At 69.5% G+C, this 114,916-nt stretch carries 110 protein-coding genes and 1 pseudogene (1 of these 111 cut by a window edge); 75 read left to right on the top strand and 36 right to left on the bottom strand.

The window, feature by feature from the left end; all coding sequences use genetic code 11:
* The 8 genes from alaS to aroQ all read left to right on the top strand — a co-directional run.
* Positions 1-940, top strand: partial view of an alanine--tRNA ligase gene (gene alaS, locus ABEU20_RS19650; protein WP_420166054.1) — the end only. It extends 1,733 nt beyond the left edge of the window; the window shows 940 of its 2,673 coding nt (coding positions 1,734-2,673); the start codon falls outside the window, past its left edge; its stop codon occupies positions 938-940.
* Positions 941-975: 35 nt separating this feature from the next.
* Positions 976-1,503 carry a Holliday junction resolvase RuvX gene (gene ruvX / locus ABEU20_RS19645; RefSeq protein WP_420166269.1) on the top strand — a complete coding sequence of 176 codons (528 nt, stop codon included), beginning with the start codon at positions 976-978 and terminating at the stop codon, positions 1,501-1,503.
* Positions 1,500-2,963, top strand: coding sequence for an endolytic transglycosylase MltG (mltG, locus tag ABEU20_RS19640; protein WP_420166053.1), 1,464 nt, complete (start codon positions 1,500-1,502; stop codon positions 2,961-2,963). Before ruvX ends, mltG begins: the two co-directional genes overlap by 4 nt.
* A 5-nt stretch (positions 2,964-2,968) precedes the next feature.
* On the top strand, positions 2,969-3,802 hold the full coding sequence (locus ABEU20_RS19635; protein ID WP_420166052.1) for a shikimate dehydrogenase: 834 nt from the start codon (positions 2,969-2,971) through the stop codon (positions 3,800-3,802).
* Between the two features lie 101 nt (positions 3,803-3,903).
* The gene (gene aroC / locus ABEU20_RS19630) at positions 3,904-5,100 is read left to right on the top strand and encodes a chorismate synthase (RefSeq protein WP_420166051.1); all 1,197 of its coding nucleotides are present in this window, start codon (positions 3,904-3,906) and stop codon (positions 5,098-5,100) included.
* Between the two features lie 4 nt (positions 5,101-5,104).
* Positions 5,105-5,656, top strand: coding sequence for a shikimate kinase (locus ABEU20_RS19625; RefSeq protein WP_420166050.1), 552 nt, complete (start codon positions 5,105-5,107; stop codon positions 5,654-5,656).
* 4 nt (positions 5,657-5,660) lie between these two features.
* A complete protein-coding gene (aroB, locus tag ABEU20_RS19620; RefSeq protein WP_420166049.1) occupies positions 5,661-6,770 on the top strand; it encodes a 3-dehydroquinate synthase in 1,110 nt (369 codons plus the stop codon).
* Entirely contained in the window at positions 6,767-7,195 is a 429-nt protein-coding gene (aroQ, locus tag ABEU20_RS19615; protein ID WP_420166048.1) for a type II 3-dehydroquinate dehydratase, read from the top strand. The genes aroB and aroQ overlap by 4 nt, the downstream gene beginning before the upstream one ends.
* A gap of 100 nt (positions 7,196-7,295) precedes the next feature.
* Here aroQ and ABEU20_RS19610 read toward each other — a convergent pair whose 3' ends face one another.
* The gene (locus ABEU20_RS19610; protein WP_420166047.1) at positions 7,296-7,928 is read right to left on the bottom strand and encodes a B-4DMT family transporter; all 633 of its coding nucleotides are present in this window, start codon (positions 7,926-7,928) and stop codon (positions 7,296-7,298) included.
* A gap of 102 nt (positions 7,929-8,030) precedes the next feature.
* Between ABEU20_RS19610 and ABEU20_RS19605 the strand changes: the two genes are divergently transcribed.
* The 16 genes from ABEU20_RS19605 (at position 8,031) to ABEU20_RS19530 (ending at position 25,791) form a co-directional block, all read left to right on the top strand.
* Positions 8,031-9,149: a M24 family metallopeptidase gene (locus ABEU20_RS19605; RefSeq protein ID WP_420166046.1), complete on the top strand. Its 1,119-nt coding sequence runs from the start codon at positions 8,031-8,033 to the stop codon at positions 9,147-9,149.
* Positions 9,150-9,165: 16 nt separating this feature from the next.
* Positions 9,166-9,729: an elongation factor P gene (gene efp / locus ABEU20_RS19600; protein WP_114722669.1), complete on the top strand. Its 564-nt coding sequence runs from the start codon at positions 9,166-9,168 to the stop codon at positions 9,727-9,729.
* The gene (gene nusB / locus ABEU20_RS19595) at positions 9,730-10,233 is read left to right on the top strand and encodes a transcription antitermination factor NusB (protein ID WP_420166045.1); all 504 of its coding nucleotides are present in this window, start codon (positions 9,730-9,732) and stop codon (positions 10,231-10,233) included.
* Between the two features lie 194 nt (positions 10,234-10,427).
* The gene (gene pyrR / locus ABEU20_RS19590) at positions 10,428-11,060 is read left to right on the top strand and encodes a bifunctional pyr operon transcriptional regulator/uracil phosphoribosyltransferase PyrR (RefSeq protein ID WP_420166044.1); all 633 of its coding nucleotides are present in this window, start codon (positions 10,428-10,430) and stop codon (positions 11,058-11,060) included.
* A complete protein-coding gene (locus tag ABEU20_RS19585; protein WP_420166043.1) occupies positions 11,057-11,998 on the top strand; it encodes an aspartate carbamoyltransferase catalytic subunit in 942 nt (313 codons plus the stop codon). Before pyrR ends, ABEU20_RS19585 begins: the two co-directional genes overlap by 4 nt.
* Before the next feature lie 41 nt (positions 11,999-12,039).
* Entirely contained in the window at positions 12,040-13,359 is a 1,320-nt protein-coding gene (locus ABEU20_RS19580) for a dihydroorotase (protein WP_420166268.1), read from the top strand.
* 2 nt (positions 13,360-13,361) lie between these two features.
* On the top strand, positions 13,362-13,904 hold the full coding sequence (locus ABEU20_RS19575) for a PH-like domain-containing protein (RefSeq protein ID WP_420166042.1): 543 nt from the start codon (positions 13,362-13,364) through the stop codon (positions 13,902-13,904).
* A complete protein-coding gene (gene carA / locus ABEU20_RS19570) occupies positions 13,901-15,061 on the top strand; it encodes a glutamine-hydrolyzing carbamoyl-phosphate synthase small subunit (protein ID WP_420166041.1) in 1,161 nt (386 codons plus the stop codon). The genes ABEU20_RS19575 and carA overlap by 4 nt, the downstream gene beginning before the upstream one ends.
* Positions 15,061-18,408 (top strand): carbamoyl-phosphate synthase large subunit, encoded by a 3,348-nt coding sequence (gene carB, locus ABEU20_RS19565; RefSeq protein ID WP_420166040.1) that lies wholly within the window; start codon positions 15,061-15,063, stop codon positions 18,406-18,408. The genes carA and carB overlap by 1 nt, the downstream gene beginning before the upstream one ends.
* Positions 18,405-19,241, top strand: coding sequence for an orotidine-5'-phosphate decarboxylase (pyrF, locus tag ABEU20_RS19560; protein ID WP_420166039.1), 837 nt, complete (start codon positions 18,405-18,407; stop codon positions 19,239-19,241). Before carB ends, pyrF begins: the two co-directional genes overlap by 4 nt.
* Positions 19,242-19,728: 487 nt before the next feature.
* Positions 19,729-20,049 carry an integration host factor, actinobacterial type gene (mihF, locus tag ABEU20_RS19555; RefSeq protein ID WP_005513442.1) on the top strand — a complete coding sequence of 107 codons (321 nt, stop codon included), beginning with the start codon at positions 19,729-19,731 and terminating at the stop codon, positions 20,047-20,049.
* 78 nt (positions 20,050-20,127) lie between these two features.
* The gene (gmk, locus tag ABEU20_RS19550; RefSeq protein WP_420166038.1) at positions 20,128-20,694 is read left to right on the top strand and encodes a guanylate kinase; all 567 of its coding nucleotides are present in this window, start codon (positions 20,128-20,130) and stop codon (positions 20,692-20,694) included.
* Positions 20,695-20,760: 66 nt separating this feature from the next.
* Positions 20,761-21,066, top strand: a complete 306-nt coding sequence (gene rpoZ / locus ABEU20_RS19545; protein WP_420166037.1) for a DNA-directed RNA polymerase subunit omega — start codon at positions 20,761-20,763, stop codon at positions 21,064-21,066.
* A gap of 14 nt (positions 21,067-21,080) precedes the next feature.
* On the top strand, positions 21,081-22,364 hold the full coding sequence (gene coaBC, locus ABEU20_RS19540; protein WP_420166036.1) for a bifunctional phosphopantothenoylcysteine decarboxylase/phosphopantothenate--cysteine ligase CoaBC: 1,284 nt from the start codon (positions 21,081-21,083) through the stop codon (positions 22,362-22,364).
* Between the two features lie 171 nt (positions 22,365-22,535).
* A complete protein-coding gene (gene metK / locus ABEU20_RS19535) occupies positions 22,536-23,747 on the top strand; it encodes a methionine adenosyltransferase (protein ID WP_420166035.1) in 1,212 nt (403 codons plus the stop codon).
* Positions 23,748-23,769: 22 nt separating this feature from the next.
* A complete protein-coding gene (locus tag ABEU20_RS19530; protein ID WP_420166267.1) occupies positions 23,770-25,791 on the top strand; it encodes a primosomal protein N' in 2,022 nt (673 codons plus the stop codon).
* Here the strand turns inward: ABEU20_RS19530 and ABEU20_RS19525 are convergent.
* A complete protein-coding gene (locus tag ABEU20_RS19525; RefSeq protein ID WP_420166034.1) occupies positions 25,788-26,135 on the bottom strand; it encodes an EthD domain-containing protein in 348 nt (115 codons plus the stop codon). The two genes, ABEU20_RS19530 and ABEU20_RS19525, sit on opposite strands and share 4 nt — an antisense overlap.
* A gap of 66 nt (positions 26,136-26,201) precedes the next feature.
* Positions 26,202-27,218 (bottom strand): magnesium/cobalt transporter CorA, encoded by a 1,017-nt coding sequence (gene corA / locus ABEU20_RS19520; RefSeq protein WP_420166033.1) that lies wholly within the window; start codon positions 27,216-27,218, stop codon positions 26,202-26,204.
* Positions 27,219-27,412: 194 nt separating this feature from the next.
* Here corA and ABEU20_RS19515 point away from each other — a divergent pair, with 194 nt between their 5' ends.
* Positions 27,413-28,402 carry an esterase/lipase family protein gene (locus ABEU20_RS19515; RefSeq protein WP_420166032.1) on the top strand — a complete coding sequence of 330 codons (990 nt, stop codon included), beginning with the start codon at positions 27,413-27,415 and terminating at the stop codon, positions 28,400-28,402.
* Positions 28,403-28,420: 18 nt separating this feature from the next.
* Here the strand turns inward: ABEU20_RS19515 and ABEU20_RS19510 are convergent, their stop codons facing one another.
* Complete coding sequence (locus ABEU20_RS19510; protein WP_420166031.1) at positions 28,421-28,627, bottom strand: hypothetical protein; 207 nt, start codon at positions 28,625-28,627, stop codon at positions 28,421-28,423.
* 117 nt (positions 28,628-28,744) lie between these two features.
* Here ABEU20_RS19510 and ABEU20_RS19505 point away from each other — a divergent pair, with 117 nt between their 5' ends.
* The 3 genes from ABEU20_RS19505 (at position 28,745) to ABEU20_RS19495 (ending at position 33,014) form a co-directional block, all read left to right on the top strand.
* A complete protein-coding gene (locus ABEU20_RS19505; protein WP_420166030.1) occupies positions 28,745-30,493 on the top strand; it encodes an alpha/beta hydrolase in 1,749 nt (582 codons plus the stop codon).
* 119 nt (positions 30,494-30,612) lie between these two features.
* Positions 30,613-31,536 carry a methionyl-tRNA formyltransferase gene (gene fmt, locus ABEU20_RS19500; RefSeq protein ID WP_420166029.1) on the top strand — a complete coding sequence of 308 codons (924 nt, stop codon included), beginning with the start codon at positions 30,613-30,615 and terminating at the stop codon, positions 31,534-31,536.
* Positions 31,533-33,014 (top strand): RsmB/NOP family class I SAM-dependent RNA methyltransferase, encoded by a 1,482-nt coding sequence (locus ABEU20_RS19495; protein ID WP_420166028.1) that lies wholly within the window; start codon positions 31,533-31,535, stop codon positions 33,012-33,014. The genes fmt and ABEU20_RS19495 overlap by 4 nt, the downstream gene beginning before the upstream one ends.
* A 28-nt stretch (positions 33,015-33,042) precedes the next feature.
* Here ABEU20_RS19495 and ABEU20_RS19490 read toward each other — a convergent pair whose 3' ends face one another.
* The 6 genes from ABEU20_RS19490 to ABEU20_RS19465 form a co-directional block, all read right to left on the bottom strand.
* Positions 33,043-33,303 (bottom strand): DUF4235 domain-containing protein, encoded by a 261-nt coding sequence (locus ABEU20_RS19490; RefSeq protein ID WP_420166027.1) that lies wholly within the window; start codon positions 33,301-33,303, stop codon positions 33,043-33,045.
* A gap of 70 nt (positions 33,304-33,373) precedes the next feature.
* A complete protein-coding gene (locus ABEU20_RS19485; RefSeq protein WP_420166026.1) occupies positions 33,374-33,982 on the bottom strand; it encodes a class I SAM-dependent DNA methyltransferase in 609 nt (202 codons plus the stop codon).
* Positions 33,979-34,746, bottom strand: coding sequence for a PIG-L deacetylase family protein (locus ABEU20_RS19480; RefSeq protein WP_420166025.1), 768 nt, complete (start codon positions 34,744-34,746; stop codon positions 33,979-33,981). The genes ABEU20_RS19485 and ABEU20_RS19480 overlap by 4 nt, the downstream gene beginning before the upstream one ends.
* On the bottom strand, positions 34,743-35,690 hold the full coding sequence (locus ABEU20_RS19475; RefSeq protein WP_420166024.1) for an acyl-CoA dehydrogenase family protein: 948 nt from the start codon (positions 35,688-35,690) through the stop codon (positions 34,743-34,745). The genes ABEU20_RS19480 and ABEU20_RS19475 overlap by 4 nt, the downstream gene beginning before the upstream one ends.
* Positions 35,687-36,469 (bottom strand): glycosyltransferase, encoded by a 783-nt coding sequence (locus ABEU20_RS19470; protein WP_420166023.1) that lies wholly within the window; start codon positions 36,467-36,469, stop codon positions 35,687-35,689. Before ABEU20_RS19470 ends, ABEU20_RS19475 begins: the two co-directional genes overlap by 4 nt.
* A 93-nt stretch (positions 36,470-36,562) precedes the next feature.
* A complete protein-coding gene (locus tag ABEU20_RS19465; RefSeq protein ID WP_420166022.1) occupies positions 36,563-38,944 on the bottom strand; it encodes a phosphoketolase family protein in 2,382 nt (793 codons plus the stop codon).
* A 266-nt stretch (positions 38,945-39,210) separates the two neighbouring features.
* Here ABEU20_RS19465 and ABEU20_RS19460 point away from each other — a divergent pair, with 266 nt between their 5' ends.
* From ABEU20_RS19460 to tpiA, 15 genes are all read left to right on the top strand, one after another.
* The gene (locus ABEU20_RS19460; protein WP_420166266.1) at positions 39,211-40,212 is read left to right on the top strand and encodes a zinc-binding alcohol dehydrogenase family protein; all 1,002 of its coding nucleotides are present in this window, start codon (positions 39,211-39,213) and stop codon (positions 40,210-40,212) included.
* A 76-nt stretch (positions 40,213-40,288) separates the two neighbouring features.
* Positions 40,289-42,664 carry a glycoside hydrolase family 65 protein gene (locus ABEU20_RS19455; RefSeq protein WP_420166021.1) on the top strand — a complete coding sequence of 792 codons (2,376 nt, stop codon included), beginning with the start codon at positions 40,289-40,291 and terminating at the stop codon, positions 42,662-42,664.
* A gap of 10 nt (positions 42,665-42,674) precedes the next feature.
* Entirely contained in the window at positions 42,675-43,358 is a 684-nt protein-coding gene (rpe, locus tag ABEU20_RS19450; protein ID WP_420166020.1) for a ribulose-phosphate 3-epimerase, read from the top strand.
* 31 nt (positions 43,359-43,389) lie between these two features.
* Positions 43,390-44,379, top strand: a complete 990-nt coding sequence (gene ribD, locus ABEU20_RS19445) for a bifunctional diaminohydroxyphosphoribosylaminopyrimidine deaminase/5-amino-6-(5-phosphoribosylamino)uracil reductase RibD (protein WP_420166265.1) — start codon at positions 43,390-43,392, stop codon at positions 44,377-44,379.
* Positions 44,380-44,406: 27 nt separating this feature from the next.
* Complete coding sequence (locus ABEU20_RS19440; RefSeq protein WP_420166019.1) at positions 44,407-45,027, top strand: riboflavin synthase; 621 nt, start codon at positions 44,407-44,409, stop codon at positions 45,025-45,027.
* A 98-nt stretch (positions 45,028-45,125) separates the two neighbouring features.
* Positions 45,126-46,373, top strand: a complete 1,248-nt coding sequence (locus tag ABEU20_RS19435) for a bifunctional 3,4-dihydroxy-2-butanone-4-phosphate synthase/GTP cyclohydrolase II (RefSeq protein ID WP_420166018.1) — start codon at positions 45,126-45,128, stop codon at positions 46,371-46,373.
* Positions 46,370-46,867, top strand: a complete 498-nt coding sequence (gene ribH, locus ABEU20_RS19430) for a 6,7-dimethyl-8-ribityllumazine synthase (RefSeq protein ID WP_420166017.1) — start codon at positions 46,370-46,372, stop codon at positions 46,865-46,867. Before ABEU20_RS19435 ends, ribH begins: the two co-directional genes overlap by 4 nt.
* Positions 46,864-47,322 carry a PH domain-containing protein gene (locus tag ABEU20_RS19425; protein WP_420166016.1) on the top strand — a complete coding sequence of 153 codons (459 nt, stop codon included), beginning with the start codon at positions 46,864-46,866 and terminating at the stop codon, positions 47,320-47,322. Before ribH ends, ABEU20_RS19425 begins: the two co-directional genes overlap by 4 nt.
* A gap of 32 nt (positions 47,323-47,354) precedes the next feature.
* On the top strand, positions 47,355-49,496 hold the full coding sequence (gene uvrC / locus ABEU20_RS19420) for an excinuclease ABC subunit UvrC (protein WP_420166015.1): 2,142 nt from the start codon (positions 47,355-47,357) through the stop codon (positions 49,494-49,496).
* Positions 49,493-50,392, top strand: a complete 900-nt coding sequence (gene rapZ, locus ABEU20_RS19415; protein WP_420166014.1) for an RNase adapter RapZ — start codon at positions 49,493-49,495, stop codon at positions 50,390-50,392. The genes uvrC and rapZ overlap by 4 nt, the downstream gene beginning before the upstream one ends.
* Entirely contained in the window at positions 50,389-51,438 is a 1,050-nt protein-coding gene (locus ABEU20_RS19410; RefSeq protein ID WP_420166013.1) for a gluconeogenesis factor YvcK family protein, read from the top strand. The genes rapZ and ABEU20_RS19410 overlap by 4 nt, the downstream gene beginning before the upstream one ends.
* Entirely contained in the window at positions 51,435-52,412 is a 978-nt protein-coding gene (whiA, locus tag ABEU20_RS19405) for a DNA-binding protein WhiA (RefSeq protein ID WP_420166264.1), read from the top strand. The genes ABEU20_RS19410 and whiA overlap by 4 nt, the downstream gene beginning before the upstream one ends.
* A gap of 232 nt (positions 52,413-52,644) precedes the next feature.
* Positions 52,645-53,664 carry a type I glyceraldehyde-3-phosphate dehydrogenase gene (gene gap, locus ABEU20_RS19400; protein ID WP_420166012.1) on the top strand — a complete coding sequence of 340 codons (1,020 nt, stop codon included), beginning with the start codon at positions 52,645-52,647 and terminating at the stop codon, positions 53,662-53,664.
* A gap of 4 nt (positions 53,665-53,668) precedes the next feature.
* A complete protein-coding gene (locus ABEU20_RS19395) occupies positions 53,669-54,880 on the top strand; it encodes a phosphoglycerate kinase (protein ID WP_420166011.1) in 1,212 nt (403 codons plus the stop codon).
* 3 nt (positions 54,881-54,883) lie between these two features.
* Positions 54,884-55,669 (top strand): triose-phosphate isomerase, encoded by a 786-nt coding sequence (gene tpiA / locus ABEU20_RS19390; RefSeq protein ID WP_420166010.1) that lies wholly within the window; start codon positions 54,884-54,886, stop codon positions 55,667-55,669.
* A 74-nt stretch (positions 55,670-55,743) separates the two neighbouring features.
* Here tpiA and ABEU20_RS19385 read toward each other — a convergent pair whose 3' ends face one another.
* The 3 genes from ABEU20_RS19385 to ABEU20_RS19375 form a co-directional block, all read right to left on the bottom strand.
* Positions 55,744-56,658, bottom strand: coding sequence for a tyrosine-protein phosphatase (locus tag ABEU20_RS19385; protein WP_420166009.1), 915 nt, complete (start codon positions 56,656-56,658; stop codon positions 55,744-55,746).
* A gap of 143 nt (positions 56,659-56,801) precedes the next feature.
* Positions 56,802-57,695: a tyrosine-protein phosphatase gene (locus tag ABEU20_RS19380; protein WP_420166263.1), complete on the bottom strand. Its 894-nt coding sequence runs from the start codon at positions 57,693-57,695 to the stop codon at positions 56,802-56,804.
* Between the two features lie 213 nt (positions 57,696-57,908).
* Complete coding sequence (locus ABEU20_RS19375) at positions 57,909-58,886, bottom strand: tyrosine-protein phosphatase (RefSeq protein WP_420166008.1); 978 nt, start codon at positions 58,884-58,886, stop codon at positions 57,909-57,911.
* A gap of 219 nt (positions 58,887-59,105) precedes the next feature.
* Here ABEU20_RS19375 and secG point away from each other — a divergent pair, with 219 nt between their 5' ends.
* From secG to ABEU20_RS19355, 4 genes are read left to right on the top strand one after another with little or no spacing between them, the layout of a single operon-like run.
* On the top strand, positions 59,106-59,339 hold the full coding sequence (gene secG / locus ABEU20_RS19370) for a preprotein translocase subunit SecG (RefSeq protein WP_069855265.1): 234 nt from the start codon (positions 59,106-59,108) through the stop codon (positions 59,337-59,339).
* Positions 59,340-59,341: 2 nt separating this feature from the next.
* Positions 59,342-59,599, top strand: coding sequence for a pyridoxamine 5'-phosphate oxidase family protein (locus ABEU20_RS19365; RefSeq protein WP_420166007.1), 258 nt, complete (start codon positions 59,342-59,344; stop codon positions 59,597-59,599).
* Between the two features lie 54 nt (positions 59,600-59,653).
* Positions 59,654-62,446 (top strand): phosphoenolpyruvate carboxylase, encoded by a 2,793-nt coding sequence (gene ppc / locus ABEU20_RS19360; RefSeq protein ID WP_420166006.1) that lies wholly within the window; start codon positions 59,654-59,656, stop codon positions 62,444-62,446.
* 51 nt (positions 62,447-62,497) lie between these two features.
* On the top strand, positions 62,498-64,198 hold the full coding sequence (locus ABEU20_RS19355; RefSeq protein WP_420166005.1) for a cation:proton antiporter: 1,701 nt from the start codon (positions 62,498-62,500) through the stop codon (positions 64,196-64,198).
* 44 nt (positions 64,199-64,242) lie between these two features.
* Here the strand turns inward: ABEU20_RS19355 and ABEU20_RS19350 are convergent, their stop codons facing one another.
* Positions 64,243-64,713 carry a MarR family winged helix-turn-helix transcriptional regulator gene (locus ABEU20_RS19350; protein ID WP_420166004.1) on the bottom strand — a complete coding sequence of 157 codons (471 nt, stop codon included), beginning with the start codon at positions 64,711-64,713 and terminating at the stop codon, positions 64,243-64,245.
* 86 nt (positions 64,714-64,799) lie between these two features.
* Between ABEU20_RS19350 and ABEU20_RS19345 the strand changes: the two genes are divergently transcribed.
* Positions 64,800-65,666 (top strand): alpha/beta fold hydrolase, encoded by an 867-nt coding sequence (locus ABEU20_RS19345; protein ID WP_420166003.1) that lies wholly within the window; start codon positions 64,800-64,802, stop codon positions 65,664-65,666.
* Between the two features lie 16 nt (positions 65,667-65,682).
* Here the strand turns inward: ABEU20_RS19345 and ABEU20_RS19340 are convergent, their stop codons facing one another.
* The 6 genes from ABEU20_RS19340 to tkt all read right to left on the bottom strand — a co-directional run bounded on the left by ABEU20_RS19340 (position 65,683) and on the right by tkt (position 72,874).
* The gene (locus tag ABEU20_RS19340) at positions 65,683-66,138 is read right to left on the bottom strand and encodes a DUF6389 family protein (RefSeq protein WP_420166002.1); all 456 of its coding nucleotides are present in this window, start codon (positions 66,136-66,138) and stop codon (positions 65,683-65,685) included.
* 302 nt (positions 66,139-66,440) lie between these two features.
* Positions 66,441-67,190: a 6-phosphogluconolactonase gene (gene pgl, locus ABEU20_RS19335; RefSeq protein ID WP_420166001.1), complete on the bottom strand. Its 750-nt coding sequence runs from the start codon at positions 67,188-67,190 to the stop codon at positions 66,441-66,443.
* Complete coding sequence (opcA, locus tag ABEU20_RS19330; RefSeq protein WP_420166000.1) at positions 67,183-68,094, bottom strand: glucose-6-phosphate dehydrogenase assembly protein OpcA; 912 nt, start codon at positions 68,092-68,094, stop codon at positions 67,183-67,185. The genes pgl and opcA overlap by 8 nt, the downstream gene beginning before the upstream one ends.
* Positions 68,091-69,632, bottom strand: a complete 1,542-nt coding sequence (gene zwf / locus ABEU20_RS19325; protein WP_420165999.1) for a glucose-6-phosphate dehydrogenase — start codon at positions 69,630-69,632, stop codon at positions 68,091-68,093. Before zwf ends, opcA begins: the two co-directional genes overlap by 4 nt.
* A gap of 3 nt (positions 69,633-69,635) precedes the next feature.
* On the bottom strand, positions 69,636-70,757 hold the full coding sequence (gene tal, locus ABEU20_RS19320) for a transaldolase (protein ID WP_420165998.1): 1,122 nt from the start codon (positions 70,755-70,757) through the stop codon (positions 69,636-69,638).
* 8 nt (positions 70,758-70,765) lie between these two features.
* Complete coding sequence (gene tkt, locus ABEU20_RS19315; protein WP_420165997.1) at positions 70,766-72,874, bottom strand: transketolase; 2,109 nt, start codon at positions 72,872-72,874, stop codon at positions 70,766-70,768.
* A 204-nt stretch (positions 72,875-73,078) separates the two neighbouring features.
* Between tkt and ABEU20_RS19310 the strand changes: the two genes are divergently transcribed.
* Positions 73,079-74,068: a heme o synthase gene (locus tag ABEU20_RS19310; RefSeq protein ID WP_420165996.1), complete on the top strand. Its 990-nt coding sequence runs from the start codon at positions 73,079-73,081 to the stop codon at positions 74,066-74,068.
* A gap of 66 nt (positions 74,069-74,134) precedes the next feature.
* Here ABEU20_RS19310 and ABEU20_RS19305 read toward each other — a convergent pair whose 3' ends face one another.
* On the bottom strand, positions 74,135-75,100 hold the full coding sequence (locus ABEU20_RS19305) for a quinone oxidoreductase family protein (RefSeq protein ID WP_420165995.1): 966 nt from the start codon (positions 75,098-75,100) through the stop codon (positions 74,135-74,137).
* Positions 75,101-75,182: 82 nt separating this feature from the next.
* Between ABEU20_RS19305 and ABEU20_RS19300 the strand changes: the two genes are divergently transcribed.
* Positions 75,183-75,536, top strand: a complete 354-nt coding sequence (locus ABEU20_RS19300) for a hypothetical protein (protein WP_420165994.1) — start codon at positions 75,183-75,185, stop codon at positions 75,534-75,536.
* Between the two features lie 66 nt (positions 75,537-75,602).
* Here the strand turns inward: ABEU20_RS19300 and ABEU20_RS19295 are convergent, their stop codons facing one another.
* From ABEU20_RS19295 to mptB, 5 genes are all read right to left on the bottom strand, one after another.
* Positions 75,603-76,577, bottom strand: coding sequence for a COX15/CtaA family protein (locus tag ABEU20_RS19295; protein ID WP_420165993.1), 975 nt, complete (start codon positions 76,575-76,577; stop codon positions 75,603-75,605).
* A gap of 74 nt (positions 76,578-76,651) precedes the next feature.
* Complete coding sequence (locus ABEU20_RS19290) at positions 76,652-78,238, bottom strand: hypothetical protein (protein ID WP_420165992.1); 1,587 nt, start codon at positions 78,236-78,238, stop codon at positions 76,652-76,654.
* A gap of 68 nt (positions 78,239-78,306) precedes the next feature.
* Positions 78,307-79,104: an ABC transporter permease gene (locus ABEU20_RS19285; protein WP_420165991.1), complete on the bottom strand. Its 798-nt coding sequence runs from the start codon at positions 79,102-79,104 to the stop codon at positions 78,307-78,309.
* The gene (locus ABEU20_RS19280; protein WP_420166262.1) at positions 79,101-80,054 is read right to left on the bottom strand and encodes an ABC transporter ATP-binding protein; all 954 of its coding nucleotides are present in this window, start codon (positions 80,052-80,054) and stop codon (positions 79,101-79,103) included. The genes ABEU20_RS19285 and ABEU20_RS19280 overlap by 4 nt, the downstream gene beginning before the upstream one ends.
* 30 nt (positions 80,055-80,084) lie before the next feature.
* A complete protein-coding gene (gene mptB, locus ABEU20_RS19275; RefSeq protein ID WP_420165990.1) occupies positions 80,085-81,770 on the bottom strand; it encodes a polyprenol phosphomannose-dependent alpha 1,6 mannosyltransferase MptB in 1,686 nt (561 codons plus the stop codon).
* Between the two features lie 159 nt (positions 81,771-81,929).
* Between mptB and ABEU20_RS19270 the strand changes: the two genes are divergently transcribed.
* The 8 genes from ABEU20_RS19270 to ABEU20_RS19235 are packed head-to-tail and all read left to right on the top strand — an operon-like array spanning position 81,930 to position 88,836.
* Positions 81,930-82,649, top strand: a complete 720-nt coding sequence (locus tag ABEU20_RS19270; protein ID WP_420166261.1) for a helix-turn-helix transcriptional regulator — start codon at positions 81,930-81,932, stop codon at positions 82,647-82,649.
* 59 nt (positions 82,650-82,708) lie between these two features.
* The gene (gene sufB / locus ABEU20_RS19265) at positions 82,709-84,154 is read left to right on the top strand and encodes a Fe-S cluster assembly protein SufB (RefSeq protein WP_420165989.1); all 1,446 of its coding nucleotides are present in this window, start codon (positions 82,709-82,711) and stop codon (positions 84,152-84,154) included.
* Entirely contained in the window at positions 84,154-85,338 is a 1,185-nt protein-coding gene (gene sufD / locus ABEU20_RS19260; RefSeq protein ID WP_420165988.1) for a Fe-S cluster assembly protein SufD, read from the top strand. The genes sufB and sufD overlap by 1 nt, the downstream gene beginning before the upstream one ends.
* Positions 85,339-85,389: 51 nt before the next feature.
* Positions 85,390-86,163: a Fe-S cluster assembly ATPase SufC gene (gene sufC, locus ABEU20_RS19255; RefSeq protein ID WP_420165987.1), complete on the top strand. Its 774-nt coding sequence runs from the start codon at positions 85,390-85,392 to the stop codon at positions 86,161-86,163.
* Between the two features lie 4 nt (positions 86,164-86,167).
* Positions 86,168-87,430, top strand: a complete 1,263-nt coding sequence (locus tag ABEU20_RS19250) for a cysteine desulfurase (protein ID WP_420165986.1) — start codon at positions 86,168-86,170, stop codon at positions 87,428-87,430.
* A 2-nt stretch (positions 87,431-87,432) separates the two neighbouring features.
* Positions 87,433-87,921: a Fe-S cluster assembly sulfur transfer protein SufU gene (gene sufU / locus ABEU20_RS19245; RefSeq protein ID WP_420165985.1), complete on the top strand. Its 489-nt coding sequence runs from the start codon at positions 87,433-87,435 to the stop codon at positions 87,919-87,921.
* A complete protein-coding gene (locus ABEU20_RS19240) occupies positions 87,918-88,322 on the top strand; it encodes a metal-sulfur cluster assembly factor (RefSeq protein WP_420165984.1) in 405 nt (134 codons plus the stop codon). Before sufU ends, ABEU20_RS19240 begins: the two co-directional genes overlap by 4 nt.
* 16 nt (positions 88,323-88,338) lie before the next feature.
* Positions 88,339-88,836, top strand: coding sequence for a DUF1990 domain-containing protein (locus ABEU20_RS19235; RefSeq protein ID WP_420165983.1), 498 nt, complete (start codon positions 88,339-88,341; stop codon positions 88,834-88,836).
* Between the two features lie 6 nt (positions 88,837-88,842).
* Here the strand turns inward: ABEU20_RS19235 and ku are convergent, their stop codons facing one another.
* Complete coding sequence (ku, locus tag ABEU20_RS19230; RefSeq protein WP_420165982.1) at positions 88,843-89,682, bottom strand: non-homologous end joining protein Ku; 840 nt, start codon at positions 89,680-89,682, stop codon at positions 88,843-88,845.
* Between the two features lie 214 nt (positions 89,683-89,896).
* Here ku and ABEU20_RS19225 point away from each other — a divergent pair, with 214 nt between their 5' ends.
* A complete protein-coding gene (locus tag ABEU20_RS19225; protein WP_420165981.1) occupies positions 89,897-90,892 on the top strand; it encodes an alkaline phosphatase family protein in 996 nt (331 codons plus the stop codon).
* A gap of 1 nt (position 90,893) precedes the next feature.
* On the opposite strand, the gene ABEU20_RS19220 is transcribed toward ABEU20_RS19225, so the two are convergent.
* Both ABEU20_RS19220 and ABEU20_RS19215 read right to left on the bottom strand, forming a co-directional pair.
* Positions 90,894-92,012, bottom strand: a complete 1,119-nt coding sequence (locus ABEU20_RS19220; protein WP_420166260.1) for a lycopene cyclase family protein — start codon at positions 92,010-92,012, stop codon at positions 90,894-90,896.
* Positions 92,009-92,779, bottom strand: a complete 771-nt coding sequence (locus ABEU20_RS19215; protein WP_420165980.1) for an SDR family oxidoreductase — start codon at positions 92,777-92,779, stop codon at positions 92,009-92,011. Before ABEU20_RS19215 ends, ABEU20_RS19220 begins: the two co-directional genes overlap by 4 nt.
* A gap of 155 nt (positions 92,780-92,934) precedes the next feature.
* Here ABEU20_RS19215 and ABEU20_RS19210 point away from each other — a divergent pair, with 155 nt between their 5' ends.
* Both ABEU20_RS19210 and ABEU20_RS19205 read left to right on the top strand, forming a co-directional pair.
* Positions 92,935-94,566, top strand: a complete 1,632-nt coding sequence (locus ABEU20_RS19210) for an ABC-F family ATP-binding cassette domain-containing protein (RefSeq protein ID WP_420165979.1) — start codon at positions 92,935-92,937, stop codon at positions 94,564-94,566.
* 105 nt (positions 94,567-94,671) lie between these two features.
* Positions 94,672-94,896 carry a helix-turn-helix domain-containing protein gene (locus tag ABEU20_RS19205; protein ID WP_420165978.1) on the top strand — a complete coding sequence of 75 codons (225 nt, stop codon included), beginning with the start codon at positions 94,672-94,674 and terminating at the stop codon, positions 94,894-94,896.
* A gap of 698 nt (positions 94,897-95,594) precedes the next feature.
* Here the strand turns inward: ABEU20_RS19205 and ABEU20_RS19200 are convergent.
* From ABEU20_RS19200 to acnA, 3 genes and pseudogenes are all read right to left on the bottom strand, one after another.
* Positions 95,595-96,252: pseudogene (locus tag ABEU20_RS19200) on the bottom strand (maleylpyruvate isomerase family mycothiol-dependent enzyme).
* A gap of 112 nt (positions 96,253-96,364) precedes the next feature.
* Complete coding sequence (locus ABEU20_RS19195) at positions 96,365-96,934, bottom strand: TetR/AcrR family transcriptional regulator (protein ID WP_127916944.1); 570 nt, start codon at positions 96,932-96,934, stop codon at positions 96,365-96,367.
* A gap of 111 nt (positions 96,935-97,045) precedes the next feature.
* Positions 97,046-99,847 carry an aconitate hydratase AcnA gene (gene acnA, locus ABEU20_RS19190; protein ID WP_420165977.1) on the bottom strand — a complete coding sequence of 934 codons (2,802 nt, stop codon included), beginning with the start codon at positions 99,845-99,847 and terminating at the stop codon, positions 97,046-97,048.
* Between the two features lie 324 nt (positions 99,848-100,171).
* Here acnA and ABEU20_RS19185 point away from each other — a divergent pair, with 324 nt between their 5' ends.
* From ABEU20_RS19185 to ABEU20_RS19140, 10 genes are all read left to right on the top strand, one after another.
* Positions 100,172-100,729, top strand: a complete 558-nt coding sequence (locus ABEU20_RS19185; protein WP_420165976.1) for an Rv1476 family membrane protein — start codon at positions 100,172-100,174, stop codon at positions 100,727-100,729.
* A gap of 288 nt (positions 100,730-101,017) precedes the next feature.
* Complete coding sequence (locus tag ABEU20_RS19180; RefSeq protein WP_420165975.1) at positions 101,018-102,466, top strand: NlpC/P60 family protein; 1,449 nt, start codon at positions 101,018-101,020, stop codon at positions 102,464-102,466.
* Between the two features lie 125 nt (positions 102,467-102,591).
* A complete protein-coding gene (locus ABEU20_RS19175) occupies positions 102,592-103,698 on the top strand; it encodes an AAA family ATPase (RefSeq protein ID WP_420166259.1) in 1,107 nt (368 codons plus the stop codon).
* The gene (locus ABEU20_RS19170) at positions 103,695-104,651 is read left to right on the top strand and encodes a DUF58 domain-containing protein (protein ID WP_420165974.1); all 957 of its coding nucleotides are present in this window, start codon (positions 103,695-103,697) and stop codon (positions 104,649-104,651) included. The genes ABEU20_RS19175 and ABEU20_RS19170 overlap by 4 nt, the downstream gene beginning before the upstream one ends.
* Positions 104,648-105,628: a VWA domain-containing protein gene (locus tag ABEU20_RS19165; RefSeq protein ID WP_420165973.1), complete on the top strand. Its 981-nt coding sequence runs from the start codon at positions 104,648-104,650 to the stop codon at positions 105,626-105,628. Before ABEU20_RS19170 ends, ABEU20_RS19165 begins: the two co-directional genes overlap by 4 nt.
* 72 nt (positions 105,629-105,700) lie before the next feature.
* Positions 105,701-106,423 carry a 3-oxoacyl-ACP reductase FabG1 gene (gene fabG1 / locus ABEU20_RS19160; protein ID WP_420165972.1) on the top strand — a complete coding sequence of 241 codons (723 nt, stop codon included), beginning with the start codon at positions 105,701-105,703 and terminating at the stop codon, positions 106,421-106,423.
* A 63-nt stretch (positions 106,424-106,486) separates the two neighbouring features.
* On the top strand, positions 106,487-107,284 hold the full coding sequence (gene inhA / locus ABEU20_RS19155) for an NADH-dependent enoyl-ACP reductase InhA (protein ID WP_420165971.1): 798 nt from the start codon (positions 106,487-106,489) through the stop codon (positions 107,282-107,284).
* Positions 107,285-107,327: 43 nt separating this feature from the next.
* Positions 107,328-108,398 carry a ferrochelatase gene (locus ABEU20_RS19150; protein ID WP_420165970.1) on the top strand — a complete coding sequence of 357 codons (1,071 nt, stop codon included), beginning with the start codon at positions 107,328-107,330 and terminating at the stop codon, positions 108,396-108,398.
* Between the two features lie 47 nt (positions 108,399-108,445).
* Complete coding sequence (locus ABEU20_RS19145) at positions 108,446-108,754, top strand: antibiotic biosynthesis monooxygenase family protein (RefSeq protein ID WP_420165969.1); 309 nt, start codon at positions 108,446-108,448, stop codon at positions 108,752-108,754.
* A gap of 67 nt (positions 108,755-108,821) precedes the next feature.
* Positions 108,822-109,304, top strand: coding sequence for a hypothetical protein (locus ABEU20_RS19140; RefSeq protein ID WP_420165968.1), 483 nt, complete (start codon positions 108,822-108,824; stop codon positions 109,302-109,304).
* Positions 109,305-109,325: 21 nt separating this feature from the next.
* Here the strand turns inward: ABEU20_RS19140 and ABEU20_RS19135 are convergent, their stop codons facing one another.
* A complete protein-coding gene (locus tag ABEU20_RS19135) occupies positions 109,326-110,135 on the bottom strand; it encodes a hypothetical protein (RefSeq protein WP_420165967.1) in 810 nt (269 codons plus the stop codon).
* 81 nt (positions 110,136-110,216) lie between these two features.
* On the opposite strand from ABEU20_RS19135, the gene ABEU20_RS19130 reads away from it, so the two are divergent.
* The 4 genes from ABEU20_RS19130 (at position 110,217) to ABEU20_RS19115 (ending at position 113,108) form a co-directional block, all read left to right on the top strand.
* Positions 110,217-111,026, top strand: coding sequence for a DUF3097 domain-containing protein (locus ABEU20_RS19130; RefSeq protein ID WP_420166258.1), 810 nt, complete (start codon positions 110,217-110,219; stop codon positions 111,024-111,026).
* An 86-nt stretch (positions 111,027-111,112) separates the two neighbouring features.
* Positions 111,113-111,544 (top strand): NfeD family protein, encoded by a 432-nt coding sequence (locus ABEU20_RS19125; RefSeq protein WP_420165966.1) that lies wholly within the window; start codon positions 111,113-111,115, stop codon positions 111,542-111,544.
* Positions 111,545-111,549: 5 nt separating this feature from the next.
* Positions 111,550-112,719: an SPFH domain-containing protein gene (locus ABEU20_RS19120; protein ID WP_420165965.1), complete on the top strand. Its 1,170-nt coding sequence runs from the start codon at positions 111,550-111,552 to the stop codon at positions 112,717-112,719.
* A complete protein-coding gene (locus ABEU20_RS19115) occupies positions 112,719-113,108 on the top strand; it encodes a hypothetical protein (RefSeq protein WP_420165964.1) in 390 nt (129 codons plus the stop codon). The genes ABEU20_RS19120 and ABEU20_RS19115 overlap by 1 nt, the downstream gene beginning before the upstream one ends.
* A 13-nt stretch (positions 113,109-113,121) precedes the next feature.
* Here ABEU20_RS19115 and ABEU20_RS19110 read toward each other — a convergent pair whose 3' ends face one another.
* The 3 genes from ABEU20_RS19110 to ABEU20_RS19100 all read right to left on the bottom strand — a co-directional run.
* Complete coding sequence (locus tag ABEU20_RS19110) at positions 113,122-113,637, bottom strand: hypothetical protein (RefSeq protein WP_420165963.1); 516 nt, start codon at positions 113,635-113,637, stop codon at positions 113,122-113,124.
* 37 nt (positions 113,638-113,674) lie between these two features.
* The gene (locus tag ABEU20_RS19105; RefSeq protein ID WP_420165962.1) at positions 113,675-114,514 is read right to left on the bottom strand and encodes a hypothetical protein; all 840 of its coding nucleotides are present in this window, start codon (positions 114,512-114,514) and stop codon (positions 113,675-113,677) included.
* Between the two features lie 34 nt (positions 114,515-114,548).
* Positions 114,549-114,916 (bottom strand): hypothetical protein (locus tag ABEU20_RS19100; protein WP_420165961.1); only part of this gene is annotated, 368 nt, incomplete at its 5' end.

Below are 114,916 nucleotides of genomic sequence, written 5' to 3'. Positions count from 1 at the left end.
CGCCGCGCTGCGCCAGGTGCTCGGCCCCAACGCCGTGCAGGCCGGCTCGCTCAACAAGCCGGGCTATCTGCGCTTCGACTTCAACTGGCAGGGCCAGCTGTCGGAGTCGCAGAAGCAGGAGATCGAGGTCGTCACCAACGAGGCCGTCGCCGCGAACCACTCGGTGAACACGTTCGTGACCGATCTGGACCGGGCGAAGCAGATGGGTGCGATGGCGCTCTTCGGCGAGAACTACGGCGACGAGGTGCGGGTCGTCGAGATCGGTGGACCGTTCTCGATGGAGCTGTGCGGTGGTACGCATGTGCAGACGTCGGCGCAGATCGGGCCGGTCACGCTGCTCGGCGAGTCCTCGGTCGGCTCCGGTGTGCGCCGCGTCGAGGCGTTCGTCGGCCTCGACTCGTACCGCTACCTGGCCAAGGAGCGCGCGCTCCTCGCCGGTGTCGCGTCGTCGCTGAAGGTGCCGTCGGAAGAGGTCCCGGGACGCGTCGAGGCGCTCGTCGAGCGACTGAAGGTCGCCGAGAAGGAACTCGAGGCCACCAAGGCGGCCGCAGTGCTCGCGTCGGCGGGCACGTTCGTCGACAAGGCCCACCGCATCGGTGAGGTGCTGCTGGTCGCCGAGCAGGCGCCCGACGGCGTCGCCGGCAACGACCTGCGCGGTCTCGTCACCGACATCCGCGGCCGGTTCGGCACGCAGCCCGCCGTGGTGGTGCTGCTGGGCAACGCCGACGGCAAGGTCCCGTTCGTCGTCGCCGCCACCAAGTCGGCACAGGATCTCGGCATCAAGGCCGGTGAGCTGGTGTCGAGCTTCGGCCCGCAGATCGGTGGCCGCGGCGGCGGCAAGGCGGACATGGCGCAGGGCTCCGGCTCCGACGTCTCCGGCATCCCGGCGGCGCTCGAGGGCGTGCGGGGCCGGGTTGCCGAGCTGGCAGGAAACTCCTAGCGGTGCCCGCGGCCTCGTCGGATCCCGACAAATCCGTGCTGTCGGGTCCCGATCGGCCCGGGGCGGACGATCCCGGGCGTGGACGCCGGATCGCCGTCGACGTCGGGAGCGTGCGGATCGGGGTCGCATCGTGCGATCCCGACGGCATCCTCGCGACACCGGTGGAGACGGTTCCGCGGTCGAAGGAGAAGGGGCCCGACGCGCCGGATATCCGGCGGATTGTCGCGCTTGTCGAGGAGTACGAGGCCGTCGAGGTTATCGTCGGTCTGCCGCAGACCCTGCGCGGCGAACGTGGCAAGGCCGCGGACCTGGCGTCCGCCTTCGCCCGGCGGTTGCAGCGCGGTATCGAGCCGATCCCGGTGCGGATGGCCGACGAGCGACTGACGACGGTCACGGCGTCGCGTGCACTGCGCGAGAGCGGCGTGAAGGCCAAGGGGCAGCGGCCGATGATCGATCAGGCCGCGGCGGTGGCGATCTTGCAGGGATGGTTGGACGAGCGGAGCAGAGCGGTGAACGTGTCGGATCCGGAAGGTGGCGATCGACCCACGGGAGACGCCCTGTGAACGATCATCGGCCGCCGTCGGGGCGTCCCGAGTACGAGTCCGGCCCCGGCTACGCGGGTGGTCCCGACGGAGGCTACGGCTACGACCACGGCCACCGGCACGGCCAGTCCTACGAGCCCGGATACGGGCCCGAGTACGGGCAGTCGTACGGCCAGGACCACGACCCAGGCTACGACCAGGCGTACGACCAGGACTACGGCTACGAACCCGAATACGACCGCTACGAGTACGACGACGGGCGTCGAGCGCTGCCGACGGCCGTCGGCACCCATCCGATCAGCCGCGGCGAGGCCCGCCGGCTGCAGGCGGCGGCGCGCCGCAAGCGTCGCGGGCGGATCATCGGCGTATTGGCCGGCGCGGTGCTCCTCGGCGGCATGGGCGCCGCCGCGGTCGCGGTGTACGACAAGGTCTCCGGGCGTGACGTCGCCGACTATGCCGGCCCCGCCGGCCCCGAGGTGGTCGTGCAGGTCCATCCTGGCGACACGGCGAACCAGATCGCGGACGAGATGGCCGCCAAGGACGTCGTCAAGAGCGAGGCCGCTTTCTACCGCGCGGCGCTGCGCGACGACGCCATGAGTTCGGTTCAGCCCGGCTACTACTCGATTGCCAGCCGGATCTCGGGGGCGGACGCGGTGTCGGCGCTCGTGTCGCCGGACGCTCGGGTCGGCGCGCTGGTGATCTCGGAGGGACGCCAGCTCCACGACACTCGCGACGTCCAGACCGGCGCGGTCAAGAAGGGCATCTACACCCTCATCGCCGAGGCCAGCTGTGTCGGCTCGTCGCAGGCGCAGAAGTGCCTCACCTACGATCAGCTCAACCAGGCGGGCGCGGGCCCGGACCTCGCGGCGCTCGGCGTGCCGGACTGGGCGCGGACCGCTGTCGCGAACGTCCCGGACCGGGACCGTCAGCTCGAGGGGCTGATCGCCGCCGGCAGTTGGGACTTCGATCCCACACAGACGCCTGCCGAGATCCTTCGCCAGCTCGTGAGCTCCAGCGCCGAGAGCTACGAGGCGACGGGACTCGAGACAGCCGGTGGCAACGTGGGCCTGGCGCCCTACCAGATGCTCATCGTCGCGTCGCTCGTCGAACGTGAGGCGCTGCCCTCGGACTTCGACAAGGTCGCGCGTGTCGTGGTGAACCGTCTGGCGGTGAACCAGCCGCTGCAGTTCGACTCGACCGTGAACTACGCCCTCGATACGACCGAGGTTGCCACCACCGATGCCGACCGCGCCCGGGTGACGCCGTGGAACACCTACGCGATGCCGGGCCTGCCCGCGACACCCATCGCCTCGCCGAGCATCAATGCGCTTCGCGCCGTGGAGAATCCGGCCCCCGGTGACTTCCTGTACTTCGTGACGATCGACAAGAAGGGCACCACGCTCTTCACCCGCAGCTACGAAGAGCACCTCGCGAACATCGAGTTGGCTCAGAAGAGCGGCATTCTCGACAGTGGAAGGTGATCGACGTGTCTGCCCGTGAAGCCAGGAAGGCTCGGAAGGCTGGGGTACTCGGGAGCCCGATCTCGCACTCGAAGTCCCCGAACCTGCACCTCGCCGCCTACCGCGCTCTGGGGCTGGCCGACTGGAGCTACGAGCGGATCGAGTGCACAGGTGAGCAGTTGCCGGGGCTCGTGTCGAGTCTCGGACCCGAGTGGGTCGGGTTGTCGGTGACGATGCCCGGCAAGGTCGCGGCGCTCGAGTTCGCGACCGAGCGCACCGCCCGCGCCGTCGCGATCGGATCGGCGAACACGCTCGTCCGTGTCGACGGTGGCTGGCGGGCCGACTGCACCGACGTCGACGGGGTCCGCGGTGCGCTCGTCGAGGGCGGGGTCGGCGACCTCACGGGCGCCTCGGCCGTCGTGGTCGGTGCCGGTGGTACCGCCCGTCCCGCGCTGGTCGCCCTCGCGGATCTCGGTATCGGCGCGGTGACCGTGGTGGCCCGCGACTCCGGCCGCGCCCGCGAGACGCTCGACTGTGGCGCGGCCGTCGGGTTGGACGTGCGGCACGTGACGTTCGACGATGCCCGGCTCGGCGATGTGTGTGCGGAGTCCGCGGCACTCGTCAGCACTGTGCCCGCGGCGGGTGCCGCACCGTACGCGGAGTCGATCGGCCGGGCCCCGCTCGTGCTCGACGCGATCTACGATCCGTGGCCGACGCCGCTCGCCGACGCCGTCGAGCGGGCCGGAGGCACCGTGATCGGCGGACTCGCGATGCTGCTCAACCAGGCGTACGGCCAGGTGGAGCAGTTCACCGGCATGCCGGCGCCCCGTGCGGCGATGGCCGCCGCGCTCGATTCCTGACTTCGCCGACGGCCCCGTCACCGCGGCGCGTCCGTCCGTGGCGGGTGAGACGCGGGCGACCGACGGCCCGCTGTCGAAGGTGACCCTACGGACGTGGAAGGATGCTGGATGTGTTGCGCTGGATAACTGCTGGAGAGTCCCATGGTCCCGCCCTCGTAGCCATGCTCGAGGGGATGGTCGCCGGCGTCGAGGTGACGTCCGACGACATCTCGGCGCAGCTGGCGCGCCGTCGTCTCGGCTACGGCCGCGGTGCCCGCATGAAGTTCGAGGCCGACAAGGTCACGATCATCGGCGGCGTCCGCCACGGCCGCACCCTCGGTGGTCCCATCGCCGTCGAGGTCGGCAACACCGAGTGGCCCAAGTGGGAGACCATCATGTCTCCCGACCCGGTGGACGAGGCCGAACTCGCCGGCCAGGCGCGTAACGCGCCGCTGACGCGTCCGCGTCCCGGACACGCCGACTACTCGGGAATGCTCAAGTACGGCTTCGACGACGCACGCCCGGTGCTCGAACGGGCCAGTGCCCGCGAGACCGCGGCCCGCGTGGCCGCCGGCACCGTCGCACGCCAGTTCCTCCGCCAGCTGTTCGGTGTCGAGGTGGTCTCGCACGTGATCTCGATCGGCGCGTCCGACCCGTACGTCGGCGTCGGCCCCGAGGCCGGGGATCTCGAGGCGATCGACGCCAGCCCGGTGCGGGCATTCGGAGAGTCCGCTGAGATCTCTATGATCGCCGAGATCGAGGCGGCCAAGAAGGACGGTGACACCCTGGGCGGTGTCGTCGAGGTGATCGTCCACGGTCTGCCGGTGGGCCTCGGCTCGTTCATCAGCGGTGCCGACCGACTCGACTCCAAGCTGGCCGCCGCCCTCATGGGTATCCAGGCGATCAAGGGCGTCGAGGTCGGCGACGGGTTCGAGACGGCGCGTCGGCGCGGCAGTGCCGCACACGACGAGATGCGTCCGGGCCCGGACGGCATCCTGCGGTCGACCAACCGTGCCGGTGGTCTCGAAGGCGGCATGACCAACGGCGAGGCCCTGCGGGTGCGTGCCGCGATGAAGCCGATCTCGACCGTCCCGCGGGCACTCTCCACCATCGACATGTCGACCGGTGAGGAAGCGGTCGCGATCCACCAGCGCTCCGACGTGTGTGCCGTTCCGGCCGCGGGCGTCGTCGCGGAGGCGATGGTCGCGCTGGTCGTGGCCCAGGCCGCGCTCGACAAGTTCGGCGGCGATTCGATCGCCGAGACCCGCTCGAACTTCCAGCGTTACGTCGACGGCATCGCGGCACGTCCGCCCCGGTGATCGGATGACACCACGCGCGGTGCTGATCGGGCCACCCGGCGCGGGCAAGTCGACCATCGGTCGACGGCTGGCGCAGGCGCTCGACCTCGAACTGCTCGACACCGACGTCGAGATCGAACGCCGGACCGGCCGCACCATCCCCGAGATCTTCGCGACGGACGGGGAGCCGTACTTCCGGGAGATCGAGGAGCAGGTCGTCGGCGAGGCGCTCGAATCCCACGACGGGATCCTGTCCCTCGGCGGCGGCGCGATCCTGTCCGAACGCACCCGTGTCCGGCTCGCCGGGCATACCGTGGTGTATCTGGAGATCAGTGTCGCGGAGGGCCTCAAGCGGACCGGTGCGACCACCGGCCGGCCGCTGCTCAACGGGGGCGATCCGAAGGCGAAGTACCACGCGCTGATGCGCCGCCGCCGGCCGCTGTACCGGCAGGTGGCGACCATCCGGATGCGAACCGACAGCCGCAGCCCGAGCCGGGTGGTCCAGCAGTTGGTGACGAAGTTGACCGACGGGCCCGCACCGGGCGCCCCGGCACACGAGACAGAAGCGGAGCAGTAGAGAAGTGACCGAACCGGTACGCGTCGAGGTGGCAACGGCCGATCCCTACCCGGTGATCATCGGGCGGGGTCTGCTCGGCGACCTCGTCGAGGAACTCGCAGGCACCCGCACGGTGGCGATCTTCCACCAGCCACCGCTCGCGGAGACCGCGGAAGCGGTGCGAGCGGCGCTGGCGGAGAAGGGAATCGATGCGCACCGTATCGAGATCCCGGACGCCGAGGAAGGCAAGGACCTCGCGGTCGCGGGCTTCTGCTGGGAGGTGCTCGGCCGGATCGGTCTGACCCGCAGCGACGCGATCGTCAGCCTCGGCGGCGGCGCCGCCACCGACCTCGCCGGTTTCGTCGCCGCCACCTGGATGCGCGGTGTGCGGATCGTGCACGTGCCCACGACGCTGCTCGCGATGGTCGACGCCGCCGTCGGCGGCAAGACCGGCATCAACACCGAGGCCGGCAAGAACCTCGTCGGCGCGTTCCACGAGCCGTCGGCGGTGCTCATCGATCTGGCGACGCTGGAGACGGTGCCGCGCAACGAGATCGTCGCGGGCATGGCCGAGGTCATCAAGACCGGTTTCATCGCCGACCCGGTGATCCTCGACCTCATCGAGGCCGATCCGGAGGCAGCGCTGGACCCGACCGGAACCGTGTTGCCCGAACTGATCCGCCGCTCGGTCGAGGTCAAGGCCAAGGTCGTCGCCGCCGATCTCCGAGAGTCGAGCCTGCGCGAGATCCTCAACTACGGCCACACCCTCGGCCATGCCATCGAGCGACGGGAGCGCTACCGCTGGCGTCACGGCGCCGCGGTGGCCGTCGGCCTGGTGTACGCCGCGGAACTCGGTCGCCTGGCGGGTCGTCTCGACGACGCCACCGCAGACCGGCACCGGTCGATCCTCGAACTCGTCGGCCTGCCCACCACGTACGACGGAGACGCGTTCGCGGACCTGCTGAAGGGCATGCAGACCGACAAGAAGAACCGCGCGGGCCTGCTGCGTTTCGTGGTGCTCGACGGACTCGCCAAGCCGGGTCGGCTCGAGGGCCCGGACCCGTCGCTGCTCGTCGGCGCCTACGGTGCCATCGCGCGGGACGCGAGCCCCAGCGGCGGGACCGTGCTGCTGTGAGGGTCCAGGTCGTCAACGGCCCGAACCTCGGTCGTCTCGGGAAGCGTCAGCCGGAGGTGTACGGCTCGACCACGCACGACGACGTCGTCGCGCTGTGCGAGCGGACCGCGGAGGAACTCGGCATCGAGGTCGTCGTCCGGCAGTCCGACAGCGAGGCCGACCTGCTGGGCTGGATCCACGCCGCCGCCGATGCGGGCGAGCCGGTGATCCTCAACGCCGGGGGACTGACCCACACGTCGGTCGTCCTGCGCGACGCCTGCGCCGAGCTCACCGCCGGCTTGGTGGAGCTGCACATCTCGAACGTCCACGCGCGTGAGGAGTTCCGGCACCACTCCTACCTGAGCGCGGTCGCGACCGGTTCGATCGTGGGCCTGGGCGTCGCGGGTTATGCACTGGCACTGCGGTTCCTCGCCGAGCGGGGCTGACCGACAGCACGTGTGCCGAGTCCGACGAGAACGGGCCGGGGCGGAATTCCGCCCCGGCCCGTTCGCCGTCCTGTACGCCCCGTCGCCTGCCGGCCGACGTCTACTTGTCGGCGCGGTGCGCTCCGCCCCCGCTCTGGCTGCCGTCGGGATCGACCGGGCTGAACACCTCGGTGACGGAATCGTCGGCGGCAGGGTTGGATTCGTGTCCGTGCTCGTACGACCACTCGCTGTCGGCGTAGTTCTCTGCCGCGTTCTCCTCGACCTCGAGATCCGCGTCGTGCTCGTACGCGACCGTGTCCTTCGCCGACTTCGACTCGCGGCCGACGAGGAAGCGCCCCAGCGCCACCGCGATCGACGCCGGGACGAACACCAGGAGCACCGTGAACGCGGCGCCGGAGGTGACCTCGAAGAACAGCGATCCGTTGGTCACCGCGATGTCGAAGACCAGACCGACGAACCACGAAACCGCGCCGGCGAGGATGCCGGCGACGAAGGCCGCCTTGAGCCACATCATCGTCAGGTCGGCGGAGTCGTCGGGATCGGGATGGGCGCGACGGTCGCGGATCCCGTCGAATGCCCCCCACAGGAAGGCCGCGAGGATCACGAGGATCAACGAGAACCACCGCATGATGCTGCCCTGCTGAGGCCACTGCGTCACCGCGGCGCCCAGGAAGGTGCGCACCACCGCGTGTACCAATGCCAGACCGAGACCTCGTACGACCCACCCATTCATGTGACACAGCGTAACCAGCAGGATTCGGAGCTTGTGTCGTAACCCACACAAACGCACCGAAGAGGCTTCGGACACGTTCGCTGCGAAGGGTAGTTTCGGTGCATGCCGATCCATGAGGTGACCACGTCGACCGCCGCGCGTCGAACCCGGCTCCGGGAGATCCTGCGTGAGCGGGAACTGGATGCGCTGCTCGTGACCGACCTGCTCAACATCAGGTACCTGACGGGGTTCACGGGATCGAACGCCGCGCTGATCGTTTCGGCGTCCGACGAGACCGGCTCCGAGGATCGCACGGTGATCGCCACCGACGGCCGGTACCTCGTGCAGGTGGGGGAGCAGGTCCCCGATCTACGTGCCGAGATCGCCCGGTCGTGCGTGCCGGGGCTTCTCGAGCTCGCGACGTCGTGGGGTGCCGGCCGGCTCGGGTTCGAGAGCCACGTCGTGACGTTCGATCAGCACGCGGCGTGGGCCGAGGCGGCGCCGCGGATCGAGTTGCTGCGGGCGCCCGGGATCGTCGAGCAACTGCGTGAGGTCAAGGACGAGGGCGAGATCGCGCTGCTCCGCCGTGCGTGCGCCGCGGCGGACGACGCCCTTGCCGCACTCGTCGAGCGTGGGGGACTCCGCCCGGGTCGCACGGAACGTGAGGTGGCCCGCGAGCTGGAATGGCTCATGTTCGAGAAGGGTGCCGACGGCATCTCGTTCGAGACGATCGTGGCGGCCGGCGCCAACTCCGCCGTCCCGCACCATCGGCCCACCGGAGCGGTACTGGCCTCGGGCGACTTCGTGAAGCTCGACTTCGGTGCGCAGATCGGCGGCTACCACTCCGACATGACCCGCACCTACATCCTGGAGACGGCGGCCGACTGGCAACGCGACCTCTACGACCTGGTCGCCCGGGCGCAGGCCGCCGGCCGCGCCGCCCTGAATCCGGGCGTGCCGGTCGGTTCGGTCGACGCGGCGGCCCGATCCGTGATCGAGGACGCCGGCTACGGAGACCTGTTCCTGCACGGATTGGGGCACGGCGTCGGACTCGAGATCCACGAAGCGCCCGGGATCGGCAAGCTCGGCACCGGTACACTGCTTGGCGGTGCGGTGGTGACCGTCGAGCCGGGTGTGTACTTCTCCGGGCGCGGTGGCGTCAGGATCGAGGACACGCTCGTCGTTCGCGAGCAGGGGCCGGAACTCCTCACTCTCACCAGCAAGGATCTCGCAATCGTCTGAAGGAGACGCGAACTAAGTGGCAGACACCAGTGATTTCAAGAACGGGCTCGTGCTGAAGATCGAGGGCCAGCTCTGGCAGATCATCGAGTTCCAGCACGTCAAGCCGGGCAAGGGCCCTGCGTTCGTGCGCACCAAGATGAAGAACGTCCTGTCCGGCAAGACCGTCGACAAGACCTTCAACGCGGGTGTCAAGGTCGAGACCGCGACGGTCGACCGCCGCGACATGACCTACCTGTACCACGACGGTAGCGACTACATCTTCATGGACGGCGACACCTACGACCAGATCCCGATCGGGGAGGCCACCGTCGGCGACGGCGCCCGTTTCCTGCTCGAGAACATGCAGGTCCAGGTCGCGACCCACGAGGACGCCCCGCTGTTCGTCGAGCTCCCGGTCACGGTCGAGCTCGAGGTCAAGCACACCGATCCGGGTCTGCAGGGCGACCGCTCGACGGGCGGCACCAAGCCGGCCACGCTCGAGACCGGTGCCGAGATCCAGGTTCCGCTGTTCATCAACACCGGCGACAAGCTCAAGGTCGACTCGCGTGACGGCAACTACCTCGGGCGCGTGAATTCCTGAGTGTCGGGCACGCATAAGAAACTCGGAGCACGTCACAAGGCCCGCAAGCGGGCCGTCGACTTCCTGTTCGAGGCAGAGGCTCGCGACGTCGACCCGGTCGACCTCGCGGACGAGCGATCCGACCTCGCCGGCCGCGACGATTCGGTGGCCCCCGTCGCCCCGTACACGGTGACGGTCGTCCAGGGTGTCGCCGAGAACCTGGACCGGTTGGACCAGGTGATCGAGTCGCACCTGCAGGACTGGACCCTCGACCGTCTGCCTGCGGTGGACCGGGCGATCCTCCGGATCGCCGTGTGGGAGCTGTTCCATGCGACCGACGTCCCGCCGGTCGTGGCCGTCGACGAGGCCGTCGAACTGGCCAAGGAGCTCTCCACCGACGATTCGCCGGGCTTCGTGAACGGTGTGCTGGGCCAGGTCGTCCTGGTCGCACCCCAGGTTCGGGCCGCTGCTGCTGCGACCTCGCAGCGCTCGAACGACGAGAACACCGAAGACACCGAGTCCTGACGTGTCGACGCTGCCGCCCATTCCCGGACCGGGGTGGGCGGCAGTGGCGTCCGTGTGACCCCGGACGCAGCGGCGTCCGGGGGCCGTGGATTCGGACTACCCGGAGTCTGGCGCGGCCGCGGCCGCTGATAGGCTGAGCCGCGTCAGACATCCTTTAACGATCCGTCCAGAGAGGCGGAGAAGGAGGTCGCTGTATGCGTACGCCCGAAGGGCCCTCATCCGGCATCCCCGCGAACGCTCGCGAGCTGTTGTCCCCGGCAGATGTCGGTCGGACCATCGCCCGTATCGCGCACCAGATCATCGAGAAGACGGCTCTCGACGCCGCTGCGCCCACGGACGGCACCGCCGTCGTCGGTTCGGCCCCGCGCGTCGTCCTCATCGGAATTCCCACTCGCGGCACGACGCTCGCCGCCCGCCTCGCCGACAAGATCGAGGAGTTCGCGGGTGTCCGCCCGCCGGTCGGTTCGCTGGACATCACGCTCTACCGTGACGACTTGCGGACCAAGCCGCACCGTCCGCTCGAGCGGACGTCGGTTCCGGACGGCGGCGTCGACAATGCGCTCGTCGTCCTGGTCGACGACGTCCTGTTCTCCGGCCGCACGGTCCGCTCCGCGCTCGACGCGTTGCGTGACCTCGGCCGACCGCGCGCGGTCCAACTGGCGGTCCTCGTCGACCGCGGTCACCGTGAGCTGCCGCTGCGCGCCGACTACGTAGGCAAGAACGTGCCCACCGCACGCACCGAGGACGTCGCCGTGCTCCTGGCCGAGCACGACGGCCGGGACGGTGTGGTGTTGTCGAGCGGGCACGCAGAGGAGAACGAGAAGTGAAGCACCTGCTCTCCATCGCGGACCTGACCCGGGATTCCGCGACCGAGCTACTCGACGAGGCCGAGCGTTTCGAACAGGCCCTGCTCGGGCGTGAGGTCAAGAAGCTGCCGACGCTGCGCGGCCGGACCGTGATGACGGTCTTCTTCGAGAACTCCACCCGCACCCGGGTGTCGTTCGAGGTGGCCGGCAAGTGGATGAGTGCCGACGTGATCAACGTCAGCGCCTCCAGTTCGTCGGTGTCGAAGGGCGAGTCGCTGCGCGACACCGCGATGACACTGCGCGCGGCCGGCGCGGACGCGCTGATCGTCCGGCATCCGGCTTCCGGTGCGGCGCATCAGATCGCGGCATGGACCGGCGCGGCCGAGGACGGCGGCCCCGCCGTCATCAACGCCGGTGACGGTACCCATGAGCACCCGACCCAGGCGTTGCTCGACGCGCTGACCCTGCGCCAGCGACTGGGTGGCATCGAGGGCCGTCGTATCGCGATCGTCGGCGACATCCTGCACAGTCGGGTGGCCCGCTCGAATGCGCTGCTGCTGTCGATGCTCGGTGCCGAGGTGGTCCTGGTGGCGCCGCAGACGCTGCTGCCGGTGGGGGTCGAGACGTGGCCGGTGCGGGTGTCGCACTCGATCGACGCCGAGCTCCCCGGACTGGACGCGGTGCTGATGCTGCGGGTGCAGGCCGAGCGGATGAACGGTGGCTTCTTCCCGTCGCCGCGTGAGTACTCGATCACCTACGGGCTCAACGAGAAGCGACTCGGTCTGCTGGCCGACCACGCTGTCGTGCTGCACCCCGGTCCGATGCTGCGCGGCATGGAGATCGCGTCGTCGGTGGCGGATTCGCCGAAAACCGCTGTGCTGCAGCAGGTCACGAATGGTGTCCACGTCCGGATGGCAGTGCTGTTCCGGTTGTTGGTGGGAACGGAAGAGGTCGCGTGAGCGACCTGAACACAACGAGAAACGAGAAGGTGGCGTCGCAGATGTCCGCGAGCGGGAACGTGTTGATCCGAAACGTTCTGGTGTACGGGGAGGGCGAGCCGACCGATCTGCTGCTGGGCGACGGGCAGATCCTCGAGATCGGCGCCGGGCTGAGCGCGGGCGACGACGTCGAGGTGATCGACGGTCGGGGCCAGATCCTGCTGCCGGGCTTCGTCGACATGCACACGCACCTGCGTGAGCCGGGTCGCGAGGACACCGAGACCATCGACTCCGGTTCCGCGGCGGCGGCGCTGGGCGGCTACACCGCGGTGTTCGCGATGGCGAACACCAGCCCGGTCGCCGACTCGGCGGTCGTCACCGACCACGTGTGGCGCCGCGGCCAGGAGGTCGGCCTCGTCGACGTGCACCCCGTCGGTGCCGTCACCGTCGGGCTGGCGGGCAAGCAGCTCGCCGAGATGGCCACGATGGCCGCCGGTGTCGGACGCGTGAAGATGTTCTCCGACGACGGCCACTGTGTCGCCGATCCGCTGATCATGCGTCGCGCGCTCGAGTACTCGGCGTCGCTCGGTGTTCTCATCGCGCAGCACGCGGAGGAGCCGCGTCTGACCGTCGGGTCGGTGGCGCACGAGGGCCCGACCGCGGCCCGGCTCGGCCTCGCCGGCTGGCCGCGCGCGGCGGAGGAGTCGATCGTCGCCCGTGACGCGCTGCTGGCCCGCGACGCCGGTGCGCGCGTGCACATCTGCCACGCCTCGACGGCGGGTTCCGTCGAGCTCGTGAAGTGGGCGCGCGGTCAGGGCATCGCCATCACGGCCGAGGTCACCCCGCACCACCTGCTGCTCGACGACTCGCGTCTCGAGACGTACGACGCGGTCAACAAGGTCAACCCGCCGCTGCGCGAGGCCTCCGACGTCGCGGCCCTGCGCACGGGCCTGGCCGAGGGGATCATCGACTGCGTGGCCACCGATCACGCGCCGCACGCCGAACAGGACAAGTGCTGCGAGTTCTCGCAGGCACGCCCCGGCATGCTCGGTCTCGAGACGGCGCTGTCGATCGTCGTGCAGACGATGGTCCGACCGGGTCTGCTCGACTGGCGCGGCGTCGCCCGCGTCATGAGCGAGCGTCCCGCCGAGATAGTCGGACTCGACGACCAGGGCCGCCCGATCGCGGTGGGCGAGCCGGCCAACCTGGTGCTCGTCGACCCCGATTCCGAGTGGACGGTCCACGGGCCGGAACTGGCGAGCGTCGCGAACAACACCCCGTACGAGGCGATGACGCTTCCGGGGAAGGTCACCGCCACCGTGCTGCGCGGGCGCGTCACCGCTCGTGACGGCAAGGTGCGGCCGCTCGGAGAGGCGCGGTAGTCATGGAACGAATCCTGTGGGTGGTCGGCTGCGTCGCGGTATGGGCGCTGCTGGTGGTCCTGATGTACCGCGGGTGGAAGGGCCGGGCCAGGCGCCAGGCCGACCGGATCGGTGAGCTGCCGCAGGTTCCCGCGGATCTCGGTGATCGGTTGATCGCGCCGAGCACGGGTCTGTACGTGGGCAGCACGCTCGCCCCGAGCTGGCAGGACCGCGTGGCGGTCGGTGACCTCGGGTACCGGGCGACCGGCGAGATCAGCCGCTGGACCGGGGGAATCCTGCTCGAGCGCAACGGCGCCTCGACGATCTGGATCCCGGAGGCGTCGATCCGCGCGATCCGGACCGAACGCGGCCTGGCCGGAAAAGTGATGACGAAGGACGGGGTCCTGGTGATCCGGTGGGAACTTCCCACCGGCACCGAGATCGATACGGGATTCCGTGGAGACGACAAGACGGTGTACCCGGACTGGGTACGCGAGACAGACAGTGATGACACAGCGAATGCGGCGGGCTCTGGTGAGGTCGAGCAGAACGGAGAAGACGCATGAGCGGCTTTGACAGCAATACGGCGGTCCTGGTTCTCGAGGACGGCCGCGTCTTCCGCGGAACCACCTTCGGCGCCGTGGGACAGACCCTGGGTGAGGCGGTCTTCAGCACCGGCATGACCGGCTACCAGGAGACCCTGACCGATCCCAGCTACCACCGCCAGATCGTGGTGTCGACGGCACCGCAGATCGGTAACACCGGCTGGAACGACGAGGACAACGAGTCGGTCGGCCCCACCGGGCAGTCCGGGGAGTCGAAGATCTGGGTGGCCGGTTACGTCGTGCGCGACCCTTCCCGCCGCACGTCGTCGTGGCGCGCGACCGGCTCGTTGCAGGACGAGCTCGAGCGGCAGGGCGTGGTCGGCATCGCGGGCATCGACACCCGGGCGCTGGTCCGTCACCTGCGTACCCGCGGCTCGATGCGCGCCGGTGTGTTTTCGGGCGACGCGCTCGCTGACGTGGATGTCCTGCTCGACCGGGTCAAGACCCAGCCGTCGATGCTCGGCGCCGATCTGGCCGGCGAGGTGTCCACGACGAACGGCTACATCGTCGAGCCCGCCGGCGGCGAGGCGCGCTTCACCGTCGCGGCCATCGACCTCGGCATCAAGACCAACACCCCGCGAATGTTCGCCGAGCGCGGCATGCGGGTGCACGTGCTGCCGTCCACCGCGACGCTGCACGACATCCTCGACATCAAGGCCGACGGCGTCTTCCTGTCCAACGGTCCGGGCGACCCGGCCACCGCGGACGGTGCGGTGCACCTCACCAAGGAGGTGCTGGGTCAGGGTCTGCCGCTGTTCGGGATCTGCTTCGGCAACCAGATCCTCGGCCGCGCCCTGGGCATGAGCACCTACAAGATGAAGTTCGGCCACCGCGGCATCAACATTCCGGTCGTCGAGCACGAGACCGGCCGCATCGCGATCACCGCGCAGAACCACGGCTTCGCCCTCGAAGGTGAGGCCGGCCAGGAGTTCGACACCCCGTTCGGCCGCGCCGTGGTCAGCCACACGTGCGCCAACGACGGCGCCGTCGAGGGTGTGCGCCTGCTCGACGGCTCGGCGTTCTCGGTGCAGTACCACCCCGAGGCCGCGGCCGGCCCGCACGACGCCGCGTACCTGTTCGATCGTTTCGCCACCATGCTCGAGGGAGTCAAGAAGTAATGCCACGTCGTACAGATCTCGAGCACATCCTGGTCATCGGCTCCGGCCCGATCGTCATCGGACAGGCCTGCGAGTTCGACTACTCGGGCACGCAGGCGTGCCGCGTCCTCCGCGAGGAGGGCCTGCGCGTTTCCCTGGTCAACTCGAACCCGGCCACGATCATGACCGACCCCGAGTTCGCCGACTCCACGTACGTCGAGCCGATCACGGCCGAGTTCGTCGAGAAGGTCATCGCCCGTGAGGCCGCCAACGGCAACAAGATCGACGCGGTTCTGGCGACCCTCGGTGGTCAGACGGCCCTCAACACGGCTGTCGCGCTGCACGAGCAGGGCATCTTGGAGAAGTACGACGTCGAGCTGATCGGCGCCGACTTCGACGCGATCCAGCGCGGCGAGGACCGCCAGAAGTTCAAGGACATCGTCGAGAAGGTCGGCGGCGAGTCGGCGCGCTCGCGCGTCTGCTACACGATGGAGGAGGTCAAGGCCACGGTTGCCGAGCTCGGCTACCCGGTGGTCGTGCGCCCGTCCTTCACGATGGGTGGCCTGGGCTCCGGCATGGCCTACGACGAGGTCGACCTCGAGCGCATCGCCGGCGGCGGCCTGGCCGCCTCGCCCACCGCGAACGTCCTGATCGAGGAGTCCATCCTCGGGTGGAAGGAATACGAGCTCGAGCTGATGCGCGACGGCCGCGACAACGTCGTGATCGTCTGCTCGATCGAGAACGTCGACCCGGTCGGTGTGCACACCGGCGACTCGGTGACGGTGGCCCCGGCCATGACCCTCACCGACCGTGAGTACCAGGCGATGCGCGACCTCTCGATCGCGATCCTGCGCGAGGTCGGCGTCGACACCGGCGGCTGCAACATCCAGTTCGCGATGGACCCGAAGGACGGCCGCCTGGTCGTCATCGAGATGAACCCGCGCGTGTCGCGCTCGTCGGCGCTGGCGTCGAAGGCGACCGGCTACCCGATCGCGAAGATGGCCGCCAAGCTGGCCATCGGCTACACGCTCGACGAGATCGTCAACGACATCACCAAGGAGACGCCGGCCTGCTTCGAGCCGACGCTCGACTACGTCGTCGTCAAGGCCCCGCGCTTCGCGTTCGAGAAGTTCCCCGGCGCCGACGGCACGCTGACCACGACGATGAAGTCGGTCGGTGAGGCCATGTCGATCGGCCGTAACTTCACCGAGGCGTTCGGCAAGGTCATGCGGTCGCTCGAGACCAAGCGGGCCGGCTACTGGACCGGCCCCGAGGTCGAGGGCACGCTCGACGAGCTGCTCGAGGCGATCAAGGTCCCGACCGACGGGCGCATGTACCAGATCGCGCAGGCCTTCGAGCTGGGCGCGACGCTCGAGCAGCTGTTCGACGCCACGAAGATCGATCCGTGGTTCCTCGACCAGATGCAGCAGATCGTCGAGTTGGGTGACCAGGTCCGCACCGCCGAGAACTTCGGCGAGACCGACCTGCGGTTCGCCAAGCACCACGGTTTCTCCGATCGCCAGATCGCCGCGCTGCGCCCGCAGCAGTTCGGCGAGGGTCAGGCGGGGGAGGACGCCGTCCGCGCGCTGCGTGACGAACTGAACGTGCACCCGGTCTACAAGACCGTCGACACGTGTGCCGCCGAGTTCGAGGCCAAGACCCCGTACCACTACTCGACCTACGAGCTCGATCCCGAGGCCGAGACCGAGGTCGCGCCGCAGACCGAGCGGCCCAAGGTTCTCATCCTGGGCTCGGGTCCCAACCGCATCGGTCAGGGCATCGAGTTCGACTACTCGTGCGTCCACGCCGCGCAGACCCTGTCGGAGGCGGGCTACGAGACCGTCATGGTCAACTGCAACCCCGAGACCGTGTCGACCGACTACGACACCGCGGACCGCCTGTACTTCGAGCCGCTGACGTTCGAGGACGTGCTCGAGGTGTACCGCGCCGAGAACCTGTCCGGCACCGTGGCGGGCGTCATCGTCCAGCTCGGTGGGCAGACGCCGCTGGGTCTGGCCAAGCGACTGAAGGCCGCCGGTGTCCCGATCGTCGGTACCAGCCCCGAGGCCATCGACCTCGCCGAGGACCGCGGCGAGTTCGGCCGTGTCCTCACCGAGGCCGGCCTGCCCGCGCCGAAGTTCGGCACCGCCACCACGTTCGAGGGTGCACGCGACATCGCGTCGGGCATCGGTTACCCGGTGCTCGTGCGCCCGTCGTACGTGCTCGGTGGCCGCGGTATGGAGATCGTGTACGACGAGAAGGCGCTCGAGAACTACATCTCCCGGGCCACCGAGATCTCCGACGACCGCCCGGTGCTGGTCGACCGCTTCCTGGAGGACGCGGTGGAGATCGACGTCGACGCGCTGTGCGACGGCACCGAGGTGTACCTCGGCGGCGTGATGGAGCACATCGAGGAGGCCGGTATCCACTCCGGCGACTCGGCGTGTGCGCTGCCGCCGATCACCCTGGGCCGCGCCGATCTCGAGAACGTGCGCCGCTCCACGGAGGCACTCGCGAAGGGCATCGGCGTCAAGGGCCTGCTCAACGTGCAGTACGCGCTCAAGGACGACATCCTCTACGTCCTCGAGGCCAATCCGCGTGCGTCGCGGACCGTGCCGTTCGTCTCGAAGGCCACCGCAGTCCAGCTGGCCAAGGCGTGCGCCCGCGTCATGCTGGGTGAGTCGATCGCCGAGCTGCGGGCCAACGGCATCCTGCCGGCCGAGGGCGACGGCGGCCACGCGCCGATCGACGCGCCGGTGGCGGTCAAGGAGGCGGTCCTGCCGTTCAACCGGTTCCGTCGTGCCGACGGCACCGGTATCGACACGCTGCTGAGCCCGGAGATGAAGTCGACGGGCGAGGTCATGGGCATCGACGCGGACTTCGGTACCGCGTTCGCCAAGAGCCAGACCGCGGCGTACGGCTCGCTGCCGACCAGCGGTTCGGTGTTCGTCTCGGTGGCCAACAAGGACAAGCGCTCGCTGATCTTCCCGGTGAAGCGGCTCGCGGACCTCGGCTTCCGGATCCTCGCCACCGAGGGCACCGCGGACGTCCTGCGCCGCAACGGCATCACCTGCGAAGAGGTACACAAGCAGTCCGGTGAGGATCTGCCCGAGGGTGCCCGCACCATCGTCGACCAGATCAAGGACGGCGAGGTCGACATGGTGATCAACACCCCGTACGGCAACTCCGGCCCGCGCGTCGACGGCTACGAGATCCGCAGCGCGGCAGTGTCGAAGAGCGTTCCGTGCATCACCACCGTGCAGGGTGCCTCCGCAGCGGTGCAGGGTATCGAGGCCGCCATTCGCGGCGACATCGGTGTCCAGTCGCTGCAGGAGCTGCACTCCCGCCTGCGGGACCAGCAGCAGTGACGTCCACGGAGACCTTCGGGGCGCGGCTCCACGCGGCGACGGGCCGGCACGGCTCGCTGTGCGTCGGCGTGGATCCGCACCCCGAGCTGCTCGAGGCGTGGGGGCTGCCAGACAGCGTCGAGGGCCTCGAACAGTTCAGCGAGATCTGCGTCGAGGCGTTCGTCGGGCAGGTCGCCCTCGTGAAGCCGCAGGTCGCGTTCTTCGAGGCGTACGGCTCCGGAGGTCTCGCGGTCCTCGAACGGACCGTCTCGGTGCTGCGGGAGGCCGGCACGCTGGTGCTGGCCGACGCCAAGCGGGGCGACATCGGGTCCACCATGAACGCGTACGCGCGGGCGTGGCTGGGCGCGGGGTCGCCGCTCGAGTCGGACGCGGTGACGGTGTCGCCGTACCTGGGGTTCGGGTCGCTCGACCCTGCCCTGGAGTTGGCGGAGCGCAACGGCGGCGGACTGTTCGTCCTGGCGGCGACGTCCAATCCGGAGGGCGCGCAGGTTCAGCTGTCGACCGCGGCGGACGGCCGCAGGATCAGCCAGGTCATGGTCGACGAGGCCGCCGCCCGCAATGCCGGCGCGGACGTCCTCGGGTCGATCGGTGTCGTCGTCGGCGCGACGCTCACGGAGGCACCCGACCTCGATGCACTGCACGGACCGATCCTCATGCCCGGGATCGGGCATCAGGGTGGCACGGCCGACGACGTGCGGCGACTGGCGGGCGCCGGGCTGCGCTCGGTGGTGCCGAGCGTCTCGCGTGAGGTGTTGCGAGCAGGTCCGTCCGTGACGGCGCTGCAGGAGGCCGTGGGCCGGTCGGTGGAGGCCTTCGCGTTCCTCCAGGATTGACCAGGACTGACCACGCCGATTCTGCGTGACATCCGGCAGGGCCGGACCCGGTGTACCCACCGGGTCCGGCCCTTTGTCGTTGCGGCGGCGCCGTTTCCGGCGAACCACGTCCGCGCGACACGCACAGTCGCCGACGGATTCTCGGGATTTCTTCCGAATTTCTCCGACACGTCGTGCCGTTGTGGCCGAAGTGTGTGCCATGCCACGTCGGAAAGTCGGGTCGGGCGTGGTCGTCGAGTCGGAAAAGGCGCCCTCACCAGGGGAGAAGCCGGTGAGCGGCGGGCTCGAGCTGGTGGCGGCGCACGAATCGGCCGGTCTGTCGGCTCCCGTTCGAACACCCCATCGAACGAACACATATCCCACCCGAATCGGGCGGCGACGGCGGGGGGTGGGTTAGCAATCGTCGCGTCACGTGGGTACGGTCGCTATCGCCCCTGGTTATCCGGGGGTTGTAGACCATATGTGCACACGATGAGACGGAGGAACCGTGGCCCTTCCCCAGTTGACCGATGAGCAGCGCGCTGCTGCTTTGGAGAAGGCGGCTGCCGCCCGCAAGGCCCGGGCTGAGCTCAAGGAGCGCCTCAAGCGCGGCGGCACCGACCTGAAGCAGGTCCTGAAGGATGCCGAAGAGGACGAGATCCTCGGCAAGATGAAGGTCTCGGCACTGCTCGAGGCTCTGCCCAAGGTGGGCAAGGTCAAGGCTCAGGAGATCATGACCGAGCTGGAGATCGCCCCGACCCGCCGTCTGCGTGGCCTCGGCGACCGTCAGCGCAAGGCTCTGCTGCAGCGCTTCGATTTCGAGGCCTGAGCGCGACACGTGATCTCTGACGCAGAAAACGTGTCAGGCGGCAGTGTCGTCTCGGCAACGACCGAGACAGGCAGCGCAGTGCGGAGGGGTCGGCTGGTAGTACTGGCCGGCCCCTCGGCCGTGGGTAAGTCCAGCGTCGTGCGGCTGCTGCGGGAACGTTTCCCCGAGGTCGTCTTCAGTGTCTCGGCGACCACCCGCGACCCGCGTCCGGGCGAGGTCGACGGTCAGGACTACCACTTCGTCACCCGCGAGGAGTTCGACCGCATGATCGCGGCGGGTGACCTGCTCGAATGGGCAGAGATCCACGGCGGTCTGCAGCGTTCGGGCACGCCGGCCGGGCCGGTTCGCGAGGCGCTGAGCGAGGGCAAGCCGGTTCTGCTCGAGGTCGATCTGGTGGGCGCACGTTCGGTGCGGGCAGCGATGCCGGAGGCCGTGCTGGCGTTCATGGCGCCGCCGAGCTGGGACGTTCTGGTCGCTCGACTGACGGGCCGCGGGACCGAACCCGCCGACGTCGTCGAGCGTCGACTCCAGACCGCGAAGGTGGAACTCGCCGCTCAGGACGAGTTCGACACCGTCATCGTGAACGAGGACGTCAGCCATGCCTGCGACGAGTTGGTATCCTTGTTGGCTGGACGACAGGTCTAGGCTCCGTCGTCCCTAGTTCCGACATTTCGATTTGCCAGTTTCCGAGTCCACTTCAGGAGAATCCGAGTGAGCAGCACCGAAGCAGTTGTGTCCGACACCGCAGGTCCGGGCGCCCTGCCTGCCTACGACACCCCGCTCGGCATCACCAACCCGCCGATCGACGAGTTGCTCGAGCGCACGTCGTCGAAGTACGCCCTGGTCATCTACTCGGCCAAGCGCGCACGGCAGATCAACGACTACTACAACCAGCTCGGCGACGGCATCCTCGAGTACGTCGGCCCGCTCGTCGAGCCGGGTCTGCAGGAGAAGCCGCTGTCGATCGCGCTGCGTGAGATCCACGCCGACCTGCTCGAGCACACCGAAGGCGAGTGAGCGGAGAAACGCCTGTGTCGGATCGGGAGGCCGAATCGGCATCCGGCGGGTCGGGGGACTCTCCGACGCGCAAGCGGATCGTCGTCGGCGTCGGCGGCGGTATCGCCGCGTACAAGGTGTGTGCGCTCATCCGTAGCTTCACCGAGAGTGGCCACAGCGTCCGGGTGATCCCCACCGAGTCCGCGCTGCAGTTCGTGGGCCGCGCGACGTTCGAGGCGCTGTCGGGCAACCCGGTGCAGACCGGGGTGTTCGCGGACGTCCCGGAAGTGGCCCACGTGCGTCTCGGCCAGGAAGCGGACCTCGTCGTCATCGCCCCGGCCACCGCGGACCTCATGGCCCGCGCCGTGGCGGGGCGTGCCGACGACCTGCTGACCGCGACGCTCCTCACGGCGCGCTGCCCGGTGGTGTTCGCGCCTGCGATGCACACCGAGATGTGGGAGCACGCGGCCACGGTGTGGAATGTCGCGACGCTCCGCGAGCGCGGCAACATCGTCATCGAACCGGCGTCGGGCCGGCTCACCGGCAAGGACACCGGCGCGGGCCGGATGCCCGAGCCCGAGGAGATATTCACGCTGGCCTCGTTGCTCCTCGAACGGACCGCGGCGCTGCCGCGCGATCTCGAGGGACACCGCCTGGTCGTATCCGCCGGCGGCACCCGTGAACCGCTCGATCCGGTCCGCTTCCTCGGTAACCGTAGTTCCGGCAAGCAGGGCTACGCGCTCGCGCGCCTGGCCGCCCAGCGGGGCGCCCAGGTGACGCTCGTCGCGGGCGCTGTCGCCGATCTCGGTGATCCGGCCGCCGTGGACGTCGTCCGCGTCCGCACCGCCGAGGAGATGCGTGAGGCGGTCATGAAGCACGCCGTCGACGCCGACGCGGTGATCATGTCCGCGGCCGTCGCGGACTTCCGCCCGGCCACCGTGGCCACCAGCAAGATCAAGAAGGGCGCCGACGAGCCGGATTCGATTCCGCTGATTCGAAACGAAGACATCCTCGCGGGTCTCGTGCAGGCCCGGCGCGACGGCACGCTCGCGTCGTCCACGGTGATCGTCGGCTTCGCCGCCGAGACCGGGGACGCGTCGGGCGGCGTGCTCGATCACGCGCGCACCAAGCTCGCCCGCAAGGGCTGCGACCTGCTGGTCGTCAACGCGGTGGGCGACGGCAAGGCATTCGAGGTGGACCACAACGACGGCTGGCTGCTCGGTGCGGACGGCACCGAAACGGCCATCGAACCGGGGTCGAAGTCGCTGATGGCCAGTCGCGTCCTCGATGCGCTGGCCGGTCTGCTGGTTCCCGAGTAACACACTGCGTGAGCAGTTGCCGCCGGGGACGGCTTCCTGGCACTAGGGTCGTCCGCGGTATTGAATAGAAGTCGAAATCAAAATCAGCTCAGGTGTCGTATCGAGTCCCCGGAATCCGTTGACACGGATTCGGCGAGGTGAGATTCGGGCAGAACGTCGAGAGGGAGATCTGTGAGCACGTCCGGCAAGCGGCTATTCACCAGTGAGTCCGTGACCGAAGGTCACCCGGACAAGATCTGTGATGCGATCAGTGACTCCATCCTCGACGCGATGCTCGAGAAGGATCCGCGCAGCCGTGTCGCGGTCGAGACCCTGGTGACCACCGGGCAGGTCCACGTGGCCGGTGAGGTCACCACGTCCGCGTACGTCGACATCCCGAAGATCGTGCGCGACAAGGTTCTCGAGATCGGCTACGACTCGTCGGCCAAGGGCTTCGACGGCAACTCCTGCGGTGTCAACATCGCGATCGGCGCGCAGTCTCCCGAGATCGCGCAGGGTGTCGACCACTCGCACGAGGCGCGGGTCGACGGCGCCTCCGACGACGAGATCGATCGTCAGGGCGCCGGTGACCAGGGCCTGATGTTCGGATACGCCTGCACCGACACCCCGGAGCTGATGCCGTTGCCGATCGCGCTGGCGCACCGCCTGTCGCGTCGCCTCACCGAGGTCCGCAAGACCGGGGTGCTGCCGTACCTGCGCCCGGACGGCAAGACGCAGGTCACCATCGAGTACGACGGCGACCGCCCGGTTCGTCTCGACACGGTCGTGATCTCGACGCAGCACGCCGCCGACATCGATCTCGACAACCTGCTGACCCCGGATCTGCGCGAGAAGGTTCTCGGCCACGTCCTCTCGGAGCTCACCATCCCGCTGGACACCGCCGATGTCCGGCTGCTGGTCAACCCCACCGGCAAGTTCGTGCTCGGCGGTCCGATGGGCGACGCCGGCCTGACCGGCCGCAAGATCATCGTCGACACCTACGGCGGCATGGCCCGCCACGGCGGCGGCGCGTTCTCCGGCAAGGACCCGTCGAAGGTGGACCGCTCGGCCGCGTACGCGATGCGCTGGGTCGCCAAGAATGCGGTCGCAGCGGGCCTCGCGGACCGCATCGAGGTCCAGGTGGCCTACGCGATCGGCAAGGCGGCCCCGGTCGGCCTGTTCGTCGAGGCCTTCGGCACGGAGAAGGTCGACATCGCCACGATCCAGCAGGCGATCAGCGAGGTCTTCGACCTGCGTCCCGGTGCGATCATCCGCGACCTGGATCTGCTGCGCCCGATCTACGGGGACACCGCGGCGTACGGCCACTTCGGCCGCACCGACGTGGACCTGCCCTGGGAGCGCACCGACCGCGCGGAGAAGCTGCGCGCGGCCGCCGGCCTCTGATCGCGACCGAGAGATCGGTTCGCTGACCGGCACCGACAAGACAGCGGCAGCACACGCGCCCGTGGCGCGGGTGCTGCCGCTGCTTCCTGTTGCGCACCTGGACCGGGAGTTCGACTATCTGATTCCCGCCGAGCTCGACGATCAGGCGCAGCCCGGCGTCCGGGTGCGGGTCAGGTTCTCCGGTCGCCTGGTCGACGGCTATCTCCTCGAACGGATCGAATCCAGCGAGCACCCCGGCAAGCTCGGCTGGCTGGACCGGGTCGTGTCCGCCGAACCCGTCCTGACCCCCGAGGTGCGGGATCTGGTCGACGCCGTCGCTCAGCGTTATGCCGGGACGCGGACCGACGTCCTGCGGCTGGCCGTTCCGCCTCGGCACGCGAAGGTCGAGGCCGAGGAGTGGGCGGCGCGTCCGGCGCCGGAGCCCCCGAAGACGGACCGGGAGGCCTGGTCCGCGTACACCCACGGCGTCAACTTCCTCGAAGCCCTCGAATCGGGGCGTGGACCCCGCGCGGCGTGGCAGGCCCTTCCCGGTGAGGACTGGACGACCCGGTTGGCCGAACTGGCCGGTGTCGTCGCCGCGATGGGCCGCGGCGTGATCCTCGTGGTGCCCGATCAGCGCGACCTCGACCGACTTCTCGTGGCGTGCGAGAGCGTGACCGGCGCGGACCATGTGGTGGGCCTCGCCGCCGGCCTCGGCCCGGCCGCCCGGTACCGCCGCTGGCTCGCCGCGCTGCGGGGCACGGCGCGCATCGTCGTGGGAACCCGGGCGTCGGTGTTCGCGCCCACCCCGGATCTCGGTCTCGTGGTGGTGTGGGACGACGGCGACAGCAGCCTGTCGGAGCCGCGATCGCCGTACCCGCACGCGCGTGAGGTCGCGTTGCTGCGCGCCCACGCGACCGGTTGCGCCGTGGTGCTCGCGGGCCACGCCCGGACCGCGGAGACGCAGGCTCTCGTCGACTCCGGGTGGGCGCACGATCTGGTGGCGGCGCGGGACGTCGTCCGGTCCCGAGCCCCGATGATCACCGCGCTCGCGGACAGCGACCATGCGCTCGCCCGCGACCCCGGGGCACGCGCGGCGCGCCTGCCGGGAATCGCGTTCGCGGCGGCCCGGCAGGCGCTGGCGGCGGGACACGGTGTGCTGGTGCAGGTTCCGCGTCGCGGTTACGTCCCGTCGCTCGCGTGCGCGAAGTGCCGGGCGCCGGCGAGGTGTCGGCGCTGCAACGGCCCGCTGTCGTTGCCGGCGGCTGCGGGCCCGGACGGCGCCGGCTCGCCCACCTGCAAGTGGTGCGGTGTCGCCGACACCAACCACCGGTGCCACGCGTGCGGTGCCCGGGCGCTGCGGGCGGTCGTGGTCGGTGCCGGACGCACCGCCGAGGAACTGGGCCGGGCGTTCGCCGGGTTCGCGGTCCACACCTCGGGAGGATCGGACGTCAAGGCCGAGATCGAGCCGGGTCCCAAGCTGGTGGTGTCGACGGTCGGCGCGGAACCGGTGATGCCCGGCGGTTACGGGGCGGCGCTACTGCTGGACGGGTGGGCGCTACTGGGCCGCGCGGACCTGCGGGCCGCGGAGGAGACGCTGCGCCGGTGGATGACCGCATCGGCGCTCGTGCGGCCGCACGGTGACGGGGGACAGGTCGTGGTGGTCGCCGATTCCGGGATCCCCACGGTGCAGGCGCTGGTGCGCTGGGATCCGGTGTGGCATGCCCGCAGCCAGCTCGACGAGCGGGCGGAGGTCGGATTTCCTCCGGCCGTGCACCTGGCGGCGATCGACGGAACCGCTGCGTCGATCGCGGAGATGCTCGATCTCGCGGCGCTGCCCGAGTCCGCCGAGGTGCTGGGTCCGGTACCGCTGCCGCCGGGCGAGCGACTACCGTTCTCGAGCGACGAACCGGAACCGGAGGACGTCGAGCGGATGCTCGTCCGGGTGCCCCGCGCCGACGGACGGGCGCTCGCGAAGGTACTGGCCGAGGCCCGAGCGGTGCGTAGCGCCCGCCGATCGACCGGCCCGGTGCGGGTGCAGGTGGACCCGCTGCGGATCGGCTAGCTCTCGTGGGTCTCGACGATGTACATGCGGTTGCGTGAGCGATCGAGGAACTTCTCCTCGTCGGCCTCGATCGCCGCGGCGACCTCGGGACGCGCGTGGGTGGCGAGCATGTCGTCGTACGCGGCCCGGTCGGCGAACACGAATTCGCTGACGACGTCGAAGTCCGGGTCCGGGGCGCCGTCCGCGCCGAGCCTGCTGTCGCGGACCAGGTAATTACGGCGGTACTCGCCGATCTGCGGGAGCAGGCTCCGGATCAGCTTCGCGTGGTTGTTCTCGTAGTACTCGACGAACTCGGCGTGGGTGAGTTCGGGCTTACGGGCCAGGAACGCAACGGCTTTGATCATGTCGGCACGGTAGGTCCTTCCGCGCCGCACCGGCAGGTGTGATCCCGCTCACCGGCAATCGTCGTGTCACAACCAGCGCTGCCGCTTGAACACGAAGTACAGCGTCACCGAGGTCGCGACCATGAGCAGCACGGCCATCGGATAGCCGAACGGCCACGCCAGTTCCGGCATGTTCTGGAAGTTCATGCCGTACACCGTGCCGACCAGAGTGGGCGCGAAAAGGATTGCGGCCCAGGCGGATATCTTCTTCACCTCTTCGTTCTGAGTGAGGCTGGTGAGGGTGAGTCGCCGCATCTCCTCGTTCTGTTGCTGCGCGACGAGGGTCGCGTGCACGGTCAGGGCGGTCTGCAGATGAGCGCGCGAGGAATCGACCCGCTCGACCACCCGCAGGGTGTGGTCGAGCACGTCGCGCAGGTGCCGTCGGAGTTCGAGATCGACGTGGTACTTGTCGGACCCGCGTTCGAGAGCCTCGAGGATCGACACGAGCGGATGCGTGGCGCGCTGGAAGTCGATCACCTCGCCGGAGAGGTCGTAGATGCGCCGGGCCACCGCGGGATCGCCGGTGAAGACCTGATTCTCGATCTCGTCGATGTCGTTCTCGAGGCCCGCGGCAACGGGCAGGTACTCGTCGACGATCTGGTCGAGGATCGCGTACAGGACGGCCTCGGGCCCCAGTTTCAGCAAGTCGGGGGACGCTTCGAGGCGATGGCGGACCTGCGCCAGGTCGGGCGACTCGGCGTGCCGGATGGTGACGACGAAGTCCGGACCGACGAAGACGTGGACCTCGCCGAACTCGACCTTCTCGACGTCGTCGAGATAGCGGGCGGGGCGCAGCACGACGAACAGCGTCTGGTCGTAGCGCTCGAACTTGGGACGCTGGTGGGCGGCGATCGTGTCCTCGACCGCGAGATGATGCAGGCCGAACTCGGTGGCGAGCGACTCGACCTCGGCCGCATCCGGGCGGTACAGCCCGATCCATGCCATGCCGTCGTGCTCCCGCATGCTCCGGTACGTGCAGTCGAGCGACTTCGGTGTGTCCACGCGCGCGCCGTCGACGTAGACAGCGTTGTCCACGATGGTCATCGAAGCCCCTGAATCTCTCGTGCAGTGGCCATATTGCACCACGGGGGCGGTCCTTGCGGGCCGATCTCCGGCGGGTGGGGTCGGCGTGCCGCCGGGTCGTTCCGCGATCGTGATCTCATCCACCGGTCCGATATGCGACAGCGCGGGAACGATCTTGGTAGACACGCTCGAGGAGTTCCGGTCGGGAGGTGCGCATGGGTCGAGCGATGCGAATGGTCGCGGCAACGGTGGGGTTCGTCCTCGCCGTCGGCGCCGGCAGCACGACCGCCGCCGCGGACCCGTTGGGCTCCGCCGCTGCGGGTTCGTCGTACGTCGTTCCCGTCGAACCGGGGCCGGTGCAGACCCGGCACGCGGCGGCCCTGCAGTACGCCGAGGAGCATCCGGACTCGGCGCCGCCCGGTGCGAACGATTTCGCCTGCCGCCCGACACCTGCGCACCCGGATCCGGTGGTCCTCGTGCACGGAAGCGATTCGGATGCGTACACGGACTGGTCGGCGCTGTCGCCGATGCTCGCCGAGCGGGGCGTGTGTGTATTCGCGCTCAACTACGGTTCCGACGGCACGCCCGGCAAGTACGCCCGTGGCGACATGGCGCGCAGCGCCGGTGAGGTCGGCGATTTCGTCGACCGGGTCCGGGCATCGACGCGGGCCGCGAAGGTCGATCTCGTCGGGTACTCGCAGGGGGCCACCGTCGCGCGCTACTACGTCAACCGTCTGGGCGGGAACGCCGCCGTCGATCGGTGGGTGGGCGTCGCATCCCCCACCTACGGCGGGAACATGTACGGCATCGTGACGTTGCTGAAGCTGCTGCCGCGTCCCGACCGGATCGTCGAATGGCTCACCTCGGAGGCGATCAGCCAGCAGATGCAGGGCTCGCCGTTCCTCGCTGCACTCAATGCCGGTGGGGACACCGTGCCCGGCGTCGGGTACACGACCATCGGGTCGCGCTACGACGAGATGATCCAACCGCACACGAACATTGCGTTGCGAGATCCGGGCGCCACGAACCTGCTGATCCAGGACCTGTGTGCCGAGAACCGGGGCGGGCACTTCAACATGGTGTACGACCCGTTCGCGCTCGGTCTGGTGGTGCGCGCACTCGACCCGACAGCGCCCGCGCCGCAGTGTCGTCCGGTGCCGCTGGGCACCGGGATCCTCGACATGATCGTCGTCAGCAACTCCTGACAGGCCCGAGCGCCGGGATCAGTCGGCCAGTGTCGCGACCGCCTGCGCCCACAGGAAGAACTTGTTGGTGCCCAGATCCCGCACGGTCCGGATGCCGAACGCGGCCAGGAGGTGTTCGGCGTCGGAGTCGCTGATCCCGTGCAGGGCCGAGACCGGGGCGTCGGCGAGGTCGTTCACCGAGCGCGATTCGAACGCCTTGTCGAACTTGCTGGCGATTCCCGTCATCTCGACCTCCATGGCTGCATCCCGATCGGAGCCGGCTTTACGCAGTAGAGCGCAGGACACGACGGTGGTGCGGCCATTGCGGCGTCGAAACGGTGTCGAGGCCTTATCGTTCCGGCCATGACTGCCGAGATTCGGGCATCCGACCCGGACGGTGACCGCGCCGCCGACGCATCCCGCGCCGACGATCCCACCACCCCGTCGGTGGGGCGTCGCGCTCTGAGGCGGCTGCGCGACTACGGAGGAGGACTGCACCCGGTGGCGCTCGCGGTCGCGCTGGTGCTGTTCACATGGTCGATCAGCCCGTCGCTCCTGCCCCGGGCCTGGTACCTACAGGGTGTCGCGACCGGGCTCTCGGTCGCCGCGGGCTACGGATTCGGCTGTCTCGCGGCATGGGTGGTCCGTTCGTGCGGTGTGCAACCGGCGTGGTCGGCGCGTACCAAGCGGATCGGCTGGTGGATCCTCGGCGTCGCTGCCGTGATCCTCGTCCCCGTATTCCTGGTCCTCGGCGGGGTGTGGCAGAACTACGTCCGTGACCTCGTCGGCATCGAGCGCACCAACCAGGCGAACGTCCTGCTGGTGCTCCTGATCGCCCTCGTCGTCTGGTTCGTGCTGCTCGAAGCCGGACGAGGTATCCGGATCGGGACCCGGAAGCTCGCCGCACTGGCCCGGCGCGTGATCCCGCGGCCCGCCGCCAATGTCGCGGGTCTGGCGGTCGCGGTCGTGCTCGCGGTCCTGCTCGTCAACGGCGCTCTCTACAACGGGCTGATCGCGTTCGCGAACTGGAGTTTCTCGGGCGCCGACACCGCCACCGCCGCGGGCGTCGAACAGCCGACCGTCCCCGAGCGCAGCGGGTCGCCGGCGTCCGCGCAGGCCTGGGACACGCTCGGGCAGGAGGGGCGCACGTTCGTCGGGCGCGGCCCGGGCGCCGCCGAGATCACCGCGGTCACCGGACGTCCCGCGAAGGAGCCGATCCGGGTGTACGCCGGACGGGAGTCCGCCGATTCGGTGCCCTCCGTCGCGAACCTGGTGGTCGCCGAACTGGACCGGACGAAGGCTTGGGAACGAAAGGTGCTGGCGGTCAACACGACCACCGGACGCGGCTGGGTGAATCAGAACGTGGCGTCGTCACTCGAATACATCGAGGCGGGCGACACCGCGATCGCGTCCATGCAGTACTCGTTCCTGCCGAGTCCGCTGGCATTCATCGCCGACCGGGAGAGCCCGCAGATCGCCGGGCGCGCCCTGTTCAACGCGGTGTTCTCCCGGTGGATCGACCTGCCCGTGGAGACGCGGCCCAAGCTCGTCGTGTTCGGCGAGAGCCTCGGGTCCTACGGTGGCCAGAACGCCTTCGCGGGCTTCCAGGACATGGCCGCGCGGGTCGACGGCGGCCTGTGGGTGGGCACGCCGAACTTCACGCCGCAATGGCAGGAGGTGACCGCGGCCCGCGACGCCGGCTCGCCCGAGATCCTGCCCGTCGTCGGGGACGGCGCCTCGGTGCGGTTCGCGTCCGATCCCGAGGACCTCGATCTCGGTACGCCGTGGAAGCCGCGGCGGATCGTCTACTGGCAGCACGCCAGCGACCCCATCGTGTGGTGGTCGCCGAGCCTGCTGTTCAACGAACCCGACTGGTTGCAGGAGCCGCGGGGCCGCGACGTGGATCCCAACATGACGTGGATGCCGTTCGTGACCTTCTGGCAGGTGACGCTCGACATGGTGTTCTCCGCGGACGTCCCGGAGGGGCACGGTCATTCGTACGGGCCCGAGGCGGCTGGAATGTGGGCGCGAATTCTGCAGCCGGAGGGGTGGTCGGACGCCGACACCTCCCGGGTGCAGGCGGCGCTGACCGGTGGCGAGGGCGCTCCGTAGAATCTCGGGGTGAACCCTCTTCCGGCACCGCCGGGATTCGACGCTCCGGGAGCCGCCCTCGTGAACTCTGTGTCCACTCGCAGGACCACCCGTACTCCGGGTACGGAGGTCCGACGCTGATGCGGATCGTCTTCGCCGGGACACCCGAACCGGCCGTGCCGTCGCTGCGACGGCTGATCGAGTCCGAGCGGCACGACGTGGTCGCCGTCGTCACCCGGCCGGACGCCGTCGCCGGTCGCGGCCGCAAGCTGGTGCGCTCGCCCATCGGGCAGCTCGCCGACGAACACGGCATCGAGGTGCTCACCCCGAAGTCGGCGTCCGACCCGGAGTTCCTGGCTCGGCTGCAGGAACTCGCGCCCGACGCGTGTCCCGTCGTCGCGTACGGCAACCTGCTGCCGCGTCCGGTGCTCGACGTCCCGCGCTTCGGGTGGATGAACCTGCACTTCTCGCTGCTGCCGGCGTGGCGCGGCGCGGCGCCGGTACAGGCCGCCATCAATGCGGGCGACGAGATGACGGGCGCCACGGTGTTCGCGCTCGACGAGGGCATGGACACCGGTCCGGTGTACGGCGTCGTCACGGAGGCCATCCGCACCACCGACACCGCGGGCGCGCTGCTCGGCCGGCTCGCCGAGAGTGGGGCGTTCCTGCTCGAGAGTGTCCTCGACGGTGTCGAGGACGGCGCCGTGCAGGCCGTTCCGCAGCCGCGGGAGGGCGTCTCGCACGCCCCCAAGGTGTCGGTCGAATCGGCACGGATCCGCTGGGATCAGCCCGCGCTCGCGGTGCACCGCCACGTGCGGTCGGTGACCCCGGCCCCGGGCGCCTGGACGATGATCGGTGATCTACGGGTGAAGATCGGCCCCGTGACGCTGGCACAGGACACCCTGCCGCCGGGGCGGATCGAGATCCGCAAGGACGGCTTCTACGTGGGGACGTCGACGACGGCGGTTCGGCTGGATCAGGTACAGCCGCAGGGCAAGAAGCAGATGGCGGCAGTCGACTGGGCGCGCGGTGCGCGCCTCGACGGAGAGGTTCGGGCACAGTGAGCGACGAGAAGCGGCCGGCACGGCGATCCGGGGGATCGGGTGGTCAGGGCGCTCGGGGCGGGCGGCCCGGAGGTCAGGGACGGCGCAACGATCGCCCGCGCCAGGCCCGTCGTCCCGACCCCGCGCAGGCCTCGATCGATCAGCCGCGGCGCGCCGCTCGTGACGTGCTGCGCGCCGTCCGTGAGCGCGACGCGTACGCGAATCTGGTTCTGCCGGGCCTTCTTCGGGAACGACGACTCGACGGCCGCGACGCCGCGCTGGCCACCGAACTGGCGTACGGTGCGGCCCGGGCTCGCGGTCTCCTCGACGCGGTGATCGCCAGGTGCGCGGGCCGCCCGGTGGAGGAGATCGACGGGCCGCTGCTCGACGTCCTCCAACTCGGCGCGTACCAGCTGCTGCGCACCCGGATCGCGCCGCACGCGGCCGTCGCCACGTCGGTGGACCTGGTTCGCGCGGAGGCCGGCCCGGGCAAGTCGGGCTTCGTCAACGCCGTGCTGCGCCGGGTGTCCGAGAAGACCGAGGACCAGTGGGTCGAGGAACTCGCGCCGGACGCCGTTGCCGATCCGGTGGGCCATCTGGCGTTCCGCTACGCGCACCCGAAGTGGATCGCGCAGGCGTTCGCCGATTCGCTCGGCGCGGACGCCGCTGAGTTGCAGGACGTACTGATCGCCGACGATGCCCGCCCCGCGGTGCACCTCGTCGCTCGTCCCGGTGAGATCTCGGCCGAGGAGCTGGCGCTCGTGACCGGCGGCGAGGTCGGCCCGCACTCGCCGTACGCGGTGCACCTCGACGGCGGTGATCCCGGTCTGCTCGACGCCGTGCGCGAGGGACTCGCCGGCGTGCAGGACGAGGGCAGCCAGCTGGTGGCCCGCGCGCTGACGCTGGCACCGCTGGAGGGGCCCGACAACGGCCGGTGGCTCGACCTCTGCGCCGGCCCCGGTGGCAAGGCCGCTCTGCTCGGTGCACTGGTCGGCATCGAGGGCGGCCGGCTCGACGCGGTGGAGCCGTCGGAGCACCGAGCGGACCTCGTTCGCAAGACGACCCGCGATCTGCCGGTGGACGTGCACGTCGCCGACGGTCGCGATCCGGGGCTCGAGGGTGGCTACGACCGGATCCTCGTCGATGCGCCCTGCACCGGTCTGGGCGCGCTGCGCCGCCGACCCGAAGCGCGGTGGCGCCGGCAGCCGTCGGACGTCTCCGGTCTGGTGAAGCTGCAGCGTGAGCTGCTGGCGTCGGCGTTGCAGCTCGTCCGGCCCGGCGGCGTGGTGCTCTACTCGACGTGCTCCCCGCACGTGTCCGAGACGGTCGCGGTGGTCGCCGACGCGGTTCGCCGCCACGGCGCCGTCGCGCTCGACACGCGTGAGCTGGTGCCCGGCGTGCCCGACGTCGGCGACGGCCCGGGTGTGCAGCTGTGGCCGCACCGGCACGGCACAGACGCGATGTTCATGGCTGCGCTGCGCCGGCCGCTGGACAGCTGACCCGGGCCGTGCGGGGGGCGTCGGGCGATCAGTTCGTCAGTGCGCGATAGCCCTTCGCTCCCGCGCGGTCGACAACGGCCTTGACGACGGCGAACACGGCGCCCTGCAGGGCCGCCGCGACGAGTACCTCGCGGTTGGAGCGGGCGAGGTCCTTGGGATCGGGTGCCTGGTCGTCGTCCCCGACGCGCTTCCAGATCTGACGGAAGGCGGCGCCCGCCAGAATGCCGCCGAGCACGCCGGTGGCGAGGGACAGCGGCTTGTACAGCGCCTTCGCGGTCATCTTGTTCATTCTCGATTCTCCTTCTCGTTCCGGTGTAACGGTCCAGGTGTGCGGGCAGGGAAAACAGGCCGGCGGCGGCTCAGCCGAGCAGGCCTTCCCGGGCGGCGACGGATGCGGTCTCCGGACCCGGTTCGAATGTCTCGATCAGGACGTCCGGATCGGCGTACCGGGCCGTGCGAACCAGACCCGTCCGGGCCGCGAGAGCGGCGTGGACGGCGTCGCCGGTCTGCGGGTAGTCGGCGACCGCATGTCGCCAGTGCACCGCGAGGATCACGCCGTCGGTGGCCAGGTGCTCGCCCAGGTCGTCCAGCGTCCGATCCAGGGCCTGCGGCGAGAGGTAGTACGCGACCTCGCTCAGCACCACCAGATCGAAGGATCCGGTCGGCCACGGATCGCCCAGGGCCCAGCGCCGGAACGTGACGTCGGCGCCGTCGAGGCGCGCCCGTGCACGCTCGAGGACGTCGTCGACGATGTCGGTCGCGAGCACGTGATCGCAGCGGGTCGCGAGCACTTCGGTGAGGTTGCCGATGGAACACCCCGGTTCGAACGCCGACCGGAACCGCCTGCGGGGCAGAACGGCCGCGGTGAGGGCGCGCTTGCGCTCCTCGTACCAGCGCTCGTCGAAGCCCCACGGGTCCGGGGCCTGTGAGTACATGTCGGCGAAGTAGTCGTCGGGCATCCGGTTCACGGGACGAACACCGTCTCGTGTGCCCGCAGCAGCCTGTCGAGCACGTGCTGCGGGAGGATGGCCCGATCGGCCGGATCGCGCGACAGATCGGTGATCTGGCTGGTGAACTCCGCCACCGCGTCCCGCTTTCGGCGGTGCCGGTACCCCGACGGATGGAAGGTCCGGGCGCGTTCCCACGGCACCGACGGGTCGCCGGGATGCGACCAGTGCCACAGCCACACCGGGTACTCGATCAGCACGGCGCCGGACCGTCGAGCGGCCTCCGCGGCGGCACGCCCGGTGGCCTCGTGGTCGGGATGGCCGTCGTGCCGATACGGGGCAGCGCACCATGCGCCGGGGTGCAGATGTTCGGCGATCGTCGTCGCGAGCTTCGTCTCGTGGTCGCCCACCCGCCCGTCGGGCAGACCCAGTGGAACCGCCTCGGGAAGGCCGAGTCGCTGCGCGGCGCGCCTCGACTCGACGCGCCGAAGGCCGGCCAACTCGGTGGGCGTCACGGTCGGAGAATCCGGATGCGACGCTTCACCGTCGGTGACGGACAGCACCGAGACCGGGACGCCGCGGGCCGCGAGCTCCGACGCGAGCGCACCGACGCCGAGGATCTCGTCGTCCGGATGCGGCGCGACCACGAGCAGCGCCGGGCACGCGTGGACGTCGAGATGGGCGAACGAGGTGTGGTCGGCCCACTCCGATTCGGGTGTTCCGCCGGCGTCCACCGGGGCGGCCGCGAAACGATCGGCGGCGGCCCCGGGCGGCGAGGTGGTCATGAGTTCCTCCTGTCGGGGCGGCTCAGGGCGGTGCCCAGATCGGCGAGGTCGTCCTCGGCGTGACTCTGTCGCAGGTAGACGGTGAGGTCCGCCACCAGTTGGGCGTGGGTGCGGTCGGCGCACAGCGGTCCCGCGCCCAGGGCGCGTCCCACCCGGTCGACGGTCTCGGTCGCGGCCGCCTCGACCACCGCCCGCACGCGGCGCGCCCGGATCCGGGCGGCGTGGCCGTCGGCCGGATCGCGGTCCACCTCGTCCGCGGCGATCTCGAGAACGCAGTCGGCCGCATACAGCGCGGCGTCGACCGCGCCCAGGTGCGCCAGCCGGAAGGGGTCGTCGCCGACCCGGCGCCGCAGTTCGTCCGCGACGGCGACCGCGCCGCCGTACCAGCACGCGGCGACACCGATCGCACCGTGCCAGAAGCCGGAACGAGTGAGGTACGCGCCGGGCTCGCCCACCCGGACGGCGGGGGCCCCGACGAAATCGACGGCACCGGAGTCGCTGGCGCCCATGCCGACCGCGTGCCACGTGTCGGGCACCGGGGCGGTGCCGGGTCCGCGGAGGTCGACGGCGAACAGTGCGCGGTCGTCGCCGACGCGGGCCGTCACGAGTGCGTGCGTGCACGAGTGCGCGCCCGAGCACCACAGTTTGCGGCCGTCGAGCACGTAGCCGTCGCCGGTTTCGCGCGCCGTGAGCGCGGGTGCGGGCGGCTCGGCGGCCCACACACCCCACAGCTCGCCCGGGCGGGGCTGCGGGCCGTGTAGTTCGGCGGTGATCGCGACAGCGTCCGCGTGCGCCTCGAGAAGCCGCCCGCCGACCAGGTCGCGTCGGGCCGCGTTCGTCAGTTGCGTCCACCGCTTCCTGGTCTCCCCGGATCCGGGGAGCGGCCACCGCGCGGCGTCGTCGGGGGTGACGGTCGGGTGCACCGACGCCGTGGCCGCGGTCATCGGTCCTCCGTACCGGCCGCGGTGCCGACCAGGCCGGGACCACCTCCGGGCCCGGTAGCAACGGAGAGCAGGTGCTCGCCGAACCCGCGCGGTGCCCGCGGATCCCGCCGATCCGACGTCGACACGACGGTGTGCTCGTCCCACGCGATGCGGTGCCCGGCGCGGTCCAGTCGGGTGACCAGGTCGACGTCCTCGCCGGTCGTCAGAGCACGGAAGCCGCCGACTGCGTGGTAGGTGTCGGCGCGGACGCCGAGGTTCGCGCCGTGGACGTGCCCGTGCACCGAGCCCCGGCGTCTGCGGTACCCCTGGTCGTATCGTCGCTGCGTCGCGGCGTCGTGCTCGGTCCAGTCGACGCGCACGGTGCCGACCATCGCGTCGTGGTCGGCCCAGTAGGTCAGTTGGTCGACGAACCACGCTTCGGGGACGACGGAATCGGCGTCGGTCGTGGCGAACCACACGTCGCGTCGCCCCGCGAGGCCGCTCGCGGCGAAGCCGGCGGCCCGGGCGGCTCCCACGTTGCGGCGCTCCAGGTCGACGCGCTCGATCCCGGACGGGACCACCAGTTCGGTGCCGTCCGTGCAGTCGTCGAGCACGACCGTGATGCGCACCGGCACCGGCGAACGCCGCGCCGCGGTCTGCAGCGCTCGCAGGCACCGGGGGAGCAGTTCTCGTTCGTCGTGGGCCGGGACGACCGTGACGATGCGCGACGGGGCGGGGGCGGCGCCCGTCCGAGTCGCCGGAGCCGTCGGTGTGGGGTGGGGGTAAGAGTTATCGGACACAGGGGCTCCTGTCGAGGCGATGTGCTGCGTCTTCGGGAGATAATCTGTGTCAAATCTGACATATTTCCGGAGTTGCCGCACGGCAACGGGCTCTCACACCGGTTCCGGCCACACCCAGTTCCGCACCTCGGGCATGTCCTCGAGGTGTTCGCGCACGTAGCCGTGGTGCCGTTCGAGCATGCGGCGGCAGTAGCCGGCCAGGTCGTCGGCGCCGTCGGGAGTGTGCCGGCACCGGCGCAATGCTTCGATCGCCAGGTGGTAGCGGCTCATCTGGTTGAGGACCACCATGTCGAACGGCGTCGTCGTCGATCCCTGCTCGGTGTATCCGCGGACGTGGAAGCGGTCCGGCTTCACCCGTCCGTGCAGCAACTGATGGAACGAGCGGGCGTAGCCGTGCCACGCGACGACGACGTCGACGTCCTCGGTGAACAGGCGGGCGAAGTCCTCGTGCGCGCGTCCGTGCGGGTGCACGTCGGGCGGGGCCATCGACATCAGGTCGACGACGTTGACGACCCGCACCCGGAGGTCGGGGACGTGGCCGCGGAGCAGCGCCGCGGCCGCGAGGGTCTCCTCGGTCGGCACGTCGCCGACGCAGGCCAGCACGATGTCGGGTTCGTCGCCGTCGGTGGTGTTCTCGGTGCCCGCCCAGTCCCAGATCGAGGCACCCGCCCCGACGTGCGCGCGGGCCTGCTCGAGCGTCAGGTACTGCGGATGCGACTGCTTGTCGACGACCAACAGATTCACGCAGTCCCGCGTCGCGAACACGTGTTCCGCCACCACCAGCAACGAATTGGAATCCGGCGGCAGGTAGACCCGGGTGACCCCACCGGACAGTGAGAGCACGGTGTCGATCAGACCCGGCCCCTGATGCGAGAAGCCGTTGTGGTCGTTGCGCCAGCAAGTGGAGGTCAGCAGGATGTTCAGGCTCGCGACCGGCGCGCGCCAGTCGAGCGAGCGCGCGCGTTCGAGCCACTTGGTGTGCTGGATCGTCATGGACGCGCTCACCATCGCGAACGCCTCGTACGTCGCGAACAGTCCGTGTCGGCCGGTGAGAAGGTAGCCCTCGAGCCAGCCCTGGCACAGGTGCTCCGACAGCACCTCCATCACACGGCCGTGGGGACCGACGTGATCGTCGCCGGGAACGATGGCGCCGGCGGAGCACCGGTCGGTGACCTCGAACACCGCGCCGAGGCGGTTGCTGTTCGTCTCGTCGGGGCAGAACAGCCGGAAGTCGTCGGGGTTCGCGACGTAGATGTCGCGCAACATCTCGCCCAGCGGGCGCGTGGTCTCGTGATGAACCGCGCCGGGCGCCGGTACCTCGACCGCATATCGGGCCGCGGGCGGGACGGCCAGATCGCGCAGCAGCCGGCCGCCGTTCGCGTGCGGGCTCGCGCCCATCCGTTTGTCGCCGACAGGGGCGAGTGCCGCCAGTTCGGGCACCAAACGTCCCTGCGGATCGAACTGCTCGTCGGGCTTGTACGAGCGCATCCACTGCTCGAGCCTCCGGAGGTGCTCGGGATCGTCGCGGACGTCGGCTATCGGGACCTGATGGGCGCGGAACGTGCCCTCGATCTCGAGGCCGTCGACGATATCGGGTCCGGTCCAGCCCTTCGGTGTGCGCAGTACGATCGCCGGCCAACGCGGCCGGTCCGTCAGGCCGGAGTCGCGGGCGTCGCGCCGGATCCGCGCGATGTCGGTGTGCGCGCGGTCGAGTGTCTCGGCCAGATCGCGGTGCACCTCCATCGGGTCGTCGCCCGCGACGAGCACCGCGTCCCAACCGAAGGCGCGCAGGAGCGCGAGCACCTCGTCGTCGCTGCGGCGACCCAACACGGTCGGACCGGAGATCTTGTAGCCGTTGAGGTGCAGGATCGGCAGCACGGCGCCGTCCCGGGTGGCATCGAGGAAGAACGGCACCTTCCACGACGCGGCCAGCGGTCCGGTCTCGGCCTCGCCGTCGCCGACGACGCACGCCACGATCAGATCCGGGTTGTCCATCGCGGCGCCGGCCGCGTGCGCGAGGGAGTACCCGAGTTCGCCGCCCTCGTTGATCGAACCCGGCGTCTCCACCCCGGAGTGACTCGGGATCCCTCCCGGCGTCGAGAACTGCCGGGCCAGCCGGCGCAGTCCGGCCTCGTCGGGAGTGACGTCCGGATACAACTCCGAATACGTGCCCTCCAGGTACGTGTTGGCGACGACGGCGGGGCCCCCGTGGCCCGGGCCGGCGATGAACAGCACGTCGGCACCGGTCCGCCGGATCAGTCGATCGAGGTGCGCGTACACGAGGGACAATCCGGGGCTGGTGCCCCAATGCCCCAACAGTCGAGGCTTGATGTCCGGTGGGACGAGCGGCCGCCGGAGCAGGACGTTGTCCCGCAGGTAGATCTGGGCGACCGTCAGGTAATTGGCCGCCATCCAGTACCGGTGGAGCAGTCGGAGCTCGTCGTCGGTCGGGGAGTCGTCCGTGCCCGATGTCATCGAATGCGTCCTCCGTTCGCGGGCGAAGGTGCTTCCATCCTGACGGCTGGCTCCGGCCGCCGCAGGGGAACGGGCGGCGGGCCGACCAGTTCCTCCGTTTCCCCCTTGTTGCGGGCGCGCCGAACCAGGCATCCTGGAGACGGCGACCGCGGCACCGTCCGACGATGCCGTGTTCCGGTTCCGCCGGCGCCTTCGCGACGAAGTACGGATCTTTCATGCGGACGGACAACTCGCGCACCTCGGCAACCGCGCTGCCGGCCACGACCATGCGGGCCTGGCGGACGACGAGACCGGGCCCGCTCACCGATCGCCCGCTCGCGCTGGGGCGGGAGTTGCTGCCGCGTCCGACGAGCAAGGATCTGCTGGTCAGGGTGCTGGCCTGCGGTGTGTGCCGAACCGACCTGCACGTCGTCGAGGGCGAGTTGCCGCCGCACCGACTCAATGTGGTGCCCGGCCACGAGGTGATCGGTGAGGTCGTCGGCGTCGGTGACGAGGCCGGGGGCCGGTTCTCCGTGGGGCAGCGGGTCGGTGTCGCGTGGCTGCGGGGGACGTGCGGGCACTGTCGCTACTGCGTGCGCGGCGACGAGAACCTGTGCCCCTATTCGACGTACACCGGTTGGGACGCCGACGGCGGCTACGCCGAGTACACGACGGTGCCGGCCGACTACGCGCTCGAGCTCCCGACGGGTTATCCGATCGTCGAACTGGCCCCGCTGCTCTGCGCGGGCATCATCGGCTACCGCTCGCTGCTGCGGGCCGACCTGCCAGAGGGCGGGCGCTTGGGCATCTACGGCTTCGGGGGCAGCGCCCACCTGACCGCGCAGGTCGCACTCGCCCGCGGTGCGCGAGTCCACGTGATGACGCGGGGTGCGGAGGCTCGCGAACTGGCGTTCGGTCTCGGCGCCGCGTCGGTGCAGGGCGCGTCTGATCCACCCCCGGAGCCGCTGGACTCCGCGATCCTGTTCGCGCCCGCCGGTGATCTGGTGCCGCCGGCACTCGAGGCTCTCGACGCCGGCGGGACGCTCGCGCTCGCGGGCATCCACCTCAGCGACATTCCGCCGCTGAACTACCAGCGTGACCTGTTCCGGGAGCGGCAACTGCGCAGCGTCACCGCGAACACCCGCGACGACGCGCGGGAGTTCCTGGCCTTCGCGCAGCAGCACCGGCTGCGGGTCAGCGCGCACCGGTACCCGCTCGACGCGGCGGACAAGGCGCTCGCCGACCTCGCGGGCGGAGTGTTCGGCGGCGCTGCCGTTCTCGTGCCGTGAGTGCGCCGCTGTCCTAGCGTGGACTGAGCGGTCCGATCTCGATGGGCCGTGTGCCCGCGAGTGGGAGGACGGCCGCATGATCACCCATCCCGCGTTCACCGTCGAGCCGTGGAGCCTGCGCGCCACGAGTCTCGACCTGGACGTCCTGGCGCAGAGCGAATCGCTGTTCGCGCTGTCGAACGGGCATCTCGGCTGGCGCGGCAACCTCGACGAGGGCGACCCGCACGGGCTGCCGGGCAGCTACCTGTCCGGCGTGTACGAGGTGCGGCCGATGCCGTACGCGGAACCCGGTTACGGCTACCCGGATTCGGGCGAGACGATCATCAACGTCACCGACGGCAAGATCGTGCGACTGCTGGTCGACGACGAACCGTTCGACATCCGCCGCGGCCGGATCCTGCTGCACGAACAGGAGCTGGATCTGCGTGCCGGCGTGTTGCGCCGGAAGGTCGAGTGGCGCTCGCCCGCGGGCCGGACGGTGCGCGTCAGCACGACGCGGCTGGTGTCGTTCACCCAGCGCACGATCGGGGCGATCGACTACACGGTGGAAGCGCTGGACGGGCCCGCCCACGTGGTGCTCCAGTCGGAGCTGGTGGCGAACGAACCGATGCCGCAGCAGGAGGCGGATCCGCGCGCGGCGGCGGTGCTGGCCGAACCCTTGTGCGCCGAGGAGCATTTCGACCACGAGTCGCTCGTCCAACTGACGCACACGACCGCGGGCAGCGGTCTGCGGATCGCGGTCGCGATGGACCACGAGGTGACCGGACCGGGTGTGCACGTCGAGGTGGAGAGTTACCCGGACCAGGGTCGGGTGACGATCACCTCGGAGCTGGCGAGGGGCGAGCATCTGCGCATGGTCAAGTACGTCTCGCACGCGTGGTCGGCACGGCGCACCCCGCCCGCGATGCGGGACCAGGTCGCGGGGGAGTTGACGCTGGCTCGGGAGAGCGGCTGGGACGGACTGGTTTCGGAACAGCGCGACTACCTCGACGCGTTCTGGGCGCACGCGGACGTCGTCGTCGACGGCGATCCCGAGGTGCAGCAGGCGGTGCGCTTCGCGCTGTTCCACATCCTGCAGGCGTCGTCCCGCGCCGAGGGGACCGCGATCGCCTCCAAGGGGCTCACCGGCCGCGGGTACGACGGTCACGCGTTCTGGGACACCGAGATGTTCGTGCTTCCGGTGCTGACCTCGGTGCTGCCGCAGGCCGTGGCCGACGCGCTCGGCTGGCGGCACTCGACGCTCGACCAGGCCCGGCGCCGGGCGCGGCAACTCGGATTCGCGGGCGCGGCGTTCCCCTGGCGGACGATCACCGGAAAGGAGTGCAGCGGCTACTGGCCGGCCGGGGCCGCGGCCTTCCACGTCAACGCGGCGATCGCGCGGGCCGCGATCGGGTACATCCGCACCAACGGCAACGGCGAGTTCGAGCGGACCGTCGGTCTGGACCTGCTCGTCGAGACCGCGCGGCTGTGGCTCGCACTCGGCTATTTCGACGACGAGGGCAAGTTCCGTATCGACGGCGTCACCGGCCCCGACGAGTACAGCGCGCTCGTGCGAAACGATCTCTACACGAACCTGATGGCGCGCGAGAACCTGGAGTCGGCGGTCGCGGTGGTCGAGCGACATCGGGAGCGGATGCCCGATCTGGGTGTCACCGACGAGGAACTCGGGCGGTGGAGAACCGCGGCCGACCGCATGTTCGTGCCGTACGACGAGCGGCGCGGGGTGCATCCGCAGTCCTCCGGGTTCACCGATCGTCAGGTGTGGGATTTCGCGGGGACCCCGCCCGAGCACTACCCGCTGCTACTGCACTTCCCGTACTTCGACCTCTACCGCAAGCAGGTCGTCAAACAGGCGGATGTCGTACTGGCGATGCAGTGGGTTCCGGACGCGTTCACCGAGGAGCAGAAGGCGCGGAACTTCGCGTACTACGAGCGGCTCACGGTGCGGGACTCGTCGCTGTCGGCGTGCAGTCAGGCGGTGGTGGCCGCCGACGTCGGTGCCCTCGATCTCGCGTACGACTACCTCGGCGAGACGGCGATGATCGACCTGCACGACCTCGAGCACAACACGAGCGACGGACTGCACCTGGCGTCGCTCGCCGGGATCTGGATCGCGCTGGTCCAGGGGTTCGGGGGCGCGCGGCGCCGTCGGGCCGGGCTCACGTTCCGGCCGACGCTCCCGCGGGGCATCGACCGCCTCGCGTTCGGGGTGGCAGCCGCCGGGTGCCGACTGCGCGTCGCGATCGACCACACCGAGACCCGGTACCACCTCGTGGCGGGGGACGAGTTGACGCTCCAGCACGACGGGAAGCCGGTCACGTTGCACCGCAACGAGGTTCGGGTGATGCCGACGCTGCATCCGCCCGCCGGCCCGGTGGTGACGCAACCTCCGGGGCGGGCCCCTGCCCGGCGGCGCCCCGGCACCGGCGATCCGCAGTCGTCCGCCGACTAAACTCGCCGACGTGGCAACCCCGATGATCGCACCGTCCATTCTCTCCGCCGATTTCGCGCGCCTCGCCGAGGAGGCCGACGCCGTGGCCGGCGCCGACTGGCTGCACGTGGACGTCATGGACGCCCACTTCGTACCCAATCTGACACTGGGTCTGCCGGTGGTGCAGAGCCTGCTGAAGGCCACCGACATCCCGCTGGACTGCCACCTGATGATCGACGATCCGGGCCGCTGGGCGCCGCCGTACGCCGAGGCTGGCGCGCACAACGTCACGTTCCACGCCGAGGCCACCGACGACCCGATCGCGGTCGCCCGGGACATCCGCGCCGCGGGCGCGAAGGCAGGCCTCAGTATCAAGCCGAACACGCCGATCGAGCCGTACCTCGAAATCCTGAAGAACTTCGACACGCTGCTGGTGATGAGCGTCGAACCCGGCTTCGGTGGGCAGTCGTTCATCCCGGAGGTGCTGGACAAGGCTCGCGCCGTCCGCAAGCTCGTCGACGCCGGCGAACTGCGTCTGCTCGTGGAGATCGACGGCGGGATCAACGTCGACACCGTCGAGCAGGCCGCCGAGGCCGGCATCGACTGCTTCGTCGCCGGTTCCGCGGTCTACGGTGCCGCCGACCCGGCAGCCGCCGTCCGCGGCCTGCGCGAGCAGGCGGCCAAGGCATCGCCGCACCTGACGCTGTCGATCTGACGGCACGGAGGTGACCACTCCCGACGCCGCGATGCGGCTCGCGATCGACGCTTCCGAGGCCGTGCGCGGGAGCACCAGCCCTAACCCCCCGGTCGGTGCGGTGATCCTCGACGCGTCCGGCGACGTCGTCGGTGTCGGCGCGACGCGACCACCGGGCGGCCCGCACGCCGAGGTGGTCGCCCTGGCGGCGGCCGGAAAGCGTGCCCGCGGCGGGACCGCGGTCGTCACGCTGGAGCCGTGCAACCACCAGGGTCGCACCGGCCCGTGCTCGCAGGCGCTGATCGACGGGGGGCTCGCAGTCGTGCACTACGCGGTCGCGGATCCCAACCCCACCGCAGCGGGCGGCGCGGAGACACTGCGCCGCGCCGGTGTCGAGGTGTCCGGTGGGCTGCTCGCGGACGATGTGGAGGGCGGTCCGCTGCGCGCGTGGCTGCACCGGCAGCGGACCGGACGCCCCCATGTGACGTGGAAGTTCGCCACCACGCTCGACGGCCGCAGCGCCGCCGCCGACGGCACCAGCCAGTGGATCACCGGACCCGAGGCGCGGGCACGCGTGCACGCCGACCGGCTGCGGCTCGATGCGATCGTCGTCGGAACCGGAACGGTGCTGGCGGACGATCCCCGGCTCACCGCGCGACTGCCGGACGGTTCTCTCGCCGAGCACCAGCCGTTGCGCGTCGTGGTCGGTACGCGCGACATCCCGGCCACCGCGAGGGTGCTGGACGACGCGGCACCCACGCTGGTACTGCGCACGAACGACGTCGACGAGGTCCTGGCGGCGCTCGCTGATCAGGACGACGTGCTGGTCGAGGGGGGTCCTCGTCTCGCGGGCGCCTTCCTCGCGGCCGGCGCGGTCGATCGCATCCAGGCGTACATCGCGCCGGTGGTACTGGGTGCGGGGTCCCACGCAGTGGAAGACGCTGGAGTGTCCACCATCACCGAGGCGCTACGGTTTCGTCGGGAGAACGTCGAGGTCCTCGGCGACGACCTGTTGTTGAACCTGATCCCTCGGGCTCAGTAGTTGATCGATCCAAGGAGTGGCGAAGACATGTTCACGGGAATCGTCGAGGAGCTCGGCGAGATCGTCGCCAAGGAAGACCTGGCCGACGCGGCCCGCTTCACCGTCAAGGGGCCGCTGGTCACTTCCGACGCCGGCCACGGTGACTCGATCGCCGTCAACGGTGTGTGCCTGACGGTCGTCGACGTGCTCGACGGTGAGGCCTTCACCGCGGACGTCATGCAGGAGACGCTGGTCCGGTCCAGTCTCGGCGCACTCGGGGTCGGCAGCCGGGTCAACCTCGAGCGGGCCGCGGCGGTGAGCAGCCGTTTGGGTGGGCACATCGTCCAGGGGCACGTCGACGGAACCGGTGAGGTCGTCAGCCGCACCCCGTCCGAGCACTGGACCGTCGTGCGCATCTCGCTGCCGTCGAGCATTTCCCGCTACGTCGTGGAGAAGGGCTCGATCACGGTCGACGGCGTCTCGTTGACGGTGTCCGCCCTCGGTGGTGAATCCGGTGCCGAGTACTTCGAGATCTCGCTCATCCCGACGACGCTCGCGCTCACCACGCTCGGCGCGGCACAGCCGGGTACGCCGGTCAATCTGGAGGTCGACGTCATCGCCAAGTACGTCGAGCGACTGCACACGGTCGCCGGTCGACAGCCGGAATAACGACCTCGTCACGCGAGGTCGTACTGTTGAGGTGCATCTGAAGCGATGCGCCGGGACATACTCGAGCACACCAGTTCAAGATTTTGGAGCCCAAGCACGTGACCAGGTTCGACAGCATCGAGCGCGCAGTCGCCGACATCGCCGCCGGTAAGGCGGTTGTGGTCGTCGACGACGAGGACCGCGAGAACGAGGGCGACCTCATCTTCGCAGCCGAGAAGGCCACCCCCGAACTCGTGGCGTTCATGGTGCGCTACACGTCGGGCTACCTGTGCGTTCCGCTCGACGGCGAGGACTGCGACCGGCTGGGCCTGCCGCCCATGTATGCGACCAACCAGGACAAGCACGGCACCGCGTACACGGTGACCGTCGACGCCCGCGAGGGTATCGGCACCGGCATCTCGGCGTCCGATCGTGCGGCGACGATGCGCCTGCTGGCCGATCCGGAGACCGGCGCCAACGACTTCACCCGCCCGGGGCACGTCGTTCCGTTGCGCGCGAAGGAGGGTGGCGTGCTGCGCCGCCCCGGTCACACGGAGGCCGCGGTCGACCTCGCCCGCATGGCGGACCTGCGTCCGGCCGGCGTGATCTGCGAGATCGTCAGCCAGAAGGACGAAGGCCACATGGCCAAGACCGACGAGCTGCGCGTGTTCGCCGACGACCACGACCTGGCGCTGATCTCGATCGCGGACCTCATCGCCTGGCGCCGCAAGCACGAGAAGCACGTCGTGCGGGTCGCCGAGGCGCGCATCCCGACCCGGCACGGTGATTTCACCGCCGTCGGCTACCGGAGCATCTACGACGAGGTCGAGCACGTGGCGCTCGTCCGCGGTGACCTCTCGGTCGAGGACGGCAGCGACGTGCTGGTGCGGGTGCACTCGGAGTGCCTGACCGGCGACGTCTTCGGGTCGCTGCGCTGCGACTGCGGTCCGCAGCTCGACGCCGCGCTCGACATGATCGCGCAGGAGGGCCGCGGCGTCGTCCTGTACATGCGTGGCCACGAGGGCCGTGGCATCGGCCTGATGCACAAGCTGCAGGCCTACCAGCTGCAGGACGCCGGTTCCGACACCGTCGACGCCAACCTGCAGCTCGGACTTCCCGCCGACGCGCGGGACTACGGCATCGGCGCGCAGATCCTCGTCGATCTCGGCATCAAGTCGATGCGCCTGCTCACCAACAACCCCGCCAAGCGGGTCGGGCTGGACGGCTACGGACTGCAGATCACCGATCGGGTCCCGATGCCGCTGCGCGCGAACGCCGAGAACCTGACCTACCTGCGCACCAAGCGTGACCGCATGGGTCACGATCTGATCGGTCTGGACGAGTTCGAGGCCGGTGACGCACTGTGAGCGGTGAGGGACGTCCCGATCTCCAGTTGGGGATGGCGAAGAACCTGAAGCTCGCGATCGTCGCCGGACAGTGGCATCCCGAGATCAGTGAGGCGCTCGTCGCGGGTGCCAAGCGGGTCGCCAGGCAGGCGCAGATCGAGGAGCCGACGCTCGTTCGCGTCGCGGGCGCGATCGAGTTGCCGGTCGTGGCCCAGGAACTCGCGAAGTCGCACGACGCCGTCGTCGCGCTCGGCGTCGTCATCCGCGGCGGCACACCGCATTTCGAGTACGTGTGCGACGCGGTGACCGCCGGGCTGACGCGGGTCGCACTCGACGAGGGCGTCCCGGTCGGCAACGGTGTGCTCACCACCGACACCGAGAAGCAGGCGCTGGACCGTTCCGGTCTCCCGGGCTCGGTGGAGGACAAGGGCGGCGAGGCGTGTGCGGCGGCGATCGACACCGCCGTGACGCTCGCCCAGCTGCGACGGAAGCGGACGGGGTCGACGTCTCGATGAGCACGAACGGCGACTGGGAGTTCGAGGTCCGGTCGAAGAAATCGGCACGGTACGCGTGGATCGCGGCCGGCGTGCTCGTGCTGGTGCACGTCACGTTGGCCATCCTGCTGCGCACGTCGGCGACGGGCGTGTACTTCCGTCTCGTCGACCAGTTCGCGATGGCGGGCATCGGCCTGCTCCTGGCGTGCGGTGTGCTGTTGCTCACCCGCCCGCGGCTGCGGGCCGGCCCGCGGGGCATCGCGGTGCGCAACATCCTCGGTGAGCGCGTCGTCGACTGGGATCTCGATCAGGGGCTGTCGTTCCCGGACGGTGCTGCGTGGGCTCGGATCGAACTGCCCGACGACGAGTACGTCCCGGTGATGGCGATCCAGGCCAACGATCGCGACCATGCCGTGCGGGCGGTCCGTCGGTTCCGCGAGCTCGAGGCGAAGTACACGAGCTCGCGAGCCGAGTGAGTACCGTCGGTACCGCCGACTAGCCTGGAATCGTGCCCGATCCCTCCACTTATCGACCCGCGCCCGGCTCCATCCCGGTGGAGCCGGGTGTCTACAAGTTCCGCGACCCGCACGGCCGGGTGATCTACGTCGGCAAGGCGAAGAGCCTGCGGTCGCGGCTCAACTCGTACTTCGCCGACGTCTCGTCGCTGCATCCGCGCACCCGGCAGATGGTGACGACGGCGGGCAGCGTCGAGTGGACCGTCGTGAGTACCGAGGTCGAGGCGCTCCAGCTCGAGTACAACTGGATCAAGGAGTTCGACCCTCGGTTCAACGTCCGCTACCGGGACGACAAGACGTATCCGGTGCTCGCCGTGACGTTGAACGAGGAGTTCCCCCGGTTGTTCGTGTACCGGGGACCGCGGCGCAAGGGCGTGCGGTACTTCGGCCCGTACTCGCACGCGTGGGCCATCCGCGAAACGCTGGACCTGCTGCTGCGGGTCTTCCCGGCGCGCACCTGCTCGGCGGGGGTGTTCAAGCGTCACAACCAGATCGGCAGGCCCTGCCTGCTCGGGTACATCGACAAGTGCTCGGCGCCGTGCGTCGGCCGCGTGAGCGCCGCCGAGCACCGTGAGATCGTCGAGGACTTCTGCGACTTCCTGTCGGGCCGCACCGACCGGCTGGTCCGACAGCTCGAGGCGCGCATGCAGGATGCGGCGGAGGACTTGGACTTCGAGACCGCCGCCCGGCTGCGCGACGACGTGGGCGCCCTCAAGAAGGCACTCGAGAAGCAGGCCGTCGTGCTCGGGGACGGCACCGACGCCGACCTGGTGGCGTTCGCGTCCGACGACCTGGAGGTGGCCGTGCAGGTCTTCCATGTGCGCGGTGGGCGCGTGCGCGGGCAGCGCGGCTGGGTGGTCGAGAAGGCCGGTGACGTCATCGAACGTGATGCGGTCGCGGCGGACGCCGGGGCGGAGTCGGAGCTGGCGATCCTCGTCGAGCAGTTCCTCACCCAGTTCTACGGCGAGCAGGCCGCGCTGTCCGACGGCGGCGCACCGGCCGATCAGCCCACGAACGCGGTGCCGCGCGAAGTGCTCGTGCCCGCGCTCCCGCGTGACGTCGAGGGCCTGCAGCAGTGGCTCGCCGGGCTGCGGGGCAGCTCGGTCACGCTCCGTGTCCCGCAGCGCGGCGACAAGAAGGCGCTGGCCGAGACCGTCGAACGCAACGCGAAGGAGGCGCTGGCCCAGCACAAGCTCCGGCGCGCGGGCGACTTCACGTCGAGATCTGCTGCGCTGCAAGGAATCCAGGAGGCGCTCGATCTGGATTCGGCGCCGCTGCGGATCGAGTGCGTCGACATCAGCCACGTGCAGGGGACCGACGTGGTGGCCTCGCTCGTGGTGTTCGAGGACGGCCTGCCGCGCAAGTCGGACTACCGGCACTACGCGATCCGGGAGGCGGCCGGCGACGGGCGGTCGGACGACGTGGCGAGCATCGCGGAGGTCACCCGGCGGCGGTTCCTGCGACACAACAAGGATGTCGCGTCCGGCGGCGGGGCCGACGGCGGCGACCAGGCCCCCGAGGCGGCCCTCGATCCGCAGACGGGCAGGCCCCGCAGGTTCGCGTACCCGCCGAACCTGTTCGTCGTCGACGGCGGCGCTCCGCAGGTCAATGCGGCCGCGGAGGTGCTCGACGAACTCGGTGTCACCGACGTCGCGGTGATCGGTCTGGCGAAGCGTCTCGAGGAGGTATGGGTCCCGGGTGAGGAGGACCCGGTGATCCTGCCCCGCACGAGTGAGTCGCTGTACCTGCTGCAGCGGATCCGCGACGAGGCCCACCGCTTCGCGATCACGTTCCACCGCAGCAAGCGGTCGCGGCGGATGACGGCGTCGGCGCTGGATTCGGTGCGCGGCCTGGGCGAGACACGGCGGACTGCGCTCGTCACGCACTTCGGCTCGGTGGCGCGCCTGCGCGAGGCCACGGTCGAGGAGATCACGGCGGTGCCCGGTATCGGTGTCGCCACCGCGGAGGCGGTGCTCGCGGCGCTCGCCGAACCGCGGACCCCCCAGCGCGGAACGGCCGATGCCGCCGAGCCCGCCGCCGAGCCCGCCGCAGATGTCGCTGCGGGAGGCGTCGTGGTGGGGGATGATGTGACGGACATCGGCGCATCGGAACGAACAGGACACAGTCGCGAGTGAACGACCAGCAGGAACGCGGTGGGGGAGACGTGGAGGTCGCGCTCGTCACCGGGCTGTCCGGGGCAGGACTGAGCACCGCGGCGAAGGTGCTCGAGGATCTCGGTTGGTACGTCGTCGACAATCTGCCGCCCGAGCTGATCACCAGGATGGTCGAACTCGGCGTCGAGTCCGACCCGCCGATCCGCCGCCTCGCGGTGGTGATCGACATCCGCAGCCGCCCGTTCACGGGTGACCTCGGGCGGGTCGTCGCGGCGCTCGAGACGATGCCGGTGCAGATCCGGGTCCTCTATCTCGAGGCCAACGACCCGGTGCTGATCCGCCGGTTCGAGCACGTGCGCCGCAGCCATCCGTTGCAGAGCGACAGCAAGGAAGGCACGCTGTCCGAGGGAATCGCCGCCGAGCGGGCCAAGCTGGCGCAGGTTCGCGCGTCCGCCGACCTGGTCGTCGACACGTCCGCGCTCGCCGTGCGGGAGCTGCGGGAGAAGATCGAGACCGCGTTCGGCGGTGAGGCCAGCAGCGTGATCCAGGTGACGGTGCAGTCCTTCGGGTTCAAGCACGGGCTGCCGATGGATGCGGACCTGGTGTGCGACGTGCGGTTCCTCCCGAATCCGCACTGGATACCGGAGCTGCGTCCGCACACAGGACTGGAGGAGGCGGTGCGGGACTACGTCCTGTCCCGCGACGGCGCCGAGGAGTACCTCGACACCTTCGGGCGACTCCTCGAACTGACGACGGCGGGCTACCGCCGGGAGGGAAAGCGCTACATGACGATTGCGGTCGGCTGCACCGGCGGCAAGCATCGGAGCGTCGCGATGTCCGAGGCACTCGCTGCGCGCCTCGGCCACGAGGACGGTCTGGCCGTCCGCGTCGTTCACCGCGATGTGGGGCGCGAATGACGGACGGATCGACTTCTCCCGACGCGCGTGCGCCGCGGATCGTCGCGTTCGGCGGCGGGCACGGTCTGTACGCGACGCTGAGCGCGGCCCGACGTCTGAGCTCCGACGTGACCGCGGTGGTGACCGTCGCCGACGACGGTGGCTCCTCGGGACGCCTCCGCAGCGAACTCGGCATGATTCCGCCCGGCGACCTCCGGATGGCGCTCGCGGCGCTCGCCGCGCAGACCCCGGAGGTCCGGTCGTGGACCGAGACGGTGCAGCACCGCTTCGGGGGTTCTGGTGCGCTCGCGGGTCACTCCGTCGGCAACCTCATCCTGGCGGGCCTCACCGAGGTCCTCGGCGACCCGATCGCCGCGCTCGACACGGTCGCCCGCCTGCTCCAGGTCGAGGGGCGGGTGCTGCCGATGTCGACGCAGGCCCTGCAGATCGAGGCGGACGTCGTGGGCTTGGAGACCGATCCTCGGGTCAGTCGCTGCATTCGCGGGCAGGTGGCGGTGGCGACCACACCGGGCAAGGTGCGCCGGGTGCGACTGCTGCCGACCGACCCGCCGGCCTGCCCCGACGCCCTCGCGGCGCTCGAGACTGCAGACCTCGCGGTTCTCGGGCCCGGTTCCTGGTTCTCGAGCGTCATCCCGCACGTGCTGGTTCCCGAACTTCTCGACGGCCTGCTGCGCACCCGGGCCCGCAAGGTGCTCATTCTCAACCTCGCGCCGGAACCGGGAGAGACGGCGGGATTCTCCGCCGAGCGCCATCTCCACGTACTGTGCCAACACGCGCCCGAATTCCGCGTCGACCACGTCGTCGTCGACTCGGCATCGGTTCCGCAGGGCCGCGAGCGTGATCATCTGTGCCGCGCCGCGATGAACCTGGGCGCCGAGGTGGTCTACGCGGACGTCGCCGAGGACGGCACCCACAAGCATCACGCGGGCAAGCTCGCGGATGTCCTCGCCCGCCTCGCGGGTCGGCAGGCGCCGGCCGGGTACGACGACATCGAACGAGCCACCGAACAGACAGTCGGGGGAAGGGAGAGCGCCTCGTGGCGATGACAGCCGAGGTCAAGGACGAGCTCAGCAGGCTCGCGGTCACGCAGGTCAGCTGCCGCAAGGCGGAGGTGTCGGCGCTGCTCCGCTTCGCGGGCGGGCTGCACATCGTCGGCGGCCGGGTCGTGGTGGAGGCCGAGGTGGATCTCGGGTCGACCGCACGGCGGCTGCGTGGGGAGATCCTCGACCTGTACGGATACCACTCGGACGTGCACGTGCTGAGCGCCGGCGGTCTGCGCAAGAGTTCGCGTTACGTGGTTCGGGTCGCCAAGGACGGTGAGGCGCTCGCCCGCCGGACCGGGCTGCTCGACATGCGGGGCCGACCGGTGCGGGGCCTGCCGGCCCAGGTCGTCGGTGGCAGCGTCGGTGACGCCGAAGCGGCGTGGCGGGGGGCCTTCCTGGCGCACGGTTCGCTCACCGAACCGGGTCGTTCGTCGGCGCTGGAGATCAGCTGCCCGGGCCCGGAGGCTGCGTTGGCGCTGGTAGGTGCCGCCCGTCGGCTGGGCATCGCGGCCAAGGCGCGCGAGGTCCGGGGTACCGACCGGGTGGTGGTCCGCGACGGCGAGGCGATCGGCGCCCTGCTCACCCGGATGGGCGCCCAGGACACGCGTCTGACATGGGAGGAGCGTCGCATGCGCCGGGAGGTGCGCGCGACGGCCAACCGCCTGGCGAACTTCGACGACGCGAACCTGCGCCGGTCGGCCCGCGCGGCCGTCGCGGCCGCGGCGCGCGTGGAGCGGGCACTCGAGATCCTCGGGGCCGACGTCCCGGACCACCTGGCCGCGGCGGGCACGCTGCGGGCCAAGCACCGGCAGGCGTCGCTCGAGGAGCTCGGCCAGCTCGCCGATCCGCCGATGACCAAGGACGCGGTGGCCGGGCGAATCCGTCGGCTGCTGTCGATGGCGGATCGCAAGGCCAAGGAGCTCGGGCTCCCCGACACCGAGTCGGCCGTGACCCCCGAGTTACTCGAGGAGGCCTGACGGCGACCGTACGGTCTCGTCGACGTCTCGTCCCACCCCCCACGGTGACCTGGACCGCTTCCGGTGACCGGGGCAGATGCGCGCCCGACGGGGTGCGCCAACTAGGGTGGGACACACATCGACCGATGAGTCCCGCGCGTTTCGGTTTCGATCGGCGTGGGTACCAACGTGCCCGCGAGGGTCTCGCGGGCAACAACTGGCACACCAGAGTAGATGGGCAAAGGAGCTAACTGTGACGGTCCGGGTAGGCATCAACGGCTTCGGTCGTATCGGACGTAACTTCTTCAGGGCGGTCGATGCGCAGAAGGCGCTCGGCACCACCGACATCGAGATCGTGGCGGTCAACGACCTCACGGACAACGCGACGCTGGCTCACCTGCTCAAGTACGACTCGATCCTGGGTCGTCTGCCGCACGAGGTCTCGCTCGAGGGCGACGACACCATCGTCGTCGGCGACACCAAGATCAAGGCGCTGGCGCACCGCGGCCCGCTGAACGAGCTCCCCTGGGGCGAGCTGGGCGTCGACGTCGTCGTCGAGTCCACCGGCATCTTCACGGACGCCGAGAAGGCCAAGGGCCACCTCGAGGCCGGCGCCAAGAAGGTCATCATCTCCGCGCCCGCCAAGGGCGAGGACATCACCATCGTCATGGGCGTCAACGACGACAAGTACGACGGCAGCCAGGACATCATCTCCAACGCGTCCTGCACCACCAACTGCCTCGGCCCGATCGCCAAGGTCCTCGACGACGAGTTCGGCATCGTCAAGGGTCTGATGACGACCGTCCACGCGTACACGCAGGACCAGAACCTGCAGGACGGCCCGCACAGCGACCTGCGTCGCGCCCGCGCCGCCGCGCTGAACGTCGTCCCGACCGGCACGGGTGCCGCCAAGGCCATCGGCCTGGTCCTCCCGCAGCTGCTGGGCAAGCTGGACGGCTACGCGCTGCGCGTGCCGATCCCGACGGGTTCGGTCACCGACCTCACCGTCAACCTCGCGAAGCCGGCCACGATCGCCGAGATCAACGCCGCGATGAAGGCTGCTGCCGAGGGCCCGCTGAAGGGCATCCTCAAGTACACCGAGGCGCCGATCGTGTCGTCGGACATCGTCACGGACCCGCACTCCTCGATCTTCGACGCCGGCCTGACCAAGGTCATCGACGATCAGGTCAAGGTCGTGTCGTGGTACGACAACGAGTGGGGCTACTCGAACCGCCTCGCGGACCTCATCGGTCTCGTCGCGAAGTCCCTCTGACGCCGTGGCAGTCAAGACTCTGAAGGACCTGCTGGACGAGGGGGTCGAGGGTCGTACCGTGCTGGTGCGCTCCGACCTCAACGTCCCGCTGGACAACGGAACCATCACCGACCCGGGCCGCATCGTCGCGTCCGCGCCGACCATCTCGGCGCTGGCCGAGGCGGGAGCCAAGGTCATCGTGATGGCACACCTCGGTCGGCCCAAGGGTGAGTTCGACGCGGCGTTGTCGCTGGCGCCGGTCGCCGCGAAGCTCGGCGAGGTGCTGGGCCGCAACGTCCAGCTCGCCGGTGATGTCGTCGGCCAGGACGCGCTCGCGCGTTCCGAGGGCCTGACGGACGGCGATGTCCTCCTGCTGGAGAACATCCGCTTCGATCCGCGTGAGACCAGCAAGGACGATGCCGAGCGCGAGGCGCTCGCCAAGGCACTCGTCGAGCTGGTCGACGGCGAGGGTGCGTTCGTCTCCGACGGCTTTGGTGTCGTGCACCGCAAGCAGGCGTCGGTCTACGACATCGCCAAGCTGCTCCCGCACTACGCGGGCAACCTGGTCGCGGCCGAGGTCGAGGTTCTGCAGAAGCTGACGCAGGATTCCGAGCGTCCGTACGCGGTCGTGCTCGGCGGTTCCAAGGTGTCGGACAAGCTCGCGGTGATCGAGGCGTTGGCCCCCAAGGTCGACACCCTCGTCATCGGTGGTGGCATGTACTACACCTTCCTTGCCGCGCAGGGCATCTCGGTCGGCAACTCGCTGTGCCAGGAAGAGATGATCGGCACCTGCAAGGAGCTGCTCGAGCGGTACGCGGACGTCATCCACATCCCGCAGGACGTGGTGATCGCCGACTCGTTCTCGGCGGACGCCGAGTCCGAGACGGTCTCCGTCATGGAGATTCCGGACGGCTGGATGGGCCTGGACATCGGACCGCGGTCGGTGGAGCGCTTCGCGGCGATCCTCTCGTCTGCCAAGACGGTGTTCTGGAACGGCCCGATGGGCGTGTTCGAGTTCGAGAAGTTCGCGGCGGGCACCAAGGGTGTCGCCGAGGCGATCATCGAGGCCACCGGCAAGGGAGCGTTCAGCGTCGTCGGCGGCGGCGATTCCGCGGCGGCCGTGCGTCAGCTCGGTCTGCCCGAGGACGGCTTCTCGCACATCTCGACCGGCGGCGGCGCCTCCCTCGAGTACCTCGAGGGCAAGACGCTTCCCGGTATCGCGGCGCTGGAGGACTGACACATGGCACGTAAGCCTTTGATCGCCGGCAACTGGAAGATGAACCTCAATCACCTCGAGGCCATCGCTCTGGTGCAGAAGATCGCGTTCTCGTTGCCTGCGAAGTACTTCGAGAAGGTCGACGTGACGGTGATCCCGCCGTTCACCGACATCCGCAGCGTGCAGACGCTGGTCGAGGGCGACAAGCTCCTGCTCACCTACGGTGCGCAGGACGTCTCCGCCCACGAATCGGGTGCGTACACCGGCGAGATCAGCGGCTCGATGCTGGCCAAGCTGGGCTGCACGTTCGTCGTCGTCGGTCACTCCGAGCGGCGCACGCTGCACGGCGAGTCCGACGAGACGGTGCTGGCCAAGACCAAGGCGGCGCTGGGATGCGGAATCACCCCGATCGTCTGCATCGGTGAGGGCCTGAACATCCGCGAGGCCGGCGAGCACGTGGCGTACAACGTTGCGCAGCTGAAGGCTTCGCTCGCGGGTCTGTCGGCCGACGAGATCTCCCAGATCGTCGTCGCGTACGAGCCCGTGTGGGCCATCGGCACCGGCAAGGTGGCCTCGGCCGCCGACGCCCAGGAGGTGTGCAAGGCGGTGCGTGACACGCTCGCCGAGCTGGCCTCGCCCGAGGTCGCGCAGGCCGTGCGGGTGCTCTACGGCGGCTCGGTCAACGCCAAGAACGCCGGCGAGCTCATTGCGCAGCCCGACGTCGACGGCGGACTGGTCGGCGGAGCGTCGCTCAAGGCGGACGAGTTCGCCACCCTGTCGGCCATCGCGGCCGGCGGACCGCTCCCGTGATCGGGTAGCAACCGAACGAGCGCGGGGCGCGTGACCGGAATGGTCACGCGCCCCGCGTTTTTCGTCGTGCAGGATCAGGCGAGGAGCTTGACGCGGAGCTTCGCGACAGTGCTCATGGAGAGCCCGAGGCCGTCGACCAGATACCGATCGAACGAACCGTAGTTGGCGTCGACCTCGGCGAAGGATGCCTCGAGGTAGCTGGCGTCGACGCCGATCAGTTGCCGGTAGATCTCCGCCGCCTCCGGGCCCTTCGCGGCGGTGATCTGGTCGAGCGTCGCTCGGATCGTGTCGGCCGAGTAGTCGTTCGACAGCAGGTAGTCAGCCGTGATGGTCTCCCGTGGCACTCCCGCGATGCCGAGCAGCAGGGCGGTCGCCCAGCCCGTCCGGTCTTTGCCTGCGGTGCAATGGAACACCTGCGGTCCCGCCGTGTCGGCCAGTTCGGTGAGCAACTGACGGTATCCGCTGCGTGACGTCGCATCGTTGACAGTGGAGCGGTAGCCGTCCTGCACGTACGTGCGGGCCTCCTCGGGGCTGCGCAGGCCTGCGATGTCGCCGCTGGGGTCGGCCGCGAGGACCTGGATCCGGGTGTAGCGGACGCCGTTCGGGAGCACGTCCGGCTTGGCGGCGATCTCCTGGTCGGTCCGCAGGTCGTAGACGGCGGTGAGCCCCAGTGAATCGAGTGTCCCGAGATCGGCGGGATCCGGAGTGAGCGCGTTGGCGCGGTAGAACACACCCGAGTTGACGTGCAGTCCGCCGAAGCCGACATACCCGGCTCCGGTCCCCGCGATGTCCCGGAAGTTGTTCACCGAAGCCAGTCGGGGTGCCTCGATTCGCTCGGGTTCGGTCGTCACGGATCCGGACGAGCCGAGTCCCGCGAGCGGGGACGCGTCGGCGAGTGCCGGTCCCGCCAGCATCAGGGCACCGGTCAGCGCGAGGGTGGTCGTCGCGCGGATGCGCGGGAAACGCTTGTGGTGCACAGGGTTTGTCACAGTGATTCCTTCCGCGATGGAGTTTCCGTCGGGAAGGTAGCGCGCCGGTCGTCCGCCGGTGTGATGCGTCTCACTCAGTGGGGGTGGTGGCGCCGGGCGCGCGCCGAATCCGCGCGCGCCCAGCGTCGTTCATCGGTGGGGGCTCAGCCGAACAGCTTGATACGCAGCTTGGCGAGCGTCACCGGCGACAGGCCGAGGCCGTCGAGCAGATAGTTCTGCACGGTGCCGTACTTCGCGGCCAGCTCGTCGAGCCCGGCCTGGAGGTAGCTGGCGTCCACGCCGAGGAGCGGGCGGTAGACGTCGGCGATGCCCTGGCCCTGGCCGGCCTTGATGCCCTCGTACGTGCGCTCCATCGACGCGGCGGTGTACTCGTTGGTGAGCAGGTAGTCGCTCATGACGTCGTCACCGGAGACCCCCGCGAGGGTCTGCAGCAGCGCGGAGGTCCAGCCGGTCCGGTCCTTGCCCGCGGTGCAGTGGTAGACCTGCGGTCCGGGAGTGTTCGCCAGATCGGTCAACAGTTGCGCGAATCCGGCGCGCGCGGCGGGATCGGTGACGAACGAACGGTTCATGTCCTGCATGAAGCGGCGGGCGTCGTCGGGCGTCCGCAGCTGGGCGACACCCGCGGCCAGATCGCCGGACAGGATCGGGATGTGGACGTACTCGGGCCCGGCGGGGAGGCGGTCGGCCTTCTGCGCGACTTCCTCGGGTGTCCGCAGGTCGTAGACCGCCGACAGCTTCAGGCCCTCGAGCGTGGCCAGGTCCGCGTCACCGGGTGTGATGGCGTTCGCGCGGTAGAACACACCGGTACGCATGTGACCGAACGGGGTCCGGTAGCCGGGGCCGGCGACGTCGCGGAAATTGTCGACGGTCGCGAGCCGCGGGGTCTCGACGGTGGTCGGCGCCGACGACCCGAACGCCCCGAGCGATCCGAAGGACGGCAGGTCGGTCGAGCCGGCGGCGTTTGCCGCGGTGGCGCCGGCGAGCAGGAACGAGCCGGACACGGCGACTGCCATGGTGGCTCGGGTGGTGCGGCGCAGAGCTGTGGAGCGGTGCGTCATGGTGGGGCCTTCCTCGCTGGGGTGCTGACAGCTCGGAAAGTAGTGCGGCACGTTGTGCCACAGAAGTGGGGCATCTCACTGTGCGGGAGGAGTGTGCCGCCAGCCACCGGGTGGCGCGGCCGCGGTCGGTGGCTGCCCCCGTCCGCCCGAACGAACGAGCGCGCGGGGCGTTCACGGGCCGGACGTCCGGCGCTATTCGGTGGCGTTCAGGCGGATCAGGTCCTCGTTCGTCTCGGTCACCTGCAGGCCGTCACGAATGTAGTTGGCGATGGTGCCGTAGTGCTGCTCGACCGCATCGAACGCCGCGGCGATGTAGCTGGGGTCCGCGCGCAGGAGCTGTTCGGCGACCGCGGCGGCCTGAGCGCCCTGCGTGGCGGTGATCTCCGCGAGCTGATCCTCGATGTCGGCCTCGAGGTAGTCGTCGGACAGCAGATAGTCCTGCTCGATGGTCGCCCGGGAGACTCCGGCGATGCTCTGGACCAGCGCGGCCGCCCACCCGGTGCGGTCCTTGCCGTTGGTGCAGTGGACGATCGAGCGCCTGGACGAGGTGTCGTTGAGCAACTGGCCGAATCCGGCGGTGGCCCCGGGGTCGGTGACGAACTTGCGGTACATGTCCTGCATGTAGGCGCGAGCCTGTTCGGGCGTGGTCAGGGTCTCCGCGACACCGGTGAGATCGCCGACGCCGATCGGGATCGACACCCGGTCGGTCGCGTTGGGGACCACGTCGGGTGCGGCACTCACCTCGGTGGGCGTTCGAAGGTCGTAGATCGTGTACACGCCCAGATCGTTCATCTTGGCCTTGTCGGCGGGGGAGAGTGCGCCGAAATCCCCGGACCGGTAGAAGAAGCCTCGGATGAACCGGCCGATGCCGTGGGAGCTGGCGTAGCCGGGGCCGGCCATGTCGCGAGAGTTCGCCACGCTCGGTAGGACGGGCGCTTCGGGAGTGCCGACCGGCTCGGTCGGCTCGTTCGGCGTGCCGGGGATGAGCGAGCCCAGTGAACCGACGGCTGTGAGAACGCCCGGAGGTAGCGCTGTGAGCGAGCCGGTGAGGTCGTCGGCGGGGTCGGCCGCCGCGGAGGTAGTCGCGGAGAGCGTGACGCCGCCCGCGACGACGAGGGTTGTGGCGAGAGCGGTGACCAGACGTGCCGAGGAGCGAGTGACGGGTGACATCCGAGAACCTTTCCGGCGCTTCGAGGAACGCGCACGACGGGTGTGATCGCGATAACAGTGACCTAAAGTAACAACCATCGGTCATCGGACGCGTCCCTTTCGTCAGGTTCGGTTCGGGCGAAACGGGAGCGGAGTTCGCGCTCGGGCGCGGACGCACCAGGTAAGCTGGGCGCGCTACTGGCCGAAATCCGTCGTGCGTGAAGGGCAGCGAATACCGAAATGGCACTGTTTTTGGACATCCTGCTGGTCATCACCAGCTTGCTGCTCATCCTGCTGATCCTGCTGCACCGTGCCAAGGGCGGCGGCCTGTCCAGCCTCTTCGGTGGCGGGGTCCAGTCGAGCCTGGCGGGCTCGAGCGTCGTCGAGAAGAACCTCGACCGCATGACGGTCTTCACCGCAGCGATCTGGTTGATCGCGATCCTCGGCATCGGACTCGAGATCAAGTTCAGCTGACGATGGCCGGGTACCGCAGTTCCGCCACCATTCCCGATGCTGCTGCGGCGCTGATCGACGCCCCGGAGTTCGCGACGCTCGCGACCGTCGAGCCGGGCGGACAGCCACAGCTGTCCGTCGTGTGGCTCGAGCGGGACGGCGACGACATCGACAAGCTGGCGCAGAAGTACACGGGGGCCGAACGGTGGGAACACGACACCCCCGACACCCCGCGGGTCATCGTCCGGCTGACCCCGGCGAAGGTGATCTGGAAGGGCTGAGACCCGTCTCCGCGTTGCCGTGCGGGGGGCCGGTCCGCAGCCGATAATCGGGTGATGACCGGGACCTCGGATTCGTCGGTAGCCACCTCCGTCCCCACGGCGTCGCGCGCGGCCACCGAGCCGCTGCGCGACGACATTCGACTGCTCGGCGGGATCCTCGGCGACATCGTCCGTGAGCAGGCCGGCGACGACGTCTTCGACCTGGTGGAACGGGCCCGTGTCGAGTCGTTCCGAGTGCGCCGCTCGGAGATCGACCGCGCCGACCTGGCCGAGATGTTCACGACCGTCGACACCGCGGACGCTATTCCCGTCATCCGCGCCTTCAGCCACTTCGCGTTGCTGGCGAACGTCGCAGAGGACATCCACCGCGAACGGCGGCGCGCGATCCACGTCCGCGCCGGGGAACCGCCCCAGAACAGCAGTCTCGCGGCGACCTACGCGAAACTCGATGCGGCACCGGTGGATCCGGAGATCGCGGCGGCCGCGCTCACGGGTGCGCTCGTCGCGCCGGTGATCACCGCACACCCCACCGAGACGCGTCGTCGCACCGTCTTCGAGACCCAGAACCGGATCATGGAACTGATGCGGATGCGCGAGTGGGTGAGCGGTGACCGCTCCGAGACGGACGACGTCGACGCGCAGCTGCGGCGGCAGATCCTCACCCTGTGGCAGACCGCGCTGATCCGCTTGTCGCGCTTGCGGATCCAGGACGAGATCGAGGTGGGTCTGCGGTACTACGACGCGTCCCTGTTCGAGGTGGTGCCGCGGATCAATGCCGAACTGCGCGACGCGCTGCGGACCCGCTGGCCCGACTCGGGGGTGCTTGCCGACCCCATGCTCCGGCCGGGCTCGTGGATCGGCGGTGACCGCGACGGCAATCCGTTCGTGACCGCCGACGTGGTCGCCCGGGCCACGCACCGGGCGTCGGAGACGGCACTCGAACGCCACCTTGCCGAGTTGGAGGTGCTCGAGCGCGAACTGTCGATGTCGGCACGGTTGGTCACCGTCACGCCCGAGTTGGACCGGCTGGCCGACGCCTCCGGCGACGAGTCGGCGTTCCGCGCTGACGAGCCGTATCGCCGGGCGGTCCGGGGTGTGCGGACACGGCTGACCGCCACGGCCGCGCGGATCCTCGGGCACCCGGCGGTCCACGCGGTCGCCGGTGACCTCCCGGACTATCGCGACCCCGCCGAACTGCTGGCCGATCTCGAGATCATCGACGCGTCGCTGCGTTCGCACGGCGACGGCACCGTGGCCGACGACAGGCTCGCGCAGCTGCGGAACTCGGTGGAAGTCTTCGGATTCCACCTGTGTGGACTCGACATGCGGCAGAACTCCGAGGTGCACGAGACCGTCGTGGCGGAACTGCTGGCGTGGTCGGGAGTGCACCCCGACTACGCATCGCTGCCGGAGGACGCGCGGGTCGCGCTGCTGACCCGCGAGCTGGCGACGCGCCGTCCCCTCGCCGGACCGCACGCCGAGTTCAGTGAACTCACCACGAAGGAACTGGGCATCCTGCGCGCGGCAGCCGACGCCGTCGACCGGATCGGGCCGGCGGCGATCCCGAACTACGTCATCAGCATGTGCGAGTCGGTCAGCGACATGCTCGAGGCGGCGATCCTGCTCGCCGAGGTCGGACTGTTCGACCCCGACGGCGAGGCCGGGCCGCGCTGCCCGGTGGGGATCGTGCCGCTCTTCGAGACGATCGAGGATCTTCGGCACGGCGCCGAAACGCTCACCGCCACCTTGGAGGTTCCGCTCTATCGGGCGCTGGTTGCCAACCGCGGTGACAGCCAGGAAGTGATGCTCGGATACTCCGACTCGAACAAGGACGGCGGCTACCTCGCCGCGAACTGGGCGCTGTACCGGGCCGAACTGGATCTGGTGCGCGTCGCGCGGGAGACCGGAATCAGGCTGCGGCTCTTCCACGGTCGCGGCGGCACCGTCGGTCGCGGCGGTGGCCCCAGCTACGACGCGATCCTCGCGCAGCCGCCGGGTGCCGTCGAGGGCTCGCTGCGGATCACCGAGCAGGGCGAGATCATCGCCGCCAAGTACGCCGAACCGCGGCGGGCCCGCCGGAACCTCGAGGCGCTGGTCTCCGCCACCCTCGAATCGACCCTGCTCGACGTCGAGGGCCTCGGCGACGACGCTGCGCCGGCGTACGCGGTCCTCGACGAACTGGCCGAGCTGGCGCGGGTGGCATACGCGGACCTCGTGCACGACACTCCCGGGTTCGTCGACTACTTCGAGGCGTCGACGCCGGTCGCCGAGATCGGCGCACTCAACATCGGCAGCCGGCCGGCGTCCCGCAAGCCGACGCAGGCGATCTCGGATCTGCGGGCGATCCCGTGGGTGCTGTCGTGGAGCCAGTCACGCGTCATGCTGCCCGGTTGGTACGGCACCGGAACCGCCTTCGAGAAGTGGGTGGGCGACGACGCGGACCGCCTCGCAACGCTGACCGATCTGTACGAGCGGTGGCCGTTCTTCCGGACGGTGCTCTCGAACATGGCACAGGTGATGTCGAAGTCCGACATGGGACTGGCCGCACGGTATTCCGAACTGGTGCCGGACGTCGCACTGCGGGAGGAGGTGTTCGGCAAGATCTCCGCCGAGCACGAACGCACCCTCGCGATGTATCGCGCGATCACCGGCCACGACGACCTGCTGTGGGACAACCCGTCACTCGACCGCTCCGTGCACAACCGGTTCCCGTACCTCGAGCCGCTCAACCACCTCCAGGTGGAACTGTTGCGGCGCTACCGCAGCGGCGACGACTCCGACAACGTCCGGCGCGGCATTCAGCTCACCATGAACGGTCTTGCGACGGCGCTGCGTAACAGCGGCTGACGGGCGGAGGGGGTTGCCGGCCGGTGTCGGGGCGCGAGGACAATCGGATTCGTGGACCTGACATTGATCGCCGTCGTCGGCGTCTCGAGTATCGTCGCAGTCGCCGCCCTGTCGAAGCGGCTGGGGCTCGCCGCGCCCCTCGTGCTGGTGGTCGTGGGCATCGCCCTGAGCTTCCTCCCGTGGGTTCCGGACGTGGACGTCGAGCCCGAGCTGATCCTCGCGGTAGTGCTGCCTCCGCTGCTCTATTCGGCTGCGGTGTCCATGCCCGCGCAGGACTTTCGGCGGAACTTCAAGGCGATCAGCGGGCTCGCGGTCCTGCTGGTGGTGGTCACCACCGCCGGCACCGGTCTCCTGTTCCACCTGCTGATCCCGGACATCGGCTGGGCGACCGCGTTCGCGTTGGGCGCGGTGGTGAGTCCGACCGATGCGGTGGCGGCCACGTCGGTCGGACGCAAGCTCGGTCTCCCGTCGCGCCTGTTGACGGTGCTCGAGGGCGAGGGACTCGTCAACGACGCCTCGGCGCTGGTGCTGCTGCGGTCGGCGGTGGCCGCAATGGCCGGTGCGGTGTCGTTGTGGCACGTCGCGGGGGACTTCGTCTACTCGGTGATCGTCGCCACGGTGATCGGCGCGCTGGTGGGCGTCATCGGCGTGCGGGTGCGCGGCTGGGTGAACGACACCGTCCTCAACACGGCGCTGTCGTTCGTCGTGCCCTTCGTCGCGTTCGTTCCCGTCGAGGAACTCGAAGCGTCGGGGGTGCTGGCGGTCGTCGTGTGCGGCCTGGTGACCGGGCATCTCGCGCCCCGCTACCTGAAGGCGCAGCACCGGATCGGCGAGGAGATGAACTGGCACACGGTCGCGTTCCTGCTGGAGTCCGCCATCTTCCTGATCATGGGATTGAGCCTCGAACACCTCGTCGACGAGGTCCAGGACTCGGGTCTGTCCGTCGGTGAGGCCGTGCTGTTCGGTCTGATCGCCTCGGTGTTCGTGATCGCGGCGCGGATGATCTTCGTCATTCCGCTCGTGGCGGTACTCAAGCGCGACGAGCGCCGTGCCGCGGCACGTATCCCGCGGCTCGAGCGTTGGCAGGCGGGCCTGGATCGGCTGGCTGAGGACGACGCCGTCGACGACCGGCGCCGGTTCCATATCGAGCGTCGCGTCAACCGGGCCAGCGCCGATGCGGACTTCCTGGTGAGCGAAAAGCTGGGCTGGCGCGGCGGCGTGGTCCTGGCCTGGTCGGGAATGCGCGGCGCGATCACACTGGCGGCGGCACAGACGTTGCCCGAGGACACGCCGTACCGCGCGGAGCTGATCCTGATCGCGTTCGTCGTGGCCGTGACGACTCTCCTGCTGCAGGGCTCGACCCTGCCGATCGTGATCAGGAGGGTGCAGATCCCCGGAGACGATACCGATCGGCTCCGCACCCAGTACGACGACCTGCTCGACGAGTTGGTGTCGGCGGCCGAGGAGGCACTCGCCGACGAGGACGATACCGACGTCGTGGACCGGGTCCGGGCCGACGGCCTGGTGGGGCGTCGTGCCGACCGGGCCCGTGCCCAACTCGATCCGGACAACGATGCGCGGCGCGAGCAGTACCTCCGGCTCCGGTTGAAGTCCCTCGCGGCGGAGCGCGCGGCGCTGCTCGAGGCACGTTCGCACGGCGGCTACAGCTCGCAGACCCTACTGACCGCCCAGCGCATGCTCGACGTCGAGGAGGCGCGGCTCGAGCAGCTCCAGGACTCCACACTCCGCTGATCCGCATCGCGTGATCGCACGGTGCGGCCACAGGCGGGAGGCGGTCACGGCGAGAGTGCGTCGCGCGCGTCTGCAGCGGCGTCCTGCATGCGATCGAGGAAGTCGGAGATGGTCCGCTGCTCGTCGGGGGAGAAGGCGTCGATGGTGGTCACCACCCGCTCGATCAGCGGCCCGAAGAACGTCCACCCGAGATCCTCCGCCTTCGGCGTCACCGTCACCAGGACGCGCCGGCGATCGGCCGTGTCGCGGCCACGCTCGAGCAGGCCGGCCGTCTCGAGCCGGTCGATCAGCGCGGTCGTCGACGCCGAACTGAGGGACAACTGCCCACCCAGCCATCCGGGGGTGGACGGAGTGCCCGCCCGTGCCGCGTCCAGCAGGCAGACGAGTGCCCGCAGATCGGTGGTGTGCAGGCCGTTGCGTGTCGCGAATTCCGCAGCGAGAAGGTTCAGTTCGACCGTGAGTGCCCTGATGCGGTGTACGTACGCGATCGCATCAGAGTGCTGTCCGTGATTCATTCCCGCTCCGCTCGACTCTCTCGACACAACTCTCTCGACAGCCTAGTCTCTCGATCACCGAGATAAATTAGGGACGGAGGGAACCGATGGGGGACCGGACGGAGTTCGCCGCGACAGCGGCCGGGAACGCATTCCTCGATCGCTACGACCGCGTGCTGGCGAAATGGGCGGCGCCGACGAGTGGTGTCGATGTTCCGACGCGCCACGGCGTCACCCACGTCAACGTGTGTGGGCCGGACGATGCGCCGCCCGTGGTGCTGCTGTGTGGTGGCGGCGCGACCTCCGCGTCGTGGTTCGCGGTCGCCGGGGCACTGGCATCCGGCCATCGGCTGTTCGCGATCGACCTGCCGGGCGAACCCGGTCGCAGTGTCGTCGGCGAGCGCCTGCGATCGGTCGACGACCTCATGGCCTGGCTGACCGAGACCCTCGACGCCCTCGGCGTCGCATCCACTGCGCTCGTCGGGCATTCGTACGGAGCGACGGTGGCGCTGGCCTTCGCGCGTCGCCGGCCCGAGCGCGTCGACCGCCTGGTGCTGCTCGACCCCACCTCGATTTTCGCCACCTTCCGGGCGGGCTACATCCTTCGGGCGCTGCCCCTGCTCCTGCGGCCCACCGACGCCCGGCAACGCGGCCTGATCGGATGGGAGACAGCGGGATCGGAGATCGACCGGGACTGGCTCGATCTCGTCGCGTACGGCGCCGAGCACTTCCCGGCGACGAGGCCGGTCGTGCCCGGGCGTCCACGACCGGGTGACCTCGAGCGCGTGGTCTGCCCGACGACGGTGGTGCTCGCCGAGCGCAGTCGGGTCCACGACATCGAGAAGGTGGCGGCGGGAGTCCGAAAGAGTTTGCCCGACGCCAGGATCGTGACGGTGCCGGGCGCGTCGCACTACACCCTGCCGATGGCGGGCACCGTAGCAACGGCCGCGCTGTCCGACGCCCTGCACGGGTGAGCCGTCGTGTCTACCGTCAGCGCTGCGTGGGTTGGAAGACCAGTGGGGTGATCGTGCCGGAGCCGTCCTCGCCGTCGACGAGCCACGGCAGTGCCGAGCGGGATTCGCCGACCCGGGACCATAGCGCCGTCAGCCAGTTCGCTGCCGCGTCGACGACGGCGTCCTCGACGGCGAAGGGGGCGTCGCGGGACATCAGTGGTACCTCGGGTTCCACGCCGTCCTCGGTATACACGATGCCGAAGAGGTGGCGGTGGGCGTCGATCGGCTTGTTCAGCGTGAAGTAGTCGGGGCCTTCGAGACGAACCCAGACGTCGAACGTGCCCTCACCGTCCTGGTCCGGGAACACGTCGATGCACAGTTCGGTCGCCTCCGCAGGAACCGCATCGAGGATCGCCGAGAGCTTGGCGGCAGCGGCGTCGGTGTGATTCTCGAGCACGGCAGCGAGTGTCGACAGGTACTCATCACGATCCATGACCGCAGACTACCGCCGGGGTGAGCTGTGCGGACGAGGGAACCGATCGGTGTGCGCCCACGTCCTACTGATCGAACGGAAGTGAATCAGGAGACCGACAGCGAGGGGGACAACCGATGGACCGACGCCCGCGAAGGACGATGTATCGACGACTCGGATCCGGTCGTCCGGGTGGTCCGCGTAGTCACGCGCTGTTGGCAGACGGGTGTCGGCCACGTACGAGCGTGGCCGACACCGGTGAGCTTGCGCCGCCGTGGATCCCGGGAGAGCCCGTCGAGGGGCAGCCGGAATGACGGGCGGCGTCAGGAGCGGGGAAGCGCGCTCGCCGCGGTCGCGTCGAGCAGCCACACGGTCTTGTCGACGCCGCGGGCACCCGCGGCCGGAATCTCGTCCGGGTGGGCGCCGCCGACCGCCGCCGCGACCGCGTCGGCCTTCGCCTCACCCGAGACGATCAGCCACACCTCGCGTGCGGACTGCAGCGCCGGCAGCGTGAGGGTCACGCGCACCGCCGGCGGCTTGGGGGAATCGGTGACCGCAACCACCAACTGCTCCGTTTCGCGCACCGCGTCGGTGTGGGGGAACAGCGAATTGACGTGCCCCTCACCGCCCATGCCGAGCAGATGCACGTCGAACAGCGGGCCGGTGCGGTCGGCGCCGAACGTCTCGAGCACCTCGCCGTACGCGGCCGCGGCCGTGACCGGGTCGCTGTTGTACGCGCCGTCCGACGCCGCCATCACGTGCACCCGCGCCGGATCGACCGGCACGTGGTCGAGCAGTGCCCGGTGCGCCTGGACCTCGTTGCGCTCCGGGTCGCCGGTGGGCAGGAAGCGCTCGTCGCCGAAGAACACGTCCAGTGCGGACCAGTCGATCGCACCGGGGTGGGCGCGGACGTGCTCGAGCAGCGCGATACCGGTGCCGCCGCCGGTGAGGACGACGGCGGCCGAACCGCGCGACCGCTGGGCCGCGACGACCGCATCGACGAAGCGCTCGGCAGCTGCCCGCACCAGGGCGTCGGTGTCGGCGAAGCGGTGGATCTCGTTCACGTCAGACATATTCCACCTTCGACAGTCCGGTCAGGGCGGCTTCGTAGATCTCGTCCGGATCGAGCCGACGCAGTTCCTCCGCGAGGCAGTCCCGGGTCTCGCGTCGCGCCAGGGCGACGAGAGCATCCGGCTCCCCGACACGACTGAGCGTCGCGGTCGTCTCGACCTGCGGACGACTGATCGAGATGCGGTCGTCGTTGCTGAGTTGCAGCTCGACGAACAGTGGCCCGGTCTGCCGACGGACGGGGCCGTCGATGCGGTCCGCGAGCCAGCCCGCCAGGATGTCGAGCGCAGGCTCGGTGGCCAGGCCCGACACCGTCGCGGACAGGATCTGTTCGTGCGGCGGCTGGTCCAGCGCCGACGTCAGCAGGGCGCGCCAGTAGGTGATGCGGCTCCACGCGAGGTCGGTGTCGCCCGCGGTGTACGAGCCGAGGCGGCTCTTGATGGTCGCGGTCGGATCGTCCGCGCCGGTCGCGTCGGTGATCCGCCGAATCGCCAACCGTCCCACCGGATCCAGTGCGGGCACGGTGGGCGCGTCCTCCGGCCACCACGCCACCACCGGAGTGTCCGGCAGCAGGAACGGCACCACGACGCTCGCCTCGTGGTCGGCGAGCTCGCCGAACACACGCAGGATCACGACCTCGGACGCGCCGGCGTCGCCGCCGACCCGGATCTCGGCGTCGAGATGCGTCTCCTCCGAACGGGATCCGCGCGCGACGACGATGACGCGACACGGGTGTTCGCGGCTGGCCTCGTTCGCGGCGTCGATGACGTCCTCGGAATTCTTGCTGTCCCGCGTGCACACGACCAGCGTCAGGACCCGGCCCAACGTCACCGCGCCACCGGACTCACGAAGCTCGACGAGCTTCTTGTTGATCGCACCGGTGGTGGTTCCCGGCAGCTCGATGATCACGGCCTTCTCCATTCACGACCGGTGCGGCGCATCATCTCCTGCGCCGAGGGCGGACCCCAGGTTCCTGCCTCGTACGGCTCGGGCTTGCCGTGCGCTGCCCAGTGGTCGAGGACCGGATCGAGGATCTTCCAGGACAGCTCGACCTCGGCGTTGACCGGGAACAGCGACGGCTCACCGAGCAGGACGTCGAGGATCAGCCGCTCGTAGGCCTCGGGCGACGACTCCGTGAACGCCTCCCCGTAGCTGAAGTCCATGTTGACGTCCCGGACCTCCATGCTCGACCCCGGCACCTTGGAGCCGAACCGCATGGTGACGCCCTCGTCGGGCTGCACGCGGATCACGAGCGCATTCTGGCCGAGGTCCTCGGTCATGGTTGCATCGAACGGTAGATGCGGGGCGCGCTTGAACACGACGGCGATCTCGGTGACCCGGCGGCCCAGTCGCTTGCCCGTGCGCAGGTAGAACGGCACGCCGGCCCAGCGCCGGGTGTCCACCTCGAGGGTGATCGCCGCATAGGTCTCCGTCTTCGAGTCCTTCGCGAACCCGTCCTCCTCGAGGAGGCCGACGACCTTGCGGCCGCCCTGCCAGCCGCCCGCGTACTGACCGCGAGCCGTGGTCTCGTCGAGCGGTTCCGCGAGGCGGGTCGCCGACAGCACCTTGATCTTCTCGGCCTGGAGCTCGGACGGCTCGAAGCTGACCGGCTCCTCCATCGCGGTGAACGCGAGCAGCTGGAGCAGGTGGTTCTGGATGACGTCGCGGGCGGCACCGATACCGTCGTAGTACCCCGCCCGGCCGCCGAGGCCGATGTCCTCGGCCATCGTGATCTGCACGTGGTCGACGTAGTGGGCGTTCCAGATCGGGTCGAACAACTGGTTCGCGAAACGGAGCGCCAGGATGTTCTGGACCGTCTCCTTGCCCAGGTAGTGGTCGATGCGGAAGACCATGTCCTCGGGGAACACGCTGTTCACGACCGCGTTCAGCTCGCGGGCGCTCTCGAGATCGTGGCCGAACGGCTTCTCGATGACGACCCGACGCCACTGCCCGTCCGCGGACTTGGCCAGGCCGGACCGGGACAGTTGCTCGCAGACCGTCGGGAACTGGGCGGGCGGGACCGACAGGTAGAAGGCGTGATTGCCGCGAGTGCCGCGCTCGCGGTCGAGCGCGTCGAGAGTGTTCGACAGCTCGGTGAACGCATCGGCGTCGTCGAAGCTGCCGTGCACGAAGCGGATGCCCTTCGCGAGCTGCTCCCACACGTCCTCACTGAACGGGGTGCGGGAGTGCTCGCGGACGGCGTCGTGCACGACCTGTGCGAAGTCCTGGTCCGCCCAGTCGCGCCGCGCGAACCCGACGAGAGCGAACCCGGGCGGCAGCAGCCCTCTGTTGGCGAGGTCGTACACCGCGGGCATCAGCTTCTTGCGCGCCAAATCGCCGGTGACTCCGAAGATCACCAGGCCACAGGGGCCGGCGATGCGAGGCAGTCGCCGGTCCCTGCTGTCCCGTAGTGGGTTGATCCAAACGTCCGCCGCGGGTCCGCTCACGGATCAGCTCTCTCGAGCAGCGGCGAGCTGCTCAGCAGTTGCGTCGAGAAGTTCGTTCCACGAGACCTCGAACTTCTCGACACCCTCGTTCTCGAGCACCACGAAGACGTCGGTGAGATCGATGCCCACGGACGCGAGCCGGTCGAAGACCTGCTGCGACGCCACCGCGGTTCCGGACGTGGTGTCCCCGGTGATCTCGCCGTGGTCGGCGACCGCGTCGAGAGTGCTCTCCGGCATGGTGTTGACCGTGTTGGGCGCGACCAGTTCGGTGACGTAGAGGGTGTCCGGGTACGCCGGATTCTTCACGCCGGTCGAGGCCCACAGCGCACGCTGGGGGCGGGCGCCGCGCTCGAGCAGAGCGTGGAAACGGGCGTCGACCTCGAACACCTCCTGGTAGGCGGCGTACGCCAGTCGGGCGTTGGCCACACCGGCCTTGCCGCGCAGCTCGAGTGCGTCCGGAGTGCCGATCTTGTCGAGTCGCTTGTCGATCTCGGTGTCGACGCGCGAGACGAAGAACGATGCCACCGAGTGGATAGCGGACAGGTCGTGACCCGCGGCCACAGCGGCGTCGAGGCCGGCCAGGTAGGCGTCCATCACCTTGCGGTACCGCTCGACCGAGAAGATCAGCGTCACGTTGACGCTGATGCCCTCGCCGATCACCTTGGTGATGGCGGGCAGTCCTGCCTCCGTGGCCGGGATCTTGATGAACAGGTTGGGCCTGTCCACGATCTTCCACAGCTCGACCGCTTGCGCGAACGTCTTGTCGGCGTCGTGCGCGAGGCGGGGATCGACCTCGATCGAGACGCGGCCGTCCTTGCCGTTGCTGGCCTCGAACTGCGGCGCGAGAACATCGCACGCTGCACGGACGTCGTCGGTGGTCACCGTGCGAATGGTGGCCTCGACGTCGGCGCCGCGGGCCGCGAGCTCACGAACCTGGGCGTCGTAGACGTGTCCCTTGCTCAGGGCCGCCTGGAAGATCGACGGATTGGTCGTGACGCCGACGACGCTCTTGGTGGCGACGAGCTCGGCGAGATTGCCCGACTCGATGCGGTCCCGCGAGAGATCGTCGAGCCACACCGAGACGCCGGCCTCGGACAGCTTCTGCAGATTCGCATTCTGAGTCATGGTGCGATTCATCCCTTCACTCGAGCGAGCGAGCGCTGCGCAGCCGCGGTGACGGCCTCGGCGGTGATGCCGAACTCGCGGAACAGGGTCTTGTAGTCGGCGGACGCGCCGAAGTGCTCGATCGAGACGATCTCGCCGGCGTCCCCGACGAAGCGGTACCACGGCATCGCGATCCCGGCCTCGACCGCGACCCGCGCCTTGACCGTGGGGGGAAGGACGCCGTCGCGGTACGCCTGGTCCTGCGCGTCGAACCACTCGACGCACGGCATCGACACGACGCGCGTGGGAACACCCTCCGCCTCGAGCGCCTCGCGGGCGGCGACCGCGAGCTGCAGTTCCGAACCGGTGCCGATCAGCACGACCTCGGGGGTGCCGGTCGAGGCCTCGGCCAGCACGTAGCCGCCGCGCGAGACGCCGTCGTAGTGGGTGCCCTCGAGGACCGGAAGGTCCTGTCGGGTCAGGGCCAGGCCGGCGGGAGCGCGGGTGGCCTCGTCGGAGCCCTTCTCGAGCACGGCCCGCCACGCGTGGGCGGTCTCGTTGGCGTCGCCCGGGCGGACGACGTACAGGCCCGGCATGGCCCGCAGGGCTGCCAGGTGCTCGATCGGCTGGTGCGTCGGGCCGTCCTCGCCGAGCCCGATCGAATCGTGGGTCCAGACGTAGACGACCGGGGTCTTCATGATCGCTGCCAGCCGGACGGCGGGTCGCATGTAGTCACTGAAGACCAGGAACGTGCCGCCGTAGGGGCGGGTCGGCCCGTGCAGCGCGATGCCGTTGAGGATCGAGCCCATCGCGTGCTCGCGGACACCGAAGTGCAGGGTCCGGCCGTACGGCTGGGCCTTCCACATGTCCGTCGAGATGGATTCCGGGCCGAACGAATCGGAGCCCTTGATCGTGGTGTTGTTGCTCTCGGCGAGGTCCGCCGAGCCGCCCCACAGCTCCGGCAGCACCGGGCCGACGGCGTTGAGGACCGCCGCGGAGGCCTTGCGGGTGGCCAGGCCCTTGGCGTCCGGCTCCCACGTGGGGAGGACGTCGGCCCAGCCGGCGGGCAGGTCGCGACCGGTCAGACGGTCGAGGAGCTTCTTGCCCTCGGGCGCGCGCTGGACCCATTCGTCGTACAGCGCCTGCCACTCCTTGTGCGCACGCACACCGCGATCGACGACCTGGCGAGTGTGGGCGATGACGTCCGGCGCCACCTCGAAGCTCCGCTCGGGATCGAACCCGAGGGCCTTCTTCACCGCTGCGACCTCGTCGGCGCCCAGAGCGGCGCCGTGCGCGGCGCCGGTGTTCATCTTGGTCGGCGCGGGGTAGCCGATGATCGTGCGGAGCAGGACCAGCGACGGGCGGTCGGTGACCTCACGGGCCTTCTCCAGCGCCTGCTCGATCGCCACGACGTTCTCGCCGCCCTCGACGACCTGGACGTGCCAGCCGTAGGACTCGTAGCGCGCCGCGGTGTCCTCGGACAGCGCGATCGCCGTGTCGTCCTCGATCGAGATCTTGTTGTCGTCGTAGATCACCGTCAGGTTGCCCAGCTGCTGCACACCGGCGATCGAGGACGCCTCCGACGTCACACCCTCCTCGATGTCACCGTCGGACGCGACGACGTAGATGTGGTGATCGAACGGGCTCTCGCCCGGCGCCGCCTCGGGGTCGAACAGGCCGCGCTCGCGGCGGGCGGCCATCGCCATGCCGACGGCCGACGCCAGACCCTGCCCGAGCGGGCCGGTGGTGATCTCGACACCGCGGGTGTGCCCGTGCTCGGGGTGGCCGGGAGTCTTGGAGCCCCACGTGCGCAGCGACTCGAGGTCTTCGAGTTCGAGGCCGTAACCAGCGAGGTACAGCTGGACGTACAGGGTCAGGCTCGAGTGACCACAGGAGAGGACGAAGCGGTCACGGCCGATCCAGTCGGCGTCCGCCGGGTCGTGCCGCATGACACGCTGGAACAGCGTGTACGCCAGCGGCGCGAGGCTCATCGCGGTGCCGGGGTGGCCGTTGCCGACCTTCTGTACGGCGTCCGCGGCGAGTACACGGGCGGTGTCGACGGCCTTGGTGTCCAGATCGGTCCAGTCGGTGGGGTGGACCGGTTGCGTGAGGACGCGGATCTCGTCTGTGATCGACACGGGCAGATGTCTCCTGACATGGTTGTACGTGGAGCCGGAGGGTATCCGGAGGGTGCAGTGGGCGTCGCCGGACCTCGAGTGCGCCTCCAGCCTAGTGTGCCGCCCCGATCGGGTCGATTCGGTTCAGGGGTTAGCGCCGTCTACCATCGTTTGTAGTAGTGAAGTAGTAAGCGAGGATGTAGTCGCGTGGGGCAAGGAGAAAGCGTGCGTACAGGGCATCGGCCGAGCGGACACGGCTTCGGCAGCCCCTCCGGCGCATCGGAATCGAAGGCTGCGCGGGACACCACCACGCTGTGGGGTCGGGTGACGTCGACGGTTCTGGCGTACATCGCGCTCACGAAGCCGCGCGTGATCGAGCTTCTGCTCGTCGCGACGATTCCAGCGATGCTGCTGGCGGACCGTGGACACATCGACCTGGTTCTCATCCTGAGCACGCTGTTCGGTGGCTGGATGGGCGCCGCGAGTGCCAACTCGCTGAACTGCGTCGTCGACGCGGATATCGACAAGGTGATGAAGCGCACAGCGCTGCGCCCCCTGGCCCGGCAGGCCGTGCCCACCCGGCACGCCTTCGTGTTCGGCATGACGCTCGGCGTCGCGTCGTTCGCGTGGCTGTGGTGGCGGGCGAACCTGCTCGCAGGCTTCCTCGTGGTCCTGACGATCGCCTTCTACGTGCTCGTGTACACGATGGTGCTCAAGCGCCGCACGTGGCAGAACGTGATCTGGGGTGGCGCGGCGGGCTGCATGCCGGTGATGGTCGGCTGGGCCGCGGTCACCGGATCGCTGAGCTGGGAGCCGGTGGTCCTGTTCCTGATCATCTTCTTCTGGACGCCGCCGCACACCTGGGCGCTCGCGATGCGCTACAAGGAGGACTACAAGGCCGCGGGCGTGCCGATGCTCCCGGTCATCGCGTCCGAGACCCACGTCACGAAGCAGATCGTGATCTACACCTGGGCCACGGTGCTCGCGTCGCTGGCCCTGGTCCCGGCCGCGGGCTGGATCTACGCGGTCGTCACGCTGCTGGCAGGCGCGTGGTTCCTGTTCGTCGCGCACCAGCTGTACAACAGCGTCCGCGGCGGTACCCCGATCAAGCCGCTCAAACTGTTCCTGCAGTCCAACAACTACCTCGCGGTGGTGTGCTGCGGTCTGGCCGTCGACTCGGTTCTCGGCTGGAACACGATCGCCGGCTACTTCTGACCCGGTACAGACGTCAGCACGAAGGGCCCGCTCGAACGAGCGGGCCCTTCGTCGTCAGTCGGTCGCCTACGGCACCAACACGATGGAACCGGTGGTCTTGCGGGCCTCGAGGTCGCGGTGCGCCTGCTCCGCCCGGTCCAGGGGATAGCTTCCGCCGACGCGCAGCTTCAGCGTGCCCGCCGCGATCGCGTCGAGCACCGCGCCCGCGCGCCACGACAGTTCCTCGCGGTCGTGCACGTAGTGGGCGAGCGTCGGCCTCGTTACGAACAGCGACCCTCCGGCGTTGAGCCGCTGCAGATCGAACGGCGGAACCGGTCCGCTGGCAGCGCCGAAGAGCACGAGCGTGCCGCGGATGCGCAGCGCATCGAGGCTCGCGTCGAACGTGTCCTTGCCGACGCCGTCGTAGACCGCCGCAACCCCCTCGCCGCCCGTGAGTTCACGGACCTTGTCGGCGAGCGCGTCGCCGTACCGCAGGACGCGCCAGGCGCCCGCCTCGCGGGACAGGGCCTCCTTCTCGTCCGTCGACACCGTCGTGATCACCTTGACGCCCTTGGCGGTCGCCATCTGCGTGAGCAGCAGACCGACACCGCCGGCACCGGCGTGGACGAGAACCGTCTCACCCGGGCGCGCCGGGTAGGCCGACTCGATGAGGTAGTGCGCGGTCATGCCCTGCAGCAGTGCCGATGCTGCCAGTTCGGGGGCGACCCCGTCCGGGACGTCCACGGCAGCCGATGCCGGGACGACGACCTTCTCGGCGTAGCCGCCGGCCGCGTCGGCCCACGCGACACGGTCGCCGACGCCGAACTCGGTGACGGCGGATCCGACCGCCACCACGACGCCGGTGCCCTCGTTACCGGGGACGTAGGGGAGTTCCGTGGGGTAGATCCCCGCGCGGATGTAGGTGTCGATGAAGTTGATGCCGATGGCGTCGGTGGCCACCAGGAGATCGTCCGGACCGGGCTGAGGGTCGGGGACCTCCGTCGGGGTCAGGACGTCGGGACCGCCGTTCTCGGAAACCACGATTGCACGCATGTTCTTGTTCTACACCGACCCTGCGGTCGCGTCGGCGGACGGTCGTGAGGGGTCGGCGGCTACCGCACAGTAGTCTGACCCCATGAGCACCGATACCCAGAGCACCGCTGCGGCCCCGGTCCTGCCCTCGGGCACGGTCGCCGCCATCCGGAAGTTCGTCTCCGAGCACGGTGGATCCGCGAGCGCGGTCATCCAGCCCGTCGGCCGTGCGGGCGTGCGGATCACGCTCGTCGGCGCCGACGGCATCCTCGGCGACCAGGTCGTCGACACCGTGGCGATCGCGAACGCCGTCGTCGCGTCGTTCGACGAGATCACCGTCTCCGAGTGGGACCGTGCGCTGACGAGCATCGTGACGCCGCGCAAGGGCCATTTCGCGAAGATGGCCGGCTGGGTCGCGCACCAGACGCGCTTCCCGAAGGCACGCAACGAGCGCTGACATACCGAGAAGGCCGGGATCCTGCGGTGCAGGGTCCCGGCCTTCGTCGTTCGTGGGTGCCGCCGGTCAGACGGGGGTGACCGCCTCGGCGTCGGTGCGGGTGTCGACCGGTACGCGAACCCGCCCGGCCGCGTAGAGGGCCGCGGTCGCGGCGGTGCAGGCACCGGCGAGCGCGACGTGGATGGTGACCAGTGCTGCCGGTACGTGCGTCCAGAACTGCACCAGGCCGACGCAGGCCTGCGCGACGACGAGCCCGACGACCACCTTGAGGCGCAGCTTCACCGCGGCGCTCGCACCCACGGCATACAGGGCGAAGCCCAGGCCGACGAGCAGAGCGAGATAGGCCACGAGCAACTCGGCGTGCAGGTGCACGAGGTTGGTGATGTCGAGGTCGAGGCGTTCGACCGTGCGCTCGGGGTTCTTGTCGCCCGCGTGGGGGCCGGCACCGGTCACCATCGTTCCGGCGACGAGGGTCCCGGACAACGCGACACCCGAGAGCGCGGTGAGCCAGCGCAACTGCTTGGGGAGGGTGATGACCTCGATGCCGTCGTCGGGCTGGTCGATCTTGTGGTACAGCATCACCGAGAGCCACACCATCGCCATCGACACGAGCAAGTGCAGCGCCACCGTCCACCACAGCAGCCCGGTGAGGACGGTGATGCCACCGAGAACCGCCTGCGCAACGGTCGACAGCGGCATCAGCCACGCGTAGGTGAGCACTTCACGACGTCGTCCCGCGCGGGTCACCGCCAGCACCACGGCCGCCGCGGTCGCCACCACCAGGAACGTCAGCAGCCGGTTACCGAACTCGATCGACTGGTGGAACCAGGGCGCGGTGGAGTCCCCGGTCGGGATGAAGCTGCCGGGATAGCACTGGGGCCACGTGGTGCAGCCGAGGCCGGACGCCGTCACGCGGACCACCGATCCGGTGACGGCGATGCCGCCCTGCGTCACGATCACCGCGATCGCGATCCACTTCTGGACCGCGAGCGACGGCAGCGGTAGACGGTTGACCAGGTTTACGAACCCGCGATACAGCACGCCCCGATGGTAGAGGGCGATCCACTACGAGGTGTAGTTGGCCCCGGTTCGTTCGGTGTGACATTCGGCGCAGGTCACGACCCCGACGACCCCGCCGAGCCGCTCGAGCCACCGCTTCCGGGATCGACGGACACGATTCCCGAGATCGTCCCCTGCATGTACCGGCCGTCCTCGGTGATGAGTGCCGACATCTGCAAGGTGTCGCCGAGCAGGGTGCCGGTGACGGTCTTCGTGGTCTTCACCGCGCCCGTCTCGGGGTCGAGGACGGCGTACGCGAAGCCGTCGAGCGGGGTCGTCGTGTCGAGTCCCTGGCGGACCATCGTGTAGATGTTGCCGTCGGCCGTGGACAGGTGCGGGACCGCGGAACTGCGGACCTGGTTCTGCCACTTGGTCTCGCAGCCCAGGCCGTCCTCGTCGACGTCCACGCGGGTCATGCCGCCGCGGAACGGGGCCGAAGCCGGTACGGCCTCGCCGACGCCGGCCGGCACCGTCGGGTACGGGTAACCGTAGGTGCTCGCGACGAACACCGACCGTCCGATGCCGATGGGGGAGTTCTCGCTGCCGCTGCCCGAACCGGTGCTGCCGCCGACACTGCCGGACAGGCTGCCACCCGAGCCGCCGGTGCTTCCGCCGCTGCCGGACAGGCTGCCGTTGTCCTCGGCCGGCGGCAGCACCGGTTCCTTGCAGACCTCGACACCGTCGGCGGAGCGGTACACCAGCAGATTCACCTGGCCGTCGGCGTTGTCGACGATCGTCAGGTACTCGGAGCCGGTGACGGGACCGAAGTAGGTGGGCGTGGAGCCGGTGCCCCAGCTCAGCTGCCCGGGCTTGCGCGCCGAGCCGCGGTCGTACGCCTGGCGCCACTCGACCACCGGCTGCGCGTCCGGCCCGGCGCTCAACTGATAGGTCGCGTGCGTCGTGGCCACTGCGGTCCCGCCCTCCGAGGTCGAGATGCTGTTCTGCACCTGCTCGCCCTCCGGCAACGAGATGGTCCGGGCGACACCGGCGGAATCGACGGTGCCGACGATGCCGCCGCCCGTCGCGAACCACACGTTGCCCGCCCAGTCGGGGGCGAGGCCGGTGACGTTGTCGTCGTCCGGGATCGCCGAGGTCAGGTCGACGCTCGTGTCGACGGCCAGCTGCCACTTCCCGTCCACCTGTGTGTGCCCGATTCGCAGCAGGTGCCGTGAGCCGTCCACCACGACGAGGCGATCGTCCGCGTCGAGGTAGGCGTACACGCCGCCGAGCAGGCTGCCCTTGGTGAGCTGGAGTTGGGCGAGCGTGCCGCCGACCGGGAACGTCGACGCCTCCGGATCCAGCAGATGCACCGTCGGGTTCTGGCCGATCATCGTGGTGCACAGTGCGACGACCAGGCGGTCCGAGCCCTGCAGCAACGTCGGGCAGGCCGATGCCAGGGGGTACTGGGCGATCGAGACGTCACCGGTGCCGGGGCCGGCCAGTGCGGTGGCGTCGGAGGATCCGGCGTCGCCGTGCATGGTCGAGGTCCCGTCCGGTCCCAGGTACGGGTTGGCGGGCGCGAGGGGCCCCCACAGCGGGGCGGCATCGGCCGTCAGCGGGGCGATCGCCAGCGCGAGTGCGCCGCACGCCGCGATCGAGGTTCGGCGGAGTCCGATCATCAAGGAGTGGGTCACGCCGGTCATTGTCGATCCGAACGGTCTGCTCCGGGAAGGGTTTTGCCGGACACGCGCCGAATGCACGAATACTCGTGTCAGACGAACTTGAACGTCCTGGTCGCGACGAAACCGGTGACCGCCGCCCACACCGCGAGGATCCCGACGCACGCGAGGTTGATGCTCCCCGCGGTGGCGTCCTCGAGGGCCTGCGCCAGCGCCCCCGACGGCACGATCTGGGCGGCGATCCGAACGCCGTCGTTGATCTGGTCGGCGAAGATGACGCTGCCGATGCCGGCCATCGCGAACCACAGGATGTTCGCGAGCGCCAGCACGATCTCGGCGCGTAGCGATCCGCCCAGCAGCAGTCCCATGCAGGCGAACGTCACGGTGCCGAGGGCGATCACGACGGCGCCGAGGACCAGGCCGAGCACGCTCGGACGCCAGCCGAGCGCGAAGCCGATCGCGCCGAGCAGCAGCGTCTGCATGGCGACGACGATCACCACCGCCGCGCTCTTGCCCGCGATGATGCCCCACCTGGGCAACGGGGTGGCTCCGAGGCGTTTGAGCGCCCCGTAGCGGCGGTCGAAGCCGACGGCGATGGCCTGCCCGGTGAACGCGGTCGACATGATCGCGACCATCATCACGGCGGGGACGATCGTGTCGACGCGGTCGCTGCCGAAGTCGCCGATCGGCAGCAGCGTCAGGCCGATCAGCAGCGTGATCGGGATCAGCATGGTGATCAGCAGCTGCTCGCCGTTGCGGAGCAGCAGCGTCAGTTCGAGCTTGGTCTGCGAGGCCAGCATCCGGGCCGGCGGCGCCGGCTGCGGGTGGGGGGCGAACGTGCCGGCGGCGAAGCGGTTGTCGGCCAGGCGTTCGTGGTTGGTCACGCTCATCCCCTCAGATCCCGTCCCGTGAGTTCGAGGAAGACGTCCTCGAGGCGACGCTGGTCGACCCGCAGCTCGGTGGCCAGCGCGTCCTGTCCCGCGCACCACGACGTGACCGCCGCGACCACGTGCGGATCGATCGCGCCGCGCACGACGTAGTCGCCGGGCGAGACCTCCTGTGCCTGGAAGTCGGCCGGCAGCACGGCATGCAGCGGGGCCAGATCGAGGCCGGGCGGGGCGACGAGACTCAGCAGACCCTCGGCTCCGGTGCGGGTCACCTCCGACGGCGTCCCGGACGCGACGATCCGGCCGTGGTCGATGATGACCAGTTCGTCGGCGAGTTCCTCGGCCTCGTCCATGAGATGGGTCGTCAGCAGCACGCTGACGCCGTCGCGGCGCAGCGCGTCGATGAGCTCCCACACGAGCAGTCGGGCCTGGGCGTCCAGGCCGGCCGTCGGCTCGTCGAGGAACACCAGTTCGGGTCGTCCGACGAGGGCGCACGCGAGCGCGAGGCGCTGCTGCTGCCCACCGGACAGCCGGCGATACGGGGTGCGCCGGGCGTCCTGCAGTCCGAGGCTGCGCAGCAGCCAGTCGGGATCGAGCGGGTTCGCGGAGTACGACGCGACGAGGTCGAGCATCTCGCCCGCCTTCGATCCGGGATACGCGCCGCCGCCCTGCAGCATGACGCCGATGCGCGGACGCAGTGCGGCCGAATCGGCGATGGGGTCGAGCCCCAGCACCCGCACGGAACCGGCGTCGGGTGTGACGAAGCCCTCACACATCTCCACCGTCGTGGTCTTGCCCGCGCCGTTCGGCCCGAGCAGCGCGAGCACCTGGGCGGGTTCGACTCGGAAGTCCAGCCCGTCGACGGCCCGGACCTCGCCGAACGTCTTGACGACGCCCTCGAGGCGCACGGCGGGCTCGCCCTTCTTCGACGCCGTCTCCGACGCTCTGCCAATCACGATGATCCAGCGTAAGCCCCGGCCCGATCAGACCGGTGCGGTGGTCTGCTGCGCATGCCACGGCAGCAGGTGTCGGGTGAGGAAGATGATGGCCAGGCATGCGAGCGCCGTGGCGATCGCGGCCTGGACGATCATGAACGGCTGGTACTCGGCGCCGTTGGGCATCAGGATGATGCTGACGACCGACGAGAACGCGATCGTCGGGACGCGGAACACCGGTCTGGTGGCCCATGCCGCCAGCGGGATCACCGCCCACAGCAGGTACCACGGTTGGACGACCGGGAACAGCAGGACGATGGCGCCGAGGGAGACGCCCAGCGCGCCGACCGGATGGATCCGCCCGACGAGCACGGCGACCAGCATGCGCAGTGTGATGAAGGCGGCGACGAGCGAGGCGATCGGCCGGGTGAGGCTGAGCACGGCAGTGGTGTGGTCGCCGAGTCCGAGTAGCACGCCGACCAGTCCGCTTCCCAGCCCCAACAGGGTCGGGATGGACATCCAACTGCGCACTTCCGTCGCGGTGCCCAGGGTTTGCGTCCAGCCCATGCCGAGGCCACTGGCGACGCTGACGAACACGGTCACTCCGATAGCGACCACGCCCAGCAGTGCAGCGGCCGATGCGAGCGCCTTCAGGTTCGCACCCCACCTCCGCGCCAGGGCCATGCCCACGAAACCGAGCGCGAGCAGGGACGGGATCTTGATCGTCGACGACAGCGCGATCAGCGTGGCGCCGGCGACCAGGAGGAGCAGCACCCGCCCCCGAATCGGGTCCGTGCCCTCGACGGCGCGCAACGCCAGCTCGACTCCGGCGAGCATGAGGCCGATCATCAGGGCCTCGTTGTGGATGCCGGCGACCAGATGGAACATCACGAGCGGGTTCGCCGCGCCGAGCCAGAGTGCGCTCACACTGGACACCCCGCAGCGGCGCGCGAGTCGGGGCAGCGCCCACACGATCATCGCGACGCCCGCGAGTGCCAGGAGACGGTGCAGGAAGATGCCCGCCACGATGTTGTCCCCGGTGATCGCGGTGATGCCGCGGCCCATCCAGAGGAACAAGGGACCGTACGGTGCCGGGGTCTCGCGCCAGATGTTCGGGACCGTGCGGGTGAGGACATGGTCGACGCCGAGGGCACCGGCCGGGCCGATCTCGTACGGATCGAGTCCACGGGCGGTGATCTCGCTCTGCGCCAGGTAGGAGTAGACGTCCCTGCTGAACATCGGCGGCGCCACCGTGAGGGGAATCACCCACAGGAGCAGCGTGCGGTCGAGTTGTGATCGGCTGAGCTGGCGGATCGCGCGCCCGCCGCGCATGCTCCCGACCGCGAACCGGCCGAGCAGCAGCCAGGCGAGCACGACCATCACGGTGCCGGTCATCGCCATGCTCAGCGTCGCACTCGGCATGCGGGCGGGAAGCCCGAGGATGCGAAGGCCCTGGACGGGGTTCTGCAGAACCGGTTGCGCGCCGGCGCCGAGTGCGCCGACGGCCATGAGTACCGCACCGGTGGCACCGAAGAGGCGGATCCAGTGCAGCTGACGCGTTTCGCGCCCGTCGAGTCCGGGGGCCTCGGGCTCGTCGCCGTGCAGTCGGTCCGATACCGAGGGGCGGTGGGAGCGTCCTTCGACGCCGAGCGCACGCTTGGCGAAGGTGGCGGTTCTCGCGGCCCGAGACGGGGCCGGGGCTTCCGACTCGTGTTCCATCTCGGTCTGCGGCACAGGGTGCAGCGTAGCGGGGCGAACGATGTGCTCCGGCCGGGGTTGCGGGACCGGGCTCCGGATCGGGTGTGGTCGGGATCACGCAGGTAACCCTTCGTGGACCTGTGCGCCTAATTCCGTCACACTGGTGTTGTGAAATCGGAAGCGGCTCGACGCGTGATGGGAGAAAGTGCAGGTCATGTGCCTGCACCGGCCCCCGGTGGTGCGCCGCTGCCCGTGACCGGCGCGCACGAAGGCCATACCCGCGCCGCCGTGGTGCAGTTGTTGGTCGAGGAGGGGCCGATTTCGGCCACCGACATCGGTGCGCGTCTCGGCCTCAGCGCAGCCGGCGTCCGCCGCCATCTCGATGTGCTCATCGAGGCGGGGGAGGCGCAGGAGGCGAGCGCCGCCAGCTGGCGGCAACGCGGGCGAGGCCGCCCGGCGAAACTGTTCCAGATCACCGCGGCGGGGCGAGGCAAGCTCGGTCATACGTACGACGACCTTGCGGGCGCGGCGATGCGGCAGTTGCGCGAGATCGGTGGCGACGCAGCCATCGAAGACTTCGCTCGGCGCCGGGTGCAGTCGATCGTCGGGCAGGTGTCGCCGGTGGTGGAGGACAGGCCCGAGGAGGTCGAGTCCACTGCGGAGGAGATTGCGGAGGCGTTCACGTCGGCGGGATTCGCGGCCTCGATCCGCCCGGTCGGCAACGGCGTGCAGATCTGCCAGCACCACTGTCCGATCTCGCACGTCGCGGAGGAGTTCCCCGAACTCTGCGAAGCGGAGCGGGCCGCCTTCGCGGAACTGCTCGGCACCCACGTCCAGCAGTTGGCGACCATCGCGAACGGCGACTGCGCCTGCACCACCCACGTTCCTCTCGCTTCACCCCGAAAGACCTCATAGATGTTCTCTCCGGTGGACAGCTCACACCGGTACGTAACAAGACTCCGGAAGGAGCTCGCATGACCGTCACACCAGACCAGGTGACACCCGAGGCGCCACTCACGCAGGAAGAAGCGATCGCGTCGCTGGGCCACTACGGCTACGGCTGGTCGGACTCCGACGTTGCCGGTGCCAGCGCGCAACGAGGGCTGTCCGAGGCAGTCGTGCGGGACATCTCCGCGAAGAAGAACGAACCCGAGTGGATGCTCGACATCCGGCTCAAGGCGCTGCGCACCTTCGACAAGAAGCCGATGCCGCACTGGGGTTCCAACCTCGACGGCATCGACTTCGACAACATCAAGTACTTCGTGCGCTCGAGCGAGAAGCAGGCCGAGAGCTGGGAAGACCTGCCCGAGGACATCAAGAACACGTACGACAAGCTGGGCATCCCCGAGGCGGAGAAGCAGCGCTTGGTCGCCGGTGTCGCGGCGCAGTACGAGTCCGAGGTCGTCTACCACTCGATCCGTGAGGATCTCGAGGCGCAGGGCGTCATCTTCCTGGACACCGACACCGGTCTGCGCGAGCACCCGGAGATCTTCCAGGAGTACTTCGGTTCGGTCATTCCGGCCGGCGACAACAAGTTCTCCGCGCTGAACACCGCCGTCTGGTCCGGCGGATCGTTCATCTACGTGCCGCCGGGTGTGAAGGTCGACATCCCGCTGCAGGCCTACTTCCGGATCAACACCGAGAACATGGGTCAGTTCGAGCGGACGCTGATCATCGTCGACGAGGGCGCCTCGGTGCACTACGTCGAGGGCTGCACCGCCCCGATCTACAAGTCCGACTCGCTGCACTCCGCGGTGGTCGAGATCATCGTCAAGAAGGGCGGCCACTGCCGCTACACGACGATCCAGAACTGGTCGAACAACGTCTACAACCTGGTGACCAAGCGCACCAAGGTCGAGGCGGGCGGTTCGATGGAGTGGATCGACGGCAACATCGGCTCCAAGGTCACCATGAAGTACCCGGCCGTGTGGATGATGGGCGAGCACGCCCGCGGTGAGGTTCTCTCCGTCGCGTTCGCCGGCGAGGGCCAGCACCAGGACACCGGCGCGAAGATGCTGCACCTGGCGCCGCACACGTCGTCGACCATCGTGTCGAAGTCGGTGGCCCGCGGTGGCGGCCGTGCGTCGTACCGCGGCCTGGTGCAGGTCAACAAGGGCGCTCACGGGTCGAAGGCGACCGTCAAGTGTGATGCCCTGCTGGTCGACCAGATCAGCCGCTCCGACACCTACCCGTACGTCGACGTCCGCGAGGACGACGTCACGATGGGCCACGAGGCCACGGTGTCGAAGGTCAGCGACGACCAGTTGTTCTACCTCATGAGCCGCGGTCTGACCGAGGACGAGGCCATGGCCATGGTGGTGCGCGGGTTCGTCGAGCCCATCGCCAAGGAGCTGCCGATGGAGTACGCCCTCGAGCTCAACCGCCTGATCGAACTGCAGATGGAAGGGGCGGTGGGCTAGTGAGCACCCCCGTGACGGGAGTACAGGGCGCGGCGGCCGGCGAGAACGCCGCCCCCGCAACCAACAAGGGCGAGGTCTTCACCTCGTTCGACGTGAACGCGTTCGAGGTGCCCTCGGGCCGCGACGAGGCGTGGCGCTTCACGCCGCTGCGTCGACTGCGCGGCCTGCACGACGGCACTGCCGTCGCGTCCGGCACCGCGACCGTGGACGTCGTCGGTGACGTCTCCGTCGAGACCGTCGGCCGCGACGACGCGCGTCTCGGACAGGGCGGCGTCCCGTTCGACCGTGTCGCCGCACAGGCGTACTCGTCGTTCGAGACCGCGACCGTCGTGACCGTCGGCCGCGAGACCGAGGTCGCCGCACCGGTGCACATCACCGTCACCGGCCCCGGTGAGGGCAAGGTGGCGTTCGGGCACCTGCAGATTCGGCTCGAGGAGTTCGCGAAGGCGACGATCGTGCTCGATCAGAAGGGCAGCGGAACGTACGCGGAGAACGTCGAGTTCGTGCTGGGTGACAGCGCGTCGCTGACGATCGTCGCGGTCCAGGACTGGGCCGACGACGCCGTCCACACCGCCGCGCACCACGCCCTCGTCGGCCGCGACGCGGTGCTGAGGCACACGTCGGTGAGCCTCGGCGGCGACCTGGTGCGCATCACCCCGACGGTCAAGTACGCGGGCCCGGGCGGCGACGCCGAGATGCTCGGCCTGTACTTCGCCGACGCCGGCCAGCACTTCGAGCAGCGTCTGCTCGTCGACCATTCGCAGCCGCACTGCAAGTCCAATGTCGTGTACAAGGGTGCGCTGCAGGGTGATCCGAACTCCGGCAAGCCGGACGCGCACACCGTGTGGATCGGCGACGTGCTGATCCGGGCCGCGGCGGAGGGCACCGACACGTTCGAGCTCAACCGCAACCTGGTGCTCACCGACGGCGCCCGTGCCGACTCGGTGCCGAACCTCGAGATCGAGACCGGCGAGATCGTCGGTGCCGGACACGCCAGCGCCACCGGACGATTCGACGATGAGCAGCTGTTCTACCTGCGCGCGCGGGGCATTCCCGAGGAGCAGGCCATGCGGCTGGTCGTGCGTGGTTTCTTCCACGAGATCATCAACCGCATCGCGGTTCCCGAGGTGCGCGAGCGTCTCGAGGCCGCTGTCGAGGCCGAGCTGGCCGCGGTCGGCGCCTGATCCGGTCCGCCACCTTCCCGATACTTCGCCGATACCCGTATAGGAAATCGAATGTCTACGCTTGAAATTCGCGACCTGCACGTCAACGTCGCAAACTCGGACGAGAACGCCGAGTCGATCAACATCCTCAAGGGTGTGAACCTGACCGTCCGTTCGGGCGAGACCCACGCCATCATGGGCCCCAACGGCTCGGGCAAGTCGACGCTGTCGTACGCGATCGCCGGCCACCCCAAGTACGAGGTGACCTCCGGCACCATCACCCTCGACGGCGAGAACGTCCTGGAGATGAGCGTCGACGAGCGCGCCCGTGCCGGTCTGTTCCTGGCGATGCAGTACCCGGTCGAGGTGCCCGGCGTCTCGATGTCGAACTTCCTGCGTACCGCGGCCACCTCGGTCCGTGGCGAGGCCCCCAAGCTGCGCCACTGGGTCAAGGAGGTCAAGGAGGCGATGAGCGAGCTGGAGATCGATCCGACCTTCGGTGAGCGCAGCGTCAACGAGGGCTTCTCCGGCGGCGAGAAGAAGCGCCACGAGATCCTCCAGCTGGGCCTGCTCAAGCCGAAGATCGCGATCCTCGACGAGACCGACTCGGGCCTCGACGTCGACGCGCTGCGCGTGGTGTCCGAGGGTGTCAACCGGTACAAGGAGCGCGAGGACGGCGGCGTGCTGCTGATCACGCACTACACCCGCATCCTGCGCTACATCCAGCCGGAGTTCGTGCACGTGTTCGTGAACGGCCGGATCGTCGAGTCCGGTGGCGCCGAGCTCGCCGACGAGCTCGAGGCCAACGGCTACGTGCGTTTCACCCAGGCCGGGGCGGGAGCGTAGTCCGATGACCACCACGGCGGCTGCGCTGGACGTCACCAGGATCCGGGCGGACTTCCCGATCCTGGGGCGGACCGTGCGCGACGGAAAGCCCTTGGTGTATCTGGATTCGGGTGCCACCTCGCAGCGTCCGGTACAGGTACTGGACGCCGAACGGGAGTTCCTGACCACGTGCAACGCCGCGGTGCACCGCGGTGCGCATCAGCTGGCCGAGGAAGCCACCGATGCGTACGAGGGTGCGCGCGCCGCGATCGCGGCGTTCGTCGGTGCCGACCCGGACGAGCTGGTGTTCACCAAGAACGCCACCGAGTCGCTGAACCTCGTCGCCTACGTGTTCGGCGACGACCGCTTCGACAAGGTCGTCGGCCCCGGTGACGAGATCGTCGTCACCGAACTCGAGCACCACGCGAATCTCGTTCCGTGGCAGGAGCTTGCGCGTCGTACGGGTGCCACGCTGCGCTGGTACGGCATCACCGACGACGGCCGCATCGATCTCGATTCGCTCGAGCTGACCGACAAGGTCAAGGTCGTCGCGTTCACGCACCAGTCCAACGTGACGGGCGCGATCTCGCCGGTCACCGAACTGGTCCGCCGCGCGCAGGCCGTCGGCGCGGTCACCGTGCTCGACGCGTGCCAGTCGGTGCCGCATCTTGCGGTCGACTTCCGTTCCCTCGGTGTCGATTACGCGGCGTTCTCGGGGCACAAGATGCTCGGCCCGTCCGGGGTCGGCGTGCTCTACGGACGTCGCGAGCTGCTGGCGTCGATGCCGCCGTTCATCACGGGCGGCTCGATGATCGAGACCGTCACGATGGAGGGCAGCACGTATGCGGCGCCGCCGCAGCGGTTCGAGGCCGGTGTTCCGATGACCTCTCAGGTCGTCGGGCTCGGCGCTGCCGTGAAGTACCTTCAGGACATCGGGATGGACGCTGTCGCGCAGCACGAGCACCTGCTCGTCACCGCGGCGCTCGAGGGTCTCGCCGGTATCGACGGTGTGCGGATCGTCGGCCCCACCGACGGCATCGACCGCGGTTCGGCGGTCTCGTTCCTCGTCGACGGGATCCATGCCCACGATCTGGGGCAGGTCCTCGACGACGACGGCGTGGCCGTGCGGGTGGGCCACCACTGCGCGTGGCCGATGCACCAGCGGTTCGGCATCGCCGCCACCGCGCGGGCATCGTTCGCGCTGTACAACACCCTCGACGAAGTGGACGCGCTGATCGCCGGCATCCGGCGCGCGCAGGACTTCTTCGGTGTGAGTGGAGGTAACTAAACGTGCGCCTGGAGCAGATGTACCAGGAAGTGATCCTGGACCACTACAAGCACCCGCACGGGCGCGGACTGCGCGACCCGTTCGGTGCCGAGGTGCATCACGTCAACCCGACGTGCGGTGACGAGATCACGTTGCGCGCGCACCTCACCGAGGGCGACGACGGCCGTCCGGTGGTCGCCGACATCTCGTACGACGGCCAGGGATGCTCGATCAGCCAGGCGTCGACGTCGGTGCTGTTCGACCAGATCGTCGGCATGCCGCTCGACGAGGCGCTGCGCACGGTCGACGCGTTCAACGAGATGGTCGGCAGTCGCGGCACGATCGAGGGGGACGAGGACGTCCTCGGCGACGGCATCGCCTTCAGCGGTGTGTCGAAGTACCCGGCGCGTGTGAAGTGCGCGTTGCTGGGATGGATGGCTTTCAAGGACGCCGTTGTTCGAATAGTCGACGACGAGAACGACCTGGCTCGAACCGGAGGACAGACATCATGACGGACACCCAGGCCGAGCAGGCCCAGACCGAGACACCCGCGACGGAGCCCGCCGCCGAGTACGGTGCGACGCTCACCCCGGAGCGCCTCGACGAGCTCGAGGAGGCGATGCGCGACGTCGTCGACCCCGAGCTCGGCATCAACGTCGTCGACCTCGGTCTGGTCTACGACTTCAAGGAGATCGACGAGAACGGCATCGACATCGTTCAACTCGACATGACGCTGACCTCGGCGGCGTGCCCACTGACCGACGTCATCGAGGAGCAGTCCAAGCGGGCCCTGGTCAACAGCAGCCTGTGCGACGAGCTCCGGATCAACTGGGTGTGGATGCCGCCGTGGGGCCCGGACAAGATCACCGAGGACGGTCGCGAGCAGTTGCGCGCCCTCGGGTTCACGGTCTAGCCGAAGGCCCTGCCCGGTGGGCGGCGAGCTGACCTACGACGAGGTCGGTGCGACCGCCGGAGAGCTGCCGGCGGGATACCGCCACATCCGGAAGTCGTCGCGACTCGGACGCGGCGAGGACACGTTCCTCGCCGCGTCCGACGCGTTGATGCGCTGGGACGTCCACCGTCGTGCGGGACTGCGAGTCGAGGCCGATGCGGACACGGCGGCGCCGGGGACCACGGTCGTGTTGCGGTGGTTCGGGTTCACGATTCCGTGCCGGGTCGTCTACGTGATCGACGAACCCCACCGTCGCGGTTTCGCGTACGGCACCCTGCCGGGGCATCCCGAGTCCGGGGAGGAGCGGTTCTGCGTCGAACGCGACGCCGACGGCGAGGTCCGGGCGACGATCACGGTGTTCTCCCGACCGGGGCGGTGGTTCACGCGAGTGGGTGATCCGGTGGCGCGCGTCGTACAGAGCGTGATGACCGGGCGCTACCTGCGGTCCTTCATCGCGCGACCGTCCCGCGGGTAGCGCAACTCAGGCTCGTTTCCGGCGCGCGGGCGCCTTCTTCTTCGCCGGTGCGGGTTTGACCTCCTCGCCGGCGGCCTCGAGACTGCGCTGCAACGCCGCCACCAGATCGACCACCTCGGCGTCCTCGCCGCCCTCGGTGCGTTCGGCGGCGGGGATCACCTTCTTGCCACCGCTGGCGATGGCGTCGTCGAGCAGTTGCCGCAGCTGGATCTGGTAGTCGTCGGTGAACTCCGTGGGATCGAAGTCCTCGGCCATGCTCTCGACGAGGGTGCCGGCCATCTTCAGTTCCCTGGCCTTCGGTTCCTCGACGTCGTCGAGCGAGGGGAATTCCGCTGCGCGCACCTCGTCCGGCCACAGCAGCGTCTGGATCACCAGCACGCCGTCGCGCTCGCGCAGCGCGGCCAGTCGGGTCTTCTGGCGCAGCGTGAAGTGCACCAGGGCCGTGCGATCGGCCTGCTCGAGCGTCTTCGCCAGCAGGACGTACGCCTTGGGGGACGACGAGTCCGGTTCGAGGTAGTAGCTCTTCTCGAACAGGATCGGATCGATCTGGTCCGTCGGCACGAACTGCAGCACGGGGATCTCGTGCTTCTCCGCCGCGGGAAGCTTCTCGAAGTCCTCGTCGGTGAGGATGACCCGGTCACCCTCGTCGGAGTCGTAGGCCTTGTCGATGTCGGCGAACTGCACCGTCTGGCCACACTCGCTGCAGACGCGGTTGTACTTGATCCGACCGCCGTCCTTCGCGTGGACCTGGTGGAACCGGATGTCGTGGTCCTCCGTGGCGGAGTACACCTTGACCGGCACGTTGACCAGCCCGAACGCGATGGAACCCTTCCAGATTGACCGCATGCCCCCACTATTGCCGAGTTTGCAGCGTCGCGCGCGGTACGCGGCGGAGATCATCACCATCTCGAGATATTTGCCGCGCCGGGCTCACGGTCCGCGTCGCCCGGATGACGTCAGGGCAACCGCGCGGCATCTCCGGCGAACGGCCGACGAACGATGGGACAACACTTGCGACAAAGGGGCGACAATTGGTCTAGTCCGATCCAGGGTGGAACTCGTGACCAACACCATCGCATCCCCCAAGGCACTGTCCCTCCTCCTCGCTGCGGGCACGCTCGCCGCCGGTGTCGCCACGGCGACCGCCGGTACGGCCGCCGCCGCGCCCACCGACGTCACCAAGACCGTGGTGATCGGCCTGGACGGCACGATGCTCGACCACGTGAAGTCCGCGAACACCCCCAACCTGCACCGCCTCGTCGCCGAGGGCACCAGCGGGCAGTCGTCGATCCTCGGCCACCCGACGATCTCCGGCCCGTCCTGGTCGACGATCCTGACCGGCGTGTGGCACACCAAGCACGGAGTGGTCGACAACTCGTACAACGGTGCCCGCTACGACCTGTATCCGACGGCATTCACTCGAATCGAGCAGACCAAGCCTGAGCTGCGCACCGCGTCGATCGCGACGTGGGGTGGAATCGCCACCATCCCGAACTCCGGCAACCCGAAGGCCGACGTCGTCGTCTCCACTCCGGATGCGGGCAGTGGCGCCGCGACGGACACGGCGACGGCGACCGCCGTCGCCACGGAGATCACCACCAACGGACCGGACTTCGTGTTCACCCAGCTCGACCAGGTGGACGGCGCCGGGCACTCGTCCGGTACCGCCGGATCCGAGTACGTTCCGGCGCTCGAACGCGTCGATGTCGAGGTCGGCAGGATCGTCGATGCCGTCGACGCCCGCAGCAAGGCGACCGGCGAGAAGTGGACGGTCCTCGTGACCTCCGATCACGGCCATAGGCCGACCGGCGGGCACGGCGGCCAGAGTGCCGAGGAGGCAACGACGTTCGTGATCGCGCGCGGTGCCGGCTACCAGGCGGGGGCCACCGACGACGACGTGACGATCGCCGACATCACGCCCACCGTGCTCGACAACCTGGGTATCGCTCAGCCCGCGGATCTCGACGGTGCACCGCTGCCGAAGACGGCGCCGCCCGCGACGGGTTCGCTCGGCCGGCTGCCGTCCTGGATCCCGACGGGTTCGCTCGGGTCCTGAGTCACGACCGCCGGACGCCGGCCAGTGCCAGCGTCCGGCGGATCGGTGGCGACACAGTGCGGAACAGTTGCCACATCGTGGAGGCGGTCCCGCGGACGTCGTCGCGACCCGACAGATAGGACCGCTGCCGCTCGACAGGCAGCGCGAAGAACGCGTCGAAGAACTCCGCGTTTCGGGCGGGGTCGAGACTCAGCAGTGCCGACAGGCCCACCTCGCGCAGCGAGCGGACCGCGCGAGCCTGCCACGGCCACAACGCCTTTCCCGGGTCGCCTCCCGCGAGGAGTGCGGCCACGACGTCGTCGACGGCAGACAGAGACGCCGCCACGCTGTACCCGGTGCCCGGGTGGACCAGTCCCGCCCGGGCACCGAACGCGGTGGTGCCGGAACGATGTCGCGGGGCGTGAACCGGGAACCGGACCCGCTCCACCTCCAGGTTGGCCGGTGGTTCGACCCCGCGGTTGTCGAGGCGTGCGTCGAGCCGTCGACGCAGTTCGCCCAGCGGCAACCCCGGGCGTCCGACCAGGCACGTCTCCTCGAGCAACACGGTGTCCTCGCCGAGCGGGACCGCGTACAGGAACGACGGCGGATCGGCCGGGGTCGTCCCGTTGTCGCGGCGCCAGTCCATGAACCAGCAGTCGGCGTCGCCCAGTGCGGGCGTCGCCGCCGACGTCGGCAGCACGATCCCGAAGGCAGTCTGCTCGGCGAGCGTCGGATCCGGGCGCAGTCCGCGGGCGTCGACCACCCGGTGTGCGCGGACGTCGGTGCCGTCCCGGAGGGCGACGACGTTCGGGGACACCGCTCCGGCGACCCCACGGATCACGTGGACGGCCGCGACGTCGAGGGCGTCGTGCAGAGCCGCGTTGTCGAGCACGGCGTACGTCCGGTCGAGCACGTGCGTCCGGGTGCCCCACGCGTGCGGGCGGGGGACGGCTCGGCGCAGTACGTCCGCGCCGAGCCAGCCGGGCAGCTCGTCCGCCCACGCCGCGTAGGTCGGCAGCCACGGCCGGTCCGGGTGCGGGTCGACAGCCACGACGCTCAGCCCGGCGCGCGCCGCACGGTGCGCGAGGGCACGGCCGGCGGGACCGAGCCCGACGACCGCGAGATCGGCAGTGCCGGTCAGAGGGCGCCCGTCGCGAGCAGGCCACCGTCGACGCGCACGGTCTCGCCGGTGATCCAGGCGGCCTCGTCGGAGACCAGGAAGCCGACCAGGCCGGCGACGTCCTCGGGGGTGCCGAGCCGCTTCATCGGGTAGATCGACGACGCCTGCTCCTCGCCGGCCGCGACGAGGGCGGCGGCGAACTTGGTCTTGACGACGCCCGGAGCGACGGCATTGACGCGGATCTTCGGACCCAGCTGCCACGCGAGTTCCTCGGTGAGCCGGATCAGTGCGGCCTTCGACGCGCCGTAGGCGGCGATCACGCCGGTCGACCGGATGCCGGCGACGCTCGCGAGGTTGACGACCGCACCGCCGTGCTCGCCCATCCAGGCTCGGTACGCCTCCTGCACGTAGCCGAGGGCGGCGACGACGTTGACGTCGAAGATCTTGCGGACCGCGTCCAGATCTGCGTCCATCAAGGCCCCGTACACCGGGTTGATGCCGGTGTTGTTGATCAGGATGTCGAGAGAGCCGAAGTCCGATACCGCCCGGGCGACCGCCTCGCGGCGAGCCTCCGTGTCGCCGGAGTTGCCCGCGACGGCGAGCACCTTTCCGCCGTGACCGAGGGCGCGCAGTTCCTCCGCGGCTTCCTCGAGCGGCTCGGGTTTGCGGGCAGTGACGACCACGTTCGCACCTCGGGCGAGGAGCTCGGCGGCGACGGCCTTGCCGATGCCGCGGCTCGCGCCGGTGACGAGGGCGCTGCGGTCCTGCAGATCCTTCACGCGTGTCATGGCATCGAACGTTAGCCGAGTCACTGGGTCGGGGAGTGGTGCCGAGCCGAGGTCACGGTAAAATCAGTGGTTCTTGTGCCCAATCGTGGGCACGATGACGTCCGAGGTCTTTTCTGCCTCGTTGTTCCGCTTGTCGTTCGTTTGAGGAGTTTTGCTTGATTACCGCCACCGACCTCGAAGTTCGTGCCGGTGTGCGAACCCTGCTGTCTGCTCCGGGTCCGGCGCTGCGTGTGCAGGCCGGTGACCGGATCGGTCTGGTCGGGCGCAACGGCGCCGGCAAGACCACGACCCTGCGCATCCTCGCCGGCGAGGGCGAGCCCTACGCGGGCGCGGTGATCCGCAGCGGTGATCTGGGCTATCTGCCGCAGGATCCCAAGGAGGGCAACCTCGACGTTCTCGCCAAGGACCGCGTCCTCTCGGCGCGCGGCCTCGACGAGATCCTGCGCAGCATGGAGAAGCAGCAGACCATCATGGCCGAGGCCGTCGACGACGCTGTCCGGGACAAGGCCGTGCGCAAGTACGGTTCGCTCGAGGACCGGTTCTCCGCCCTCGGGGGCTACGTCGCGGAGTCCGAGGCCGCCCGCATCTGCAACAGCCTCGGTCTGGCGGACCGCATCCTGGAGCAGCCGCTACGCACGCTCTCCGGCGGTCAGCGTCGCCGCGTCGAGCTGGCCCGCATCCTGTTCGCCGCGTCCGACGGTTCCGGCGGCAAGTCGAACACGACGCTGCTGCTCGACGAGCCCACCAACCACCTCGACGCCGATTCCATCACGTGGCTGCGCGGGTTCCTGCAGAACCACGACGGCGGCCTGATCGTGATCAGCCACGATGTGGACCTGCTCAACGACGTCGTGAACCGGGTGTGGTTCCTCGACGCCGTCCGCGGCGAGGCCGACATCTACAACATGGGCTGGAAGAAGTACCTCGACGCCCGCGCCACCGACGAGCAGCGTCGCCGGCGTGAGCGTGCGAACGCCGAGAAGAAGGCCGGCGCGCTGCGCGTGCAGGCGGCCAAGCTCGGCGCCAAGGCCACGAAGGCGACGGCCGCGCAGAACATGGCCAAGCGCGCCGACAAGATGATGGCCGCGCTCGACGAGGTCCGGGTCGACGACAAGGTCGCGCACATTCGCTTCCCGGAGCCGGCCGCGTGCGGCAAGACCCCGCTGATGGCCGAGAACCTCACCAAGATGTACGGCTCGCTGGAGATCTTCGCCGGTGTGGACCTGGCCATCGACCGGGGCAGCCGGGTGGTCGTGCTCGGGCTCAACGGTGCCGGCAAGACGACGCTGCTGCGCATCCTGGCGGGCACCGAAACGCCCAACGCGGGTGAGCTGGTCCCCGGCCACGGCCTGAAGATCGGCTACTTCGCGCAGGAGCACGACACCCTCGACGACGACGCCAGCGTGTGGGAGAACATCCGGCACGCCGCCCCGGACACGGGGGAGCAGGAGCTGCGCTCTCTACTCGGCGCGTTCATGTTCACCGGCCCGCAGCTCGAGCAGCCGGCCGGCACGTTGTCCGGTGGTGAGAAGACGCGTCTGGCGCTGGCCGGTCTGGTGTCGTCGGCTGCCAACGTGCTGCTGCTCGACGAGCCCACCAACAACCTCGATCCCATCTCGCGCGAGCAGGTCCTCGACGCGCTGCGTAGCTACAAGGGCGCGGTCGTCCTCGTGACGCACGACCCGGGAGCCGCCGAGGCGCTCAACCCCGAGCGCGTCATCCTGCTGCCGGACGGCCAGGAGGATCACTGGTCGCAGGAGTACCTCGAGCTCATCCAGCTCGCCTGATTCGTCCCGTCCCCGCTGGCTGAGCGAGTTTTCGGTTTGTTGATCACGCGTCGACCGGTGATCTAGCCTGGAAACCGAGGCTCGCTCAGCTGACCGGAGGACGTCATGGCGGAGAGCACGGGAATCTCGCGGGGGTCCCGCATCACCGGGGAATCGCGTGACAAGCTCCGCGACGACCTCAAGGCGCAGTACGAGGCGGGGGCGAGCATCCGCACCCTGGCCAATCAGACCGGCCGCTCGTACGGCTTCATCCACAATGTGCTCGTCGAGGCCGACGTGACGCTGCGCCGACGGGGTGGGCCGAACCGGCGCAAGAAGACGACCGGGTGACGTCCGCCCCGTCGCTCCGTCGCGGCTAGTGTCCGTCTCATGGGGAGCGCACCTGGGGACCGGGACCGGACGGCGCTTCGAGCGACTCGGCACGCTGCCGGTGGCGGCCGTTGTCGGCGCCGTCGGACCCTTGGCGTTTCCGCGCGGCTCTCGTTCCTTCGCGGGCGGCTTCGTCGTCGGATTCGTAGCGGTCGCCGCCGTCATGTGTGGCGTCGGATGCTCCGTGGACAACATGCCGTATTCCATGTGAGATCACGGACGTCAGCCGCCGAATGAGCTTTCGCATCCGCGTCGGGACCGTAGCCTGCAGTCCATGGCGTGGTGGGTGCTCGTCGGTGTGGGAGTTGCGCTGCTGGCGGCGGGAATCGTCTGGCCGCGGCGCGACCGACTCGGGCGGGCGCCGGGATTCCCCTGGTTCTGGGTCGTGTTCCCCGCCACGTGTATTGCGATGGCGGTAGCGGTGGGCGTCTTCACCTGGCCCGAGATTCTCACCGCCGGGCGGAACGTCTGGTGGAGTTCACCCGGTGCAGGATCATCCGGTTCGAGCTCGTCGGGATACCAGTTTCTTTCGAGCGAGCAGTACGGGCGCTACACGATGGTGCGGCGGTTGCGGCGAATCTTGCCGGTCGTATCCCTCGCGGGACCCGCGTTGTCTGTCTGGGCGTGGCGGCGGCGTCGGATATAAGCTCTAGCGTCCGCTACGCGTTTCGCCGGTGGGGTCTCGCACGAGCAGCCGCGATCCGATCGCGCAGTGTCGCCAGACCCGGACCCTCCAGCTCGTCCGTGACCGCGCCGCGGCCGGCCATCGCCATGAGCAGCGCCTCGCCGGTTCCGCGAACTTCGGTGCCCTCGGCCCGCGGTCCAGTCGAGGTCTGTTGCCGACAATCGAAGACCCCGAATTCGTCGGAGCGCGCCGATCGGGGGTGCGATGCGCGCGAAGTTCAGCGCGGGCACGAGCCTGTCTGCGGGGATGTCCCGGGGTAGGCCGAGCGGCCGGCGAACGTCCTGCTGGTGAATCATCCCGTCCACGAGCGCAATTCGGCCGCCGAACGCGGTGGTGAGTCCTCGGGGCTGCAGGCTCCGATCGAGCAGGTCCAGCAGTTCTTCAGGGCTGTGGTCGGCATAGTCGTCCAGCCCGATCGCATTGGCGCGGTCGAACCGCCACCAGCCGCGAGTGAACCTGCTCACGACGCCACCGGGGCTCAATTCCTCGCAGCTCAGCATGTGGGCGACCACGTCGCGGATGCTCCAGCCCTCACACAGCGACGGCGTCTGCCACTGCTGCGTGGTCAATGAGTGCAACAGATCCGCGAGTTGGGTGCGCTCGGCACAGGCCGACACCTTCACGTCATGCATCGCGGTCCCATGTCGGTCGGCGGCCAGAAGTCACGGAAGCAGTATCGCTCGATGCCGGCCGGCTTCGGGGCGGCTTGGTGAATGCTCGCGGACGACGAAGGGGCGAGTCGGTTCAGGAGTCTCGGCGGCGCACCGATTCCTCGACGAGATCGAGGACGGCCGAGAGGTTCTCGGCCCCGTGCCCGGACGCGATGCGGGCAATCAGACCGTCGAGCACCAGGTCGAGGTAGTCGAGCAGGACGTCGGTGGGCAGGTCGTCGCGCAGACGTCCGGCGGACTTCTGCCGCTCGAGGCGGCGCACGGTTGCTTCGGTGAGCTCGGCGCTGCGCTGCGTCCAGTCCCGGGCGAACTCGGGGTCGGTGCGCAGGCGCCGGGCGATCTCGAGGCGGGTGCCGAGCCAGTCGAACTGGTCGGGGGACGCGAGCATGTCGCGCATCACCTGGACGAGGCCGCCCTCGGCGACCACGTCGGCCATCCGCTTGGCGTCCTCGTGGGCAAGGGCGAGGAACAGGCCGTCCTTGTCCTTGAAATGGTGGAAGATCGCACCGCGCGAGAGCCCGGTGGTCTCCTCGAGTCGGCGCACGGTGGCGCCGTCGTAGCCGTACTGCGCGAAGCACTGGCGGGCGCCGTCGAGGATCTGGCTCCGCCGCGCCGCGAGATGGTCTTCACTGACCTTGGGCACAGCCGACTTCCTTTCGTACGAAACTGCAACGGCGGGCTCGAGACTGACGTCCCGAGCCCGCCGTCAGCGCACTGGGTGATCCCGGAGAACCGAGATCACACGATCAGGTGACTAGCCCCGGATCATGTTGCGCAGCACGTACTGCAGGATGCCGCCGTTGCGGTAGTAGTCCGCCTCGCCGGGGGTGTCGATGCGGACGACCGCGTCGAACTCGACCTTGGAGCCGTCGGCCTTGGTCGCGGTGACCTTGACCGTCTCCGGGGTGACGCCCTCGTTGAGCTTCTCGACGCCCGAGATGTCGAAGACCTCGGTGCCGTCCAGGCCCAGCGAGCCGGCCGACTCGCCTGCCGGGAACTGCAGCGGGACGACGCCCATGCCGATGAGGTTGGAGCGGTGGATGCGTTCGAACGACTCCACGATGACGGCCTTGACGCCGAGCAGGCTGGTGCCCTTGGCGGCCCAGTCACGCGACGATCCGGAGCCGTACTCCTTGCCGCCCAGCACGACCAGCGGGATGCCGGCCTTCTGGTAGTTCTGCGACGCGTCGTAGATGAACGCCTGCGGCGCACCGTCCTGCGTGAAGTCGCGGGTGTAGCCACCGGAGACGTCGTCGAGCAGCTGGTTCTTCAGACGGATGTTCGCGAACGTGCCGCGGATCATCACCTCGTGGTTACCGCGACGCGAGCCCAGGGAGTTGTAGTCCTTGCGCTCGACGCCGTTGGCGTCCAGGTACTGCGCGGCCGGGGTGCCGGGCTTGATCGGGCCGGCCGGGCTGATGTGGTCGGTGGTGACCGAGTCGCCGAGCAGCGCGAGGACGCGGGCGCCCTTGATGTCGGTGACCGGGGCCGGATCCATCGTCATGCCGTCGAAGTACGGCGCCTTGCGGACGTAGGTCGAGTTCTCGTCCCACGCGAAGGTGTCGCCCTCCGGCGTGTTCAGGTTCTGCCAGCGCTCGTCGCCCTTGAAGACGTCGGCGTAGGACTTGCGGAACATGTCCTGGCTGATCGCCGACTTGATGGTGTCGTCGATCTCCTGGGCCGAAGGCCAGATGTCCTTCAGGAAGACGTCGTTGCCGTCCTTGTCCTGGCCCAGCGCGTCGGTCTCGAAGTCGAAGTCCATGGTGCCGGCCAGCGCGTACGCGATGACGAGCGGCGGCGACGCCAGGTAGTTCATCTTGACGTCGGGGGAGATACGACCCTCGAAGTTGCGGTTACCGGAGAGCACCGCGGTGACCGACAGGTCGTGCTCGTTGATCGCCTTGGAGATCTCCTCCGGCAGCGGGCCGGTGTTACCGATGCAGGTGGTGCAGCCGTAGCCGCCCAGGTAGAAGCCGAGCTTCTCGAGGTAGGGCCACAGGCCGGCCTTCTCGTAGTAGTCGGAGACGACCTGCGAGCCGGGCGCCATGTTGGTCTTGACCCACGGCTTGGTCTCGAGGCCCTTCTCGACCGCGTTGCGGGCGAGCAGCGCGGCACCGAGCATGACCGACGGGTTCGAGGTGTTGGTGCAGGAGGTGATGCCCGCGACCGCGACCGCGCCGTGGTCGAGGACGAACTCGCCGCGGTCGGTCTTCACCGTGACCGGCTTCGACGGACGGCCGGTGGAGCCGTTGGCAGCCGAGGGCACGGGCGCGACCTCGTCGGTGGCAGTCGAGAGCGACGCCGGGTCGGAGGCCGGGAAGGACTCCTCGACGGCCTCGTCGAGAGCCGTGTGGGTGGCCTCGTTGCCGTTGGTGACGTAGGTGACGATGTCGCGACGGAACGCGTCCTTCGACTCCGACAGCAGGATGCGGTCCTGCGGGCGCTTCGGGCCGGCGATCGACGGCACGACGGTGCCGAGATCCAGCTCGAGGTACTCGGAGTAGGCGGGCTCCTTGTCGGCGTCGTGCCACATGCCCTGTTCCTTGGCATACGCCTCGACGAGCGCGAGCTGCTCGTCACTGCGGCCGGTCAGGCGCAGGTAGTTGATGGTCTCGCCGTCGATCGGGAAGATCGCTGCGGTGGAACCGAACTCGGGGCTCATGTTGCCCAGGGTCGCGCGGTTCGCCAGCGGAACCTCGGCGACACCGGCGCCGTAGAACTCGACGAACTTGCCGACGACACCGTGCTTGCGGAGCATGTCGGTCACGGTGAGCACGACGTCGGTCGCGGTCACGCCCGGCTTGATCTCACCGGTCAGCTTGAAGCCGACGACGCGCGGGATGAGCATCGAGACCGGCTGGCCGAGCATCGCGGCCTCGGCCTCGATGCCGCCGACGCCCCAGCCCAGCACGCCCAGGCCGTTGACCATCGTGGTGTGCGAGTCGGTGCCGACGCAGGTGTCGGGGTACGCCTGGCCGTTGCGGGTCATGACGGTCGGTGCCAGGTACTCGATGTTGACCTGGTGGACGATGCCCATGCCCGGCGGGACGACCTTGAAGTCGTCGAACGCACCCTGGCCCCAGCGCAGGAACTGGTAACGCTCGCCGTTGCGCTGGTACTCGAGGTCGACGTTGCGCTCGAGGGCGTCGGCCTGGCCGAACACGTCGAGGATGACCGAGTGGTCGATGACCATGTCGGCGGGGGAGAGCGGGTTGACCTTGTTCGGGTCGCCGCCGAGGGTGGTGACGGCCTCACGCATGGTGGCGAGGTCGACGACACAGGGCACGCCGGTGAAGTCCTGCATGATCACGCGCGCGGGCGTGAACTGGATCTCGACGCTCGGCTGGGCCGAGGGATCCCAGTTCGCGATGGCGCGAATGTGATCGGCGGTGATGTTGGCGCCGTCCTCGGTGCGCAGCAGGTTCTCGGCGAGAACCTTCAGTGCGTAGGGCAGCTTCTCGGTGCCGGGAACGGAAGAGAGGCGGAAGATCTCGTACGAGTTGTCTCCGACCTCGAGCGTTCCCTTGGCGCCGAACGAATCAATACTGGTGGTCACGTCAGCTCCACTCGTCTTTGAGGTTCGCCGTCGACGGGGCTGTGTCGACGGCTGAAGCGAGGCACGCGAGCAGGCGCTGGCTCGATCACGGATCGAGCCCGGCAGCTCCGCGAGCGTCTCGTCAGGAGTCTAACAGTACGCTTGTCCTGTGAGGCTGCGGGGTCGGGCCGGTGGCGGATGCCGCGCCGGCCCGCACCATCGACTCGCGTCGCTCCAATCCTCACGCAGTCGCCACGCGCGTGCAACGGACGGCGCGGCCCGCGGTCCGATACGTCACGTACTGTGCAGATCAGTCTGCCCGTCGCACCCGACCCCGGATGAGAGATGACTGCCTCTATCGCGCCCGTCCTGCTGCCGAACATCGCCAAGATCCCCGACGAGGTCTCTCTCGACGCGGTGTTCGCGGATCTGTCCGACGACAATGTCTCGGCGCCCGCCACGGACGTGGAGGGGTTGAAGGCGGTCGTCGCCCGGGCCCAGGAGGACGGCATCGCGCTGCGCATCGTCGTCGTGGACACCGATCCGCGCGGGCCCGAGCCCCTGCGCGATCTGGCGACCGAGGTGGGGAAGGTGGAGGGTGGCACGGTCCTGGTGTTGAGCCCGTCCGCCAACGGCACCTACAGCGACACCATCAGCCGCGTGGTGCTCGAGGAGGCTCAGGATCGGGCGTTCACCGGCAATCCCGTCGACTCCGCGAACAATTTCGTCGACGGCATCACCGAGCCGGCCCCCCGGTGGGGGCTCGTGACCGCGTTGCTCGTGCTGCTGGTCGCGGCCGTCGCCGGGGTGTCCTTCGTGGCGAAGGCCCGCCGCGGTCGTGAGGCACCGCCGGTCGCCCAGCAGACGGCGCCGGTGGACGGCGGGCATCCGACCGGATCTTGATTCCGGCATTCGCTCCAGCATTTCCGCAGGTCGAATTACGTCGACGTCATTTGTGACAAGAGTGCACCAGAGCGTGCAAAGTGTCGTACGGTGCCAGTGGCACTTTTTGGGGAAGAAGTGTCGCAAGAGTGACGTGACGATTCATGTGACGACGAAAAGTCGCATGGTCTGCGCGTCACCGCGGTGCACCACCGCGGTGGCGCTCCTCCCCGCACGGGTCCACCGGTGGTCGGATTCGGTCGCAGCAGTAGGGAGGATGTTGTGGGGCGAAGGGGCTCACGCGTAGGCGTGCGGCGTCCGGCATTTGCGCGTACGCGTTCGGCCGGGGCGCGGGCATTGCTGGGTGCGAGCGTCGTGTGCGCCCTCGTCGCGGGACTGCCCGGGACGGCCGGCGCGGTGCCGCCCCCACCGCCGAACCCGTCCGACTCCGAGATCGACAGTGGCAACGCGCGAGTGTCCGAAGGTGTCACCCAGGTCGGCGACCTCATCAATCAGGTCGCCACCGCGAATCAGCAACTCGCCCGCCTCGACGACGAGGTCGCGATCAAGCGCGAGGACGTCAACAAGGCGCTCGTCGATCTGCAGACCGCGCGCGACGAGGCGGCGGCCGCGGGAGTGCAGGTGGACCAGAGCCAACAGGCCCTGCGGGACGCCGGCACCCAGATCGACCAGGCGCGCAAGCGCTTCACCGACTACGCGGTGTCGAGCTACACCAAGGGCCGCAACGTCGCGTCGCTGTCGTCGTTCTTCGGCGCGGACGGACCCGAGGACATTCTCGACCGGGCGCAGATGATGAGGATGCTGTCCGCGAGCCAGAAGGCCGTGCTGGAGAACCTCGAGCGCGCGCGCACCGAACAGGCCAACCGGGACTCGGCGGCGCGGGAAGCGAAGCAGCGGGCCGACGCTGCCGCGGGCGCCGCCGAGAACAAGAAGGCGGAGGCCGAACAGGCGATCGCCGCGGCCCGCAACGCCCTGCAGGAACAAGCCGCCCACAAGACGCAGATCGAGTCCGAGCGGGACGGTGCGCAGGCGCAACTCGACGCCGCCCGCGCCAACGTCTCCGGTCTCCAGGGACAGCGTGACGCCTACCTCGAGTGGGACAACCAACGCCGCGCCGAGGAAGCCGCGGCGGCTGCTGCGGCGGCAGCGGCCGCGGAGGCCGCCCGTCGGGCCGCCGCCGACCAGGCGTCCCGGGAGCGGGCGTCCCAGGTCGCCGATGGGGAGCGGCCGCACACCCAACTCGACGACGACGAGGGCGGCTGGACGCCGCCCGCGCAGTCCGCCCCGCGGCCCATGGCGCCGTCGGTGACGGGCGCCGGTGCGATCGAGACGGTGATCGACCGCGGCATGTCGCAGCTCGGCCTGCCCTACGCGTGGGGTGGTGGCAACGCGAACGGCCCGACGCTCGGTATCCGGGACGGCGGTGTCGCCGACAGCTACGGCGACTTCAACAAGGTGGGATTCGACTGCTCCGGCCTGATGATCTACGCCTTCGCCGGGGCCGGGATCTCGCTGCCGCACTACACGGGCTACCAGTACACCGCGGGCACGCAGGTGCCGTCGTCGGAGATGCGCCGAGGCGACATGATCTTCTACGGCCCGAACGCCAGCCAGCACGTCGCGCTCTATCTGGGCGACGGTCAGATGCTCGAGGCCCCGCAGTCCGGATCGACGGTGCGTGTCTCGCCGGTGCGGTGGGACGGCATGACTCCGTACGCTGTTCGTATGGTGTCGTAGCCCACGCCGCCTTCGGGCGGGGGGCGGGCGACACCTGGAATAGTTGAGCGGGCAGCAAGACCGGCAAGTCGACGGATCGATCTAGGTGGAAGCGGGGAGTGTTGGTGACCTCACGTGACGGCGCGGTGGCTGGGTCGGGTTCGCAGGGGGCGGTCCATCCGGACTCGGGCTCGGGGACATCGGACCTGGCGCGGGACGTGCACACGCTCGAACGGGCGATCTACGAGGTCAAGCGGGTCATCGTCGGGCAGGACCGGCTGGTGGAGCGGATGCTCGTCGGGGTCCTCGCGAAGGGACACGTGCTCCTCGAGGGTGTCCCCGGTGTCGCGAAGACGCTCGCGGTGGAGACGTTCGCCAAGGTGGTCGGCGGATCCTTCTCCCGCGTCCAGTTCACCCCGGACCTCGTGCCGACCGACCTGATCGGCACCCGCATCTACCGCCAGGGCCGCGAGCAGTTCGACACCGAACTCGGACCTGTGGTCGCCAACTTCCTGCTCGCCGACGAGATCAACCGAGCCCCCGCGAAGGTGCAGTCGGCGCTGCTCGAGGTGATGGCCGAGCGGCACGTCTCGATCGGCGGCAAGACCTATCCGATGCCCGAGCCCTTCCTCGTGATGGCGACCCAGAACCCGATCGAGAACGAGGGCGTGTACCCGCTGCCCGAGGCGCAGCGCGACCGCTTCCTGTTCAAGGTTCTCGTCGACTACCCGTCGGTCGAGGAGGAGCGGGAGATCGTCTACCGCATGGGTGTCGCGGCCCCCGAACCGAATCAGGTGCTCGACCCGCAGGAGCTCGTCCGGCTGCAGAAGGTCGCGAGCACGGTCTTCGTCCACCACGCGCTCGTCGACTACGTCGTGCGCGTCATCGCCGCGACGCGCACACCGCGCGAGTTCGGCCTCGACGACGTCGCGGGCTGGATCGCGTACGGCGCGTCGCCGCGCGCGACCCTCGGCATCATCTCGGCGTCCCGCGCGCTCGCGCTGCTCCGGGGCCGTGACTACGTCGTCCCGCAGGATGTACTCGAGATCATCCCGGACGTCCTCCGGCACCGGCTGGTGCTGTCGTACGACGCCCTCGCCGACGAGGTCACCCCGCAGGACGTGATCACCCGAGTGCTGCAGACGGTCGGGCTGCCGCAGGTCGGTGCGCAGCCGGTGCCGCAGACGGCCCCGCCGGCACCCCCGACGTATGCCGCTGCGCCGCTGTCCCCGTCGGGCACGCAGCCGCAGTGACCCGGCAACCGGGTGCGGTGCCTTCCTTCCGTTCCGGATCGTTGCGTGATCCGGAACTGACCGCGGCGCTGCGCACGCTCGAACTGACGGTGCGCCGACGCCTCGACGGCGTGCTGCACGGTGACCATCTCGGTCTCATCCCGGGCCCGGGGTCCGAGCCCGGCGACGCCCGCGAATACCAGCCCGGTGACGACGTCCGGCAGATGGACTGGTCGGTCACGGCCCGAACCACCCATCCGCACGTCCGGCAGACGGTGGCCGACCGGGAACTCGAAACGTGGTTGGTGATCGATCTGTCGTCGAGCCTGGACTTCGGCACCGCGCTGTGCGAGAAGCGTGACCTCGCGGTGGCGGCAGCGTCGGCGGTGACATACCTCGCGGGCGGCAGCGGCAACCGGATCGGTGCCGTCGTGGCAACCGGTGACCGGATGCTGCGGATTCCGGCCCGCGGCGGCCGGGTCCACGCGCAGGCGATGCTGCGGCGGATCGCGACCACCCCGCACGCCGCGGAGGGGGTGCGCGGTGACCTGCGGGGCGCGCTCGAGTCGCTGCGCCGCCCGGAACGACGACGCGGGCTCGCCGTGGTGATCAGTGACTTCCTCGGCCCGATCGACTGGGAGCGGTCGCTTCGGGCGCTGTCCGGGCGGCACGAGCTACTGGGCATCGAGGTGCTCGACCCGCGCGACCTGGAGTTGCCCGACGCCGGCGACGTCGTGCTGTTCGACCCCGAATCCGGTCGGACCCGGGAGTTCGCCACCACCCCTCGGCTGCGTGCCGACTTCGCGCAGGCCGCGGCCGCGCACCGCGTCGAGGTCGAATCGACTCTGCGTCGCTGCGGCGCACCGCGTCTGAGCCTGAGCACCGACCGGGACTGGATCGCGGACGTCGTGCGTTTCGTCTCCTCCCGGCGGCACAGTTACGGCGCCCCCACCCGCGGGGTGGCCGGCCGATGAGTCTGTCCCAGTTCACATCCCCGTGGTGGCTGCTGTTCCTGGCGGTCGTGGCCGTGCTCACCGCCGGCTACGTGGTGATCCAGCGTCGCCGGCAGAAGCACGTGCTTCGGTTCGCCAACATGGAGCTGCTCGAGAAGGTTGCGCCCAACCGGCCGAACATCACCCGGCACCTGCCGACCGCACTACTGCTGGTCGGTCTGGTGTTCCTCACCGTGGCGCTGGCCGGTCCCACCGCCGACAAGCGGGTGCCGCGCAACCGCGCGACGGTCGTGCTGGTGATCGACGTGTCGCTGTCGATGAAGGCCACCGACGTCGAACCGAGTCGCCTCGCCGCCGCCCAGGAGGCCGCGAAGTCGTTCGCGGACGGTCTCACTCCGGGCATCAACCTCGGTCTGGTCGCATTCGCCGGTACCGCATCGGTACTGGTGTCGCCCACGCCGAACCGGGACGAGACGAAGGCCGCGATCGACAATCTGACGTTGAGCGAACGCACCGCGACCGGCGAGGCGATCTTCACGTCGCTGCAGTCGATCGACACCCTGGCGGCCGTGCTCGGCGGCAGCGAGCAGGCGCCGCCCGCCCGGATCGTGCTCCTCTCCGACGGCAAGCAGACGGTCCCGGAGAGCTCCGACGACCCGCGCGGCGGATTCACCGCGGCGCGTCAGGCCAAGGACAAGGGCGTGCCGATCTCGACGATCTCGTTCGGCACCGGTTACGGCACGGTCGACATCGAGGGCGACCGCATTCCCGTGCCGGTCGACGACCCGTCGCTGCGGGAGATCGCGAACCTGTCCGGCGGAAACTTCTTCACCGCGTCGAGTCTCGAGGAACTGCGTGACGTCTACGACACGCTCGAGGAGCAGATCGGCTTCGAGAACGCCCGCGGCGACGCGAGCCGTCCCTGGCTGGTGCTCGGTGTGCTGTTCAGCGCGTCAGGACTGGCCACCGCGCTCGTTCTCCGGCAACGCCTGCCCTGACCGGCGTCGGCCCGTACGCCGATTTCGTCCACCTGGACCCGTAACCCGCAACCGAACAGATAGGTTGATCGCATGTCGAACACCAGCAGCCCGTCCCGTTCCGTGCTCGTGACGGGAGGCAACCGCGGCATCGGCCTGGCCGTCGCGCAGCGCCTCCTCGAGGACGGACACAAGGTGGCGGTGACGCACCGTGGATCGGGTGCACCGGAGGGCCTGTTCGGGGTCAAGTGCGACGTGACCGACGCGGATTCGATCGACCGGGCGTTCAAGGAGGTCGAGGAGCATCAGGGACCCGTCGAGGTGCTGGTCGCCAACGCGGGAATCACCGATGACACGCTGCTCATGCGCATGGACGAGGACCAGTTCACCCGGGTGCTCGACGCCAACCTGACCGGCGCGTTCCGGTGCGCCAAGCGCGCCAACCGCGCGATGCTGCGCGCCCGCTGGGGCCGGATGATCTTCCTGGGCTCGGTCGTCGGCATGGCCGGCCAGGCCGGGCAGATCAACTACGCGGCATCGAAGGCCGGTGTGATCGGCATGGCGCGTTCGCTCACCCGCGAACTGGGGTCCCGCTCGATCACCGCGAACGTCGTCGCGCCCGGCTTCATCGAGACCGACATGACCGCCGACCTGTCGGAGGATCTGCGCGACACCGCCAAGAAGTTCATCCCGCTACAGCGACTGGGCCGTCCCGAGGACGTTGCAGCGGTCGTCAGTTTCCTCGCATCCGACGACTCCGCGTACGTCTCCGGCGCCGTCATCCCGGTCGACGGCGGCATGGGCATGGGTCACTGATCCCACCTGTCCTTCCCGGATCCTCACGCACCCACAGACTTTCATCACAGGAGTAGCAACAACATGGGCGGACTGCTCGCGGGCAAGACCATTCTCGTCACCGGCATCATCACCGACGCCTCCATCGCGTTCCACGTCGCGAAGGTGGCCCAGGAGCAGGGTGCGAAGGTGATCATCACCGGCTTCGACCGGCTGCGGCTGATCGACCGGATCGCGCAGCGGCTGCCGCAGCCGGTGCCGCCGGCCGTCGAGCTGAACGTCCAGGACGACGAGCACCTCGCGACGCTCGCCGACCGGGTCCGCGAACTCGCGCCCGAGGGCCTCGACGGTGTGGTGCACTCCATCGCGTTCTCGCCGCGCTCCGGCCTGGGCGCGCCGTTCCTGGATGCACCCTGGTCGGACATCTCCAACGCGATGGAGATCTCCGCATACTCGTACGCGTCGCTCGCCAAGGCGCTGTTGCCGGTCCTCAACGACAACGCGTCGATCGTCGGCATGGACTTCGATCCGTCCCGTGCGATGCCGTTCTACAACTGGATGGGCGTGTCCAAGGCCACCCTGGAGGCGGTCAACCGGTACGTCGCCAAGGAGGTCGGCACCCGCGGCATCCGCTCGAATCTCGTTGCGGCCGGCCCGGTCAAGACGCTGGCCGCCAAGGCCATCGCGGGCGATGCGACCGGTCCGGGCGCCGAGCTGAACAAGCTGAACACCGCGTGGGACAGCGCCGCTCCGATCGGGTGGGACGTCGACGACCCGACGCCGGTGGCCAAGAGCGTGTGCACGGTGCTCTCGGACTGGCTGCCGGGCACCACCGCGTCGATCATCTACGTCGACGGCGGCTTCCACGCAGTGGTCGGCTGACCCGTCTCGGGCAGCGATGTCGGCACTGGGCGACAATGGACGCATGAGCGGACAGCGGGCCACGGACTTCGATGCACTCCTCGTGCTCTCCTTCGGGGGACCGGAGAAGCCCGAGGACGTGATGCCGTTCCTCGAGAACGTCACCCGCGGTCGGGGCGTGCCGCCCGAGCGTCTCGCCGCGGTGGCCGAGCACTACATGCATTTCGGGGGCGTGTCGCCGATCAATGCCCTCAATCGTGACATCATCGCGCGTCTCGAGGCCGAGTTGCGCGGCGCCGGAATCGATCTGCCCGTGTACTTCGGCAACCGCAACTGGCACCCGATGGTGGAGGACACCGTCGCCCGCATGCGGGACGACGGTGTCCGCAACGCGCTCGTCTTCCCGACCTCCGCGTGGGGCGGCTACTCCGGGTGTCGTCAGTACGACGAGGACATCACGCGGGCCCGGGACGCGGTGGGCGCCGACGCGCCGACGCTGGCGAAGCTGCGGCAGTACTACGACCACCCGTTGATGGTCGCGGCGTTCGCCGACGCGATCAGTGCTGCGCGCGAAGAACTTTCGGAGGACGTGCGGGACCGCGCCCGGTTGGTGTTCACCGCGCACTCGGTGCCCCTCGCGGCCGACGCGAACGCCGGCCCGCCGGCGGAAGGCGGCAACCTGTACAGCCGGCAGGTCGCCGACGCGTCCCGGCTGTGTGCGGAGGCCGCCGGCGTCGACGACTTCGACCTCGTGTGGCAGTCCCGCTCCGGACCGCCGCAGGTGCCGTGGCTCGAGCCCGACATCTGCGATCATCTCGACGCCGTGGCTGAGTCGGGCGCGCCCGCGGTGATCGTGTGCCCGGTCGGGTTCGTGTCGGATCACCTCGAGGTGGTGTGGGACCTCGATACCGAGTCCCGGGACAAGGCAGCCGAACTCGGCATCGAGTTCGCGCGCGTCGCGACCCCCGGCACGGATCCGCGCTTCCCGCAAATGATTCGGGAGCTCGTCGAGGAGCGGCGCACCGGCGCCGCCCCCGCACGCCTGGGTCGGGAACCGCTGCTCGGCGCGACCGTCGACGGATCGCCGTGCGCGGTGAACTGCTGCGCGCCGGTGCGCCGTCCGGGCAAAAACTAGAGACGCACGCTTGACCTCAATCGATGTTGAGGTTCTAGGTTCGCGGAATGACCGAGATTCTGCGTATCGACAAGTTCCACGTCCCCGAGGCGTCCCTGCACGAGTTCCTCGCGAAGGTGAGCGAGACCCACGAGGAGTTGGGGCGCATGGACGGCCTCGTCGGCAACGACGTCGTCCGACTGCAGGAGGGTGAGAGTCGCTTCAATGTGGTCACCGTCATGAAGTGGAGGGACCGGCATGCCCACGATTCGGCGGGGCGCGTGATGGCCGAACGGGCCCGCAACACCGGTTTCGACAGGACCGCGTTCTGGGAACGTCTCGGCATCGAAGCGGATCTGGGGATCTACACGACCTAGGTCGTCCCACTGGTCGTCCACCGGCCTGTTTCCGGATGGAAACCGCGGGGCCGACTATGTTGATCGGGTGCAGGACAGCCTCTATCACCGCTTCGAGTTCACGTTCATCGTTCCGCTGCTGACTCGCTCCCGGGAGGCGGCGGTCGCGGACGAGTTCGACGTGACCGTGCGCGACCAGGCCGGGATGCAGTTGCTGACCGTGGCGGCCGAGGGAATGCGCTGTGCGACAGCGGGAATGAGTCTCGTCGATCAACTCGTCGTGCACGGGGTCACACCCGAACGTACACACCCCGATCTGGTCACCCGTCAGGACGTGGCGGACCGCGCCGGGGTGACCCGGCAGGCAGTGGGGCAGTGGGTGCGCGGGGTCCGCCAGCGTGGGACACCGTTTCCGGTGCCGTTCAACACCGTCTCCGGCGGCATCTGGCTGTGGGGCGACGTGTACGCGTGGTTGCGGCAGCACGATTACGGACGCGACACCGGACTGCTCTATCCCACACTCGACGAACACGTGCGTATCGACCGGCACATCGTGATGAACCACCGCTGACGACGGCGGTTGCTGCGGTCGTCAGGCGCGGTGCGCGTCCCGCGCGGACGCCGAGACCGCGGCCACCCGTGCCGTCCGGACCGCGGACCACAGCGGCCGGAGCAGTTCCTCGCGAGCAGCAGCGCTCGAAGCGGACGGCGCCTCGGTCGGTGAATCATCTTCCGCGACGGACAGAATCGCCGCCACCTGGTCGGCAGAGTCGAGGATGCGCAGCGCCCGCGTGGGAATCGAATCCGGGTAGCGGTGGTGCGCGCGGTCGTCGAGGGCCTCCGCGATGCGGCGGCGCGGGTCGCCGTCGGCCCGGCCAGTTTGCACCGACGACAACTGCAGGAGCGCGTCGGCGGCGTCCCGGATCGCTTCACGCATCGAATACTCGGCCTCGCCCAGTCCGGTGTGCTCGGTGATCTCGGGCACCGCCCCGATCGAGTGGACCGTCCAGCGCAGTACGTCCGGCCCCTCGACGGTCGGAACCAGCCCGATGCCGGGCTGCCCGGGTTCGCCGACGATCACGCCCTCGCCGGCGTCGAGCGCGGCCCGCGCGAACTCGGAGCCCGCGGGCAGACCGCGCACGTCGCCCGGCGCGGGCAGCACCAGGCGCAGTCCACCCGGCGTCTCGACGCTCCGTCGGACGATGCGCAGCAGGATCGGCGCCGCACCGTCCTGCACACCCGGCCACTCGAGATCGGTCGCCAGGGCGGTCTCGGCGTCGGCGGATCCCACGAGGTGCATCGGCGCCCATTGGTGCAGGGCGTCGATCACGTCGTCGGGTGCGCTGTCCCCGGCGAGCCAGGAAGCGGCCCACAGGGTCAGCGTCGCGCTGGGGGAACTCACGGTTATCGAGCATAGGACGGCGTGGCGGTGTTCGTGTACACCCCGCCTGGCCTAGCGTGAGGTGCCGTGAACGCGAGCAACATGTACGGCGACATCTTTGCCGGCCACTCCAGGACCCGGAAACCCAAGACTCCCGAGGTGGCCGCTGAACGCGACCTCGTGGTGGAGGATGCCGCCACCGGATTCTGCGGCGCCGTGGTCGGTATCGAACGCACCTACGACGGTGATTTCGTGCGGCTCGAGGACGGGGCGCGTCGCACCCGGTTGTTCGCGATGCGTGAGGCGGCCTTCCTGATCGACGGGCGCCCCGTCACCCTCGTCCGTCCTGCGCCACAGGCGCAGAAGTCGGCAGCGCAGCGGTCGGCGTCGGGGTCGACGAAGGTCGAAGGGCTGCGGGCGCGGACCGCGCTGCCGAGCCGGATCTGGGTGGAGGGCGTGCACGACGCCGCCCTGGTCGAGCGGGTGTGGGGCCACGATCTGAGGGTCGAGGGAGTGGTCGTCGAGCATCTCGAGGGACTCGACAACCTCGGTGATCGACTCGCCGAGTTCCGACCCGGACCGGGTCGCAAGGTCGGCGTGCTCGTCGACCATCTGGTCACCGGGTCCAAGGAGGAGCGGCTGACGCAGGGTCTGGGCCCGCACGTGATGGTCACCGGCCACCCCTACATCGATGTGTGGGAGGCGGTGCGGCCCAAGTCGGTGGGTATCGCCGCCTGGCCGACGATTCCCCGGGGCCAGGACTGGAAGACCGGTGTCTGCAACGAGCTCGGCTGGGGGACGCCGCAGGACGGTTGGCGACGCGTGTACGGCGCCGTCGAGAGCTTCCGGGACCTCGAGGCCCCGCTGATCGGTGCGGTGGAACGCCTGGTCGACTTCGTGACCGCCGACTGAATCGTGCATTCTCCACAGCTGCCCGTTCTTCCACAACCGCGTTTCGCGGGCCTCCCGGCGCCCGGGACGTCTGGTTAGATGGTCTTGTGGCAGCTTTGATTTGGCTGGTAGCGGGCGTTCTCCTCGCAGCTGCGGAAGCGTTGGTGGGGGAGTTCTTCCTGCTGATGCTCGCAGGCGGTGCGCTGGCGACCGCCGGATTCTCCGCGGCGACCGACTTCCCGGTCTGGGTCGACGCGGTGGTCTTCGGTGTCGTGTCGCTGGTGCTGGTCCTGGGTGTGCGCCCAGCGCTGCTGCGCCGGTTCGACAAGCCACCCCTGAAGCTGATGAACACGGAGGCCCTGCCGGGCAAGCATGCGCTGGTGCTCGAGGAGGTCGGCGAGCACACCGGCCGGGTCAAGCTCGACGGTGACGTGTGGACGGCCCGTCCGCTCGACGTCAGCGAGGTGTATGCGCCGGGGACGACAGTCACGGTGATGGAGATCGACGGCGCGACCGCCGTCGTATGGAGGGGACCGTAGAGAAGATGGCAGCACTGATAGTTCTGGCGGTACTGGTCGTACTCGTCGTCATTCTGGTCGCGAAGTCGGTGGCGCTGGTGCCGCAGGCCGAGGCCGCCGTGATCGAGCGGCTGGGCCGCTACGCGCGGACCGTGTCGGGTCAGCTCACCTTCCTGGTGCCGTTCGTGGACCGCATCCGGGCGAAGGTAGACCTGCGCGAGCGGGTGGTGTCGTTCGCCCCGCAGCCGGTCATCACGCAGGACAACCTGACGCTGTCGATCGACACGGTCGTCTACTTCCAGGTCACCAACCCGCAGGCGGCGGTTTACGAGATCAGCAACTACATCGCCGCGGTCGAGCAGCTCACCATCACCACGCTCCGCAACGTGGTCGGCGGCATGACGCTCGAGGAGACGCTGACGTCCCGCGACTCCATCAACGGGCAGCTGCGCGGCGTGCTCGACGAGGCGACCGGCCGCTGGGGTCTGCGCGTCGCCCGCGTCGAGCTCAAGAGCATCGATCCGCCGCCGTCGATCCAGGAGTCGATGGAGAAGCAGATGAAGGCCGACCGCGAGAAGCGGGCGATGATCCTCACTGCCGAGGGACACCGCGAGTCGGCGATCAAGACCGCCGAGGGTGCCAAGCAGAGTCAGATCCTCGCCGCGGAGGGCGCCAAGCAGGCGTCGATTCTCGGGGCCGAGGGCGAGCGGCAGTCGCGGATCCTGCGGGCGCAGGGTGAACGGGCCGCGAAGTATCTGCAGGCGCAGGGCGAGGCCAAGTCCATCGAGAAGGTGTTTGCCGCGATCAAGGCCGGCCGACCGACTCCCGAGATGCTCGCCTACCAGTACCTGCAGACGCTGCCGCAGATGGCGCAGGGTGATGCCAACAAGGTGTGGTTGGTGCCCAGCGACTTCGGCGACGCCCTCAAGGGCTTCGCGAAGACGCTCGGTGCACCCGGCGACGACGGCGTGTTCCGGTACGAGCCCAGCCGCACCGACGACGAGGACCTGCCGCGCCCGGAGGACGACTCCGAGGAGATCGCCGGCTGGTTCGAGACGAAGGCCGATCCCGCAGTCGCCCAGGCCGTCCGCGCGGCCGAGGCGGTGGCGCGGACCCCCGTCGACAGCCCGCTGTCGCAGGAGCACCTGCTCGGCGGCGGCGAGCAGCCCGAGGGGCTTCCGCCGGGTAGGGAGTAATGAACGCACCGTTCGGGCCCGCGACCGGCCGCGTCGAGCGTTGGGCCCGAACGGCGATGCTGATCGGGGCAGTGGTGCTCTTCCCGTCCGCGCTGCGCGCGGTCGTGGTGAATCCGTCGGTCGGCAATTGGCTCACTGCGGTCCTGGCCGTGATCGTGGTTGTCGGATCGACTGTGTCGGCATTATCGGCGTGGCGAAACCGCGCCACCGTTCGATCGGTGCCGGCGAAGGTCTCGCCGGCTGAGGTCGCGGTACCGGACGTGCTTGCGGCAATCGCGTCCTCGTCAGGCCGGATCGACGCGATCAAACGACTCCGGCAGATGTACCCGGGGCTGGGACTGCTCGATGCGAAGGTACTGGTGGAGAAGCAGCTGCCCGGTCCGGCCTGAGGTGTGCGGCGATCTACGGCCGGAGCGTTGCGGCGAACAGGTCCTCGACCTCGTCCAGCTCCAGTCCCGTCACCTCGGCGATGTCGTCCAGCGGTAGCCCCGCCCTGCACAGTTCGGCGGCCCGGGTACGTGGCCCGTCGAGCCATCCCAGCGTCGCAAGGGACTGCTCGGCGGCCCGCCTGAGCTCGGCCCGCTGGCCGGGCGACCACGGCGCCGACCGCGACAACGAGGCCCTTCCGATCCAGTGCCGCAGCAACTCCCCGAGAGTCTCGCGTTGCTGCGCTGCGGTGCGGCCACCCACCGCTTCCTCGGACACACAGACGTCGACGAGCATCGCGGGCTCGGTCTTCTCGTAGCGGGTGAACGACCGTCGGCCACCGCTTTCGGGTAGGCAGCGCAGACAGATGACGAGGGCGCCGGGGAGCGACTTCGTGGCGACGGCGAAGTCGGCTCCGGCGTCCTGCAATTCGCTCGCCAGCCGGTACACCTCGCCGACCGGTCCGGTGTCCGACGTGACCACGAGATCCATTCGCCCGACGATACCGACGTGCGGGCGGACGAGAAGGTCAGAGTTCCAGCAGTTGCTCGGCCCGGCCTTCGTCGAGTCCACCGCGCCAGGAGGCGAGGGGAACCGGGATGTCCGATCGCGGACCGCTCCTGACGTTGGAATAGGCCGCCCTGCGTTCGGTGTCGGGGATGAACCGATCCCAACTCGGCACGAGGGCAGGGCAGGGTAGGACTCCGATCTCCGACAGCCCGATCAGGATTCCGTAGCGCTGGTACTTGTCGGTTCCCGGAACGATCTTGGACCGGGCGACGGCCTTCTCGAGGTCGCTCGGGAGTGTCCCCGCAGGCTGCGCGCGGACGAGGTCCAACAGTGCACGCAGCCGTTGCCTGTCGTCATCGGTCGGGAGCGGCAGGCCCTGCGCCGCAGCGGCTTCCAGATCGGGAAGATAGTGCTGAGGCAGTTCGTTCCACGCCCATCCGAGCGCCAGTCGCAACAGCGTCTCCGTGACGTCGACCTCGTACGAGTGCTCGATCAGACCGCAGTCGGGGATACCGCGCTCGCCCGGGTCGGCGGTACCGAGATGCCGTGCCCACCCGTACGAGATCACCGTCTGCCGCCCGCGCGGAGCGCTACCCAGGCCGGCGACGAAGGCACCGAGTACACCGTCGGCGTCGAGGGCGTCGGCGGCGACGGTCGCGCGTGCGACGATCTCCGCCGGCGTCCAGTGTTCCGGGCTCCGGACAGGCCACCCGAAGCCTTCTGCAGCGGCGACGTCCTCGGGCGCGCGCGACCGTTCGGTGCCCTTGACGGTTCCCGCCCGGGTGAGGCGGTAGCCGTAGCAGAGCAGCAGGGGCTCGAGTTCGGCTCCGTGCGGGATGCGGCGCGGCGCGGCGTTCACCGTCGGTCCTGAAGTGCTGTTCTCACACATGGCGCTATGTCACCAGCGCCCGGCCGACGCCCGCCACGGCGATGGCCCACAGCACGCTCGTGAAGGTGCCGATGATGAACTGCTCCGACGCGTGCGGCTCCCGTAGTTCGGGATAGCGGGCGAGGCCCTTGACGGCCAGGACGATCGCGATGCCCTCCGGCCAGCCCGCCAGGATCGAGACCGCCACCGCGGTGCGCTCGAGCAGTCCGATCACGCGGCCACCGCGCAGCGGGCCGTCGTCGGGTTCGGGTCCGGCGTCGGGCTGGCGGCGGGCGAACCGGAAGGCGGCCAGCACCATCGGGGCGCCGCCGGTGGCGGCGGCCGCGACCGTCAGGACGTAGGTCGCGGCGAGGGCGAAGCCCCGGACCGGCG

This window comes from Rhodococcus parequi (assembly GCF_046042785.1).
In the GTDB taxonomy this organism is placed as follows: Bacteria; Actinomycetota; Actinomycetes; order Mycobacteriales; family Mycobacteriaceae; genus Prescottella; species Prescottella parequi.
This window is presented reverse-complemented; position numbering and strand designations above follow the sequence as displayed.

Bases quoted from the DNA above. Each gene is read 5' to 3' on its own strand.
- aroC (WP_420166051.1), top strand. From the start codon at position 3,904: ATGCTGGATGTGTTGCGCTGGATAACTGCTGGAGAGTCCCATGGTCCC.
- ABEU20_RS19455 (WP_420166021.1), top strand. From the start codon at position 40,289: ATGATCACCCATCCCGCGTTCACCGTCGAGCCGTGGAGCCTGCGCGCC.
- ABEU20_RS19460 (WP_420166266.1), top strand. From the start codon at position 39,211: ATGCGGGCCTGGCGGACGACGAGACCGGGCCCGCTCACCGATCGCCCG.
- ABEU20_RS19250 (WP_420165986.1), top strand. From the start codon at position 86,168: ATGACCACCACGGCGGCTGCGCTGGACGTCACCAGGATCCGGGCGGAC.
- ppc (WP_420166006.1), top strand. From the start codon at position 59,654: ATGACCGGGACCTCGGATTCGTCGGTAGCCACCTCCGTCCCCACGGCG.
- pyrR (WP_420166044.1), top strand. From the start codon at position 10,428: ATGCGTACGCCCGAAGGGCCCTCATCCGGCATCCCCGCGAACGCTCGC.
- ku (WP_420165982.1), bottom strand. From the start codon at position 89,682: ATGCGGTCAATCTGGAAGGGTTCCATCGCGTTCGGGCTGGTCAACGTG.
- ABEU20_RS19440 (WP_420166019.1), top strand. From the start codon at position 44,407: ATGTTCACGGGAATCGTCGAGGAGCTCGGCGAGATCGTCGCCAAGGAA.
- carA (WP_420166041.1), top strand. From the start codon at position 13,901: ATGAGCGGCTTTGACAGCAATACGGCGGTCCTGGTTCTCGAGGACGGC.
- ABEU20_RS19610 (WP_420166047.1), bottom strand. From the start codon at position 7,928: ATGAATGGGTGGGTCGTACGAGGTCTCGGTCTGGCATTGGTACACGCG.
- tal (WP_420165998.1), bottom strand. From the start codon at position 70,757: ATGACTCAGAATGCGAATCTGCAGAAGCTGTCCGAGGCCGGCGTCTCG.
- secG (WP_069855265.1), top strand. From the start codon at position 59,106: ATGGCACTGTTTTTGGACATCCTGCTGGTCATCACCAGCTTGCTGCTC.
- ABEU20_RS19605 (WP_420166046.1), top strand. From the start codon at position 8,031: ATGCCGATCCATGAGGTGACCACGTCGACCGCCGCGCGTCGAACCCGG.
- ABEU20_RS19240 (WP_420165984.1), top strand. From the start codon at position 87,918: ATGACGGACACCCAGGCCGAGCAGGCCCAGACCGAGACACCCGCGACG.
- fabG1 (WP_420165972.1), top strand. From the start codon at position 105,701: ATGTCGAACACCAGCAGCCCGTCCCGTTCCGTGCTCGTGACGGGAGGC.
- ABEU20_RS19480 (WP_420166025.1), bottom strand. From the start codon at position 34,746: ATGACCACCTCGCCGCCCGGGGCCGCCGCCGATCGTTTCGCGGCCGCC.
- whiA (WP_420166264.1), top strand. From the start codon at position 51,435: ATGACAGCCGAGGTCAAGGACGAGCTCAGCAGGCTCGCGGTCACGCAG.
- ABEU20_RS19205 (WP_420165978.1), top strand. From the start codon at position 94,672: ATGGCGGAGAGCACGGGAATCTCGCGGGGGTCCCGCATCACCGGGGAA.
- sufC (WP_420165987.1), top strand. From the start codon at position 85,390: ATGTCTACGCTTGAAATTCGCGACCTGCACGTCAACGTCGCAAACTCG.
- ABEU20_RS19130 (WP_420166258.1), top strand. From the start codon at position 110,217: ATGTACGGCGACATCTTTGCCGGCCACTCCAGGACCCGGAAACCCAAG.
- ABEU20_RS19165 (WP_420165973.1), top strand. From the start codon at position 104,648: ATGAGTCTGTCCCAGTTCACATCCCCGTGGTGGCTGCTGTTCCTGGCG.
- ribD (WP_420166265.1), top strand. From the start codon at position 43,390: ATGCGGCTCGCGATCGACGCTTCCGAGGCCGTGCGCGGGAGCACCAGC.
- pgl (WP_420166001.1), bottom strand. From the start codon at position 67,190: ATGTCTGACGTGAACGAGATCCACCGCTTCGCCGACACCGACGCCCTG.
- ABEU20_RS19215 (WP_420165980.1), bottom strand. From the start codon at position 92,779: ATGACACGCGTGAAGGATCTGCAGGACCGCAGCGCCCTCGTCACCGGC.
- ABEU20_RS19375 (WP_420166008.1), bottom strand. From the start codon at position 58,886: ATGTCACCCGTCACTCGCTCCTCGGCACGTCTGGTCACCGCTCTCGCC.
- ABEU20_RS19625 (WP_420166050.1), top strand. From the start codon at position 5,105: ATGACACCACGCGCGGTGCTGATCGGGCCACCCGGCGCGGGCAAGTCG.
- ABEU20_RS19150 (WP_420165970.1), top strand. From the start codon at position 107,328: ATGAGCGGACAGCGGGCCACGGACTTCGATGCACTCCTCGTGCTCTCC.
- ABEU20_RS19525 (WP_420166034.1), bottom strand. From the start codon at position 26,135: ATGATCAAAGCCGTTGCGTTCCTGGCCCGTAAGCCCGAACTCACCCAC.
- ABEU20_RS19490 (WP_420166027.1), bottom strand. From the start codon at position 33,303: ATGAACAAGATGACCGCGAAGGCGCTGTACAAGCCGCTGTCCCTCGCC.
- ABEU20_RS19365 (WP_420166007.1), top strand. From the start codon at position 59,342: ATGGCCGGGTACCGCAGTTCCGCCACCATTCCCGATGCTGCTGCGGCG.
- fmt (WP_420166029.1), top strand. From the start codon at position 30,613: ATGCGGATCGTCTTCGCCGGGACACCCGAACCGGCCGTGCCGTCGCTG.
- corA (WP_420166033.1), bottom strand. From the start codon at position 27,218: ATGACCATCGTGGACAACGCTGTCTACGTCGACGGCGCGCGCGTGGAC.
- ABEU20_RS19465 (WP_420166022.1), bottom strand. From the start codon at position 38,944: ATGACATCGGGCACGGACGACTCCCCGACCGACGACGAGCTCCGACTG.
- ABEU20_RS19340 (WP_420166002.1), bottom strand. From the start codon at position 66,138: ATGGATCGTGATGAGTACCTGTCGACACTCGCTGCCGTGCTCGAGAAT.
- ABEU20_RS19285 (WP_420165991.1), bottom strand. From the start codon at position 79,104: ATGAGCGTGACCAACCACGAACGCCTGGCCGACAACCGCTTCGCCGCC.
- ABEU20_RS19270 (WP_420166261.1), top strand. From the start codon at position 81,930: ATGGGAGAAAGTGCAGGTCATGTGCCTGCACCGGCCCCCGGTGGTGCG.
- sufB (WP_420165989.1), top strand. From the start codon at position 82,709: ATGACCGTCACACCAGACCAGGTGACACCCGAGGCGCCACTCACGCAG.
- ABEU20_RS19350 (WP_420166004.1), bottom strand. From the start codon at position 64,713: ATGAATCACGGACAGCACTCTGATGCGATCGCGTACGTACACCGCATC.
- ABEU20_RS19110 (WP_420165963.1), bottom strand. From the start codon at position 113,637: ATGGATCTCGTGGTCACGTCGGACACCGGACCGGTCGGCGAGGTGTAC.
- ABEU20_RS19425 (WP_420166016.1), top strand. From the start codon at position 46,864: ATGAGCACGAACGGCGACTGGGAGTTCGAGGTCCGGTCGAAGAAATCG.
- ABEU20_RS19510 (WP_420166031.1), bottom strand. From the start codon at position 28,627: ATGACGGGAATCGCCAGCAAGTTCGACAAGGCGTTCGAATCGCGCTCG.
- ABEU20_RS19185 (WP_420165976.1), top strand. From the start codon at position 100,172: ATGACTGCCTCTATCGCGCCCGTCCTGCTGCCGAACATCGCCAAGATC.
- inhA (WP_420165971.1), top strand. From the start codon at position 106,487: ATGGGCGGACTGCTCGCGGGCAAGACCATTCTCGTCACCGGCATCATC.
- ABEU20_RS19575 (WP_420166042.1), top strand. From the start codon at position 13,362: ATGGAACGAATCCTGTGGGTGGTCGGCTGCGTCGCGGTATGGGCGCTG.
- ABEU20_RS19515 (WP_420166032.1), top strand. From the start codon at position 27,413: ATGGGTCGAGCGATGCGAATGGTCGCGGCAACGGTGGGGTTCGTCCTC.
- ABEU20_RS19145 (WP_420165969.1), top strand. From the start codon at position 108,446: ATGACCGAGATTCTGCGTATCGACAAGTTCCACGTCCCCGAGGCGTCC.
- ABEU20_RS19300 (WP_420165994.1), top strand. From the start codon at position 75,183: ATGAGCACCGATACCCAGAGCACCGCTGCGGCCCCGGTCCTGCCCTCG.
- ABEU20_RS19505 (WP_420166030.1), top strand. From the start codon at position 28,745: ATGACTGCCGAGATTCGGGCATCCGACCCGGACGGTGACCGCGCCGCC.
- ABEU20_RS19305 (WP_420165995.1), bottom strand. From the start codon at position 75,100: ATGCGTGCAATCGTGGTTTCCGAGAACGGCGGTCCCGACGTCCTGACC.
- ABEU20_RS19290 (WP_420165992.1), bottom strand. From the start codon at position 78,238: ATGACCGGCGTGACCCACTCCTTGATGATCGGACTCCGCCGAACCTCG.
- ABEU20_RS19410 (WP_420166013.1), top strand. From the start codon at position 50,389: ATGACGGACGGATCGACTTCTCCCGACGCGCGTGCGCCGCGGATCGTC.
- ABEU20_RS19115 (WP_420165964.1), top strand. From the start codon at position 112,719: ATGAACGCACCGTTCGGGCCCGCGACCGGCCGCGTCGAGCGTTGGGCC.
- tpiA (WP_420166010.1), top strand. From the start codon at position 54,884: ATGGCACGTAAGCCTTTGATCGCCGGCAACTGGAAGATGAACCTCAAT.
- ABEU20_RS19475 (WP_420166024.1), bottom strand. From the start codon at position 35,690: ATGACCGCGGCCACGGCGTCGGTGCACCCGACCGTCACCCCCGACGAC.
- ABEU20_RS19120 (WP_420165965.1), top strand. From the start codon at position 111,550: ATGGCAGCACTGATAGTTCTGGCGGTACTGGTCGTACTCGTCGTCATT.
- carB (WP_420166040.1), top strand. From the start codon at position 15,061: ATGCCACGTCGTACAGATCTCGAGCACATCCTGGTCATCGGCTCCGGC.
- ABEU20_RS19580 (WP_420166268.1), top strand. From the start codon at position 12,040: ATGTCCGCGAGCGGGAACGTGTTGATCCGAAACGTTCTGGTGTACGGG.
- ABEU20_RS19345 (WP_420166003.1), top strand. From the start codon at position 64,800: ATGGGGGACCGGACGGAGTTCGCCGCGACAGCGGCCGGGAACGCATTC.